The organism is Nostoc sp. FACHB-190 (assembly GCF_014696905.1).
GTDB lineage: Bacteria > Cyanobacteriota > Cyanobacteriia > Cyanobacteriales > Nostocaceae > Nostoc_B.
On sequence record NZ_JACJQW010000021.1, the window covers coordinates 1 to 115,343 of the forward strand.

97 protein-coding genes and 1 pseudogene (1 of these 98 running past the window's edge) are annotated in these 115,343 nt (G+C 40.9%); 50 read left to right on the forward strand and 48 right to left on the reverse strand.

The window, feature by feature from the left end:
- Window positions 1–111 precede the first annotated feature (111 nt).
- The 4 genes from H6G28_RS21125 to H6G28_RS21140 all read right to left on the reverse strand — a co-directional run bounded on the left by H6G28_RS21125 (window position 112) and on the right by H6G28_RS21140 (window position 3,681).
- Window positions 112–888, reverse strand: a complete 777-nt coding sequence (locus H6G28_RS21125; RefSeq protein WP_190673839.1) for an ABC transporter ATP-binding protein — start codon at window positions 886–888, stop codon at window positions 112–114.
- A 70-nt stretch (window positions 889–958) separates the two neighbouring features.
- On the reverse strand, window positions 959–1,975 hold the full coding sequence (locus tag H6G28_RS21130; protein ID WP_190592774.1) for a FecCD family ABC transporter permease: 1,017 nt from the start codon (window positions 1,973–1,975) through the stop codon (window positions 959–961).
- Window positions 1,976–2,289: 314 nt separating this feature from the next.
- Window positions 2,290–3,312, reverse strand: a complete 1,023-nt coding sequence (gene curA, locus H6G28_RS21135) for an NADPH-dependent curcumin/dihydrocurcumin reductase (RefSeq protein WP_190673868.1) — start codon at window positions 3,310–3,312, stop codon at window positions 2,290–2,292.
- Window positions 3,313–3,315: 3 nt separating this feature from the next.
- Window positions 3,316–3,681: a VOC family protein gene (locus H6G28_RS21140; protein ID WP_190673870.1), complete on the reverse strand. Its 366-nt coding sequence runs from the start codon at window positions 3,679–3,681 to the stop codon at window positions 3,316–3,318.
- Between the two features lie 172 nt (window positions 3,682–3,853).
- On the opposite strand from H6G28_RS21140, the gene H6G28_RS21145 reads away from it, so the two are divergent.
- From H6G28_RS21145 to H6G28_RS21170, 6 genes are all read left to right on the forward strand, one after another.
- A complete protein-coding gene (locus H6G28_RS21145; RefSeq protein WP_190592771.1) occupies window positions 3,854–4,609 on the forward strand; it encodes a dienelactone hydrolase family protein in 756 nt (251 codons plus the stop codon).
- A 321-nt stretch (window positions 4,610–4,930) separates the two neighbouring features.
- Complete coding sequence (gene ssuD, locus H6G28_RS21150; protein WP_190673873.1) at window positions 4,931–6,067, forward strand: FMNH2-dependent alkanesulfonate monooxygenase; 1,137 nt, start codon at window positions 4,931–4,933, stop codon at window positions 6,065–6,067.
- 44 nt (window positions 6,068–6,111) lie between these two features.
- Window positions 6,112–7,491 (forward strand): LLM class flavin-dependent oxidoreductase, encoded by a 1,380-nt coding sequence (locus H6G28_RS21155; protein WP_190673876.1) that lies wholly within the window; start codon window positions 6,112–6,114, stop codon window positions 7,489–7,491.
- Between the two features lie 36 nt (window positions 7,492–7,527).
- Window positions 7,528–7,767 (forward strand): hypothetical protein, encoded by a 240-nt coding sequence (locus tag H6G28_RS21160; protein ID WP_190673879.1) that lies wholly within the window; start codon window positions 7,528–7,530, stop codon window positions 7,765–7,767.
- Between the two features lie 247 nt (window positions 7,768–8,014).
- A complete protein-coding gene (locus H6G28_RS21165; protein WP_190673881.1) occupies window positions 8,015–8,476 on the forward strand; it encodes a hypothetical protein in 462 nt (153 codons plus the stop codon).
- Window positions 8,477–8,548: 72 nt separating this feature from the next.
- Window positions 8,549–11,176 (forward strand): tetratricopeptide repeat protein, encoded by a 2,628-nt coding sequence (locus H6G28_RS21170; protein ID WP_190674045.1) that lies wholly within the window; start codon window positions 8,549–8,551, stop codon window positions 11,174–11,176.
- A gap of 581 nt (window positions 11,177–11,757) precedes the next feature.
- Here the strand turns inward: H6G28_RS21170 and H6G28_RS21175 are convergent.
- The 4 genes from H6G28_RS21175 to H6G28_RS21190 form a co-directional block, all read right to left on the reverse strand.
- Window positions 11,758–12,135 carry a response regulator transcription factor gene (locus H6G28_RS21175; RefSeq protein WP_190592767.1) on the reverse strand — a complete coding sequence of 126 codons (378 nt, stop codon included), beginning with the start codon at window positions 12,133–12,135 and terminating at the stop codon, window positions 11,758–11,760.
- A 339-nt stretch (window positions 12,136–12,474) separates the two neighbouring features.
- Entirely contained in the window at window positions 12,475–15,846 is a 3,372-nt protein-coding gene (locus H6G28_RS21180; RefSeq protein ID WP_190673882.1) for a PAS domain S-box protein, read from the reverse strand.
- 12 nt (window positions 15,847–15,858) lie between these two features.
- A complete protein-coding gene (locus H6G28_RS21185) occupies window positions 15,859–17,808 on the reverse strand; it encodes a sensor histidine kinase (RefSeq protein ID WP_190673884.1) in 1,950 nt (649 codons plus the stop codon).
- Window positions 17,795–18,007: a hypothetical protein gene (locus H6G28_RS21190; RefSeq protein ID WP_190592764.1), complete on the reverse strand. Its 213-nt coding sequence runs from the start codon at window positions 18,005–18,007 to the stop codon at window positions 17,795–17,797. The genes H6G28_RS21185 and H6G28_RS21190 overlap by 14 nt, the downstream gene beginning before the upstream one ends.
- A 390-nt stretch (window positions 18,008–18,397) precedes the next feature.
- Between H6G28_RS21190 and H6G28_RS21195 the strand changes: the two genes are divergently transcribed.
- Entirely contained in the window at window positions 18,398–19,603 is a 1,206-nt protein-coding gene (locus H6G28_RS21195; protein ID WP_190592763.1) for an HhoA/HhoB/HtrA family serine endopeptidase, read from the forward strand.
- Between the two features lie 57 nt (window positions 19,604–19,660).
- Here the strand turns inward: H6G28_RS21195 and H6G28_RS21200 are convergent, their stop codons facing one another.
- The 4 genes from H6G28_RS21200 to H6G28_RS21215 all read right to left on the reverse strand — a co-directional run bounded on the left by H6G28_RS21200 (window position 19,661) and on the right by H6G28_RS21215 (window position 22,991).
- Entirely contained in the window at window positions 19,661–20,008 is a 348-nt protein-coding gene (locus tag H6G28_RS21200) for a DUF760 domain-containing protein (RefSeq protein ID WP_062287000.1), read from the reverse strand.
- Window positions 20,009–20,221: 213 nt separating this feature from the next.
- Window positions 20,222–20,776: an SMC-Scp complex subunit ScpB gene (gene scpB, locus H6G28_RS21205; protein ID WP_190592762.1), complete on the reverse strand. Its 555-nt coding sequence runs from the start codon at window positions 20,774–20,776 to the stop codon at window positions 20,222–20,224.
- A gap of 242 nt (window positions 20,777–21,018) precedes the next feature.
- Window positions 21,019–21,702, reverse strand: coding sequence for a 2-C-methyl-D-erythritol 4-phosphate cytidylyltransferase (gene ispD / locus H6G28_RS21210; protein WP_190592761.1), 684 nt, complete (start codon window positions 21,700–21,702; stop codon window positions 21,019–21,021).
- 284 nt (window positions 21,703–21,986) lie between these two features.
- Window positions 21,987–22,991 carry a phosphoribulokinase gene (locus H6G28_RS21215; protein WP_190592726.1) on the reverse strand — a complete coding sequence of 335 codons (1,005 nt, stop codon included), beginning with the start codon at window positions 22,989–22,991 and terminating at the stop codon, window positions 21,987–21,989.
- A 1,042-nt stretch (window positions 22,992–24,033) separates the two neighbouring features.
- Here H6G28_RS21215 and cpcD/petH point away from each other — a divergent pair.
- From cpcD/petH to H6G28_RS21230, 3 genes are all read left to right on the forward strand, one after another.
- Window positions 24,034–25,308: a bifunctional rod-capping linker CpcD/ferredoxin--NADP reductase PetH gene (cpcD/petH, locus tag H6G28_RS21220; RefSeq protein ID WP_190674048.1), complete on the forward strand. Its 1,275-nt coding sequence runs from the start codon at window positions 24,034–24,036 to the stop codon at window positions 25,306–25,308.
- A 419-nt stretch (window positions 25,309–25,727) separates the two neighbouring features.
- Window positions 25,728–27,017: a homoserine dehydrogenase gene (locus tag H6G28_RS21225; RefSeq protein ID WP_190592730.1), complete on the forward strand. Its 1,290-nt coding sequence runs from the start codon at window positions 25,728–25,730 to the stop codon at window positions 27,015–27,017.
- Between the two features lie 243 nt (window positions 27,018–27,260).
- A complete protein-coding gene (locus H6G28_RS21230) occupies window positions 27,261–28,352 on the forward strand; it encodes an S-layer homology domain-containing protein (protein WP_190673886.1) in 1,092 nt (363 codons plus the stop codon).
- Between the two features lie 237 nt (window positions 28,353–28,589).
- Here H6G28_RS21230 and H6G28_RS21235 read toward each other — a convergent pair whose 3' ends face one another.
- From H6G28_RS21235 to H6G28_RS21250, 4 genes are all read right to left on the reverse strand, one after another.
- Window positions 28,590–29,027, reverse strand: a complete 438-nt coding sequence (locus H6G28_RS21235) for a CAAD domain-containing protein (protein ID WP_190592724.1) — start codon at window positions 29,025–29,027, stop codon at window positions 28,590–28,592.
- 651 nt (window positions 29,028–29,678) lie between these two features.
- Window positions 29,679–30,140, reverse strand: coding sequence for a pentapeptide repeat-containing protein (locus tag H6G28_RS21240; protein WP_190673888.1), 462 nt, complete (start codon window positions 30,138–30,140; stop codon window positions 29,679–29,681).
- A 311-nt stretch (window positions 30,141–30,451) separates the two neighbouring features.
- On the reverse strand, window positions 30,452–31,315 hold the full coding sequence (locus H6G28_RS21245) for an alpha/beta fold hydrolase (protein ID WP_190592722.1): 864 nt from the start codon (window positions 31,313–31,315) through the stop codon (window positions 30,452–30,454).
- A gap of 620 nt (window positions 31,316–31,935) precedes the next feature.
- Window positions 31,936–33,159 carry an HhoA/HhoB/HtrA family serine endopeptidase gene (locus tag H6G28_RS21250; RefSeq protein ID WP_190592721.1) on the reverse strand — a complete coding sequence of 408 codons (1,224 nt, stop codon included), beginning with the start codon at window positions 33,157–33,159 and terminating at the stop codon, window positions 31,936–31,938.
- 367 nt (window positions 33,160–33,526) lie between these two features.
- Between H6G28_RS21250 and H6G28_RS21255 the strand changes: the two genes are divergently transcribed.
- The 3 genes from H6G28_RS21255 (at window position 33,527) to H6G28_RS21265 (ending at window position 36,732) form a co-directional block, all read left to right on the forward strand.
- Complete coding sequence (locus H6G28_RS21255) at window positions 33,527–34,303, forward strand: hypothetical protein (protein ID WP_190592720.1); 777 nt, start codon at window positions 33,527–33,529, stop codon at window positions 34,301–34,303.
- A gap of 108 nt (window positions 34,304–34,411) precedes the next feature.
- Entirely contained in the window at window positions 34,412–35,134 is a 723-nt protein-coding gene (locus H6G28_RS21260; RefSeq protein ID WP_190592719.1) for a peptidylprolyl isomerase, read from the forward strand.
- A 209-nt stretch (window positions 35,135–35,343) separates the two neighbouring features.
- Window positions 35,344–36,732 carry a CHAT domain-containing protein gene (locus H6G28_RS21265; RefSeq protein ID WP_190673891.1) on the forward strand — a complete coding sequence of 463 codons (1,389 nt, stop codon included), beginning with the start codon at window positions 35,344–35,346 and terminating at the stop codon, window positions 36,730–36,732.
- Window positions 36,733–36,782: 50 nt separating this feature from the next.
- Here H6G28_RS21265 and H6G28_RS21270 read toward each other — a convergent pair whose 3' ends face one another.
- Window positions 36,783–38,507 carry an ABC transporter ATP-binding protein gene (locus tag H6G28_RS21270; protein ID WP_190592717.1) on the reverse strand — a complete coding sequence of 575 codons (1,725 nt, stop codon included), beginning with the start codon at window positions 38,505–38,507 and terminating at the stop codon, window positions 36,783–36,785.
- Between the two features lie 593 nt (window positions 38,508–39,100).
- On the opposite strand from H6G28_RS21270, the gene psaK reads away from it, so the two are divergent.
- A complete protein-coding gene (gene psaK, locus H6G28_RS21275; protein ID WP_190673894.1) occupies window positions 39,101–39,361 on the forward strand; it encodes a photosystem I reaction center subunit PsaK in 261 nt (86 codons plus the stop codon).
- 229 nt (window positions 39,362–39,590) lie between these two features.
- Here psaK and H6G28_RS21280 read toward each other — a convergent pair whose 3' ends face one another.
- The 4 genes from H6G28_RS21280 to H6G28_RS21290 all read right to left on the reverse strand — a co-directional run bounded on the left by H6G28_RS21280 (window position 39,591) and on the right by H6G28_RS21290 (window position 41,985).
- Window positions 39,591–39,863 (reverse strand): cupin domain-containing protein, encoded by a 273-nt coding sequence (locus tag H6G28_RS21280; RefSeq protein ID WP_190673897.1) that lies wholly within the window; start codon window positions 39,861–39,863, stop codon window positions 39,591–39,593.
- A 22-nt stretch (window positions 39,864–39,885) separates the two neighbouring features.
- A complete protein-coding gene (locus H6G28_RS21285; RefSeq protein WP_190592714.1) occupies window positions 39,886–40,251 on the reverse strand; it encodes a Mo-dependent nitrogenase C-terminal domain-containing protein in 366 nt (121 codons plus the stop codon).
- A gap of 705 nt (window positions 40,252–40,956) precedes the next feature.
- Window positions 40,957–41,091, reverse strand: a complete 135-nt coding sequence (locus H6G28_RS37410; RefSeq protein ID WP_277883240.1) for a hypothetical protein — start codon at window positions 41,089–41,091, stop codon at window positions 40,957–40,959.
- A 441-nt stretch (window positions 41,092–41,532) separates the two neighbouring features.
- The gene (locus H6G28_RS21290; RefSeq protein ID WP_190592713.1) at window positions 41,533–41,985 is read right to left on the reverse strand and encodes a pyridoxamine 5'-phosphate oxidase family protein; all 453 of its coding nucleotides are present in this window, start codon (window positions 41,983–41,985) and stop codon (window positions 41,533–41,535) included.
- A 696-nt stretch (window positions 41,986–42,681) separates the two neighbouring features.
- Here H6G28_RS21290 and H6G28_RS21295 point away from each other — a divergent pair.
- Together H6G28_RS21295 and metK are read left to right on the forward strand one after the other, a co-directional pair.
- The gene (locus tag H6G28_RS21295) at window positions 42,682–45,708 is read left to right on the forward strand and encodes a cation-translocating P-type ATPase (protein ID WP_190673900.1); all 3,027 of its coding nucleotides are present in this window, start codon (window positions 42,682–42,684) and stop codon (window positions 45,706–45,708) included.
- A 78-nt stretch (window positions 45,709–45,786) separates the two neighbouring features.
- Entirely contained in the window at window positions 45,787–46,971 is a 1,185-nt protein-coding gene (gene metK, locus H6G28_RS21300) for a methionine adenosyltransferase (protein ID WP_190673903.1), read from the forward strand.
- Between the two features lie 129 nt (window positions 46,972–47,100).
- Here the strand turns inward: metK and H6G28_RS21305 are convergent, their stop codons facing one another.
- The 3 genes from H6G28_RS21305 to H6G28_RS21315 all read right to left on the reverse strand — a co-directional run bounded on the left by H6G28_RS21305 (window position 47,101) and on the right by H6G28_RS21315 (window position 48,232).
- Window positions 47,101–47,439 carry a XisI protein gene (locus H6G28_RS21305; protein ID WP_190673905.1) on the reverse strand — a complete coding sequence of 113 codons (339 nt, stop codon included), beginning with the start codon at window positions 47,437–47,439 and terminating at the stop codon, window positions 47,101–47,103.
- Window positions 47,427–47,843: a XisH family protein gene (locus H6G28_RS21310; protein ID WP_190673908.1), complete on the reverse strand. Its 417-nt coding sequence runs from the start codon at window positions 47,841–47,843 to the stop codon at window positions 47,427–47,429. Before H6G28_RS21310 ends, H6G28_RS21305 begins: the two co-directional genes overlap by 13 nt.
- A 74-nt stretch (window positions 47,844–47,917) precedes the next feature.
- Window positions 47,918–48,232: a hypothetical protein gene (locus H6G28_RS21315; protein ID WP_190673911.1), complete on the reverse strand. Its 315-nt coding sequence runs from the start codon at window positions 48,230–48,232 to the stop codon at window positions 47,918–47,920.
- Between the two features lie 224 nt (window positions 48,233–48,456).
- Between H6G28_RS21315 and H6G28_RS21320 the strand changes: the two genes are divergently transcribed.
- Together H6G28_RS21320 and H6G28_RS21325 are read left to right on the forward strand one after the other, a co-directional pair.
- Window positions 48,457–49,242 (forward strand): class I SAM-dependent methyltransferase, encoded by a 786-nt coding sequence (locus H6G28_RS21320; RefSeq protein ID WP_190673915.1) that lies wholly within the window; start codon window positions 48,457–48,459, stop codon window positions 49,240–49,242.
- 207 nt (window positions 49,243–49,449) lie between these two features.
- On the forward strand, window positions 49,450–50,616 hold the full coding sequence (locus tag H6G28_RS21325; protein WP_190592707.1) for a pyridoxal phosphate-dependent aminotransferase: 1,167 nt from the start codon (window positions 49,450–49,452) through the stop codon (window positions 50,614–50,616).
- A 483-nt stretch (window positions 50,617–51,099) separates the two neighbouring features.
- On the opposite strand, the gene H6G28_RS21330 is transcribed toward H6G28_RS21325, so the two are convergent.
- Both H6G28_RS21330 and H6G28_RS21335 read right to left on the reverse strand, forming a co-directional pair.
- A complete protein-coding gene (locus H6G28_RS21330; protein WP_190673918.1) occupies window positions 51,100–52,413 on the reverse strand; it encodes an O-antigen ligase family protein in 1,314 nt (437 codons plus the stop codon).
- Entirely contained in the window at window positions 52,395–53,237 is an 843-nt protein-coding gene (locus tag H6G28_RS21335; protein ID WP_190592705.1) for a YaaW family protein, read from the reverse strand. Before H6G28_RS21335 ends, H6G28_RS21330 begins: the two co-directional genes overlap by 19 nt.
- A gap of 231 nt (window positions 53,238–53,468) precedes the next feature.
- On the opposite strand from H6G28_RS21335, the gene H6G28_RS21340 reads away from it, so the two are divergent.
- The 8 genes from H6G28_RS21340 to H6G28_RS21375 all read left to right on the forward strand — a co-directional run bounded on the left by H6G28_RS21340 (window position 53,469) and on the right by H6G28_RS21375 (window position 68,935).
- Window positions 53,469–54,494: an NAD(P)/FAD-dependent oxidoreductase gene (locus H6G28_RS21340; protein ID WP_190673921.1), complete on the forward strand. Its 1,026-nt coding sequence runs from the start codon at window positions 53,469–53,471 to the stop codon at window positions 54,492–54,494.
- A gap of 527 nt (window positions 54,495–55,021) precedes the next feature.
- Entirely contained in the window at window positions 55,022–55,399 is a 378-nt protein-coding gene (locus H6G28_RS21345) for a hypothetical protein (protein WP_190592703.1), read from the forward strand.
- Between the two features lie 392 nt (window positions 55,400–55,791).
- Window positions 55,792–56,688, forward strand: a complete 897-nt coding sequence (locus H6G28_RS21350; RefSeq protein ID WP_190673924.1) for a hypothetical protein — start codon at window positions 55,792–55,794, stop codon at window positions 56,686–56,688.
- A 14-nt stretch (window positions 56,689–56,702) separates the two neighbouring features.
- Complete coding sequence (locus H6G28_RS21355) at window positions 56,703–58,625, forward strand: Hsp70 family protein (RefSeq protein WP_190673927.1); 1,923 nt, start codon at window positions 56,703–56,705, stop codon at window positions 58,623–58,625.
- A gap of 265 nt (window positions 58,626–58,890) precedes the next feature.
- Complete coding sequence (topA, locus tag H6G28_RS21360; RefSeq protein WP_190673930.1) at window positions 58,891–61,056, forward strand: type I DNA topoisomerase; 2,166 nt, start codon at window positions 58,891–58,893, stop codon at window positions 61,054–61,056.
- A 142-nt stretch (window positions 61,057–61,198) separates the two neighbouring features.
- Window positions 61,199–67,006: a trifunctional serine/threonine-protein kinase/ATP-binding protein/sensor histidine kinase gene (locus H6G28_RS21365; protein ID WP_190673933.1), complete on the forward strand. Its 5,808-nt coding sequence runs from the start codon at window positions 61,199–61,201 to the stop codon at window positions 67,004–67,006.
- A gap of 122 nt (window positions 67,007–67,128) precedes the next feature.
- Window positions 67,129–68,307 (forward strand): GNAT family N-acetyltransferase, encoded by a 1,179-nt coding sequence (locus tag H6G28_RS21370; RefSeq protein ID WP_190673936.1) that lies wholly within the window; start codon window positions 67,129–67,131, stop codon window positions 68,305–68,307.
- A gap of 55 nt (window positions 68,308–68,362) precedes the next feature.
- A complete protein-coding gene (locus H6G28_RS21375; protein WP_190673938.1) occupies window positions 68,363–68,935 on the forward strand; it encodes a Uma2 family endonuclease in 573 nt (190 codons plus the stop codon).
- Between the two features lie 48 nt (window positions 68,936–68,983).
- On the opposite strand, the gene H6G28_RS21380 is transcribed toward H6G28_RS21375, so the two are convergent.
- Window positions 68,984–69,544: a Uma2 family endonuclease gene (locus tag H6G28_RS21380; RefSeq protein WP_190673942.1), complete on the reverse strand. Its 561-nt coding sequence runs from the start codon at window positions 69,542–69,544 to the stop codon at window positions 68,984–68,986.
- A 240-nt stretch (window positions 69,545–69,784) separates the two neighbouring features.
- The gene (aroF, locus tag H6G28_RS21385) at window positions 69,785–70,657 is read right to left on the reverse strand and encodes a 3-deoxy-7-phosphoheptulonate synthase (RefSeq protein ID WP_190673945.1); all 873 of its coding nucleotides are present in this window, start codon (window positions 70,655–70,657) and stop codon (window positions 69,785–69,787) included.
- 631 nt (window positions 70,658–71,288) lie between these two features.
- Here aroF and H6G28_RS21390 point away from each other — a divergent pair.
- The 6 genes from H6G28_RS21390 to H6G28_RS21415 all read left to right on the forward strand — a co-directional run bounded on the left by H6G28_RS21390 (window position 71,289) and on the right by H6G28_RS21415 (window position 77,697).
- The gene (locus H6G28_RS21390) at window positions 71,289–71,783 is read left to right on the forward strand and encodes a hypothetical protein (protein WP_190592695.1); all 495 of its coding nucleotides are present in this window, start codon (window positions 71,289–71,291) and stop codon (window positions 71,781–71,783) included.
- Window positions 71,784–71,970: 187 nt separating this feature from the next.
- Window positions 71,971–72,723 (forward strand): pentapeptide repeat-containing protein, encoded by a 753-nt coding sequence (locus H6G28_RS21395; protein ID WP_190673948.1) that lies wholly within the window; start codon window positions 71,971–71,973, stop codon window positions 72,721–72,723.
- Between the two features lie 13 nt (window positions 72,724–72,736).
- Window positions 72,737–74,041 carry a hypothetical protein gene (locus H6G28_RS21400; protein ID WP_190673950.1) on the forward strand — a complete coding sequence of 435 codons (1,305 nt, stop codon included), beginning with the start codon at window positions 72,737–72,739 and terminating at the stop codon, window positions 74,039–74,041.
- Between the two features lie 135 nt (window positions 74,042–74,176).
- Window positions 74,177–74,470, forward strand: coding sequence for a hypothetical protein (locus tag H6G28_RS21405; RefSeq protein ID WP_190673953.1), 294 nt, complete (start codon window positions 74,177–74,179; stop codon window positions 74,468–74,470).
- A gap of 436 nt (window positions 74,471–74,906) precedes the next feature.
- A complete protein-coding gene (locus H6G28_RS21410) occupies window positions 74,907–76,712 on the forward strand; it encodes a sensor histidine kinase (RefSeq protein WP_190592692.1) in 1,806 nt (601 codons plus the stop codon).
- Between the two features lie 160 nt (window positions 76,713–76,872).
- Window positions 76,873–77,697: an SDR family oxidoreductase gene (locus H6G28_RS21415; RefSeq protein WP_190673955.1), complete on the forward strand. Its 825-nt coding sequence runs from the start codon at window positions 76,873–76,875 to the stop codon at window positions 77,695–77,697.
- A gap of 134 nt (window positions 77,698–77,831) precedes the next feature.
- On the opposite strand, the gene H6G28_RS21420 is transcribed toward H6G28_RS21415, so the two are convergent.
- A complete protein-coding gene (locus tag H6G28_RS21420; protein ID WP_190592690.1) occupies window positions 77,832–79,421 on the reverse strand; it encodes a glycoside hydrolase family 57 protein in 1,590 nt (529 codons plus the stop codon).
- A 705-nt stretch (window positions 79,422–80,126) separates the two neighbouring features.
- Here H6G28_RS21420 and H6G28_RS21425 point away from each other — a divergent pair.
- Complete coding sequence (locus H6G28_RS21425; RefSeq protein ID WP_190673958.1) at window positions 80,127–80,684, forward strand: DUF2808 domain-containing protein; 558 nt, start codon at window positions 80,127–80,129, stop codon at window positions 80,682–80,684.
- A gap of 111 nt (window positions 80,685–80,795) precedes the next feature.
- On the opposite strand, the gene hemW is transcribed toward H6G28_RS21425, so the two are convergent.
- Window positions 80,796–81,977, reverse strand: a complete 1,182-nt coding sequence (gene hemW, locus H6G28_RS21430; protein WP_190673961.1) for a radical SAM family heme chaperone HemW — start codon at window positions 81,975–81,977, stop codon at window positions 80,796–80,798.
- 249 nt (window positions 81,978–82,226) lie between these two features.
- Between hemW and H6G28_RS21435 the strand changes: the two genes are divergently transcribed.
- The gene (locus tag H6G28_RS21435; RefSeq protein ID WP_190592687.1) at window positions 82,227–83,303 is read left to right on the forward strand and encodes a PIN/TRAM domain-containing protein; all 1,077 of its coding nucleotides are present in this window, start codon (window positions 82,227–82,229) and stop codon (window positions 83,301–83,303) included.
- Window positions 83,304–83,374: 71 nt separating this feature from the next.
- Here H6G28_RS21435 and H6G28_RS21440 read toward each other — a convergent pair whose 3' ends face one another.
- The 5 genes and pseudogenes from H6G28_RS21440 to H6G28_RS21460 form a co-directional block, all read right to left on the reverse strand.
- Window positions 83,375–84,367 carry an SMI1/KNR4 family protein gene (locus H6G28_RS21440; RefSeq protein ID WP_190673964.1) on the reverse strand — a complete coding sequence of 331 codons (993 nt, stop codon included), beginning with the start codon at window positions 84,365–84,367 and terminating at the stop codon, window positions 83,375–83,377.
- A 139-nt stretch (window positions 84,368–84,506) separates the two neighbouring features.
- Window positions 84,507–84,608: pseudogene (locus tag H6G28_RS36920) on the reverse strand (DUF4351 domain-containing protein); the annotation flags it as partial.
- A 57-nt stretch (window positions 84,609–84,665) separates the two neighbouring features.
- The gene (locus H6G28_RS21450; protein ID WP_190673966.1) at window positions 84,666–85,943 is read right to left on the reverse strand and encodes a photosystem II assembly protein; all 1,278 of its coding nucleotides are present in this window, start codon (window positions 85,941–85,943) and stop codon (window positions 84,666–84,668) included.
- Window positions 85,936–86,856 (reverse strand): SPL family radical SAM protein, encoded by a 921-nt coding sequence (locus tag H6G28_RS21455; protein ID WP_190673969.1) that lies wholly within the window; start codon window positions 86,854–86,856, stop codon window positions 85,936–85,938. Before H6G28_RS21455 ends, H6G28_RS21450 begins: the two co-directional genes overlap by 8 nt.
- A gap of 660 nt (window positions 86,857–87,516) precedes the next feature.
- Complete coding sequence (locus H6G28_RS21460) at window positions 87,517–87,804, reverse strand: hypothetical protein (RefSeq protein WP_190592684.1); 288 nt, start codon at window positions 87,802–87,804, stop codon at window positions 87,517–87,519.
- 479 nt (window positions 87,805–88,283) lie between these two features.
- On the opposite strand from H6G28_RS21460, the gene bcp reads away from it, so the two are divergent.
- Window positions 88,284–88,763 (forward strand): thioredoxin-dependent thiol peroxidase, encoded by a 480-nt coding sequence (bcp, locus tag H6G28_RS21465; RefSeq protein WP_190592683.1) that lies wholly within the window; start codon window positions 88,284–88,286, stop codon window positions 88,761–88,763.
- A 4-nt stretch (window positions 88,764–88,767) separates the two neighbouring features.
- Window positions 88,768–89,583 (forward strand): EndoU domain-containing protein, encoded by an 816-nt coding sequence (locus tag H6G28_RS21470; RefSeq protein ID WP_190673972.1) that lies wholly within the window; start codon window positions 88,768–88,770, stop codon window positions 89,581–89,583.
- 107 nt (window positions 89,584–89,690) lie between these two features.
- On the opposite strand, the gene H6G28_RS21475 is transcribed toward H6G28_RS21470, so the two are convergent.
- Window positions 89,691–91,127, reverse strand: coding sequence for a DUF4335 domain-containing protein (locus tag H6G28_RS21475; protein ID WP_190592681.1), 1,437 nt, complete (start codon window positions 91,125–91,127; stop codon window positions 89,691–89,693).
- On the reverse strand, window positions 91,124–91,750 hold the full coding sequence (locus tag H6G28_RS21480) for a DUF3038 domain-containing protein (RefSeq protein ID WP_190592680.1): 627 nt from the start codon (window positions 91,748–91,750) through the stop codon (window positions 91,124–91,126). The genes H6G28_RS21475 and H6G28_RS21480 overlap by 4 nt, the downstream gene beginning before the upstream one ends.
- Before the next feature lie 430 nt (window positions 91,751–92,180).
- Between H6G28_RS21480 and H6G28_RS21485 the strand changes: the two genes are divergently transcribed.
- From H6G28_RS21485 to H6G28_RS21495, 4 genes are read left to right on the forward strand one after another with little or no spacing between them, the layout of a single operon-like run.
- Entirely contained in the window at window positions 92,181–92,699 is a 519-nt protein-coding gene (locus H6G28_RS21485) for an adenine phosphoribosyltransferase (RefSeq protein ID WP_190592679.1), read from the forward strand.
- Window positions 92,689–92,823: a hypothetical protein gene (locus tag H6G28_RS37415; protein ID WP_277877276.1), complete on the forward strand. Its 135-nt coding sequence runs from the start codon at window positions 92,689–92,691 to the stop codon at window positions 92,821–92,823. The genes H6G28_RS21485 and H6G28_RS37415 overlap by 11 nt, the downstream gene beginning before the upstream one ends.
- A gap of 52 nt (window positions 92,824–92,875) precedes the next feature.
- The gene (locus H6G28_RS21490; RefSeq protein ID WP_190592678.1) at window positions 92,876–93,916 is read left to right on the forward strand and encodes an ABC transporter permease; all 1,041 of its coding nucleotides are present in this window, start codon (window positions 92,876–92,878) and stop codon (window positions 93,914–93,916) included.
- Window positions 93,917–93,951: 35 nt separating this feature from the next.
- Complete coding sequence (locus H6G28_RS21495; protein WP_190673975.1) at window positions 93,952–94,233, forward strand: hypothetical protein; 282 nt, start codon at window positions 93,952–93,954, stop codon at window positions 94,231–94,233.
- 96 nt (window positions 94,234–94,329) lie between these two features.
- Here H6G28_RS21495 and lspA read toward each other — a convergent pair whose 3' ends face one another.
- The 3 genes from lspA to cruF form a co-directional block, all read right to left on the reverse strand.
- Window positions 94,330–94,803, reverse strand: a complete 474-nt coding sequence (gene lspA, locus H6G28_RS21500) for a signal peptidase II (protein WP_190592675.1) — start codon at window positions 94,801–94,803, stop codon at window positions 94,330–94,332.
- An 80-nt stretch (window positions 94,804–94,883) separates the two neighbouring features.
- Window positions 94,884–95,438 (reverse strand): biotin transporter BioY, encoded by a 555-nt coding sequence (locus tag H6G28_RS21505; RefSeq protein WP_190674054.1) that lies wholly within the window; start codon window positions 95,436–95,438, stop codon window positions 94,884–94,886.
- A 251-nt stretch (window positions 95,439–95,689) separates the two neighbouring features.
- Window positions 95,690–96,598: a gamma-carotene 1'-hydroxylase CruF gene (gene cruF / locus H6G28_RS21510; RefSeq protein ID WP_190673977.1), complete on the reverse strand. Its 909-nt coding sequence runs from the start codon at window positions 96,596–96,598 to the stop codon at window positions 95,690–95,692.
- 523 nt (window positions 96,599–97,121) lie between these two features.
- Here cruF and H6G28_RS21515 point away from each other — a divergent pair.
- Window positions 97,122–97,568: a hypothetical protein gene (locus tag H6G28_RS21515; RefSeq protein ID WP_190592672.1), complete on the forward strand. Its 447-nt coding sequence runs from the start codon at window positions 97,122–97,124 to the stop codon at window positions 97,566–97,568.
- 195 nt (window positions 97,569–97,763) lie between these two features.
- Here H6G28_RS21515 and rpmA read toward each other — a convergent pair whose 3' ends face one another.
- The 3 genes from rpmA to H6G28_RS21530 all read right to left on the reverse strand — a co-directional run bounded on the left by rpmA (window position 97,764) and on the right by H6G28_RS21530 (window position 100,423).
- Window positions 97,764–98,045, reverse strand: a complete 282-nt coding sequence (rpmA, locus tag H6G28_RS21520; protein ID WP_190592671.1) for a 50S ribosomal protein L27 — start codon at window positions 98,043–98,045, stop codon at window positions 97,764–97,766.
- A 24-nt stretch (window positions 98,046–98,069) separates the two neighbouring features.
- Window positions 98,070–98,459, reverse strand: a complete 390-nt coding sequence (rplU, locus tag H6G28_RS21525; protein WP_190592670.1) for a 50S ribosomal protein L21 — start codon at window positions 98,457–98,459, stop codon at window positions 98,070–98,072.
- A gap of 593 nt (window positions 98,460–99,052) precedes the next feature.
- Complete coding sequence (locus tag H6G28_RS21530) at window positions 99,053–100,423, reverse strand: ABC transporter substrate-binding protein (protein WP_190673980.1); 1,371 nt, start codon at window positions 100,421–100,423, stop codon at window positions 99,053–99,055.
- A 129-nt stretch (window positions 100,424–100,552) separates the two neighbouring features.
- On the opposite strand from H6G28_RS21530, the gene H6G28_RS21535 reads away from it, so the two are divergent.
- Both H6G28_RS21535 and H6G28_RS21540 read left to right on the forward strand, forming a co-directional pair.
- On the forward strand, window positions 100,553–101,311 hold the full coding sequence (locus H6G28_RS21535; protein WP_190592668.1) for a YebC/PmpR family DNA-binding transcriptional regulator: 759 nt from the start codon (window positions 100,553–100,555) through the stop codon (window positions 101,309–101,311).
- Window positions 101,312–101,832: 521 nt separating this feature from the next.
- Window positions 101,833–102,117 carry a hypothetical protein gene (locus H6G28_RS21540; RefSeq protein WP_190592667.1) on the forward strand — a complete coding sequence of 95 codons (285 nt, stop codon included), beginning with the start codon at window positions 101,833–101,835 and terminating at the stop codon, window positions 102,115–102,117.
- A gap of 145 nt (window positions 102,118–102,262) precedes the next feature.
- Here the strand turns inward: H6G28_RS21540 and H6G28_RS21545 are convergent, their stop codons facing one another.
- From H6G28_RS21545 to H6G28_RS21555, 3 genes are all read right to left on the reverse strand, one after another.
- Window positions 102,263–103,456 carry a catalase family protein gene (locus H6G28_RS21545; RefSeq protein ID WP_190592666.1) on the reverse strand — a complete coding sequence of 398 codons (1,194 nt, stop codon included), beginning with the start codon at window positions 103,454–103,456 and terminating at the stop codon, window positions 102,263–102,265.
- 240 nt (window positions 103,457–103,696) lie between these two features.
- Entirely contained in the window at window positions 103,697–105,334 is a 1,638-nt protein-coding gene (locus H6G28_RS21550) for a peroxidase family protein (protein ID WP_190592665.1), read from the reverse strand.
- A 54-nt stretch (window positions 105,335–105,388) separates the two neighbouring features.
- Window positions 105,389–106,399 (reverse strand): T6SS phospholipase effector Tle1-like catalytic domain-containing protein, encoded by a 1,011-nt coding sequence (locus H6G28_RS21555; RefSeq protein WP_190673983.1) that lies wholly within the window; start codon window positions 106,397–106,399, stop codon window positions 105,389–105,391.
- A gap of 369 nt (window positions 106,400–106,768) precedes the next feature.
- Between H6G28_RS21555 and H6G28_RS21560 the strand changes: the two genes are divergently transcribed.
- From H6G28_RS21560 to H6G28_RS21585, 6 genes are all read left to right on the forward strand, one after another.
- Window positions 106,769–108,037, forward strand: coding sequence for an FAD-dependent hydroxylase (locus H6G28_RS21560; RefSeq protein WP_190592663.1), 1,269 nt, complete (start codon window positions 106,769–106,771; stop codon window positions 108,035–108,037).
- An 80-nt stretch (window positions 108,038–108,117) separates the two neighbouring features.
- On the forward strand, window positions 108,118–108,576 hold the full coding sequence (locus tag H6G28_RS21565) for an endonuclease domain-containing protein (RefSeq protein WP_190673985.1): 459 nt from the start codon (window positions 108,118–108,120) through the stop codon (window positions 108,574–108,576).
- A gap of 174 nt (window positions 108,577–108,750) precedes the next feature.
- Window positions 108,751–109,218: a MarR family winged helix-turn-helix transcriptional regulator gene (locus H6G28_RS21570; RefSeq protein WP_190592657.1), complete on the forward strand. Its 468-nt coding sequence runs from the start codon at window positions 108,751–108,753 to the stop codon at window positions 109,216–109,218.
- Between the two features lie 143 nt (window positions 109,219–109,361).
- Window positions 109,362–110,816, forward strand: a complete 1,455-nt coding sequence (locus H6G28_RS21575; protein WP_190673988.1) for an HlyD family secretion protein — start codon at window positions 109,362–109,364, stop codon at window positions 110,814–110,816.
- Window positions 110,817–110,874: 58 nt separating this feature from the next.
- Complete coding sequence (locus tag H6G28_RS21580) at window positions 110,875–112,137, forward strand: MFS transporter (RefSeq protein ID WP_190673992.1); 1,263 nt, start codon at window positions 110,875–110,877, stop codon at window positions 112,135–112,137.
- A 152-nt stretch (window positions 112,138–112,289) separates the two neighbouring features.
- The gene (locus tag H6G28_RS21585; RefSeq protein WP_190673996.1) at window positions 112,290–113,858 is read left to right on the forward strand and encodes a DHA2 family efflux MFS transporter permease subunit; all 1,569 of its coding nucleotides are present in this window, start codon (window positions 112,290–112,292) and stop codon (window positions 113,856–113,858) included.
- Between the two features lie 207 nt (window positions 113,859–114,065).
- Here the strand turns inward: H6G28_RS21585 and H6G28_RS21590 are convergent, their stop codons facing one another.
- Entirely contained in the window at window positions 114,066–114,719 is a 654-nt protein-coding gene (locus tag H6G28_RS21590) for a tetratricopeptide repeat protein (protein WP_190592653.1), read from the reverse strand.
- A gap of 135 nt (window positions 114,720–114,854) precedes the next feature.
- Here H6G28_RS21590 and H6G28_RS21595 point away from each other — a divergent pair, with 135 nt between their 5' ends.
- Window positions 114,855–115,019 (forward strand): hypothetical protein, encoded by a 165-nt coding sequence (locus H6G28_RS21595; protein ID WP_190673998.1) that lies wholly within the window; start codon window positions 114,855–114,857, stop codon window positions 115,017–115,019.
- 37 nt (window positions 115,020–115,056) lie between these two features.
- On the opposite strand, the gene H6G28_RS21600 is transcribed toward H6G28_RS21595, so the two are convergent.
- On the reverse strand, window positions 115,057–115,343 hold the final stretch of the coding sequence (locus H6G28_RS21600; RefSeq protein WP_190674001.1) for an LmeA family phospholipid-binding protein. The gene runs 520 nt beyond the window's last position; 287 of the gene's 807 nt are visible here — the last part of the coding sequence; its start codon lies beyond the right edge, outside the window; the stop codon is at window positions 115,057–115,059.

Consider the following 115,343-nt stretch of genomic DNA (forward strand, 5'->3'; position numbering starts at 1 on the left):
CTGAAGAAAGTTAACAAGAAAAATGATGTGTAAGCTTCGGCAATACTTTTAAGCTTTCATCTTTAGCTATATATGGGTTGAGAGGTAACAAAAAACTTCTCGCCCATTTTTTTATACAGCAGAAATGGCACAAACTTGTAAACCAACTGGTGTTTGTATAATTACAGCGTCTACACCAAAAACTTGTGCGATCGCCTGGGGTGTTAACACTTCTTTCGGTGTACCAACTCCCCAAAGTTTTCCTTGTTTTAATAAGGCAATCCGAGAACTATAGCGTGCTGCTAAATTTAATTCATGTAACACTGTGACTATTGTTAATTCCTGTTGTTGATTTAAATCTTTTAACAATTCTAATAATTGCAGTTGATAATTTATATCTAAATAAGTAGTTGGTTCATCTAATAATAAAACTTTGGGTTCTTGCGCTAATGCTAAAGCTAAAAAGGCGCGTTGTCTTTCACCACCAGAAAGTTGTTCGACTGGGCGATCGCACTTATTTTCTAATTGGGTTTTTTGAATTGCTAAATCAACTTTTTGCCAATCTTGGGCTGTTAATTCCCATTGCCACCAAGGTTGATGCGGTGTGCGTCCTAAGCTGACTAATTGCCGCACATTCAATCCTACTGGGACAGTTTGTTGTTGTGGTAATAATGCCAATTTCTGCGCTACTACATTCGGCGGTTGAGAATGAATTGCTTTACCATCAAGTAAAACAATTCCTTTTTGGGGTGTCAAAATTCGACTTAATAATTTGAGTAATGTTGATTTACCAGAACCATTCGCACCAACTAAACTTAACCATTCTCCGGTTTGCAATGTGAGGTTAATATCTTGAACAATTGGTTCTGCGGTGTAACCACCAGTGAGATTTTGTAATTCTAGAGGCATTTTATATTAGGTGATAGGTTAGAGGTTAGAGGTTACAGATTTAACAGCTTGTCTATTCTGAATTCTGCTTTTACGATTTGCCTAATCCAGAAGAACGACGATATAGCAACCAAATAAATAAAGGTGAACCTAATAAAGCAGTCACAGAACCTACTGGTAATTCGACTGCACCTAGTCTAGAGAGTAAATCTGCAAAGGTGAGTAACCATGCACCCGCCAGTGCTGACAGTGGTAAAACAAAACGGTGGTCTGTACCCACTAGCAAGCGGACTCCATGCGGTACTATCAAACCCACAAAGCCAATCAAACCACTAATGCTAACTGCACCGGCGGCGAGTAAAGTTGCAACACCACCAATTAATAAACGCGATCGCGTTAATGATACTCCCAAACCCACAGCCAAATCATCACCCAAAGCCAGCACATTCACAGACCGCGCCAGCAACCATCCGCACAGCAGCGCCACCATAATATAAGGCCCTGCTGTCGTAATTTCTTTCCATCCCCTAGCATTCAAGCTACCCACCAACCAACTCAACGCCACTTGAATGCGACCATCTTCAGCAAGTAATAATAATGTACTCTGCACCGCACCCAATAAAGAACTGACCGCGACCCCTCCTAAAATCAGCCGTTCAATGGAAATTCCGGAACCAGCGCGACCCAAAAAAATCACTATGGCTGAGGTCAAAATTGCACCCAGCCACGCCGCAAAGGGAATAGCAATGGGGAAAAATTGCAAAGTGATCATCACAATCACAATCAATCCTGCACCTGCGGAAATCCCTAAAATAAAAGGGTCAGCTAGGCTATTGCGTAACATTCCTTGCAGTAGTGCGCCAGACATTCCCAAAGCTGCACCCACAATCATCGCAGCCACAATTCGCGGTAGCCGTAAATCCCAGATAATAGTTTGATTGGTGGGGTCGCCTTGATGCAGAATCGCCTCCCACAATTGCGAAAAACTCAAGGGGACTGCACCTTGAGACAGTGACAGCACTAGAGTCATGATTAGTGCTGTACTGATGAGTAACACAGCCCAGAATATGCGGTTTTTGGTAACAGCAGCTGATAAAGGAATTTTCATTAATAGACTTTAGGGACTTCCAATTAAAAAATATCCCATCATCTGGAGATAGGGAAGATGTGGGAGACAAGGGGGACAAGGTAGACAAGGTAGACAAGGTAGATAAGAGAGAAAAAGCTAGTGAATTAAGACTTACGCATAAAGGTTGTGTATTGAGAATATGTGTAAGGTTTTGAACTTCAAACTCTTGATTTTTTGTCCTATTACGTAAGCACTCAGAATGTTATTACCTAAATCCTCCACTATCTTCCTTGTCCCCCTCATCTCCCTTGTCTTCCTTGTCCTCCTCATCTCCCCTATCTCCCTCGTCCTCCCTAAATTACCGTTGGATCTTCACTAACTTTCACAACCAGCTTGCCAAAATTTTCACCCCGCAATAAGCCAATAAAAGCACGGGGCGCGTTTTCTAAACCAACTACCACATCTTCTTTATATTTCAGTTGACCAGATTTTAACCAACCAGCCACATCACTCACAAATTCATTGGTGCGATGTTGGTAGTCACGCACTAAAAAACCTTTGATTAACGCACGTTTGATTAACAAAGGTCTTAAGTTTGGCCCAGGAGGCGTGGATGTGGCGTTATATTCGGAAATCAAGCCGACTAAGGGAATCCGCGCCCCTAAGTTGATTTGCTGCAACACTGTTTCTAATATCACCCCAGCCGTATTGTCAAAATAAATGTCAATACCATTAGGCGCTGCGGCTTTTAATGCTGCATCAAGTTCTTGGGTTTTGCGATTAATCCCCACATCAAAGCCTAGTTCTTTGACTAGATAATCTCGCTTGTCATCACTGCCAACAATACCAATAACTCGACAGCCTTTGATTTTGGCAATTTGACCTGCAACTGCACCCACAGCCCCAGAAGCAGCAGAAATCACTACTGTTTCGCCTGCTTGGGGTTGACCAATATCTAACAGCGCCGCGTAAGCAGTTAGCCCAGGCATACCCAACACACCCAAACTATAAGATAAAGGTGCTTGGCTGGGATTAAGTTTCCGCAATGTTTCGCCTTTGGCTACTGCATAAGTTTGCCAACCATTACCACTCAGAACAAAATCCCCGGCTTGAAATTGCGGATGATTTGATTGAATGACTTGGCTAACTGTACCACCCACAATGACGGAGTTTAATTCCACATTGGCTGCATAAGACTCTCCCTCACTAATTAACCCACGCATATAAGGGTCTAGAGATAAATAAATTGTGCGGCTGAGAACTTCGCCTTCGCCGGGTTCCGAAATTGGCGCTTCGACTAAGGCAAAATCACTTGCTTTTGGTTCACCAACAGGGCGACTTTTGAGCAAGATTTGTTTGTTAATTAAATCAGACATGAGTTATTCCTTGGTAAATTCGGCAATTTCTATTCTGTTTCCACCAGGATCACGGATAAAAAAGCGATTAAATCCCGGAATTGGTGTTCCTGGCAGAATTTCCACATCATAGGCTTTTAAATGTTCGGCAAACCCATGCAAATCATTGACTCGAAAACAAACATGTCGTCTAGATGTTTGATTATGGGTGTTTTCTTCTGGACTTACATGAATTTCTGTATTCCCCAACAAATACCACCCTCCAGAATTACTGGCTTCAGGTGGGTTAATTTCGCTTAATCCCAAAACTTGACTGTAAAAAAACAGTATCGCCTCCTCAACTTCTCGCTGATAGGTTACTTGTATATGATGAACTGCCTCAAGTCGCATCTCCATTCTCCTGTTGATATAAATGTCACTGGGTTGAGAAAAAATACTTGCTATTCAACAATGTTTGTGGAATACTACTCTTAAAGTACGATAAATCGGTAAAGATTTAGTAGTATTTTTAGATAAACCATAAAAATCCTGTCCTCAAAGGAATTGTGGACTAATTCTTAAGATGACAAACCCAGGAATTCGGATTAATCGAGTTAAAGTCCCCAACGGAGATTTACAGATTGACGCTTATTTAGCGGAACCTGTCAAAGAAGGGAAATTTCCCGCCGTGATTGTGATTCAGGAAATCTTTGGAGTCAACATCCACATTCGGGAAGTTGCAGAAAGACTAGCGAATGAGGGGTATGTAGCGATCGCACCAGCATTGTTTCAACGAACTGCGCCTGGTTTTGATGCTGGTTATACCCCTGATGATATTCAGCGTGGACGCGCGGCCAAGGATCAGACAAAAGCCGAAGAGATACTGAGTGATATTCAAGCAGCGATCGCTTACTTGCGAACTCTACCAAATGTTAAAGGAGATGCGATCGGTTCTATTGGTTTCTGTTTTGGGGGTCATGTTGTTTATCTAGCAGCCACCTTACCAGATATCAAAGCCACAGCTTCCTTTTACGGTGGGGGAATTCCTAATTCTACGCCCGGTGGTGGAGAGCCGACAATTACCCGTACCTCAGAGATTAAAAACCCAATTTACGCCTTCTTTGGTACAGAAGATAAAGGTATTCCTTTAGAACAAACCGAACAAGTAGAAGCGGAATTACAAAAACACCGCATTCCCCATCATATTTTCCGCTATTCTGGTGCAGAACATGGCTTTTTCTGCAATCATCGCGCCAGCTATAATGCCGAAGCTGCGGCTGATGCTTGGAAGCAAGTTTTAGAACTATTTCAGAAAAATTTACAATTGCAGCCAGTTTAAACCTGAATTGCCTATTAAACATAACTCCTCCCTACCGCATAAATAACCTCTGCCATAAATTCACTGACTTGGTGATTGGTAATTAATTATTAGTTCCCAATTGCCAGTCTTTACTTGTGTAGATGTTTACCAATTTACGAACCCAAGAACGAAAAATAATTTTTGGGCAATTTATTAAGTCAGTGAAAACTGACTTCAATTTGTCGTGTCTAGCTTTTTTCCGAAACTTAAAAAAACAAACATTGATGTGAAAGCAGTAATGCTAACTACTGAACAATATGCCGCAATAACTCCGAAAACAATTAGCCAGAGATAGGATTTATGGAAATATTTTGGTATTTACCGACCCAAGGCGATGAACGATATTTAGGGACAAAAATTGGTAGACGACAAGCTAATTATCCTTATATGCAGCAAATTGCCCAAGCTGTGGATAAATTAGGCTACGGTGGGATGTTAATTGGGACGGGACAAAAGCAGGATACTTGGATTGTGGCTGCTTCTTTGATTCCAGTGACAGAACGCTTACGGTTTTTGGTGGCGTTTCGTCCAGCCATTATGTCACCTTCCCTTGCGGTGAGAATGGCGGCTACCTTTGACCAACTTTCTAACGGTCGGATTATTTTAAACGTGGTGACTGGTGGTGACTCTAAAGAATTAGCGAAAGATGGAGTTTTCTTAGACCATGACCAGCGTTATGAATTGACTGATGAATTTTTAACAATTTGGCGATCGCTTATGCAAGGTGATGACGTAACCTTCAAAGGTCGCCATCTGCAAGTTGAGGGTGCTAAATTACAATTCCCCCCAGTCCAAAAGCCTTACCCGACTTTATATTTTGGCGGTTCTTCTGATGCGGCTTTGCAAGTTGCAGCCAAACACATCGATGTTTATTTAACTTGGGGTGAACCACCAGCCCAAGTTGCCGAAAAAATTGCTAAAGTCCGCCAATTAGCAGCAGAACAAGGTAGAACAGTCCGTTTTGGCATTCGGATGCACGTTATCGTCCGGGAAACCACCCAAAAGGCTTGGGATGCAGCCAACGAACTAATCAAATATCTCGATGATGACACAATTGCATCTGCTCACAAACGCTTTGTCCAGTCAGAATCAGCAGGACAACGGCGGATGGCGCAGCTAAATAACGGTAGTCGCCAAAATTTAGAAATTAGCCCGAATTTATGGTCTGGTGTCGGGTTAGTCCGGGGTGGTGCAGGTACAGCCTTAGTCGGAGATCCAGACACAGTGGCCGCCAGAATACAGGAATATGCTGATTTGGGGATTGATACCTTTGTATTTTCCGGCTACCCCCACTTAGAAGAAGCTTATCGCGTCGCTGAGTTACTTTTCCCTCGCTTACCACTGCAAACTTCGCAAATCGCCATACCACAGCAGTTACCAACACCCTTTAACGAGTTTGTCACCAAGACAGATTTACTTAAACCCCAGCCTGTTTAGTTGCAGGCGATCGCATTTATGTTTCTACCATAAGGATAAAAGTAATGAGTACGCCAAAAAAACAAATAAAACTGGGTGCATTTTTATCCAGTAGTGGACATCACCTAGCCTCATGGCGGCACCCCAATGCACAAGCTGACGGTGGTTTGAACTTAAACCATTTTAAACGCCTTGCCCAGACCGCAGAACGGGGCAAATTTGATATGATTTTCTTTGCTGATGGAGTATCTGTGCGCGATCGCGGTCAAGGCACAGAAGTTTTAAGCCGGAATGGCAAACTCGTCCATTTTGAACCACTTACCCTACTTTCAGCCTTGTCTGTAGTCACAGAACGCATTGGGTTAACCGCGACAGTCTCCACCACCTATAACGAACCTTATCACCTCGCCCGGAAGTTTGCTTCTCTCGACTATCTTAGTGGTGGTCGTGCTGGTTGGAATCTTGTCACCTCCGCCACCGAATCAGAAGCATTGAACTTCAACCGCGAACAACACATGGAACATACTCTGCGTTATGAACGCGCCCGCGAGTTTGTCGATGTTGTCACTAAACTTTGGGACAGTTGGGAAGACAATGCTTTCTTGCAAGATAAAGAATCAGGTATTTACTTCGACCCAGATAAACTACACGTTCCCAACCACAAAGGCGAACATTTTGCGGTGCGCGGCCCGTTGAATGTCGCGCGTCCCATCCAAGGATATCCAGTCATTATTCAAGCGGGTTCCTCAGAAGATGGTAAAAATCTCGCCGCCCAAACCGCAGAAGTTATCTTCACTGCCCAACAAACCCTAGAAGAAGCCCAAGCCTTCTATACTGACGTGAAAGGCAGACTCGCCCAATATGGACGTTCCCCGGAACATCTGAAAATTATGCCCGGTGTATTCCCCGTCATTGGTAGAACTGAACAAGAAGCCAAGGATAAATTCGAGCAAATTCAAGAGTTAATTGATCCCGTGGTTGGCTTGAATTTGTTGGGAGGAATGATTGGTGGATTTGATTTATCAGCCTACCCATTAGATGGGCCATTACCAGAATTGCCAGAGACAAACGGTGGTAAAAGTCGTCAAAAACTGTTGACAGACCTCGCTCGCAGAGAAAATTTAACAATTCGACAACTGTATTTATCAATAGCTGGCGCACGCGGACATCGGCAAATTCTCGGCACACCAGAACAAATTGCTGACCAGCTAGAAGATTGGTTTATTCATGGTGGGGCTGATGGATTTAATATTATGCCGCCTTGGCTACCGGGAGGCTTAGATGAATTTGTAGATTTGGTCATCCCCGAATTGCAACGCCGGGGACTATTCCGCACTGAGTACGAAGGCTGGACACTGCGTGAACATCTTGAGTTACCTCGTCCAGTTAACCAGTTTAGTCAAACGCAAGTTAATTCTCAAACTGTAGCAGTTGCTTCTGTTTGATCAATCTCTTAATTTCTCAAGCAGAGGGGTATACAGATGTATGCCCCTCTATCTTTAATTAGATTACATTCTTTACGCAATGTGCGACTTGATCTCAAACCTAACCCCCAACCCCTTCCCTACAAGGGAAGGGGAGCAAGAATTAAAGCCTCTCTCCGTTGCGGCTACCGTGTACACACAAGTCTTGAAATCCTACCTAACGTTTGGTTTTGTCGTCTAGCTTTAGGTTGTGCGATCGCTCTAGAAAGCTTGTCATTGCGAGGAGAAACGACGTAGGCGTAAGACTTCCCGCAGGGTAGCAATCGCCAAAACTACGGGATTATGCGATTACTTCGCTCCGTTATCACTGCGCTCGTAATGACAATTTAAGGAGTCTATAACGCCTGAAACCCTTGCAGATACCACTTGTGTGTACACCGTAGCTCCGTTGCGGGGAGAGGTTTGGAGAGGGGTTTAAAAAATAAGTCGCACATCTGTTATGCTCAGGAAAATAAGTATAATCTCGGAATATTATTGTTAAGTTATGGAACCAGTAACCTTAACAGCCGTAGGAACTGCGATCGCTACTATAGTTTTAACTAAGGCTTTAGAAAAAACAGGCGAAAAGCTTGGGGAAGCGGCAATAGAAAAAAGTAACGAATTAATCGCCAAGCTACGCCAGAAAAATAAGCTGCCCTCGTCCTTAGCGAATACGCCAGAGGGAAAGGCAGAGGAAGCGTTAGATTATGGTAATGCTGTGTTGGAGTTGAAAGCCGCAGCCGATACAGATACCGAAATTGCTCAATCGGTGCGGGAAGTAGAAGCAACAATCAATCAAGATAAATCCCCCAAGGCTGAGGAAATTCAAAAATTAGCCGCAGAAATTCAAGCGCAGCCATCAATTGTTAATAACTTTGCCAAGTTAGCAGGAAGTATCCAAGCTGAAAAAGGGTCAATGGTTGCCCAACAAATCACAATTAATAATCCGCAAAACACATACAACTGACTACAGTCGCCCGCACAGGAACGGGTAAAGTCAAATCCTGAAATACCGCAAAATTTACCCCTGAGTGGAGTGGTGAAATTTGTCGGACGTGATGAAGAACTGCGAGAACTCCATCAACTATTGCAGGAAAATAAGCAAGTGCTGACTGAGCGTAGTCGTTGGCGCAGCCTCTCGCAGAGAAGTGTAGCCATTGCAGCTATTTTGGGAATGGGTGGACTGGGTAAAACAGAACTCGCCTTGCAATATGCCATGACTCAGCGCGAAAACTACAAAGGTGGACTGTGCTGGTTACAGGCGAAAGTTGAGGATTTTGGCGTTCAAGTTGTGCGGTTTGCCAGAACTCAGCTTGATTTAAAGCCACCAGAAGAATTTGATTTGCCTGAACAAGTACAATACTGCTGGCGGAATTGGCGTGAGGGTAATGTGCTGCTGGTGGTGGATGATGTTACAGACTACCAGCAAATCAGACCTTACCTACAGGGCGCATCTTCCAGATTTAAAGTGTTGATGACTACCCGCAAAAAGTTGGGTGCAGCCATCAAGCAATTATCTTTAGATGTATTACAACCAGATGCAGCGTTGGAGTTGTTATGGTCTTTGCTGGCAGAAACACCAGAGCGAATTGAGAGAGAATTAGATGTAGCAAAACAGTTGTGCGAATGGCTGGGGTATTTGCCTTTGGGTTTAGAGTTGGTGGGACGATATCTGGCGAAAAAACAAGATTTGTCCCTATCGAAAATGATGGGGCGATTAAAGGAAAAGCGACTAGAACAACCTGCAACTGTCAATCCAGAAGCAGATATGACAGCACAACGGGGAATAAAAGCCGCCTTTGAGTTGAGTTGGCAGGAATTAAACGACGCGGATTGTAGGGGCGGGATCTCCCCGCCCGTATTAGGCTGTGTACTCAGTTTATTTGCCGCCGCACCCATACCTTGGAACTTAGTGGAACAGTGTTTAACAGAGAAAGATGAGGATGAGTTAGAAGAAATTCGGGATGATAAGTTATTGAATCTGCATCTACTCCAGCGCAAAGGAGAGGGAATCTATCAACTACATCCCCTACTGCGGGAATTTTTCCAATCAGAGTTTAAAGGTTTAGAGCAAGCAGAGGAATTTAAGCGATCGTTTTGCGGGGTAATGGTAGCAGTTGCTAAACAAATTCCTGAGACTCCTACCCTTGAGGAAATTAACGCTGTTTCCCTTGCCATACCACACATAGCTGAAGTAGCAAACAATCTCATTCAATATGTCAGTGATGAAGATATGATTCGGCCTTTCGGCGGCTTGAGTCGCTTCTATGAAGGACAAGGGTTATATACCCAAGCCGAACCTTGGGATCAGCAGTGTTTATCAACAGCACAAAACCGCTTGGGAGACAATCATCCCTCAGTCGCCACCAGCCTTAACAACTTGGCATATCTCTACAATTCCCAAGGAAAGTACGACGAAGCCGAACCCCTGTATCTCCAAGCTTTAGCACTCAGACAACGCCTGCTAGGAGACAATCATCCCGATGTCGCCCAAAGCCTCCACAACTTGGCAGCACTCTACTATTCCCAAGGAAGGTATGAGCAAGTCGAACCCCTGTATCTCCAAGCTTTAGAACTCTCTAAACGCCTGCTGGGAGACAATCATCCCCATGTCGCCCACAGCCTCAACAACTTGGCTGCACTCTACGATTCCCAAGGACTTTACCAGCAAGCCGAACCCCTGTATCTCCAAGCTTTAGAACTCAGACAACGCCTGCTAGGAGACAATCATCCTGATGTCGCCACCAGCCTCCACAACTTGGCAGCACTCTACAAATTCCAAGGAAGGTATGAGCAAGTCGAACCCCTGTATCTCCAAGCTTTAGAACTCTATAAACGCCTGCTGGGAGACAATCATCCCCTTGTCGCCCACAGCCTCAACAACTTGGCATCACTCTACGATTCCCAAGGAAAGTACGACCAAGCCGAACCCCTGTCTCTCCAAGCTTTAGAACTCAGACAACGCCTGCTAGGAAACAATCATCCCGATGTCGCCATGAGTCTCAATAACTTGGCAAATCTCTACGAATCCCAAGGAAAGTACGACCAAGCCGAACCCCTGTATCTCCAAGCTTTAGAACTCAGACAACGCCTGCTGGGAGACAATCATCCCGATATCGCCACTAGCCTCAACAATTTGGCAAATCTCTACGCTGACCAAGGAAAGTACAACCAAGCCAAACCCCTGTATCTCCAAGCTTTAGAACTCTATAAACGCCTGCTGGGAGACAATCATCCCGATGTCGCCACCAGCCTCAACAACTTGGCTGGACTCTACAATTCCCAAGGAAAGTACGACGAAGCCGAACCCCTGTATCTCCAAGCTTTAGCACTCAGACAACGCCTGCTGGGAGAGAATCATCCCCATGTCGCACAAAGCCTCAACAATTTGGCAAATCTCTACAATTCCCAAGGAAAGTACGACGAAGCCGAACCCCTGTATCTCCAAGCTTTAGAACTCAGACAACGCCTGCTGGGAGACAATCATCCCCATGTCGCCATCAGCCTCAACAATTTGGCTAAACTCTACTATTCCCAAGGAAAGTACGACCAAGCCGAACCCCTGTATCTCCAAGCTTTGAATATTTGGGAGCGAAGTTTAGGAGCGAATCATCCTAATACTGTGACTGTGCGTAAAAATTTAGCAATTTTACGCGATCATCTCTAATGAGAACACGAAAATTTACCTTCCTAACCTCATCAATCAAGCTTTTATCTTCAAGTTTCCTGTTTTGAACTCAAAGTTTCATGTTCAGAACCCGAACTTTTGTGTTGCAAACGAGAATGTTCCTGTTTGCAACTAAAGTATTCTTGTTTCCAGTGAGAACGTTCTTGTTCTAAACGAGAATGTTTCTGTTTCAAACGAGAACTTTCCTGTTTCTAGTGAGAATGTTCCTGTTTCAAACGAGAATCTTCTAGTTCTGAGGTCGAATGATGGTGTTTTGAAGGTGTAGGGGCAATACCGTTCGGTTAAGATATCTCTTCGTTGAAGCAGCAGGGGAGCGGAGGAGCAGAGGGGCAGGGGAGAGGTTACTGTCAATTCTCCCTTGCACCCCTGCACCCTTGCTTACCTTGACGAGTAAGTTCCTTATCCGAACCGTATTGGGTGTAGGGGGAGCATCATCAAGTAAATTCACAGGCGATATGTGGGGTATGATGGGTTTGTTTTGAGAGTGGCGATCGCTTAAAACAAACACTATGAGCGATCGCTTGTGAGAATTGAGAGATATAGCGGTAGTCAGTTTTTATTCAAAATCCCAATACCTGCATTGATTTTTCTAGCACTTCTTTAGGGCGAAAAGGTTTAGTCAGATATAAATCAGCACCTACCTCTATACCTTTTTGTTTATCAAATTCTTGTCCTTTTGCTGTCAACATTACAATGTAGACATCATCCATTTTTAAGTCATGCTTAATTATCTGACAAACTTCTAAGCCACTCATTTTTGGCATCATCACATCAAGAAAAACGAGATTTGGTTTCTCTATTTTGATAGTTTCAAGTGCTTCTTCGCCGTTTCTCGCTGTTAAGATTTCAACACCTTCATCTTCTAAAGCTTCTAAAGCTTGTTCCAGTAAAATTACGATGTTAGGTTCATCATCAACAATCAAAATTTTTTGCGTCATAGAGTAATCCAATTTAATATTTGTAGAGGCTAGAGGCTAGAGGCTAGAGGCTAGGGACTAGGGATTAGAGATAAAAGATTATAAAAACCAGTTTTTAAGTGTAACAACACTAGTACAGGTCGGCGTAAATAAACAGACTATCTGGAATTGCTAAAAGGCTTGAGGTATCGTTATTCTTTCTTTTTCCTTTTGCCCTTCGGGTTCACCATTTGACGACAGTTGCCTCAAGTCGGGAGACCCGCCCACGGCACTGTCTCCTTTATGCCGGGAAACCCGTCCACCGCAATGGCTCACCTTTTTCCTTTTGCCTTGTTGTACTAGCCTCTAGCCCCTCTTAATTCAATGATCAGCCAACATGATAAAAAATACATTTTCTAAATCTTTTTCAAACCGTAGGGTTTTCACTAAGTCGGTTTCTGTGGAAAAGATGGAATCAATGATAATCATGTCAGGTTTAGCGGCTCGTGCTTTGTGCAGACATTCTTGGGGGTCGGAGGCTTCAATCACGCTGTATCCTTGAGTTTGCAGGACATCTGATAAGGTTTTTAAGGTTGAGGCATTTTTATCAACCACCAATACTTTTTTGCTGGAAGTTCCTTGAGAAAGTAGTGAACCAATTTCATTACGGAGTTGTTCTGTATTGATGGGCTTGGTGAGATAGCGGTCAATACCAATGTGGTAGCCACGCTCTTTATTTTCAATAATTGACAAAATGATGATGGGAATATCTGCCGTTTGCGGGTCATTTTTCAAGACGGCTGCGACATCAAAGCCGTTAATTTGTGGCATCATTACATCCAGAAGAATTAAATCGGGACGGGCAATTTTGATTTGATGAATTGCATCCATACCGTCTTTTGCTTCTCGCACTTTGTAGCCTTCGTTTTCTAATTGCTGCCGGAGTAATTCTCGAATATTGGTATCATCATCTACTACTAAAATGGTTTTGCGGTTTTCGTTGAATACGGCATTACTCGTAATAACGTGTTCTTTGAGTTGTTTGACGAGGGCTTCTAAATTAATTTGTCCATTGTTTTGGTCATCTTTAGTATAAATCGGAATCAAAAACGAGAAAGTGCTGCCTTTTCCTGGTTCACTTTCTACCCAAATTTTGCCGCCATGATGTTCAACAATTTGTTTGCAAATTGGTAATCCTAATCCTGTACCTTTGGGTTTGTCGGTGAGGGTGTCGCCAACTTGGCGGAATTTCTCAAAAACTTTTGGTTGGTCTTCCGGGGCAATACCAATACCTGTATCGATTACGCTAATGCAAACACCTTCGTGCTGTTGTTGGACGCGACAGGTAACAGTCCCAGTTTGAGTAAATTTCACAGCATTGGAAATTAAGTTAATCAGGACTTGCAATAAACGGTTGCGATCGCCCACAATTTGCGGTAAACCAGAATCAATCTCGCTGACTAGTTGCAAGTTATGGGTTTCAAACAAGGCGGCGGTGGCTGTAGTCGCCCAATCTAATAATTCACCAGGATCAAGGGGCTGCATGTGCCATTCCACCTTGCCGGCTTCCATTTTGGCAATGTCTAAAACATCGTTAATCAAGGATGTCAGCCGTTCTGCTTCTGAGACAATAATGTTGAGGTTGTCACCTACCCGCTTAATGGTTTTTTGCAGTTTGCGGTCTTCGCTAGTCAGCATCGGGAAGACATCGGTTTCGAGTTTTTCTTTGATAATCGAGGCAAACCCCAACACTGAAGTTAAAGGTGTCCGCAGTTCGTGGGAAACTGTAGAAATAAAATCGGTCTTCATTTTGTCCACTTCTTTTTCGGCGGTGATATCCCGAATTAGCAATGCAGAACCAAAACAAGTTGCAGGCTCGTTAGCTGTGGTTTGTTTAAAGATGGCGGTGGCGACGGCTTGACCAATGCGTTCTTTAGCCAGTGAAATTTCCGCCGCAAAGACTTCTTGGGGATGGGATTGAGTTTGTTCTATTAAATGTGCTAAACCTGCGATCGCTAGTTCTTGATAGTTGCCTTGGAGCATGTTGGCTGTCAATCCTTGCATAGCTAAAAAGGCAGGATTGAAATGGGTAATTTGCCCTGATATATCTACCACCAACAAACCATCTGCTAAGTTATCTAAAATCGCATTTAACCCTTGGGCTTCCGCTAGGGTATCTTGCAAGGCGGCTGTGCGTTCCGCAACTCTGGCTTCTAGTTCTTGATTAAGTTGGCGCAGCGCAATTTCGGCTTGTTTGCGGGCGGTAATATCTGTATTAATTTCTAATACTGCACAAGGTTCACCAGCTGCATCTCGTTGCAAAGTCCATCGACTCTGGACAGTAATAATTTTGTCATCGTGGGTAATATGTTGGACTTCTCCTTCCCAATGGCCTTGCTGTAATAACTCGGCGGTGATTTCGGCTTTGGGTTTGGGAAAAACTTTTTTGAGGAAGGTATAAATATATTGGTCTTTGACTTCCTCTCGCGTCCAATGGTAAAGCCTTTCGGCACCTTGATTCCAGTAGGCGACTTTATCACTCATATCCCGGATAATAATCGCATCACTGGAGTGATTCAGCATATCAAATAAACGCTGATTTTCTGCTTCTGCGAGTTTGCGATCGTGAATATCTGTGCAAGTGCCAATCCATTCCCGAATGCTACCATCTGCGGCGAAAACAGGAGCGCCACAAACGGAGAAATAGCGGTAAACTCCATCTTTCCCCCGCAGGCGATATTCAGTTTGGTAAATACTGCCGTTCGCTACGGCTGTATTCCAGGCGGCTTGGGATTGACTGCGGTCGTCAGGATGAATCGGATCAATCCAACCCCAACCTGCAACTTCTTGTTCTGTCTGACCTGTATAAGCAATCCAAGTGATCATTTCACTGCTAATCCCTAAACCTTCGGCTGTTGCGCCCCAAACAATTTGAGAAGTAGCGGCGACTAAAGAGCGATATTTTTCTTTTAATCTTTGATTTTCTGCTTCTGCGAGTTTGCGATCGTGAATATCTGTGCAAGTGCCAATCCACTCTTTGACGCTACCATCATCTTCAATGACAGGCGCACCCCAGACCCAAAAGTAGCGATAGTTGCCATCTTTACCACGAATGCGATATTCAATTTGATATTGGCTGAGGTTGGCAACAGCAATACCCCAAGCTTCTCCAGTGTAGCCGCGATCGTCGGGATGAACGGCATCAATCCAACCGCCGTTTTCGGCTTCTGCTAAAGTTTGCCCGGTGTAAGCTATCCAGTCGGTAAGTTCAAAGCAAATTCCCTCTGGTGAACTCACCCAGACAATTTGCGTATTAGCTTTAATCAAAGAACGGTATCGTGCTTCACTCTGTTTTAAGATTTTTGCAGATTCCTGATATGCTTTTTGAGTTTGTCTGAGGTCAGTAATATCTTCCACACTCGACCAAATCAACTTCTCTCCATCTTGTTCAACTATGGCCGCAGAGATTCTCACCGGCACTAAATGTCCATCTTTGTGGATGTATTCTTTCTCATAAGACCCGTGGCGACCAGTTTTTGCTAAGTTTTCGATAATGGCTTGCTCAGTGGCAATATAACTCTCAGGAGTGATCTGCCAATTGTTGAGGTGGAGAGTTTCTGAAACAGTGCGCCCCAAAATCTCAGCGTAGGCGGAGTTGGTATGAATTAAAGTCCCATCTGTGCGGTAGAGTACCAGACCAACGGGACATTTTTCCAAGAGATGACGGTTAAATTCGTCAAGTTGGCTAGACATATTGAGAGTTTCCTAATTGTGGGTAGGGGCGGGACAAGCAAACCAGGACAATAAGGTGGAGTAAAGCTTTAAGGCAATGGGATGACGTTGGAAAATTTGATAAATTTCACTGGCGGAAGTTGTACTGACATCTGGACTTTGCCGTGACAGTCGCCGGATGATTTGACTGTGGCGAATCAGCATTTCATGGGATTTGAGCATATTGTTTGGAGAGGAAATGAAACCTTCTGCTGGGGATATCTTGGTTTTTTGGACAACACTGTTCACGGCAAAATCTGTGATGTCTTGATACTTCTCAGCATGGGCTACCAAAGAATTAATCGGAATTTGAATCCAGAATTCTGTGCCTTGTCCGGGTTGAGAATGACACTGGAGAATTCCTTGGTGTCTCTCAACAATGACTTGGTAGCTGATGGCCATACCTAAGCCAGTGCCTTTACCAATTTCTTTGGTGGTGAAGAAGGGATCATAAATTCGTTGGATGATTTCTTCTTTCATCCCTGGGCCATTGTCAGCAATGCGAATCACAATCCACTGATGGTCTAGGGTTTGGGTGTGAATGGTGATTTGAGGTTGAGTTAATTGACTGTGGAAAATTGATTCTTCTAAAGCATCAATGGCATTTGCCAAGATGTTCATAAACACTTGATTTAACTGTCCGGGATAGCACTCAGTTGGGGGAAGTTGGGCATAGTTTTTGATCACTTGAATTTCTGGGCGATGGGAAGTCGCTTTCAGGCGATGGCGAAGAATCATCAGCGTCCCTTCTATACCGTCGTGGATGTTGACGGTTTTGATTTGGGCTTCGTCATGGCGGGAGAAGTTTTTCAGGGATTTGACAATTTCTACAATGCGATCGCTCCCTAGTTTCATAGAATCTAGTAGTTTGGGCAAATCCTCACTGATAAACTCCACATCGATATTTTCAACCTCTGATGCCAACTCAGCCGACACCACAGGAAAATTCTTCTGATACTCTTGTAATAAGTGCAGTAAGTCTTCTGCATACTCAGAAACACAGCGCAAGTTGCCACAAATAAAGTTAACCGGATTGTTGATTTCGTGGGCAACACCGGCTATTAGTTGTCCCAAACTGGACATTTTCTCACTTTGAATTAACTGGGTTTGCGCCAGTTGTAAATCTTGTAAAGCCTGCTGGAGTTTTTCTGTTTGGGCTTTGGCTTGGGCGGTTGCTTGGGTGCTTTGTTCATACAGCACGGCTTTTTCAATGGCGACTGCGGTTTGAGAAGCAAAAATACTCACCAATTTCAGATGTCCAGCTGTATATGCGTCGATTTGATTTGTCCCCAGAGCGATCGCACCTAGTATCCGTTCTTTGGCACGCAGGGGAACACAAATCAGCCCATGAATGTTTTTCTCATCTCCTAAGCGTGGATCAGTTTGCACATCATTAATCAGTTCTGCACGCCCAGATTGGATAATGTGACCAATAATGCCTGTGGTCGAGGGAATTAGACTCTGCTCAAATAAATTCCCAAATTGGGCAATTACTTCTAAAGTTGCGGCATCTTCACTCAGCAATAAAATCGTCCCCGCAGATGATTCAATTAATTGACTTATTTCCTGAAGCACGAGTTGGGCAATTTGTTTGGTATCTAAACTCGTTGTTAGTTGTGTCGATATATCTTGAAATAAATCAATTTCCTGATATCGCTCTAGTAATTCTTTCGCTAGTTCTTTTTTTTCGGCTTCTTGTTTGGCTAACAGCGACAGTAAGGCTGCAACTGTATGTATTTGTTCTGTCCCAACTACCCAACCAATGTTTTTTCCAGCAATCTCAATCGGATACCGGTTGTTTGTCGTTTGCGTACCAATACTGAGCAATGGTGTACCATCTAACAGTTCAATCTGAATAGCACTGTTGAGTTGATTGGCTAAGTTCTGAAGCAGGGATAATAATTCTTTTTTGTTCAGAATTTTTCTTAGGCTAATGATAGACATATCTCACCTCCTCTAAAGAACTTGGATATTTACCCGTGAGCCAACCAAGCAAGTGAGGAATTTTAGCCAATCCTGCTGCTAAGTTTTTGCTTTGTAGCAGTTGGATATTTCGTTCAAGGTGTACATTTTTGGGAAAAATCAAGCCTTGAATGTACAAGTTCTTGAGAATTGTCAGGCGATCGCGTGTAAATACTTCCATAAACTCTGGGAAAACAATGGGGAATTAGTCAGCACAGCGAATACCCGATCAACTAAAGTACGACCCCCAGCATCAATCTTCCTAGCAATGATCTAGTCAGTAATTTGCACCGTTGCATCAAAGTGACCATTGATATACTTAGGAAATTTCATCACCGTCTAGGGATCTCATCTTGCTCAATTAAGACTAGTCTTCCCAGAAATGTTAGTTGTATAACTATTAGGTAGATATTGATGATTTTTCCCAGCAGTCAAGCTCTTTGTTAATCACCGATTTCTGAATTTTAATATTTATTAAGCAACTTGATGTTAAATTTATCTGTCCACTTACGAATTGCTTGACTACACTTAGAAATTAGCAACTGCATTGCTGTCCTTAAGCGTAATTATTATGAATTTATCTTTGAAGCAACTGGCTATTTACTTATCTTTACTATTGGTTGGTGGTGGTGCAGGTCTATTTGGTAGTCGCTATCTCCTGACGCAAAATCGCTCATTTCGAGAGTTAAGAAATGTAACAGCAGCTTTACCTCCAGAATCTGCCACTCCCTCTGCCCCTAGTGGTAGTTTGGGAGCGACTGGTGGAGATAATGTGAATTTTATTGCTACAGCAGTGCAGAAAGTCGGCCCGGCTGTAGTCCGCATTAATGCAACTCGAAAAGTCGCAAATCCCATCTCTGACGCTTTAAAAAACCCCCTCTTGCGCCGCTTTTTTGGTGATGAAGAACAAGCCATTCCCCAGGAACGGATTGAACGCGGCACAGGTTCAGGATTTATTTTGAGTCAAAAAGGTGAATTACTGACCAATGCCCATGTAGTTGCTGATACAGATACAGTCCAAGTCACCCTCAAGGATGGTCGGACTTTTGAGGGCAAAGTTATAGGTATTGATACGATTACAGATGTAGCGGTTGTGAAAATTCCTGGTGATAAATTGCCGACGGTGAAGCTGGGCAATTCGCAAAATTTGATTCCTGGACAATGGGCGATCGCTATTGGCAATCCTCTGGGTTTAGATAACACTGTTACCATCGGCATTATCAGCGCCACTGACCGCACCAGCGCCCAAGTTGGTGTACCAGATAAACGTGTAAGTTTCATCCAAACTGATGCAGCTATTAACCCTGGTAATTCTGGCGGGCCATTGTTAAACGCCCAAGGTGAAGTTATCGGCGTAAATACCGCCATTCGTGCTGATGCCCAAGGATTAGGTTTTGCCATTCCAATTGAAACCGCCGCCCGTGTGGCTAAAGAATTATTTACTAAAGGGCGGGTAGATCATCCTTTTTTGGGAATTGAAATGGCAGACTTAAACCCCACCAAAAAGCAGCAAATTAATCTCGAAAACAAACTCAACATCAAACAAGATTCTGGCGTGGTGATTAAGGGCGTATTAGATAACTCGCCAGCAAAACGGGCTGGTCTGCTTCCTGGTGACATAATTCAAAAAGTGAACGCAAAACCAGTTAAAACAGCCGCCCAAGTGCAGAAGCTAGTAGAATCCAGCACAGTCGGCGATATCCTCGTACTTGAAATCAACCGCAGTGGCAAAATACAGACTTTAAAAGTGCAGTCAGGTGTCTATCCGAAAAAATAGTCAATCGTCCAAGATTTTAGATTTTGGACTTTTCACCAATCTAAAATCTAAAATTGACTATTGCCCCTCAGACAAGTAATCTAACTGCATTCTTTGTTCCATCTGCCGTAAGAAATACCCCGTCATCATTGCTGATGCTAATAGCCCAGCCAGATTTTCTCTGTCTGTCGTAATTTGCACGTTGAAGTTTTCTGCGGGTAGCATTCCCACTAGCCCTTGGACGTTTTGGGAAATTATTTGCTTAATTTCAGGGCTGACAGACTGGGCGACACGCGCTAACACATCAGGCGACTGATGCTGCAAATACTGGAGTAACTGATTGGGATTTTCCTCAAAGTTCTCGCCTAGAAGTTGATTCGGGTGTTCCTCGGAGTTGTCATTCAAAAAGTCAGGGTCAAACACCATTGGCAGTCTTTTTTAGCTTAGTTGCTAATTCTACTCTAAACCATAGTACAAGGGTAGCGTCTTTTCCACAGGTATGGGTTTTATATCCAGGACTTAGCGCCAAGGTTGTATGTGAAGAATGGGTGTAAGGGTATAGGGGTATAAGGGTTTTTAAAACCTACACCCTTACACCCCTATACCCCTTAAGTCCTACTAACCTGTCACCTGTCACCTCTAACCTGTTACCTCTTCTACCTCATCTTCAATAGCTAGGTCTAATTCTAGTTGCTGTTCTTTAGTGTCAAATGGTTGGGGGAGTTGTTCGATTTGGAAGTACTGATGAAATTTTGGTGTTACTTGTAGCGAGTAAGAACGGGATTCGTTATCTCGGCGTTTCTTGACAAAACCAAGTTCGACTAATTCTTGAACATGCTGATACGCACCTGAACCCCGGAGGTTAATCAAGTCGCTTTGCAAAATTGGACTATTGAGAGCGATCGCCGCTAAACTCCTCAATGCGCCTACTCCCAATTCTACCGGAATCAGTGTTTGTACTAAATCTTGAAAATCAGTTCTTAGTTGCAGGCTGTAACCATCTGTGGTTTCAACAACTTCTAAGGCGCTATCTCTTCGGGCGTAACTATCTATCAGTTCGATTATGCCTTCTTGGGCAGTGGCGCGATCGCAAGCTGCATATTCGGCTATTTCACTGAGAGATAAAGGCTTACCCTTCAAATAGAGAATTGCTTCAATTTTAGTCGCTGTCTTGGTCGCGGTGGCTGTTTTCATTGGGTGTGAGTCAATGGTCAATAGTGAGCCAGCGCGGTCTTGGGGGTTCCCCCTATGAGCGACTGGCGAACCCCGAAGGGGTCAATAGTCAATAGTTATTAGTCATTGGTCACTGACAACTGATGACTAGTAACTGACGATTAACAAGTGTGTGGGATTATACTTGATTTTGTTGCAAAAGTCAAAAATTTCCTTAACAATTCTTCATATTCTCCTAATCCCCCTTGTCCCCCTTGTCTCCCTCACCCTCCCCGATGACTGATAATAAATTCAGCGATCGCTAAATCCTGGGGAGTAGTAACTTTTAAATTCGTCTCCTCACCTGGAACAATTCGCACTTCAATACCACATCTTTCAAATAACGCTGCATCGTCCGTCACTTCCCAACCTTGACGAATACCTTCGGCGTGGCACTGTTTCAATAACTGGACATTAAATCCTTGGGGAGTTTGGGCAGCCCACAAATGTTGTCGGTCAGGCGTACTTTGAATTATGCCAGTTTCATCAACAATTTTAATCGTGTCTTTCACTGGTATAGCTGCAATTAACCCAGCACAATGGCGAATTGCTGCTGCACAAGCATTTAGCAAATTTGGTGTAGCCAAACATCTAGCACCATCATGAATTAATACTTGTTCCGCTTCTGGTGGTAACGCTTGCAAGCCGTTGTAAACCGACTCTTGCCGAGTACTACCACCAATGATAAATTCCACAGGTTTAGTCAGCGACAAATCAGCAATGATATTTTTAAAGTCAGGCCAGTCACTAGGCTGAGAAATAATTCCTATCCAACTAATAGAACTTGCTGCTTCCGCCGCTAACAAAGTCCAGGCAATAATCGGTTTTGACTGTACCTCAAGAAAAAGTTTATTGCGGTTACTACCCATTCTTTTACCGACACCGGCAGCAGGAATTAATAAATACACAAGCGTCCTCGATGAGAAAACTAAAGGTTAGAGGTTACAGGTTAGAGGTTAGAGATTTATAGAGGCATTTTGAACCTAGTCCTAGTACAGTTCGGCGTAAATAAACCGACCATAAGGAATTGCTAAAAAGCTTGTAGTATCCGTATTTTTTCTTTTTCCTTTTGACCTTTTACTTTTGCCTTTTTGTACTACTCCCTACTCACCACTCCCATCACTACAAAAATAAAAAGGGGATGCCCCCGGAAGCACCCCCAAAAAATTTGACACAAACACTGCTGTTTTGTTTAGACTTGAACTGCTAGTTTTGCTTCCTTTGATGTTAAACGTTCGTAGGTGGCACGCATTTTTAGACCTGTCAGCACTTGGAACAAACCAGTTCCATTGTTAGAACCAGGATACTCACGGTGTTGGAGTAACAAGTGAGTCATTTCACCTTCGTACTTGGTGGATGTGTTGCTGAGATGGTTTTCGATGTAGATGATTTCTTCTAGGTTGTCAAATTGACCATCTACTTCGAGTACTGAGACATAGCGGCCATAGTAAACATCGGAACCATAGTACAGTTGCATACCTGGATAGGAACAGGTAAGCTTGCGTCCACAAGGAGTCCAGTTAATGGTGGAACCTTCATCAAATAAGTAAACAGGAGTGAATCCTTCTTTACCTTCGCGTTGCAACATCCGTACCCGCAAAACTTTGCGTTCGGTGTCGTTTTTGATGAGGTTTGTGGGCAGTACTTGGAGAACTACGTCAGCGAATTCTCTTTGGGGTTCGATATATTTTGTAAAGTCAGGTTTACGAGAGTTGATAGCAGCTAAAACATCTTCGTAGCGATGGCCTCTTTCTGCCATATCGCGTTGAATCTTCCAAGCAATTTTAACTTCATCGCTGATATCAAAATAAACGCTGAAATCAAGGAGCGATCGCACCCGTTCATCATATAAAGGATGTAGACCTTCAACCACAATAATGTGATTTGGTTCTACTATTTCTGGGGGATCAATCAGGCCGGTTTCGTGGTTATAAATCGGCTTATTAATGGTTTGACCTTCTTTGAGAGCTTTAATTTGCTCATACATCAAGTCAAAATTGTTTGCCCTGGGGTCAAGTGCAGTTATCCCAGTTTCTTTGCGCTGTTTGCGATCTAAGCAATGATAGTCATCCAAACAGATAACTGTCATAAACTCTTCGCCAAACAAGTCTATTAAACGACGCAAAAAAGTAGATTTGCCGCACCCGGAGTCTCCGGCTACTCCAATTAGTACCACGCGTTCCGGCTTACTTGTCATAAATCTCCTCTAAATACTAAATGTGTCAATCAATAATTTTTCACACAGCAGATTTTTGAAGCCAGGAGTCTACCCCATTGGTTTTTCCTGTGTTCTTGCTACTCAGCCACATAACTATTATCAGACGGGTGTACAACCAAATTAGCGGCTGTTACTCGTCTGAGATTGCCTTATTTTGCAGCTAGTAAGTATTTAATCCTAGTGGTATACTTAATTTTAACAGAATGGGTAATCCTATACAAGATTTGATATCAGGATGAATCTTGTGGTGCTACTGTCAGATTAATCATTTAAACATAAGTTTTCTCGACACAGCACAAATTTTGTTCTTCACCCATCTTCTTTGTGAGATAGCTATCTTCCCAGTAGGAGTGGGTATAATTTTGTGATGAAAGCCAAGTTCGGAGATTTACAGTTGCGTCAGTGGTGTTAACTCTCATTTGCAACATTCATCTTGAAAATCTACCGCAAGAAGGAGTAGATATTGAGCAGTTAGCCTGATGTGCTGAATCGTAATCTTGAGTAAATATTTAAAGTATAAATATAAACCTGAACTCCCACTGATTGAAGTTAATCTAAGTTGGATATTCAGTGAAGTTCATGGTCATAGTTTATGTTATCTTTATTTTTCAGCAGGACTGTTAAAAAAAACATAAAGAAATCAGCAACAAAAGCCAAGTAGTACAGAGTAGAATTCGCCTCTATCAAGCATTAGTTGTAGCTGCTCAAAAGTGTTTGCTTCTGGTTTGTTGAGGTCATCAGCAGTGATTTTATCAAAAATAATTCACGAAAAAAAGATTAAATTGACTCATGGTTAACATTCTGTCAGGGACTTATCCTCTATTTTAGAGGATGAACAGGTGTGTTTATTCCAATACCTGCTTGTCTGGAGCGAGTGTACTTAGCAAGGTATCATTTTTTGATGCCTCTTTCCCAACGCGCTAGTTTTGGTATCCCAAAATCCGATAAACTAAAATCTGGCTAAGTGATGGGAATAGTTGTTTTTGAAAAACGGTTAAGTAATATCGGAGTGATAGACAGAATGTTCAATCAAGGTACTGTTGAGGGTGCTGCCAACACAGAATCAGGTAGCCGCGTCTTCGTGTACGAAGTGGTGGGTCTGCGTCAGAACGAAGCAACTGATCAAACGAACTACCCAATTCGTAAAAGTGGCAGTGTGTTCATCAGAGTGCCTTACAACCGCATGAACCAAGAAATGCGACGTATCACTCGCCTAGGCGGCAAAATTGTTAGCATTCTACCCGCAAGCATTTTAGAGCAAGCAAATGGCAAAGCCGCGTTTGCCAGTGCTGTACCTACAGTGAGTGCTAACAGTGGGGAAAATGGTCAAGCCACACCTGCGAAAGCCAATAGTAAGGACACAAAAGGCAACACCATGACTCAAGCACAAGCCAAAAAAGCCCATGCTGACGTTCCCGTAAATACCTACCGTCCCAATGCTCCATTTATCGGTAAGTGTATCTCTAATGAGCCGTTGGTTGGAGATGGTGGAATTGGTATTGTTCAACATATTAAATTTGACCTGTCTGGTGGTAACTTGAAGTACATCGAAGGTCAAAGTATTGGGATTATTCCCCCTGGTGTGGACAAAAACGGTAAGCCAGAAAAGCTCAGACTGTATTCTATAGCTTCAACTCGTCATGGTGATGATGTTGATGATAAGACAGTTTCATTGTGTGTTCGTCAGTTGGAATACAAGCATCCAGAAACTGGTGAAACAGTATATGGTGTTTGCTCTACATATCTGTGTTTCTTAAAGCCTGGGGAAGAAGTTAAGATTACAGGCCCCGTGGGTAAAGAGATGTTGTTACCCAGCGACCCCGAAGCTAATGTGATTATGATGGCAACTGGTACAGGTATTGCGCCTATGCGTACATATTTGTGGCGGATGTTTAAAGATGCAGAAAAAGCAGCTAACCCAGATTATCAGTTTAAAGGATTCTCTTGGTTGATATTTGGTGTGCCAACAACTCCCAACATTCTCTATAAAGAAGAGTTGGAAGAAATACAGCAGAAGTATCCTGATAACTTCCGCTTGACTTATGCTATCAGCCGCGAACAAAAGAATGCTCAAGGCGGCAGAATGTACATTCAAGACCGCGTAGCAGAACACGCTGATGAATTGTGGCAATTGATTAAAAATGAAAAAACCCACACATACATCTGCGGTTTACGCGGTATGGAAGATGGCATTGATGCAGCTTTAACTGCTGCGGCTGCCAAAGAAGGTGTAACCTGGAGTGATTACCAAAAAGAAATCAAGAAAGCTGGTCGTTGGCACGTAGAAACTTACTAAGTTGGTTATTAGTCATTAGTCATTGGTGAGCCAGTGCGTTGGGCGGGTTCCCCGACTCCCTCACTGGCTCACCCGAAGGGTCATTAGTCAATAGATTAAGACAACTGACAAAATATAACTGAAGCAGGATAATCTGTAGGGTGGGCGATGCTCACCCTACAATTGTTTTGTATATATACTTGCTGAAACAAGAGTTCTGGTGGTTATAGCAGGAGGCAGGAGGCAGGAGGCAGAAGGCAGGAGGCAGGAGGTAAAAGTTTTACTATATCTAGCATTCATGCTTTTTAAATTTCCTAACCTATACTTCGACTGCTATACATAACCACTCAGCACTCAGCGAGAAGTTGCGTGCGGGGGTTTCCCCCGCCCTTGCAAACTTCGGTGACTCAGCACTCAGCACTAAGATGGATGAAAAGTTTGTGGGTGTAAAGCTAGGAATATTGGGATTAGGTACTGTAGGTACAGGTACGGTGCAACTACTACAAGATGCTGTTGGCCGTCATCCGTTGTTGGGAGAAATCGAAATTTATCGGGTGGGTGTCCGATCGCCTGACAAACCCCGTGCTGTAGAATTACCAGAGTCAGTCATCACAACCGATTTGGCCGCGATTGTCAATGATCCGGCTGTGGATATTGTAGTTGAGGTGATGGGAGGATTGGAACCGGCGCGATCGCTCATTCTCCAAGCAATCAAAAATGGTAAACATATCGTCACAGCTAACAAAGCAGCGATCGCCAGATTTGGGGCAGAAATTTTCAACGCCGCCAATGAAGCCGGGGTTTATGTGATGTTAGAAGCGGCTGTTGGTGGGGGAATTCCCGTGATTCAACCCCTGAAGCAAGCTTTAAGTGTTAACCGGATTCACACTGTTATTGGCATTGTTAACGGTACGACTAACTATATCCTCACCCGGATGCAAACTGAAGGCAGTGATTTTGGGGATGTGTTAGCTGATGCTCAACGCTTGGGTTATGCTGAAGCTGACCCGACAGCCGATGTAGATGGTTTAGATGCAGGCGATAAAATTGCGATTTTGGCATCTTTGGGTTTTGGTGGACGCATTCATTTACCAGATGTTTATTGTGAGGGTATCCGTCAAGTTAGCAAGACAGATATTACATACGCTGAAAAATTGGGCTTTGTGATTAAATTATTAGCGATCGCTAAATACCAAAATAATGACCACTCCCAGTTATCTGTGAGAGTACATCCCACCTTTGTACCTAAATCTCACCCATTGGCTAGTATTAACGGTGTGTATAACGCCATTCTTGTAGAAGGTGAACCCATCGGCCAAGTGATGTTTTTTGGCCCCGGTGCGGGTGCAGGTGCAACAGCCAGTGCTGTCACCTCAGATATTTTAAGTGTGACAGCAGCCCTCAAGAGTAATACAACCGCACCAAATCCCCTGCTCACTTGTAGACATGAAGATTACTGCCAAGTTACCCCGATCTCGGAATTAGTTACCAGATTTTACGCCCGCTTTCTCACCAAAGACCACCCTGGTGTCATTGGTAAACTAGGTACTTGCTTTGGTAATCATGGTGTAAGTTTAGAATCTGTGGTGCAAACTGGCTTTCAGGGAGGATTAGCAGAAATTGTGGTTGTTACCCATGATGTGAAAGAAGGCGACTTCCGCCAAGCTTTAGAAGAAATTCGCAGTCTGGAAGCGATTGATAGCATTCCCAGCATTTTAAGAGTGCTTTAGAAGTATGAAGTATGAAGTATGAAGTATGAAGGATGAAATAAATGCTTTGAGATGATATCTGACAATTAAGCTGTAAACCCGCATAGGTGTTCACTGAGCGAAGTCGAAGCGTGTTCACTGAGCTTGCCGAAATGCGGTCACTGAGCGTAGTCGAAGTGCGGGTTTTGTTTAGATAGCTGCGGCTTTTATCGCCCAAGCTTGTTGATTTTTGAGTGGGAACTTTGCAATTTCAGGGAAAATACGATGACCAACTTACCTCCTTCCGACCCCAAGTCATCTGAAAAAACAGCCCTTGGCTTTGATGAATTTATTGCCATTTTAGTTGCCTTCGGTGCGATCGGGGGGATTCTCTGGTGGTCATTTTCTCGCCGAGATGCTGGCTGGAACTTCAATATAGTGTTGTCGCCAACACCAACTTCCACAATCCAAACGCAACCAACTCCCGCCGTTACTGCTCCAGCTTCCCAGGTGCAGCCAAGCACTAATCCTCAAGTTGAAGCTGCACCTGTATCTCCCAAAGAAGTAGTCCCCGAACCCAGCCCAAATTCCCCTCAAATCCTGCCACCAGTCCAAGTAATTCCACTTAATTCAACACCAAAAACCGTACCTTTTTCTACGTCTAAAAATCCAGAGTCATCAGTTACCTCATCGCCCTTACCCTTAGTTACCCCTGCTGAACAAAAATCAATTATTCCACCACCTATTGCCTTTAATGATGTGCCGAAAAATTTTTGGGCGGCTCGATTTATTAATGCACTTTCGGCGCGTGGAATTATCAAAGGTTTCCCAGATTACACGTTTAGACCAAATCAGCCTGTGAATCGCGCGGAATTTGCAGCCATTCTCCAGAAAGCTTTTGACACAGAACTGAGTAAAAATTCTGTACCCTTTAAAGATGTCTCAGGTAAATATTGGGCAACACCAGCAATTGACCGCGCTGTGGGTACAGGTTTTTTAAAGGGGTTTCCCAACAAAACTTTTAAACCCAACCAAAAAATTACCCGTGTACAAGTTTTAGTGGCGCTGGTAAGTGGGTTAAATCTCAAACAACCAGCCAAACCCGCACAGGTGCTAAGTATTTATCAAGATGCCAAAAAAATTCCTAAATATGCCGTGGCTAAGGTAGCGACTGCCACAGCCAATGGTTTGGTAATTACCGATGCTAACCCTCAATTCTTGTCTCCCAATCAAGCAGCCACTAGAGCAGAAGTAGCAGCAATGGTGCATCAAGCTTTAGTTAAACTGGGAAGACTAGATAAAATTTCTTCTGAGAATATTGTGCGCTTACCTGAACAAACTTCACTGTCTGAAAATAAATTAGCCAACGAACCGTAGCAAAGTGCTGAGTAATAACTCAGTATTCTCAGGAGTTTCAGGCATTGAGTTGAATTTACCAGAAGAGAGGGCAGTGTTCTGCACTACCCTCTCTTCTGTGTTTGAAATTAAATTGCAGCGAGAGTCAGTTATAGCAGTCGGGCATAGTAAGACTTTTACCTCCTGCCTTCTGCCTGGTTGGTGAGCGAACTTGTACTGAGCGCAGTCGAAGTAGCCGAACCACTGCCTCCTGCTATATTATGCGCTAGGAGCGTTTTTACCAACAACTTGTGATTTGAGTGTTGTAATTTCGTTAGTTAGCTCTTTTCTGGTTGAAGCCTTGAGTAAATAGCGGTAAATAAACCAAGCAGAGTAACCAATCCCAATCAACTCAAAGGTAGGTGCTACTAAAGGAATATCATTCAAAGAATCTAATATTGCCAAAAGTACCTTAACTGCGACAAGTGCTGTCACAATTGCGCCAACAACAACTAAGGGTTGCTTATATTTGCTGAACAAGCTCCCCAGGTACTCAGGCAGTGATGCTAAAAAGCTAGAAATTTGTTCGCCGTACTTCACCCATTCCTCTTGAGGTTGAGCAGGAGGCTGGAGTTTAGTAATGGTACCTGTTTGGCTGTTGATATCTGGCACTGCTGCTTCTGTGGATTTTGTTTCTGCGAATTCTGGTTCTGGCATCTTAATTTCCATAAATTTGACAGTTGGGTTTTTTTATCTGGACAATGACAACCAAAAGGCTGTGATTGGACAAGGCACAAGTTGATCAGACTTAGATGGGTAACACATTGTATTCCCTATAACCATAAATGCCTCTAACCTCTACTGCATCAACTCCAAGGTAGACAGTCACTAGAAGGACAGAAGCCAAAAATTGTAGGCTGTGTTACTACATCTATCTGTGTTTTGTGTTTTTCAATCAACGGCAACCTTCAGGATGAGATTATCCTATGCCGTATCAGTTGCTGATAATCGTACTCCTGCAAGTACAATTCATGCAAAAATCAGATCACCTCTCATTTATACAAGGTTAATCGCCGATTTTAACTGAATATTAAAGCTATCTTCAGCCAGATTCGTCAATGAATCCATTGGTCATTGATATGAATACTTAATAAAAGTTCTTCTGTATTCACGTATCTGGCTTTGATAAATCAGGGCTGACACACAACAGTTGTCTGATGAGAATGGGTGTAAGGGTGTCGGGGTACAGGGGTGTATGTCTTCAAAACCTTTACACCGTTCGGCTAACGCTCACGGCGAAGCCCCATACCCTTTCACCCCTACACCCAATTTCCACAGTTATGGGAAACGAGTCTACTTAAGTTCAAATTAGTCCCAATCTGGCATTTGTGCGCCTTCTTCACCACCAACACCGATGCCCGTGTTGAAAATATCTGCATCGGTGATATTCATATTGTCCATTGATGCGCCGTAGACGTTGGAGTCATGAATTTGAGCGCGGGTAAAATTCACGCCGTCAAGATTAGCTTTTTTAAAGTTAACGTTGGTGACAAAAGTTGAAGATAGGTTAGCTCCTTTCAAATTTGCGTTGGTGAGGTCTGCACCTTCGAGGTTTGCGCCTACAAGGTTAGCTTTAGAAAGGTTGGCACCACGTAAATCTGCACCAATTAAATGAGCGCCACTGAGGTCAACTCCAGCTAGATTACACCTCTGACATTCCCCAGTAGATAAAAGCCTTTGTAAATCTTGCGAATTCCCTGCTTTCACAGAGGTGGCAAAAATGAGGGGAGTGGTTGCTAAGGCTATAGCGGCAATTAGCTTGAATTTCATAATCTTTCCCCTTTGTATTGAAGTTGTAACCGTTCTTTTCCTCACGATTCTATTATCTCACTAATTTTCTGGACAATGTTGATTTAACTCACAAAATCAAGGTGATGTTTAATAGTTTGGTCAAAGACATAAAAACAGTGTGGATGCGGGTTTTGGGCTGGCGATCGCTCACAAAACTTACCTAAAATTACCAATCTTTATCTTGTTAAATCTTTTTAAGAAATACAAGCATTTATTTTGATTTGTCATTGGTTGTTAACCGGAATTTTTATATTATTAATTGGCACTCAGTAATTCTACTTTTTAGTATATTAAATTCCCGTAAATTCACGCATGTATCGATTCACTAGATCCGGTTCCTCTTGCTGTACCCAATGCCCACAATGGGGAATATACTGAATTTGCAAGTTGCTGACATAGGTATCAGTTCCATAGGTAAGCTCTTTCCCAAGGGCAGTATCATTTTCACCCCAAATCATCAGTGTAGGAATATTTAAAATTCCCCAATTTTTGTTGGGTAAAAAGTGAGAAAATACATTGCGATAGTAGTTGAGCATTGCTGTTAAAGCACCGGGTTTAGCAGCCGCATTTTTATAAGCTGCTAGGTCAGAGGCAGTAAAAGCATTTTTATTAACTGCTGTGCCTTGAATAATCTGAGCAATTGGCTGATAGTCAAAAGTTTGCAGGAGAAATTCTGGCATGATTGGTAGTTGAAATAAGAACATATACCAGCTACGTAGTAACTGTTGGGGAGTTGATAATCCCTGAGAAAATTTAGCGGGGTGTGGTAAGTTAAGTATGATTAATTTCTCTAGCATTTCTGGGTGAGCATGAGCAAAACACCAAGCGATCGCACCACCCCAATCATGCCCAACTAAAACGCATTTTTCGTGACCTAAACCTTTAATTACACCCGCAACATCTTTGATAAATTCACCCATAATATAAGCTGATTGTGCTTTGGGTTTTTCACTATCGTTGTAGCCACGTAAATCTAAAGCCACAACTTGAAAATTTTCCGCAAATTCTGGTATTTGATGCCGCCAAGAATACCAAAATTCAGGAAACCCATGTAACATCAACATCAAAGGGCCTGTTCCTTGGGTGACATAGTGCAGTTTTACACCATTGGTAGTGATATATTTATGTTCCCAAGCATTTTTAAGGTCAGACATTTGTTGTATTTATTAAATAAGTAATCTTGCTATTGTGGAATTATGTATCAGATTACTATCCCTAACATCTGTTAAAGGGCAGTTTTTGAGGTGGTAGTAATGTCAGAAAATGCTAATAAAAGTCTGAAGTGTGAAATTTATTAGGACTCATATTTGATTTGGGAAAAAATCAGTACACCCAGACCCGCATTTCTCACAAGCTTCAGGCGTTTGATGGGGCAGAGGGGCAGAGGTGCGGAGGGGCTCTTGAGAGAGTACCTTCATTCTCCCCTGCTCCCCTGCTCCCCTGCTCCCCTGCTCCCCTGCACAGGCTTTGAAAGGTGTGGTGAGAAATCCGGGCCAGATCAGGCTTCTTTCCTACTACCGACTCCCCATTCCCGACTCCCCATTCCCTACTCCCGACTCCCCATTCCCGACTCCCGACTCCCCATTCCCTATTCCCGACTCCCCATTCCCTACTCCCGACTCCCTGCGTACACAACTAGATTCAGGGAGCAAAACGTATTCCTATAGTTCATAAGTCATTACCCGGACATACTATATCAAAGCTGCCATAACTCAAAAAAATACGGGGATAAGCCTAAGCCTATCCCCATTTTTCAGATATCAAAAATTAGCACTTACGAAGTAGCATTTTGTAACTCAGCAGTGCGTACTGATAACTGTTGTGTTTGACTACCTCTTTGGATTTTTACCTGTAAAGCTTGACCAAGGGTGCTATTTTCCACAAAGTTTTGCAACTGTTCAGCATTGGTAATAGCTTGGCCATCTATTTGCAGGATGACATCACCACGGCGAATACCAGCTTTAGCGGCTGGGGAATTGGGGACAACTCGCATCACTAAAACCCCGGTTACTTCTGGAATTTCAAATGTAGAGTTTGGGTCACTGTTATTTTGTTTCGCTAATTCTGGGGTTAATGTGACCATCTGCACGCCTAGATAGGGGTGAGCTACTTTACCATTTTTTTCCAGTTGTGTAGCGATCGCTTTAGCTTTATCAATGGGAATTGCAAAACCAATACCCATCGCATCAGCACGAATCGCGGTGTTAATTCCAATTACTTCACCGCGTTCATTCAACAAAGGGCCACCAGAGTTACCAGGGTTAATGGCTGCGTCAGTTTGAATGAAATCTAGGCGTTTATCCGAAATTCCCACTTGGGCGCTAGAACGCTTGAGGGTGCTGACAATACCCAAAGTAACTGTATTATCAAAACCTAAAGGATTACCAACTGCGATCGCCCAGTCTCCTACTTGTACAGCATTAGAAGAACCTAAAGTTGCAACGGGTAAATCTTTACCAGCGTTAATTTTAACCACCGCTAAATCTGTTACTTCGTCAATACCTTGAACTTTACCGTCAAAGGTACGACCATCCTTGAGGCGGACTGTAACTCTATCGGCTTTGTCTACAACGTGGGCATTAGTTAAAATCAAACCACTTTTATCAATAATGAATCCAGAACCTAGACCACGCAGTTGTTCTGGTGGTAATTGTTGAGAATAACCATCACCAAAAAACTGCCGGAAAAATGGGTCTTCAAAAAATGGGTCAACACGGCGGCGCGTAATTGTGCGTTCCGTGTCAATTCTCACCACTGCTTGACCAACTCGATTCACAGCCGCCGTCACAAAACTACTATTACCGATAGCAGCAGTCGCCGGGGATTGTTTTTGGGCAATCAGTTCTGGTGCATCATCAACCTTCACTGGACTGGGTGCGGGTTCCGCTTGCGAAGGTAACACCTGCAAAGTGCTAACAGTGAGCAAGACTCCCAAAAATATGGCGAAAATATGGGTACTAAGTCTACGTATAGAACGGGTTATTTTGGACAATCGCATAATCACAACCTAAATTTTAGAAGCCGAATTTTTGCTTAGTCGTGACAAATCTCTCTAAAGTTATTTTTACAGCTAGGATGAAATTCCTGTGTACTAACTTTATTGTTACTGCTTTAGATACTCAATACTGGTACTAAAGCATGGTATTAGCTACCTGTAATTTAAATTAATTGAAAATTTCCCTTGATAGCTATTACGGACATTGGCCCTGTACAGGTTCGGATATCACCAGTATCGTTTTACAACGGCAAATTGATGGGAAATTCCAGTTTATAACACTCAAACCTCTTGGGGAGCCTTGATATGACAGTTGAGTTATACCAGGAAGTAGCATGATTGTTGGTAGAGCAATGAGCTAGATTTGTCTATGCAAAGTGTGAATCTTGCAAAAAAGCGAGGGTTTGGTTTAACTGGTGGTTTATGGAACCATTTTGGTATAGTTCTGGTAGAAGCGCCAATTGACGTTGTTAGTTCGGCTTTGTGTAGTTACTTTAATGCTGAGTGTGACACCGATATTTCTCCAATACCATTTAATGAACGAGGCAAACATCGGCTACTTTGGCAATATATTGGACATAACTGGACAATATGGTGGGCTTTCGCATCGGAAGAGATAGCGTTTGCTCTTTCACTCCTGCTTGAAACTAAAACGATAATTCTTTCTTATCAAGGAACAAGCGGTTGGAGTGAGTTCAAGATGTTTCAACACGATAAATTAGTTGAATACTATCTTTTTGGATTTGATGATTCTGGCGATGGGAATCGTGGTGAGCGATTTTTTGGGATGGGATACTTAGATTTGGAAATTGTTCAGGAATGTATCAATCCTAAAAGCTCTTTTCCAGCCTGTTATAGACATCTGTTTAAAAGTTCAACGAGATTGGTGACTGAACAAGAAATGCGAATGTCTTTGGAAGTGATGGAGAAGGCGACAGTGGAGGAGTATGGATTTTTAGATGCAACTCTCCGGTATTATGGAGCTTACATTCCAGACCTGAGTGAGACACCACACCTTTACGATGACTCAACTTCAGATTTCCATCCAACTCGTTTAGATTTTGAAAGAATTGATGCTGTAGTTTTACCTCAAGAGGCATTTTATTGGCGGAATATGCTTCCTGTACCCAGCCGTGTAATAGCATAACAATTCAAATACAGTGGAAGTTTTAAAGTTGATGATGTTGATTGAAAAATTACTAGCTAGATATGTAACAATAATTGCTGGCTGAGACGATCGCAGTTGGGATAAAAAATGACAGAAGCTCTCCAAATTGGCAACCGTACAATCCAGGCTACTGAGCTAGTTCCCTTACTGGCAAGTTACCAAATGTTGCCACAGCTAATTCGGGAATTAATTATCGATGAAGCGATCGCATCTGTAGAATGTACATCAGAAGAAATTACTCGCGCTCAACAGCAGTTTTACCTAGAACGGCAGTTAAAAACCGATGCAGACATTAAAGCCTGGATGGCTTATCACGGTATAACAGTCAATCAACTTGAATCAGTCACAATTCGGAAACTGAAAATCGAGAAATTCAAAATTGCTACTTGGGGTAACAAACTCGAATCATACTTCTTTCAAAACAAAGCCAAGTTAGATAAAGTCATTTATTCCCTACTACGTACTCAAGATATCGGACTTGTCCAAGAACTCTACTTTCGCCTCCAAGCCAAAGAACAGTCATTTGCAGAACTAGCCAAAGAATACTCCCAAGGCCCAGAAGCCCAAACTGGCGGACTAGTCGGCCCAGTTGAACTACAAGCAATTCATCCCGGAATGGTACAGTTACTATCCAGCAGTCAACCCGGTCAAGTTTTACCTCCCGCCCGAATAACCGAATGGGTTGTGATTTTGCGCCTAGAAAAACTCATCCCAGCCCAACTCGATGAGCAGATGAAAGCAAGATTATTGAATGAACTGTTTGAAGCTTGGCTACAAGAACAGCAAAAGCAAATCCAATCTAATTCTTAATCAACACCTAGAAATTTAGGGTATGATTTGAACATAAGAGTGCAGATATCATAAATAAGTTGTGAAGCAGAGAGACACAAAAGACAAGGAGGACAAGGGAGACAAGGTAGAGAAATAGTTGTAAATCATTTAAGATTTCTGCATAACACAACTTTGACTTATTTCTCTTAATCCAGTCAGAATTATTAATAATATTTTTTCATAAAAAAATGAACAAGCGCAGGCTAAACTTATTAGCTCTTTCAACCCTCAGTTTATTCCTAATTGGGCTGGACTTGCTAAAGTTTAGCCAAGCAGAAATCCAAGCCGTTCCGCCAATAGAAAAACAAATTAAACTTCCCGTATCTCGGTTGCAGCCGGATATTATTAAAAAATTACTAGACAGGGAAGATATTAACTCGGCTGTTATCCATATTGAAAGGGGTTGGAAGCAGCAATATGATGAATATATGCAGGTAAAATTGCCTTCAAATCAGGTTATTGAAGTCAACAAAATCAGTCAAACTCTCAAGAATATTAATCAAAAAGTTGGGAAAAAAAGTGCCTTAATATATGCAGTACCAACTGCTGACCAACTCGATTTAATCTTGGTATTACCGGATAAACCACCAATTCACAAACGTATCCCCGAAGCTAAAAAAGAAGTATTGACTAACTTAGTTACAAAATTCCGTAATGATCTTACTAATCCCAGTTCTTCGCGCAAGCGGTATCTAGCTTCCGGTAAGAAAATATATGACTTCCTAATTACTCCTTTGGCATCTGAATTACAAACACAAGGTATTAATAATCTGATATTTTGTTTAGGAGGTGGCTTACGGACTGTTCCTTTAGCGGCGATTTCTGATGGTAAAACATTTTTAATTGAAAAGTATAGTTTAACGATTATTCCGGCTTTTAGTCTGCTCGATTTTCAACTAACCAATATTACAAAAACCCAGGTTTTAGCAATGGGAGCATCAAAATTTCAAAACCTGGAACCTTTACCTGCTGTTCCCTTAGAATTATCTAATATTGTTAACAATAACTGGAAGGGTAAGTCTTTATTAAACCAAGACTTCACTCTCAAAAACTTGAAAAAAGAACGTGCTAAGTATCCTTTTGGAATAGTACATTTTGCTACCCATGCTGAATTTGCTCAGGGTTCTGTGGATAAATCTTATATCCAGTTTTGGGATAAAAAAATTCGCTTAGATGAACTGAAAACTCTCGGACTCAATAACCCTCCAGTGCAGTTATTAGTATTGAGTGCTTGTCGTACGGCGTTGGGTGATCCTCAAGCTGAACTGGGGTTTGCTGGGTTAGCTGTACAGTCAGGCGCAAAAGCCGCTTTAGCAAGTCTGTGGGAGGTGAGTGATGGCGGAACATTGGCTTTGATGCTGCAATTTTACGGAAAACTAAAAACTAATCCAGTTAAGTCAGAAGCCCTACGACAAGCTCAAATTGATATGCTCAAAGAGCGTGTTAGTTTGGAAGATAATCCCCGCATTCGTGGTGCTGCTTCTTCAGAGTTACATGAGTTGAGTGAGCTTGATGAGGATGAATTATCTCATCCTTATTATTGGGCTGGATTTACATTGATTGGTAATCCTTGGTAGTATGACAACTGGCAGGCGATCGCACTTCACAGGTATTTTCTCATTAACCACTAACTAAATTGCTGGGCATAAAATCTAGCATAGCGACCTTCCAGCCTTAATAATTCCTCATGATTCCCTGATTCCATAATTTGCCCTTTTTCTAAAACCAAAATCCGATCGCACCGCCTCACTGTACTCAATCGATGGGCAATAATAAATACTGTCCGGTTCTGCATTAATCTTTCTAGGGCTTCTTGTACCAAGGCTTCCGATTCGGAATCTAATGCAGATGTCGCCTCATCTAATATTAATATCTGTGGGTCGAGCAGCACAGCCCGCGCGATCGCGATTCTTTGGCGTTGTCCACCCGATAGATTTACCCCTCGTTCCCCTACCCAAGTTTGATAACCTTCTGGTAACTGGGTAATAAATTGATGAGCGTTAGCAATTTTCGCGGCTGCTATCACCGCATCCATATCAAAATTATCTTGTCCAAAGGCAATATTTTGGGCGATAGTCCCCGAAAACATCACCGTTTCTTGGGGAACAATGCCAATTTGTCGCCGCAAACTATGTAATCTGACATCCCGAATATCAATATCATCAATCAAAACTTGTCCAGCATCAGGATCATAAAAGCGGGGGAGGAGATTCACAAAGGTGGTTTTTCCCGCGCCAGAAGCACCCACTAGGGCGATCGCTTCTCCGGGTAATGCTAGTAAACTAATATCTTGCAGGACTGGTTCACCGGGTTTGTAAGCAAAGGAAATGTGGCGATATTCTACTTTACCTTTGACTGGGGGCAGGGCGATCGCAATTGTTTTTTCTATTACCCTTGGTTGAATTGCCATTAATTCAAACACTCGGTCTACCGATGCTTCCCCTTGCTTAAACTCATTATAATTTGTTGTGGTGTGTCCTATGGGGTCAATTAACAATGCCGCCGCAGCCAGGTAACTGAAAAAATCCCCCACCGTTAAATTACGCTGATAAATTTGCCACGCTCCCACCATTAGCAAAGATAAAGCACTCAAAGCTTCTAAAAAACCGATGATGGGAATTTGAATGGCTTTGAGGCGTTCGGCGGAATATTTGGCTTTTAAAGAACGTTCGGCTTCATAACCAAAACGAGCGATTTCATAATTTTCGGCTGCAAATGCTTGAACAAGACGAATCCCACTAAAAACTTCTGTCAAAATTGCTGATAAACCCGACACGCGATTTTGACTTTTGAGGGAATATATACGCAATTTTTCCCCAAACCAGCCAATTAACACCCCCATTAATGGTGCAATCACAATTGTGGCGAGTGTGAGTTGCCAATTCAAATAAATCATATATATCGGTATGGCAATCAATTGCAACGCACAGGGAATAAAATCGTGTAGCAATTTATTGACAACTTCCCCAACCCTGTCAATATCTTCTGTGAGGCGGTAAGCTAAATCACCTGTTTTGGCTGTTTCAAAATAGCTTAAATCTAATTTTTGTAAATGACTATATACTTGCTTGCGGAGACCATAAGCCACTCTTAAAGCCACTTTAGCCATGTAGATATCTTGCACAGACTGAAAAAAGCCACGCACCAGAAACACCAAAGCACAAATCCCGGCTAGTTGGGCGATCGCTACTACATTACCTTGTCCAAAAGGTGCGGCTAATTTACCTGCAAGATTAATTAACGTCAGTGTCGCCAGCACATATCCGATAATGCCGATCAAGCCTTTGATAATATTTGCCCATTGAGGTTTGATATATGGCTGTAGTTGCCAGTAATTAGAACGGTTCTTCAAGCTATGACTTCCAGAATGTGATTTTACTCTATTTGACGCTATCAACTTTTGTGTAGTTGCAATTCACCTCATTTTAAAAGCGATCGCCGCTTTTAACATAGCTTGACTGTGGCGATCTCTAAAAAAAGAGAGTTATTATCTGGCTACAAGTAAATTCTGTAGTAAAAATTCTAACTACCATTCTTAAAATAAATGGCATCACATTTAAAGAGAGACTATGGGACTAATATTTGATTTGGGAAAAAAATCAGTACACTCATATCAGCCGTCTTTCCTACTCCCTACTCCCCATTCCCTACTCCCTGCCTACACAATTAGATTCAGGAATTAAACCGTATTCCTATATAAATTCTACAGGATGAGACAAAAGGCAGTTTCAATTAAACAAAGTTTACAATTAAAGATAAAAGTAGCGTAAACTACTCCTGACTCCCACTATTAAACTATCAGTAGCCACAGCCAGATAGTTGTTTATATTAAGGATTGAAAATAACTGTTAAATATTGCTGCAAAACGGGGAGTTTTCTTGAATAATCTTCCTAGATTTCCCGATGATATTTTCTAATCATTCACACATTCAGGAGCAAAATCTAGTGCTGACTTCCACTTTACTGGCTGCTGCCACTGCCCCTCTACAATGGAGTCCCGCGATCGGCCTTATCATGATTGTTGCTAACATCATCGCCATCGCCTTTGGCAAATCTAGCATTCAGTATCCTACTTCCGAGCCAGCGTTACCCGAAGCAAAATTCTTTGGTGGTTTTGGTTTACCTGCATTACTAGCCACTACAGCCTTTGGTCACATTTTAGGCGTAGGCATCATCTTAGGATTGCATTATCTGGGTAGATTCTAAACTCTATAGCTCAGTTTGCCTTTAGTTCCGTATTGTTTTGTCTCAACGCTATTGAGCTAGAAATTAGTATTTCTGGCTCTTTCGTATCTGCAAGAATGCGGGAGGATTTATCTCACGCAGAGGCGCAGAGGACGCAGAGATGTAGTGAGAGAATATATCACTCAGCACTCACACTTCGGCTACTTCGGCTGCGCTCAGTACAAGTGCGCTCAGTGTACAGCACCGTATATTAAGAAAAGTAATAATGCTTTCTTACGTTGCTGATAATTTCCCAAGTACAGGACATACCAGCCGGAAAAGTTACCAAATCTCCTTTACCCATCTGCACTGCTTGTCCGCCATCCGGCGTAACAATGACATCACCTGTCAAAAAATAGCACGTCTCTTCAGTATCGTAAGTCCAAGAAAATTGAGATACTTCTTTTTCCCAAATCTCCCATGTGAACACACCCAAATTGTTTAGATATTCTTGACTGGGTTGATGTTCAATTTTAATTGCCATATTTTGTGTTCTCAGTTTGCGTTTAACAGTATGACTGAATATCTTCGCCACACTGATCTACTAAATAACACAAAGCTCGAAAACGCAAGCCAACAAATTGGTCATACAGAGGGTTCAGTTTGCACATAGGGGGAATGTGGGCTATGGTACGACCGAACAACACAATATCACGCTCAAAAGGACATTGGGCTGGAATCAATTTTGCAATAAAGTGTGCTAGTTCTCGATTTTGAATTTCGAGTTCATCTAACCATTGACGTAATGGTTTTAGAACATCATAACGAGATTTACCTAAGAAATTTTGGCTGGCTAAATTTGTGGTATGCTCAAAAGTCTCAGCTTGAATGAAAGCAGGAAGAATAATAGATAAGTTAGTAGTTTTAGGCATAATCGTTAGTAATTGTTTCTGAGGTTGATATACTAGTAGGCTGCACATTTAAGTCTATCCACGCAATTTATTCCAGTAAGATATGTGGCGCTTGCAGACATAAGTTACTGTAAGCACAAAATGCTTATTTGGTTTACAAAATGCGGGGAAACGTTGACTTAATTGATATTTAAACTCACCGTATGGTGGAGAACTGTCCCGTTAAATACAAAATAACAAAGAAAAGATAAAAGTGGGATTTTTTTAACTTATTGATTGCTGATACCGGAAATAGCAATTTCATATATTCAGTTTAGATGATACGTACAGAAACTGTATAGTATCCGTAGATTGAATTTGGTGAGCTAAAACGCAGTAATATTCTGACTTTAGCTAGACTTATCAGGAATGAGCTTTTTAGGCTAAATGATTGTAGGATATGGAGTATCAAATAAATTGTTATATACGCTACATAAGTCCCCCCCAATCTTATTTAATTAGTTACTTAAAATCCTTTGATAAGTAAAGACTAATAATGTTGCGTAGGTAACCAAACAGAACATCAGGGACGTAAAGTACAGCATATTTCTAATTTTTGAATGCTGAAGAACTGCCGGATTTACAATCAATATAAATACTCACCAAATAAAATCTTTATGCTATCTTCACACAATCTTCAAATAATTTACTTGAGTTTTGTGTAATTAAAACTAATACCGTTTCACTTTAAAAATGAGACAAATAAACAAGCAGCGCCTTGACTCTATTCGGCGATCGCAAGCAGAGGAAGTGATTTATATCAGTAATTTCGTGAATTGGTATAAGATTCAACTCTGCTTCTATACCAATCCATGAATTCATGCCTGTTACCAATACTGTAATGCCGCTTCAAATTGACTATCAAATATTAGTCCCATAATGTAATTTTTCACCTAAGAAATAACCTGGGAATATGACAAACTTTCAGCTATTCATCTTGAATAATCAAGAGTTTGACTGTGATTTGCTTATATCCCCAGGACGGAAGTTTACTACTACTGCCAGTAAGAAAAATATCTTTATATTAGTTGTGTTAGCGTCTAACTAAAGAAATAGGTTTTTTGCAGTTAATTGGCTCAATAGTAGAATTGATCACACATTAGTTATTTGGCTTTTGTGCCACTGCCCATCTTCGCCTTTTTCGTAATCGCGCTTTACTCCACTTCAAGCAACTTTAAAAGCACTTTTCTGATATGTGAACAGCCAAGACAAGGAGGACAGGGTAGACAAGATAGAGAGATGTTTGTAAATTATTTAGGATTGCTATAGGGAAGAAAAATTGATGGTTTGGGGATGATAACTTGAACTACTATCCCAATAATCGGCTTGTTTAATATTGACTTGGAGTAATGCTAAATCTGGCTGATCTAAGCCTTGAGAAAACCAAGTTTCTAATTCTGGTTTCCATAATTCTGCCATTTTTTGGCGGTCTTTGAGGAGTTGTGCTGTACCAGAAATGGAAACGTAAAGCTGCTGTTCACAGGAAGAAAAACTCACATTTACCTGCTGATTATGTTCAATTTCACTGACTCTATGGGAGTTGGAACTAGTAAAAAACCAGATTCTTCCTTCTAAATCTATTTCTTTGATTGAGTACATAGGACAACTGTGCAAGCTACCATCATCATTGACTGTGGTCAACATTCCAGAGTCAATATTTTGGATTAATTCTTGCAGTTGTTGAATTTGGCGATCGCTGTTTGTGGAAATTGTCATAATCTTAGACGTTTCTGTTAACTGATTTGGATATTTTTCTGATTACAGCCAATATTTAATTCTGGCGCAATCTATTTTTTATTCTTAACATTTACCTTAATTTATAGCTTGAGTCTAAAGACATAATTTTGCTGTATATACTAATGGATTACCGACTTATTAGATAAGTCAGGAATCTGAATTATGCAAATATAATTAATACTTGAGATATAAATTTAAAATTTTCTCTGTGACTTTCGGATGATGGAAACAGTTGAGAGTTTGACTACGCTTTTATAGCAGTCTTAGTTGATGGTCAATCAGCGATCGCTAAAGATTTGTTAAATATAGTCTCAGATTTTAATACCGATGTTTATAAAATAACTAACGGTGCGGCTGATTTACGGTTAATAGTACACTCAGATCAGGCTTCTTTCCTACTCCCGACTCCCCATTCCCTATTCCCTACCTACACAAATAAATTCAGAAATCAAACCGGATTCCTATAGTTTCATAAAACTTAACGATGCTGAGAAATCAAAATCAATCAACATAAATAAAAATTAATCTATTTTGCCTACTTCATTAAGTTATAGGCTTTGAAAGGCTTAACATTTCTATTAACAGAAATACAGTCACATATCCTATAATTTTGCTAATGGAGATATATATCAAAATTGCAGTTTTGCAAGAGCAAGCACGGGGGCAAAAATTGCAGTGATTCAAGCAGTACATACCAAAGTTAAAGGCAGAGCTAGATATAAAGTAGAAGAACTTCACAATTCAGCAGAACTCAAAGATTATCTGGAGCGATCGCTGTTAAATTATCCAGAAATCAAGTTTGTGAATGCTAATCCTTTAACTAGCAAAGTTTTAGTCTATTTTCATCAAGAAAAAAGCTATAAAGATATAGCAATTATTATCGAAAGTGTTTTATTAACATACCAAGGCAAGAGTAAGTTAATTTCAACCAAGAAAAAAGAGAAAAACTTAAAAACTCACAAACCAACTGTTAATAATCTTCAAAAACAAAACCAAGCAGACTGGTATTTAATTCCGTCCGATAAAGTTGTTCACAAATTAAATACCTCACCAACATGGGGATTATCCAGTGAATTAGCCAGTGCCAATCTGCATAAATATGGTGCTAATGTCCTGGCGCAAACAGAAACTCGCTCTGATTTAAGCATTATTGTTGAGCAATTTCAATCTCTACCGGTGGCATTACTCGGTGTGGCGGCGGGAGTATCAATATTCACGGGTGGAGTGATTGACGCGGCGGTAATTTTAGGTGTAGTAATTCTCAATGCTGCTATTGGTTACACCACCGAAAGTCAATCAGAAAAAATCATTCATTCCCTAAAAAATCGAGACCAACCATCAACATGGGTAATTAGAGACGGTAAACCGCAAGAAATCCCTACAGAAAATGTTGTTTTAGGGGATGTTTTAACCCTTAAACCGGGCAGTTATATAGCCGCAGATGCGCGATTAATTGCCGCAGATAATCTGAGTATTGATGAATCTGCCTTAACAGGTGAAAGCCTCCCCATCACGAAAACAGATGATTTGCTTATGGGTGAGGATATCCCATTAGGCGATCGCTTGAACATGGCCTATAAAGGCACTTTTGTTACAGGTGGTCAAGGACTGGCGGTGGTTGTCGCCACGGGACAGAATACCGAAATGGGACATATTCAGCAACTTGTAGGCGAAGCCACCGCAATGGAAACACCCCTCGCCAAACAACTAGACCAAGTAGGTAGCCAGTTGGTATTAATCAGTATGGGTATTTGCGGTGTCGTCTTTGGTTTGGGCGTGTGGCGGGGATATGGTTTAGTACAGATGTTGAAATCATCCATATCTTTAGCTGTGGCGGCGGTTCCCGAAGGCTTACCCACCGTGGCGACTACCACCCTCGCCCTTGGTATCCGCGATATGCGCCGCAACCGCGTCCTCGTACGTAGCCTGAGTGCAGTTGAAGCTTTGGGTTCAGTTCAAACAATTTGTATGGATAAAACCGGCACATTGACAGAAAATAAAATGTCAGTTGTCGAAATTCAAAGCAATACCCACAACATTAAAGTTACGGACGGGGAATTTATCACCGGGGAAAAAACCATCAACCCCTACAGTAATGATGAACTATTAAAACTAATTCATGTCTCAGTTCTTTGCAACGAAAGCCAAGTCAGCCGCGCGGGAAATGGTCAGTATGAAGTCATCGGTTCCGCTACAGAAAACGCCCTGATTTACATGGGTATTAGTTCTGGGGTAGATATTATTGACCTCAAACAAAAATATCCCTTAGTGCAAACCAACTTGCGGTCAGAAAATCGCAACCTGATGAGTACAATTCACGAGACTGATGATGGTAATAAATTTGTCGCCGTCAAAGGTAGCCCCGCCGAAGTGGTGGAACTTTGCCAAACATGGGTAAAACATGGGGAAATAGTAGAATTAACCCCAGCAGATAAAAGAGCGATCGCTATAGAAAATGATCGCATGGCCGGGAAAGCATTACGCGTTTTAGGGATAGCCTATAACCAGATTAACCAGTCATCAACCAACAATAACCATGAAACAGACTTAATTTGGTTAGGTTTGGTCGGAATGGCCGACCCCATTAGGAAAGGTGCAAAAGAACTAATTCACGACTTCCATCAAGCCGGAATTGCTACCGTGATGATTACCGGCGACCAAAGCCCCACAGCTTATGCGATCGCCAAAGAATTAGAATTAAGTCAAGAACAACAATTAGAAATTCTCGACTCCAGCAACCTAAATAACCTCACACCCGAAGCCTTAACCGCCCTCAGCGACAAAGTAGATGTCTTCGCCCGCATCAGTCCCAGCAATAAACTGCAAATAGTCCAAGCCTTGCAAGCCGCCGGGAAAGTCGTCGCCATGACAGGGGATGGAATTAACGACGCACCCGCCTTAAAAGCCGCCCAAGTTGGTGTAGCTATGGGTAAAGGCGGTACAGATGTCGCCAGAGAAGTTGCAGATATTGTTTTAGAAGACGACCGACTCGAAACCATGATTGTCGCCGTCAGTCGCGGACGTACAATATATAACAACATCCGCAAATCTGTACATTTCCTCCTCGCCACCAACCTCAGCGAAATCATGGTAATGACAGTAGCCACCGCCGCAGGTATTGGCGAACCCTTAAATGCAATTCAACTACTCTGGCTAAACTTAGTAACCGACATCTTCCCCGGCTTATCCTTAGCAATGGAAGCCCCAGAACCAGACGTTTTGAGTCAGCCACCCCGCAACCCCGACGAACCAATCATTAAAAAATCCGATTTTGGGCGAATTGTCTTTGAGTCTGCTGGTTTATCTGTGAGTACCTTACTCGCTTACGCCTACGCCATTCGCAGATATGGTTTTAGCCCCCAAGCCAGTACCATTGCCTTTTTCACCCTAACCTCAAGCCAATTGCTGCATACATTTAGCTGTCGTTCTGAACACCACAGCCTATTTAGTAAAGAAAAACTCCCACGAAATGGCTATTTAAATGCTGCCCTTATCGGTTCCTTTGCTATTCAAATTTTAGCGATCGCCCTGCCACCATTGCGGAATCTTTTAAAGATTACTCCAATTAACTTTGTCGATACTGCCGTCATTATTGGTAGTGCATTGTGGCCTCTATTGTTAAGTGAATCAACAAAGAATATTCAGCCAAATCTTAATAGTGCTTTACCCTTACTACCTCCAGAAAAAACACAACAAAGTTAAATTACACCTTCTTCTCTCTGCGTCCTCTGCGTCTCTGCGGTTCGTTAAAAAAAATGTCGCGCCAAGACACTAAATCTTATGAAAAAAGACTTCATGTTCACATCAGAATCAGTCACCGAAGGACATCCTGATAAATTGTGCGATCAAATCAGCGATGCCATAGTAGACAGATTCTTACAACAAGACCCCTACGCCAGAGTCATTACCGAATGTGCTGCATCCACAGGCATATTATTTATTGCTGCCCGATTTGAACCCAACACCAACGTAGACTTTACCAATATTGCCAGACAAGTAATCGAACAAATTGGTTACGAACAAAAAGAATTTAACAGTAAAACTTGTAGTATTTTGACCAGCTTGCGAGAATTACCCGCCAGTCAAACTCACTTATTTGATGAACATAATTTATCTGATGAAGAGATAGAAAAAATTACCGTTACCAATCAAGTAACAGTATTTGGCTTTGCCTGTAATCAAACCTATACTCTCATGCCCTTGCCGATTTGGTTAGCGCATAAATTAGCCAGACAATTAAGCGAAGTCCGACACAAAAATATTTTGCCATATCTAACACCTGATGGTAAAACCCAAGTAGGAGTAGAATACCGCGATCGCCGTCCTTATCGAATCCATAGTATTACCGTCATTGCCAGTCAAAATAAAGCAGGCAAACCAGATTACCAACAATTACAAGATGATATTCGGGAAACAGTGATTAATCCTGTATTTGAGAATGAAGAAATTCGCCCCGATGCCAAAACCAGAATATTTATTAATCCCGATGGCGCATTTATTAAAGGCGGGCCAGCAGTACATTCAGGGTTAACTGGGAGAAAAAATGCGATCGATACCTACGGCGAATATTCTAAACATAGCGGTTCAGCCTTGAGTGGCAAAGACCCCATTAGAATTGATAGAATCGGCGCTTACATTGCCCGTTATGCTGCCAAAAATATAGTCGCCGCCAAACTTGCTGACGAATGTGAAGTGCAACTCAGTTATTCCATTGGTTTGTCTCGTCCCGTGAGTATTCAAGTAGAGACATTTGGTACAGGTAAAATATCAGACGAAGAAATTACTAACTTATTAGAAAAGTATTTTGATTTCCGTCTGGCAGGAATTATTAAACAATTTAATTTAAGACATTTACCCACAATTCATCAAGACGGTTTTTATCGCCAACTCGCAGTTTATGGCCATGTAGGAAGAATGGATATAGATTTACCCTGGGAAAAAACAGATAAAGTCGGTGTATTTTGAGATGAAATAATTTTTTATAACTCAATTACAACATTGTTCATTCCAATGAGGTACATTCTTCTAGCCTTGAGCATCCTAGCCTCTAGCCTCTATCTGTACTGCACTAAAGCAAAAGACGCTGTATGTGCATTAACCCACAGCAAAATCTGTGTACTTCCGCACATAAGGCGCGTGATAAGCCAACACAATATCTTGCTTTGGTACTCCCTTCGCCACTAACTGATCTGCAATTGCATCTTCAGTTCCATCATGTTGAACCCAAATTTTTCCATCTATAATATCAACGTGCAGCACACAACCATAAATGCGGGTACTGCTATTTTTCCAGCCTAAATTGACAAGTTGATAGTGATCACCATCCCGATCAAAAATTGTTTGACTTTTGATTGGGTCACTTGGAGAACGCAATTTTGCTCTTTCTATTAACAATTCCTGAATTAGTTGACGATACAAATTTAATTTATCCATTGGGCAATCTCCTGCTTTTCGATGTTATATACTAACAACGGAATTTGGTTACGGCGAATAACGGTTTGAATAAATGAATATTTGAAAAACCGCCTGTAAATATCTATTGGAACTGCCAAATATAATCTTCTATCTGCTTCCTCTTCCTCCAAAGCAATGCGATAGTTAATAAATTGTCCAATCGCAGTATGAAATTCCGAGATTGTTGAGGCTGATAAGAAAGTTTTAATTTCAACAGCAATTTTCTCGTCATTTCTTGTTGCTGCAATTAAGCGTTCTGCACCTAAATCAATATAAAAATCTACAAATCCTAAATCAATATGATACGGGTCGTGAGTGATTGTCCATCCCTCATTTTCAAGGGCTGTTCTTACAAGCTCATGAAACGCATCTTTGGCAGGCATTCCAGACAATTCCTCAATATCTAGCAGTGTTTACTTAATTTTATCGTCTATTACCAAATTTTAACTAAATTTAACTACTGAAAACCTGGTAACTTACCAAAATAGATAAATAACAGAATTGCTGATATTGCTAACCAGAGATTCTTTGAAAGTTCTTGACTATATTTATACTTTTCAAAATCCTTAGCAAATGGCGTAATTCCTCGTTCGTATAAATAACAAAACTCAAACCATAACCATAAGGGTGGCATCACAATCCAAAATGCTATCAGTGCTTTTTTGATATTATCTGACCAATCAAATAAAATAGCACCTACAACCGAAATTAACAGCACAACAAGAGTAATTCTGGCAAACATTTCTGTGGCATTATATTTTATGCGATTCATGGTCACGCCTCCTTGAGATTTATTTGTCTAGAGTACCCAAATGTTATGCACGGCTAACAATAGTAGTCCTGTTTGATAAATGAATGAAAGAGACAAGGTAGAAAAGGTAGACAAGGGAGAAATGTTTATAATGTTGTTGCACTAAAGTTGTACTAGCAATTGTTACAAAAAACTAGGATGTAGTAATATCAGTTGGATACTACATCAAAGATTTGCATCATATTATGAAAAGATTGGAACTGATATTGCCAAATCAAATCCGTAAATTTAGTTTTGTATCGATTGCGGGAATTATTTTGATTGCTGTAATTGCTTGGTGGCTGAGTGCAAATCAACCAGAAATTACAAATGTTGACTCTAGCAAAATTTATGAACAAAGAGTTAATCATAGTCCCGATGGAATTGGCAAATTTTATATGGGACGAGAAATAGCTAAAGTTATGGGACACACAGGTGCAGGTTGGCTAGAACGTCCTAGCCGCGAGTTAGAAGAACAGCCAAGCAAAATAGTTAGTGCTTTGGATTTAAAACCCAATGATGTAGTTGCCGATATTGGTGCTGGTACAGGTTATCTGAGTTTTTTAATTGCACCTTTATTACCCCAAGGAAAAGTTTTGGCGGTAGATATTCAGCCAGAAATGCTAGAGATAATTCAAGATAGTAAACAAAAGAAAAAAATTACTAATGTTGAACCAATTTTAGCAACCATTGATAATCCCAATTTGCCAGCACAAAGTATTGATCTGGCTTTAATGGTAGATGCTTACCACGAATTTGCATATCCTTACGAAGTGATGCAAGGAATTGTCAAAGCACTGAAACCAGGGGGTAGAGTCGTATTGGTAGAATACCGGGGTGAAAATCCCTTCATCATGATTAAAACCCTGCATAAAATGACACAAAAACAAGTGCAGAAAGAAATGCAGGCTGTTGGTTTAGTGTGGCGCGAGACTAAGAACCTGTTACCCCAACAGCATTTGATGGTGTTTGCCAAGCAAGCTTCTCAGTAAGGGAATCAAGGGAGACTGGGGGGACAAGGAGGACAAGGGAGACAGGGGAGACAGATATTTGTAAATCCCTAAGAGATTATTGAACATTCTGGTGTAAAGTAGAACAAAAAATATAAAGATGAAAAGGAATTACCCAAAAGGCAAATCTTGGTAGGGTTTCTGGGATATCCTAAGATAAGTGAGAGATTTGCCAAAGAATAAGTAAGAATGAAACTGGCAGCAAGAGTAAGTCAGGTAAAACCTTCTTTAACCTTAGCGATCGCAGCTAAAGCTAAGGCGATGAAGGCAGAAGGTATAGATGTTTGTAGTTTTAGTGCTGGTGAACCGGATTTTGACACCCCAGCACATATTAAAGCCGCAGCAGCAAAAGCTTTGGCAGAAGGTAAAACCAAGTATGGCCCAGCACCTGGAGAACCAAAGTTAAGGGAAGCGATCGCCCAAAAGCTGAAATCTGATAACGGTTTAGATTACAAAGCAGAAAATGTCATCGTCACCAATGGCGGTAAACATTCTTTGTACAATTTGATATTGTCACTCATCGATCCGGGTGATGAGGTGATTATTCCGGCTCCCTATTGGCTGAGTTATCCCGAAATGGTAACTTTAGCAGGTGGCGTATCCGTGATTGTCAACACAGATGCTTCCACAGGCTATAAAATTACACCGGAACAACTGCGCCAAGCCATCACCCCCAAAACCAAGTTATTTGTCCTCAACTCCCCCTCCAACCCGACGGGGATGGTTTACACGCCAGAGGAAATAAAAGCTTTGGCACAGGTAATAGTTGATGCAGATATCTATGTAGTCTCCGATGAGATTTACGAAAAAATTCTCTACGACGGTGCAGAACATATCAGCATTGGTTCCCTGGGACAAGAAATTTTTGAGCGCACCTTTATTAGTAATGGGTTTGCCAAAGCTTATTCTATGACAGGTTGGCGCTTGGGTTACTTAGCCGGGCCAGTCGAGATTATTAAAGCTGCCAACTCCATTCAAGGGCATAGTACATCTAATGTGTGTACCTTTGCTCAATATGGTGCGATCGCAGCCTTAGAAGAATCTCAAGACTGTGTAGCTGAAATGTTGCAAGCTTTCACCAAGCGGCGACAAGTCATGCTAGAGCGAATCAATGCCATTCCCGGTTTATATTGTCCCAAACCAGACGGCGCTTTTTATCTGTTCCCCGACATCAGCAAAACCGGACTTAAATCTCTAGAATTTTGCGACGCATTGATTGAAGAACATCAAGTTGCAGTCATTCCCGGAATTGCTTTTGGTGCAGATAATAACATTCGCCTTTCCTACGCCACCGATTTAGCCACAATCGAAAAAGGCTTGGATAGATTAGAGAAATTTGTGCGTTCAAGAATTTAATTTAGGGTCATTTGTTATTGGTCATTTGTCTTATGACAGATGACCAAAATAATACCAATTCCCAATTCGCAATTGCCAATGCAAATAATACACCCTTTTTCTTAGGTGATTTCATATAGTAGATTTCCCTGATGAATGAAATAAAAAATAGTGCTTAACTGCCGAAAAATTAAACATATAAAAGGGCATCTAAAGATTAGATGCCCGTCATGTAGGAAACCCCCAAAAGGGTTGTCCTTACACCTTCCCAACTATCAGCAACATTAGATAATTTCTAATTAGATAACTAGAAATTATCTAAATCACAAATGTGAATACTGTAATTTTAAGAACTAAGAAATACGAATGCCGACAGTGTAACCACGGAAAAAGCGTTAAGAAACAAAATGCTATTTTTGAGCAGAAATGCTGATACAGATATATGAACCAAAATTATCTGTACAAACCGGGGCTGGGGAGTAGGCGATCGCATTTTCTGAATATCTAATTCTCTTTTGCCAAGGTCTTGTGATTTTGCTCTGGGTAAAATACAAGTCCGCAAATTGCTGCTAAAAATAACCAAAACAGGGTATTGACACGAAAATCAAATAAAGTTACATCCACAGTATTGAATAAGATCAACTCCCCGAATACCAAAAGATAGCTGAAGAACAATAACCTATCTGCTTTAACCAAAGAATTAGATTGCCGTAAAAATTGCATACCTGCAATTAATATCCAAGTGAGTAAACCACAAAATAACAGAGTAGCAGGAAATCCGGTTTCCGCAGATAACATTAAAAACAAGTTATGGGGATGACCTAAATCAATATTCATTTTGGCTTTATAAAGTGCGGAGAAACTACGTAAACCCCAACCAGTCCAAGGATGCTGTTGTGCCAAAGACCAAGCAAATTCCCACTGAGTTTTTCGCATTAAAGCTACTGGTCTATCGGGATACATTTCATCGTTTAACCGCGCCCAAAAGAAAGCCGGAACTACGCGACGGAAAACTTGGGCTATGGGGGAAGGGGCAAAAGCAGCCAACAAAATAGTAGAAATTACTCCAACCACACTGCCAACCAAGATGCGCCAACCTTGATAAAGTGCGTAGGCTAAACAGGCAATCATCGCGATCACCCATCCGTTGCGCGAATTGGTTAAAATCAAGGCGGCAAAACTGGCAATCAGTATCAGCGTCAACAAGCCAATCAGAGATTTTTTTCTTTTTCTGGATTGCCATTGTTCGAGTAACAAAGCTACCCCGACAGTAAAAATAATCGCTAAATAAGCAGCCAATAAGTTGGCGTGCATAAATAAAGCCGCCATTCGTCCTGGTGGTTCACCTCCCGGTGCAACTGCCCAATCTAAAACAATCCACAAAAACTGTAATTTTAACGCCCAAGCTAAAAACAACTGTCCAAAGCCAATCACAATCACTGGTACAGCCCCAATTACCAAAATCCAGGCTATTTGGCGCAATTGGGCAACTGTCTGAATCAAGTTACCCCAACCAGCAAATACTAAAAAGTAAGGTACTAAATTAAATAAGCCTAAAAAAGCATCGGCTTTATAAGTGGCAAATCCTGACGTAATCAACAGTAATAATGTCAAAATCGCAAAGCCCCGATTGATGGGGCGGCGAATAATTTGGCGGTATTGTTGCAGCCAAGTCAATAAAGATGCCAAAATTATCGCCACCACCCCAACAAATGGACTGAGGGGAAAAATCAATAGCCCGATTTGGAAAGTATTCCAAGCAAATTGGCTTTTTGGGTTGGGATGATCAAAAGCGAGGTTCAAGCTGGCTCCCAACATTCTGTGCGAGTAAGACGAATTTGTGCTAGAGCAAAAATAGTCGGGATGATGCGACCATAATTAGTAGCGATCGCTCGCCAACCTAAATCAGCTAAAAACCACGTCCACATAGCCGGGCCGACAAAAGCAAATACTGTGCGAACTGCGCCATAACGGGCTGCACTTAACGTCATACCCCGCCGCGCCATTTGCATCGCCACATAAGTTTCAAACTGGGTTTTGGCTACTGTTGAACCTGTAACCGCCGCTTGTTTGGCTACTTGATAAGTAGCAAAGTGCAAGGCAAATTGTCGCGCAATTTGTTTGAGAATAAACGGTTGAATGACAGAAGTAACAGCTAAAGCACTACCACCCTTAAACAGCAATCCCAAGGGGTCACGCTGCAACATTAATGGTAATGGTTCTTTAAGTTCTGTTTTCACCAAATGACGCTGGACTCTGACAGTCAATTTTTGTTTTTCTTTTTCTGGCAGTTTTTTCCACACTTGCCCCAGCAGATGTAAAAATACTTCTGCTTCTAAATCAACAGTTGTTAAATGATTGGAATAAGAAATTTTTAAATATTTACAAACTTGAATTAAGGCTTGACGGTAAGTTACTTGGTTTGTGCGTCCCCGCAACACTGTTACTCCATCAGCAGCCAAAAACCGGAAACGCTCTTCTAACGAGTCTAACCAAGCTTGGCGGCTCTGACTTTGAACTTCGATCGGTTCAGGTGTCTGAACATAATCTAGGGGATTGAACTTTCGACTAAACAAAATTGCCGTTAAATCTTGCAATTCATCATCTGTTGCTAGTTCTAAGGCCGCCCTGAGTTCATCCAATGTTCCTTTCCTCCCTTCCGTGCAGCTTGTCTGTACTTTATTCTACTATTAGCTTTTGGCGGTCTTTAGTAGTCTTTTTATCCTCGCCATCTGTATTTTGTCATTGAATCAAGAATTCAGAAGCCAGAATCCTCTACGGTAAGGTTCCTAGAACATCTCTACATTCTGACTCCTGACTCCTGAATTCTGTTTAATAATAACCAAAGACTTAACACAAAGGACTATTAACTAATGATAGACGTTGCTGTAATTGGTGCTGGTATGGCAGGGTTAGTTTGCGCCCAGCAATTAAAGCAAGCGGGATATTCAGTATTAGTTGTGGAGAAATCCCGTGGCTTGGGGGGAAGAATGGCCACACGTCGTTTATATGATACTTGGGCAGATCATGGCACTTGTTATCTCAAACCCAAAGGTGAATTTTTCCAGGAGTTTATTGATTTATTGTGCGATCGCCAAGTTATCACAGTTTGGAATCGTGACGAACTCCCACCGCGTTATATTGCGCCTGCGGGGATGAGTGCGATCGCTAAATTTCTCGCTCCAGGTTTGGATATACTACTCAATCAACGGGTAATCGCCATTCACCCAACCCCCGAAAATACTTGGCAATTGACGCTGGAATCTGGCAATGCAGAAATCACAGCCAAGGCGGTTGTAGTGGCGATTCCTGCACCCCAAGCTGTGATTTTATTAGACCCCTTGGGTGAAAACTTATTAGGAACAGACTTTTTAAATAACTTAAAGGCGGTGGAATTTGCGCCTTGTCTTAGTGCGATCGCAGGCTACCCCAATTCCGCACCCCTACCAGATTGGCAAGCCCAAAGTTTTACAGATGATTCTGTGTTGGGCTGGATTGGTTTAGATAGTAGCAAGCGCCCCCAACCGCCACAACCTGTATTTGTCGTCCAAAGTAGTGGGAATTTCGCCCAACTGCATCTAGAGTCCCTCGATTTACAACCTGTAGGGCAGAAAATGTTACAGCACGCCGCCCAAACTCTCGCACTACCTTGGCTAGAGACACCCGAATGGCTACAAATACACCGTTGGCGTTATGCCTTTTCTAGCCATCCTTGGACAGAAAACATTTTATCTGCAAGTGCTTCCTTACCTTTGGTGTGCTGTGGCGATTGGTGCGGCGGTAATCTCGTTGAAGGTGCAATGCTTTCTGGACTGGCTGCCGCCTTTGCAATTAATCATCATCTCAACCAAGTCACTCTCGCTAATGTGAACTTTTTCAAAAATCTTACCTTTTCATAACATCTGTCGTTAGACTGGTTGCTTTGTGTAGCCATATCTTTTTTCTCAAGATTTGCTACATTTTGAACTCAAAAATTTGTTATCTAGAATACATAGAGCAAGCTAAAAAATAATTTAGAAATAATAGGTAATAAATCAATAAGTAATGTAAATTACTTATTAAGTTTTAATTACCTCAATATTTCATTCTCCAGAATGTTGTTAATAAAAAATTAAAATTGATCCCCGAATATTTATGCTGCGTTTTGTGTAGATTTTCCCCAAAAAGGTAGAAATTTGAAATAATTGGCAGTGTGGATCTACAGCTTTGTTACTGTAATAGTTGGTTGAAGTTTATAGACAAAATCCAGAGTTTACTAGTATAAAATTTAACTTAAAAACCATAACCAAAAGCCTGATTTTGTACTGAAATCAAAGTTAAAATCAATGTATAAAAACCAGTTCCGTGAAGCGGTTTTGGCAGATTAGTAGCCCTCAGTGAGTCTGTAAAACAAAACTCAACCGTATTTCAATGGAGATAAAACCTTATGAGAACAGTAGTCAATTTAACCAGAGAATCGTTAGTCAGCGAAATCAAAAGTGTTTTAGATACTTATGCCTACTATCCTTATCAAGAAACCTTTGCGATTCCTGAATTACGTCAAGAATTAATTGATTTTGTCATCAGCCGCATTCCCTGTTTTTATAATGAGGAGTTGGACAGAGAATTTCCCCTGCAAAATATCATCAAAGATGCTCCTATAGAACAGAAATTTCCCCGTAGTCCATTAGAACAGAAATTACATTTACAAAACTTGATTCATCAAGGCATTTTTGCCATCATGCAAGATAAATCAGCTTGGATTAACAATCATCTATGTAGCACAGTTGAGCCTGGTTGTGAACCTTCTCAATGGTTTGGTTAATTAAATAAAAGTTTTACATCTTGTCTTTACAGCAACTACCAATTATCTACAACGGGTGAAAAACTAGAAGTGAGCAGTGACAACAACTCCCCACTTTTAGTAAGTCTTAAGTACGGTGTGTTGATGATTTCAGCCTGACGCATCATACTTAAGATTTACTTTATCAATATAGGAGGTTTGATTTCCGAATCTATTTGTGTAGACAGGGAATGGGGAGTAGGGAGTAGGAACATATATAGGACTTACGCAAGAACTCTCTCTCACTCTTATAACTTCGTGTCCTTTGTGTCCTTTGTGGTTCGTTTCTTCATACTTTTGCGTAAGTCCTGATATATAAAAAGCACTATAAGCTAGATTTATAAAGGTTGAGGTGCAAGTAATCAAATTAACGAATGAAAACTATCAGCACTCTGTTTAACGCAGAACGTAACCAACTACAGATAGAGATTGATAATATAACTAGTGTTGAACAAGTCGTTAAACTAGTTCAAAATCGACTCGATAATTTAGAAAGAATTTATATTAGCGAGCTAAATTTAAATCAAGTACGTTTAGCATCATTTTTTGTGGAGATGCTGCGACAGTCAGTCGGTAATTTGACTGTAGTTAATCAGTCTTCAGTTGTACCACCAGAACAACAGCCAATTAGTAATTTAACTACAAAAGTTTCCCCCAAAAGATTAATCCTAAAACTGCTCAAGGCGCTGATTTATGTAGGCATTTTAGGTGCTTTATTTTCTTTAACTAAAATTAACTTCAATGCTTGGATGGGTATCTTACTAACTTCGCTGCTTCTTGGTTTAGAAGTTGTGTTGCAACTGGATAAAAGTAATATTACCTCCACGGAAGTATTAGAGACTTCTCAACCTGTGCTGCGGGTGGATAGCAAACTGCTTTTAGATAACTTAGCTGATGCACTGAATACTATTGATATAGCAGTGGCTAGGTTTGCCGAAGGAAACAAATTAGAAGAAGATCGCACCTTAGAAGAATTACCAGAGTTACTGAATTTTCTGCAAAGGCTGATGGGTGCGTCATTTCTCGAACAGCCGCAAATGGCGATCGCTTTAACAAAACTCCTCCCGCAAATTCTCATGTCTCAAGGAATCCGCGCTCAACTGTACCAACAGCAAGCACCACAAAATGAGCGAGAATATTTTGACTTTGAACCCAGTATCGACCCTGACACCAAAGATTACGTTACCATCACACCTGCATTGTTAAAAGGCGATCGCTTACTCCGGCGCGGTCGAGTGATTGAACCAGCGTACTCTGAGGCAAGAGAATAGCAGACAATAAAAGTATGAAAATTTCAGAAACAATTGGTTTTGATTTGGGACATGGTGAGACAGCCGTAGCCAAAGCCATAGTCGAAAGCATCGAACCACCCCAAATGTTGGAAATTAATAATAAGAAAAATCAAATTACTGCTTTAGGTTGGCATCCCAAACTTGGTTATTTGGTAGGGGAACAAGCCTTAATTCAAGCTGGTGTTACTCAACTGACAATCTCATTCAAGCAAAAACCCAACCACGATGCAAATTACAGGAAAACAATCTCAACTTTTCTGGCTACTTATTATCACAAACTGCAAGAAAGCAAACAAATAGAAGGCGGTGAAAGTAGTTATTTTTACATTGGTTGTCCTTCAGGATGGTCAATGAGCGATCGCCAAGCATACCAAAAACTACTTCAAGAAGCTGGTATTTCCCACCTCAACGTTATCCCCGAATCCCGCGCAGCTTTCATGCAAGCCAAAGAAGGCGGAAAGTTGGAATATGAAAAACTCCTCGCATCGGTGCTGATTGTTGATATTGGCTCTTCCACCACAGATTTTACTTTGGTAAAAAGCTTACATGAAATTCCGTTAGATTTCGGAAGTAATGCTTTAGGCGCATCTTTAATTGATAAAGCAATTTTTGCCAGAACTCTTGCTAAACACGAACAAAAACAATTACTAGAAAAAGTATTTCAAGAATATCCTCATCATCAAGCCCGTTGTGAACTCGCTTGTCGTAAAGCCAAAGAAGATTATTTTTCTAATGAACAGTTATATAACGACCCACAATCTTTTGCCCGTGGTTTTGAGTCCATCAATGAACAGATTTATTTTATTCCCCAAGTCAACAAATTGATGATGGAGGAAATTCTGCATCAACCTTTACCCGAACTAGGAAATAAAAGTTGGGTTCAAGCTTTTCATGATGCTGTCAGCGAAGCCAAAACCAAACTAGAACAACTTGATACAGTTCCTAAGTTAGTGCTGATGACTGGTGGTGCATCCCGAATGAAATTTACCCACCAAATTTGTCAGCAAATATTCCCCGAACCAGCAACCCAACTGCGCCCCGATCCTGAACCGGAACGCTGCATTGCACTGGGTTTAGCACGAGTCGGAAGATGGGATTTACGGGCGACGGCTTTTCAACAAGAAGTTAATCAACTATTAGATTCCCAAAAACTCAAAGAATTGATTGCTAGACATATCCCAGAGTTAATTGAATTGTTGGCTCAACCATTAGCCGATAATTTGATTGAACAAGCCGTGAAACCAGGAGTAAAAGAATGGCAAACAAACAAAATTCGTACTCTGGCAGATTTAGAAATATCCATGAAAAATCGGGCAGAACAATGGTTAAAAAGTAATGTTGCCCAGCAGATAATTAACAATCAATGTATTCGTTGGTTTAACAACAAAATTCAACCAGACTTAGCCGCAGTTACAGATCCCATCTGTCGCAGGTTTCACATACCCAGAAGTAGTTTAAGATTTGAAGATAGCATCGAACCCGCTTTTGTTAATCCAGAATTACGAATTGGCGATGCAATTTTAGCTGACACCGTGGCGTTTATCGTCAATGTCGTCATTGGTGGCGGTACTGTAGCGAGTCTGATTACCCTGATTCTCACAGGACACTTGACTTGGCCGATCGCATTAGTCTACGGTGCTTCTGTCATGGCCGCAGGGATGGAACTGAATCGTAAAACCGTCCAAGAAACAATCAAGAAAAATTTCGATATCCCTAGTTGGATTCGTTCTAATTTGATGAACGATCAGAAAATCGCTGATATGTGCATTCAAATCAAACCAGAATTAGAAAATGTCTTTCGAGAACAATTAACTAATAATCAAGCAGCTTTTGAACAACTCACTCAAAAAGTTGAACAAGGTCTACAAAAAGCACTGGCTACGAAAGTTCAAGAGGCGATTATTTTAATTCAATAAGAAAGTAAAATACGAGATGAATTTGTTTCACGCAGAGGCGCAGAGGCGCGGAGGGGAGAAGGAGTTTAATTTTATTGCATTTTTTTAAGTAAGGCGTGCTGATTGATAGTTCCGCAATCAAATCGTATTACTATATCAAAAACTAGAATCTCTGTTATAGCAGTCGAAGCATAGTTTAGGACTATGTTTGTGTCTGAAACTCTTGAAAATACTTAGTTATTACTCAGCACTCAGCACTCAGCACTTTGCAGTATCAAAAGCATCTATGCCGAAACGCCTTCTAGTTGTTGAATCTCCTGGGAAAGTCAAAAAGCTCAGTCAGATTTTGGGTTCTGATTGGATTGTGCGAGCTAGTTGTGGTCACATCCGCGAACTGAGTGATACGGGGGAAGATTCTTTGGGTTTCGTCATTGATGATGGTAGTGTCAAGTGCAACTATGTACCCCGTGACCAACGCTCTAAAGAAACTATCCAGCAGCTAAAGGCAGTTAGTAAGCAAGTTGATGAAGTTGTTCTCGCCACTGACCCAGACCGAGAAGGTGAAACAATTGCTTGGCATTTAAAAGAAGTGCTGGGACTGCGAGAACCGAAACGAGTTATTTATAGTGAAATTACCGCATCGGCGGTACGAAGTGCGATCGCAAATCCTCGTAAACTAGACTCTAACTTAGTCGGCGCTGGACTATGCCGCGACTGTCTCGATAAGCTTGTTGGTTACAAAGGTAGTCCCTTAGTTTGGGCATTAAATAATGGTGCGAAGAGTGTCGGTAGAGTTCAAAGTGCAACTTTGCACCTAATATGTCAGCGAGAACGAGAGATAGTCACCTTTGTACCCCAAGACTATTGGAGTGTGTGGGTAGACTACGCTGAGGGATTCCGGGCTTTTTACAAAGGTACAACCAATTCTCTCAGCGATGCGCCGGAACCAGAAACGGAAACCCACGACGATGCAGCAGGTAATAACATCCAAGCGCCAGAGTCAAAGCGGGTTCTCTCGGAAGCAGAAGCGATATGTTTAGTTGAAGAAGCACGTCAGCATCCCCATCAAGTCGTTCATGTTGAAGGTAAAACCGTTTATCGTCAACCACCGCCACCATTTATTACTTCCACGCTGCAACAAGCCGCCGGTTCCAAGCTGAAATTAGCTCCTGACAAAACGATGGTTTTAGCCCAAAAGCTGTATGAAGCTGGGTTAATTACATACATGCGGACAGATTCAGTAATGTTAAGTCCTGAGTTCTGCGCGGCGGCTCGTAAGTGGTTGGAAGAACATGATCCGCAGAATGTACCACAGCAGCTTGCCAAACATCGCAGCGCCAAAACAGCCCAAGAAGCTCATGAAGCGATTCGCCCTACCGATGTGTTTCGTCCATCAGTCCAGCTACGTCAAGAATTACCGCCTGAAGAATTTGACTTGTATGTGATGATTTGGAAAAGAGCGATCGCTTCTCAATGTAAATCTGCTCAACTCCGCAAAACTCAGATTATCACGCAGTCTAATTCGGTGTTATGGCAAGCTAGAGGCCAAGTAATCGAATTTTACGGTTACGCTCGCTATTGGAATAACCTCAGCAAAGATTCCGTGTTACCGCTTGTGCAGCAGGGACAAGGATTAACTCTAGAAAATGCCAATTTCGAGAAAAAACAAACTCAGCCGCCACCACGTTACAGCGAACCAAAATTAGTACAACTGATGGAGCGTAAAGGTATTGGTCGTCCTAGTACATTCGCTCCCACAGTTGCAACCTTAAAGAAGCGGGGTTATGTGCAGTTAACTAAGGGAAATTTGCAACCGACAACGCTAGGGCTAGAAGTTGATGATTTTTTACAGAAAGCTTTGCCAGATTTACTAGAAGCAGAGTTCACCGCCAAAATGGAAAGCGCCCTCGATGCGATCGCAGAAGGTAAACAAGGCTGGCAGCAATACTTAACAACTTGGAATAAAAATTACTTCGTCCCAGCTTTAGCAAAAGCCAAAACTGTTGCTGTAAGTCCTTCAAATACGAAAAATTCAGTAGCTGAACGCAAATATGATACTTCTAAAACTCGCTGTCCTGAATGTAATAATTTTCTCGCTAAAATTCCCAGCAACAAAGTTAAGAAAAAATATTTCCTCAAATGCACCAGTGGCTGTGCAAATATAGTCCTATTTTGGAGTGACTTCAGCAAGTCTTGGCAACCACCACGCACCCAAGAAACCAAGCCAGAAAATCACTCCCAAACGCCTGCGAAATTAAGCTCATATCCCTGTCCAGTTTGCAAGAAACCACTAGAAGAATATAGCTACACCAAAGACGGACAAAACAAAACTATGCTGCGTTGTTCTGCTGCATCTCGTCAAGATAAAAAGCATAAAGATGTGGCTTTTTTTAGTACCGCTAAAGGTTGGTGGAGTCCGAAGTTTGGCGAGTTGAATCCAGTAGGGCAATGAGTCAGGTTGTCTGTTAAGAATGAGTGTAAGGGCTGTGGATCGGGGATAGATGTAGCTTAAATGACACAAAAAACAAACTAACACACAAATTTTTTGAAAAATCTGGGAATACTAAGAAGAAATTCTTCAACTTGAACGCAGTATGATTAGCACTCAAGTCAGTATTCCTGGGTATGTAGTCGGCGAAAAACTCTATGATGGTTCGAGAACTGTAGTTTACCGAGCAGTTCGAGAAACTGACAATTTACCTGTAGTCATCAAACTGCTGAAAAATCCTTATCCTAGTTTTGGAGAACTTGTACAATTCCGCAATCAGTATACTATTGCTAAAAATCTCAACCATCCCGGAATCATCCAAACCTATAACCTGAAATCGTTCCAAAATGGCTATATTTTAGTGATGGAAGACTTTGGGGGAGTTTCCCTCAAGGATTATTTTGTTAAGAATTGTGTAGCGTCGCTGGGTGAGTTTTTGCAAGTGGCGATCGCACTCTGTAACACCTTAGATGTACTCTACCACGAGCGGATTATTCATAAAGATATTAAACCCAGCAATATCTTAATTAACCCGGAAACTAAACAAGTTAAATTAATCGACTTTAGTATTGCATCTTTACTACCCAGAGAAACTCAAACCCTAGTTAATCCCAATGTTTTAGAAGGAACTTTAGCCTATATATCTCCCGAACAAACCGGGAGAATGAATCGCCCAATTGACTATCGCACAGATTTTTATTCCCTGGGTGTGACTTTTTATGAATTACTCACAGACAAGTTACCATTCCAGTCTGATGATGCGATGGATTTAGTACATTCTCATATTGCGAAAGCACCAAAATTAGTACATGAAATTCATCCACAAATTCCAGATGTACTATCACAAATAGTTGGCAAATTGATGGCGAAAAATGCTGAAGACCGCTATCAAAGTGCATTGGGGTTGAGATTTGATTTAGAAAATTGTTTACATCAACTAAAAGAAATTGGTGAAATTCAGAACTTTAAAATTGCTAGTAGGGATGTGTGCGATCGCTTTATTCTTCCTGATAAGCTTTATGGCAGAGAAACCCAAGTAGAAACCCTACTGCAAGCCTTTGATCGCGTCAGTCAGGGTGCATCAGAAATAATGTTGGTGGCAGGTTTTTCGGGAATTGGTAAAACAGCCGTAGTTAATGAAGTACATAAACCAATAGTTAAACAGCGCGGCTATTTCATCAAAGGTAAGTTTGACCAGTTTAATCGTAATATTCCCTTCTCTGCCTTTGTGCAAGCGTTCCGTAATTTGATGGGACAATTGCTGTGTGAATCTGATCGCCAACTCGCCCAATGGCAAGCCAAGATTCTGAATGCTGTCGGGGAGAGTGGACAAGTCTTAATTGAGGTGATTCCTGAACTAGAGCAGGTGATTGGAAAACAACCTCCGGTGCTTGAACTTGAAGGTAGTGCGGCTCAAAATCGATTTAATCTGCTGTTCCAAAAGTTCGTTGCCGTCTTTACCAAGGTCGATCACCCATTAACAATCTTTTTAGACGATTTGCAGTGGGCGGATTTAGCTTCGCTGCAATTGCTGAAACTATTAATGCAGGACAATGGCCATCTGCTGGTGTTGGGAGCCTATCGGGATAATGAAGTATCGCCTGCTCACCCGTTTATTTTGACGGTAGAAGACCTCAAAAAATCTCAGGCGATCGTCCAGACCATGACCCTGGCTCCCCTGACATTTGACAGCACCAACCACCTCGTTGCCGATACGCTCAATTGTGCGCCACAACTGGCGCAACCCCTGACCAAATTCATCGATCGCAAGACAAAGGGAAATCCCTTCTTCACCACCCAGTTTCTCAAGGCGTTATATGAAGAGGGCTACATCACGTTTAACAGCGATCGCCATTATTGGGAATGCGATATTGCCCAAGTTGAGGCACTGACAATCGCAGATGATGTGGTGGAGTTTATGGCGCTGCAATTGCAGAAATTACCCACCGAAACCCAACAAGTGCTGAAGTTAGCAGCTTGTATTGGTAACTCGTTTGACTTGGCAACGTTGGCGATCGTCTCGGAGCAGTCGTCTACAGACATCGCAAAAGTCCTGTGGAAAGCCTTGCAGGAAGGCTTAATTTTACCAACCAGCCAAATTTATAAGTTCTTTCAGTTAGGGGAATCAGAACAGACTCGCACACAGAATAATATCAATCCCACCTATCGGTTTCTGCACGATCGCATTCAGCAAGCTGCCTACTCGCTCATTGCCGAAGAACATCGACAGGCGACCCATCTGCACATCGGTCAGCTTTTGTTAAGCAAAACAACCGCCCGTGAGCGGGAAGAACAACTGTTTGAAATTGTTAATCATTTAAATATTGGACATTCTCTCCTGACCACACCGCAGGAACGGGAAGAATTAGCAGAATTAAACTTGCTGGCAGGACGGAAAGCCAAAACCTCGACAGCATATAGTGCAGCAGTAAACTATCTCGCCACTGGCATTTCCCTGTTGCCCAACGATGCTTGGGAGAATCGCTACAATCTCACCTTAGCAATCCATACTGCACTGGCAGAAGCCGCTTATCTCAACACTGATTTTGAGCAGATGGAGCATTGGGCAAACCTCGTCTTGCAGCACGCCCGCACTTTGCTGGATACCGTTCCAGTCCAGCAAACCCGTCTGCTGGGGGCTAAAGCCCAGGGGCCGCTTCTTGAGTCACTCCAGATTGGCTTGCAGGTTTTAAAGTCCCTCGGCGTGGAATTTCCTGAGCAACCGACCCCCGCAGAGATTGGACAGGCATTTGGTACTACTGGTCAATTATGGCAAGGGCGATCGCCCCTGAGTTTGCTTGATTTACCAGCCATGAGCGATCCCAATCACTTAGCTGCAATGGAAATTATGACCGTTTTAGTGCCATCTTCCTTTCGGGCGATGCCTGCTCTCTTGCCACTGCTAATTTGCAAGCAAGTGGAATTATCAATTCAATCTGGTAATAGTCCTATTTCGCCCTGCTCCTACGGTGACTATGGATTGATGCTCTGTAGTGTTATGGGCGATCTAGAATCGGGTTATGCCTTTGGTCAACTGGCATTGGGTGTCATGGAAAAGTTTCAGGCAAAAGCCTGCAAAAGCCGGGCTGTCTATATCGTTAATTTTTTCATTAGCCATTGGCAGGAACCGTTGCACAACCTCCTCCAGCCCTTGCGAGAGGCATATCAGAGCGGTCTGGAAACAGGCGATCTGGAATGTATTGCCTTCAATGCCCATGCCTACTGTTACTACTCCTATTTTGCTGGGAAGGAATTAACGAGTCTGGCAAACGAGATGGCAGCCTATCATCAGGTTGTTTATCCCCTCAAGCAGGTGGTGGTTATCAAATATTTGGAAATGGCTCAACAGGTAGTACTCAATCTCCTTGGACACACAGAAGCTCCCTGGCAGTTATCTGGTTCTGCTTATAGCGAAAATTCCCTATCTCTCCAAACATCCAACCCAGACCAAGTTGAATGCTTCCACTTTTATCTCAATCAAACCTTTCTCTTCTACCTGTTTGAGCAATACGAGCAGGCAGCGCAAACATCTGTCTTGCTAGAAGAGTATATGGGTGGTGGGTTAGCAACTTTCTCGTTAGTCCTCTATTCCTTTTACGATGCCTTGTTGCAACTGGCGCAATATCAGCAGTCTACCCCAGCAGAGCAATCGCAAATTCTGACCCGTGTGCAGCAGCAGCAGGATAAACTGCAACGATGGGCAACTCTGGCTCCATTCAACCATCAACACCGATGGGACTTGATCGAGGCCGATCGCCATCGGGTTTTAGGGCAACGGACTGAAGCCATCGAACACTACGATCGCGCCATTGCAGGAGCGAAAACCTACGAATATATCCAAGATGAAGCCTTAGCAAATGAACTCGCTGCTAAATTTTACCTGGAATGGGGTAAAGAAAAAATTGCCCAAACATATATGCAAGAAGCATACTACTGTTACGCTCGTTGGGGAGCAAAAGCCAAAACCGATCACTTAGAAAAACACTATCCCCAATTACTCCAATTGATTCTGCAACAGCGAACAATTAATCTCAATCCTTTAGAAACTATCGCCACAATTTCCCGTAATTCTACTTCTCGATCAACTCCTACTTCTAGCAGTGACAGCACCTGTATTTCAGATGTCCTAGATTTAACCTCTGCTCTCAAAGCTGCTCAAGCTATTTCTAGTTGTCTGAATTTAAATACACTCATCACTAGTCTCACTCGTATTATTGTTGAAAACTCTGGCGCGAAAAAAGCTGTACTACTGCTTCCTGAAGAAGATAATTGGCAAGTTCGAGCCACTACTTTGACTGAAACTCAAGAAATAAAAACTATTCTGGAGGCAAAATCACTAGAAAATTGTCCAGATATTCCCATCAAAATTATTCACTATGTCAAAAATACCCAACAAACAATTGTGATCGACAATTGTCAAACAGATATTCCTGGTTTAATCGGGAAATATATGTTGTCACATCAACCCCGGAGTATATTATGTAGTCCGATTATTAACCAAGGTCATTTAGTGGGGATTATTTATCTAGAAAATAAATTGACAAGTGGTGTATTTACTGCCAAACGGTTACAAGTTATTAATTTACTTTGTACTCAAGCGGCAATATCTCTAGAAAATGCCCAACTATACACTAATTTACAAACAAGTGAAGCTCGGTTTTTACGACTTGCAGAAAATTTACCAGGGATGATTTATCAATTCCAGCTTTCTGTAGATGGTATCACTTCATTTAACTATGTAAGTTCTGGATGCTATGGAATTTATGAAGTTTTACCAGAGGCAGCAGTAGCAGATGCTAATAACTTAATTTCTTTGATCCATCCAGAGGAAATAAATTATTTTTATGAGTCTGTAGCCATCTCTGCACAAACCTTACAGCCTTGGCAATATCAAGGTAGAATTATTACGTCTTCTGGTAAATTAAAATGGATTCAAGCTGTCTCTCGTCCTATCAAACAAGATGATGGAACAATTATTTGGGATGGCTTGGTATTAGATATCACTGAACGTAAACAAGCCGAAGCTGCTGTTAGGCAAAAATCTCAAGAATTAGAAAAAGCTTTACGAGATTTACAACAAGCACAATTACAAATTGTCCAAAGTGAAAAAATGTCTGCATTGGGTAATTTAGTCGCTGGCGTTGCCCATGAAATGAACAATCCTTTGGGTTTTATTTCAGCTACTCTCTTACAAGCTCAACCAACAATTTCTGATTTGAGTAAACACATTAAACTATATCAAGAAGCACTGCCAAATCCCGGCGATGAAATTCAATCACATGCTGAAGAAATTGACTTAGATTATAGCTTGGAAGATTTGCCGAAGATGATGGATGCAATGGTCATGGCCTGCGATAGATTAAAAAATATCAGCACTTCTCTACGGACTTTTTCTCGCGCTGATAAAGACTATAAAGTGCCATTTAATATTCATGAAGGCATTGATAGCACCATATTAATTCTCAAACATCGTCTCAAAGCGAATGAACAACGTCCAGCAATTGAAGTTGTCACTAACTACGGTAATTTACCTCAAATTCAATGTTTTCCAGGGCAATTAAATCAGGTATTTATGAATATTATTGCCAATGCTATTGATGCTTTAGAAGAATCTAATCATGGGCGTAGTTTTGCGGAAATCAGCACCAATCCTAACATAATTACTCTTACAACATTTATTGCAGATAATTATGTCCACATCTCAATTGCTGATAACGCAAACGGTATGAGTGAAGCAGTGAAACAAAAAATCTTTGACCATTTATTTACTACAAAAGCTGTGGGTCAAGGTACAGGTTTAGGTTTAGCTATAGCCAGACAAATTGTCGAGGAAATCCACAATGGAAAGTTGAGTTGTCATTCTGTTGTCGGTCAAGGTACTGAGTTTGTGATTGAAATTCCAGCATCAGTTTGAAAATTTCATATCCCCTAAACTCTTTTATTTTCCCTGGTGTCAATTACGCTATATCCACTTTTGTATTATGTTGTCTAATTTTGTAGTATATTAGGAACTTGTTGCTAATTGTGGTGGAAGTGATGACACCTTTATTGGAATACAAGACCCTTGTGAATGTGGAAGACGTAAAACATTTGGCTTTGGTTGTGGAACAAGCCTTTGTTGCGTCTGCTAGTGAGAGTGAAAGTTTCTTGAAATCGATTGGGTATGAGAACTTACGGGTGATTTGTCGAGAAGGGAAAGTGGCTGGCGGATTAGCGACTTTACCGATGGGGATGTGGTTGGAGGGTAAATCTGTACCGATGGTGGGGATTGCTGGTGTGGGAATTGCGCCAGAATATCGCGGTGGTGGAGTTGCGATCGCACTTATCCAAAATATGCTGCAAGAACTTTATGCAAAAGAAATCCCCATTTCCGTTCTTTATCCCGCGACACAACAACTTTACCGCAAAGCCGGATATGAACAAGCTGGTAACTATTGCACTTGGGAAATTTCCACTCAAGATATCCGCTTACACAAGTCACCTTTAGCTTTACAACCAATTGCAAACCTGAATTGTGAAATCTTACATCAACTATATCAACAACAGGCACAACTAATTCATGGTTATTTAGACCGACATTCCAGTATTTGGCAAAGGTTAACTCAATCAGAAGAAAAAGAAACTGTTTATGGTTATTTAATGGGCAACCAAGACCAACCCGAAGGCTACATTATCTTGAGTCAGCATTCTCAGGCAAATCAGACAGTGATTAAAATTCGAGATTGGGTAGTTTTGAGTCATGCTGCGGCACAAACTTTCTGGTCTTTTTTGGCTAACCATCGTTCTACAATCAAAAAAGTCACTTGGCAAAGTTCGGTGATTGATTTTCTGACATTAGTATTACCAGAACAAACCGCCAAAATTCAACATCAAAATCGTTGGATGTTGCGGATTGTAGATGTATACAAAGCATTACAATTACGTGGTTATAAATTAGGAGTAAAAACCGAATTACATTTAGCAGTTAAAGATGATTTATTAACGGCTAATAATGATAAATTTATTCTTTCTGTTGCTAATGGCAAAGGTGAAGTTAAGCAAGGTGGTAAAGGAGAATTACAGATAGATATTCAAGGATTAGCTTCTTTGTATACGGGTTTATTTAACCCTCATACTTTAAAATTAGCAGGAAAATTAGATGCGACAGAAACAGCACTATTAGCAGCGACAGAAATTTTTACTAGTTCCCAGCCGTGGATGGCTGATTTCTTTTAAAAATTCCAAACTGTTCTGTGACAAAATAGTTTTATTATCCTGGAGACGATGCACTATGGTTTCCACAATCAAGCGCCGTTACACTTTGGATGAATATCGCGCCATTGAAGAAAAAGCCGAAGGACGCAGTGAATATCGAGATGGCGAAATTGTCCCAATGCCAGGAGGAACGCTCAAACACAGCCGCATAGGTCGAAACATTTTGACTTATATTAGCTTTTTGCTGCGCGATACTTCATTTGAGCCAATTAACAGCGATTTACGCCTATGGATTCCTGAATATCGGCGGGGTGTATATTCAGATGTGATGGTTTTTGATGGCGAACCACAAGTAAATGAAGGACGCTTAGATGAAGTATTGAATCCTACAGTAATTGTTGAAGTATTATCACCTAGTACCGCAGATTATGACCGACAACATAAGTTTCGGATGTATCGGTCTATTCCTAGTTTTAGTGAATATTTATTAATTGAACAGGATGAGCCTTTTGTTGAGAAATATACCAAGCAAACTCAAGGTTGGTTGCTGAGTGATTTTAAAGGTTTAGAGGGTTCGATTGCTTTGGAATCTGTTGGTGTTGATTTACCAATAGCGGAAATTTATCGCGGCGTTGTATTTGAAATTTAGGTGAAAAACTTGCTGTTCTTGTCATATCTACAAAAGATTGCGATCGCCCTACAATAACCAAGCAAATAAATCTCTCACAGTAAGTTGAAGTTCACTCATAAAAGATGGTACAGAAATAAGTGCATCTGGCTCATCAAATACGGTAGTTTCTTGTTTGGGTTGATAAACAAAGACAGTTTGCTCATCTGGGTCAATTAACCAACCCATTTGAGTTCCATATTTTAAGCAATGAAGAATATTTTTTGTGACTTTCGTTTGATTCTGATCAGGAGATAAAATTTCAATTGTCCAGTCTGGAGCCAGAGCAAAAGTATTAGCTATTTCTCCATTTTCATCACGAGGAATTCTATCCCAAGTAAAAACTACAATATCAGGTACAATTGAACGTCCGCCAAATGTACAACGCAATTCAGGAAAGGCACGAGCAATGCGTTTTGGCTTGACTATATTATTGATAGCAGGGAAAAATTCTCCTTGAATCGCGCTATGTTTACCCTGTGGCATTGGTTTTTGGATAATTTGACCGTCAATATATTCTAAGCTCGGTTTAGTTTCTGGTAGTTTGAGAAATTCCTCTAACGTGATGGGTTGAGTAGGAGTTTTTACCATTGAGACTTCCTCGCATAATTACGAATAATTGATCTCACCCAGAGGCGCATACTTCGACTTACCTCGACTTCTCCTGACGGAGACGCTACGCGAACGCTCGGTACAAGTCGCTCAGTAACCAGAGGCGTGGAGAGGATTAGGAGTTAAACTCTTACTTCTCCGCTTCCTCCCGAAGTTTGCTCAACGCGGGGAACCCGCGCACGCAACTTCTCTCTGTATCTCTGTGGTTCGTTGAAAATCCTAAGCCGCGTAACAAATAGGGGTAGGTTTTAAACCCACCCCTGTGTTTTCTGATATTCTGCGCCCAACGGCTGCTGCTACGGGCTTTAAAACATCAACTAAGTTCACCATATCTTCTAAAGACAATGCTTGACGGGCATCGGAAACGGATTTTTCTGGTTCTGGGTGACACTCAATAATTAACCCATCTGCGCCACAAGCTACAGCCGCTTTGGCGACAGGTGCGACTAGTTCGCGTTTACCGACGGCATGGGAAGGATCTACAATCACAGGTAAGTGAGTGATTTGCTTGAGGGCGGCGACTGCACCTAAATCTAAGACGTTGCGGGTGTAATTGTCGAAACTGCGAATACCACGTTCGCACAGCACGACATTTGGGTTTCCATGACTGAGGATATATTCAGCAGCCATAACGAATTCTTCTATGGTGGCGGCTAAACCACGCTTGAGCAAGATTGGTTTGTCAACTTGTCCCAAGGCTTTGAGTAAGTCGAAGTTTTGCATGTTGCGGCTACCAATTTGCAGCATATCAGCATAGGCGGCGACAGTTTCAATTTGCGAAATTGCCATAACTTCTGTAACTACTGGCATATTGTAGAGCGATCGCACTCTCGCTAAAACTTCTAATCCTGCTTCAGCCATACCTTGGAAAGCATAAGGCGAGGTGCGGGGTTTGTAAACACCACCCCGTAAGGCTTGTACGGGTGCAGATGATAGCTTTTGAGCAACTGTTTCCATTTGTTCTAAGCTTTCCACTGTACAAGGGCCGCCAATAATCACTAATTCTTCACCACCGAAGGCGACTGTCTCGGAAAGTTTCACAATTGTTTGGTGGTTGGGATGAGATTGGGAGGCTAGTTTGGCGTTAATCATGGTTTGATTCTCCGAAAATTATGAAGTCTGAAGTCTGAAATTAAAAAAGCCCGGAAACTGAGTGTTCCGGGCGCGTTCTGGCTCATTGGCATGACGCTATTTACCCGGAGTTTGCTCTAGGCCAAAAGTAAAAGCTGTAAAACCAGTTTGTGAAATTAGTCGTCATGTTCAATACTTCGAGAAAGATAGGTGACAGGTGACAGTTGGTTTTTTCATTTGTGCTGTCTGTACAGATACTCCTAAAAACAAAAAAACCGCAGAAGTCAGTTCTGCGGTTCATCGGGCGGTTTCCAATCGGAAACATGACTCACTCCCGGTGAACCGCCTTACGCCAAAAATAAAAGTAGTAATTGCTGCTGAACATATACGCTGGCATGAGATACAAAATTGAATATAAAGCTTCCTTGAGCTTCAAGATAACAAAAGCGATCGCTCACGTCAAGCACCACAGGACATCAAAAAGCGATAGACTCATTACAACTCTGGGAATGGAGGCTTGTGGCTAGTTGGTAACTGAAACAAGGGCTTTTAGGACATTCAAATGAGGCGAAGCCGTTCTCGCCAACCCTAAACAGCTTGGTTATTCAACTAGCACCAACATATATACTTTTGCGAAAAACTCAGTTTGATTATGCCCAGTTCCAAAATCTTCAGCAAATCTTTTGACACCCATGAAGCTTACCCTTGTCCAGTTTGTCGAGTCGGTAAAATATCACAAATGCCGTTAATGGAGACTATGGCTTGTGATTTTTGTCAAGAGATTTTTACTGTGAATATAGAGCAACAACAAATCAAAATGCCTTCGCGGCAACCGCCTTTGGTTTGGCGATGGAATGGCTTTAGCTGGACAGAAGCGCAGTTAGAAGGTGTGGAGTTGGGTTGGGGTTACGGATTTGCTGCGATCGCTTTTGTATTTTTCCCTACAACTTTAATTGGCATTGTGGCTTTTTATTTTCCCCCATCGCTGGATTCTCCCCTAACTTGGATACCATACATCTGGACTATATTAACTTTTTTGTCACATTTATCAATCATTTTGTGGATTATTGTTGAGGTTTATCAAATTCCTGTTGCGGCATATTTCAGAGCTATAAATCGGTGGCGAAATGGAGAAATAGGAAGATGACGGTGATACAGATAAAAAGGGACAATAACTACTGACTCATAATTACTGGATGGTACAAACCCCAGATTTATCTGTAAAATCATTCGCAAATCCAACATCATCCTTTCTCAATATATCCGTGGGGTTAATCACCAGTCTAAATTCTCAAATCTAAAATTGTCTGACAATCGACTATCAACAACATCCTATGAACGAGTTGGAGCGGTATTATCGAATATTAGAATTAGAGCCTGGTGCAACACTTGACGAAGTTAACCAGGCTTATAAAGATTTAGTCTTTGTCTGGCATCCTGACCGCCTTCCCAAAGATAATATCCGCTTGCAACAAAAAGCTCAAGAAAAGCTCAAAGCCATTAATGAAGCGCGGGATAAATTGCGTTCTTTTAACGGTCATTCGACCAATGGTAAGCATCATACTGCTACACCCCATCCATCACCCCAACCAAATGGGAAGCATTATGCTGCATCACCATATCAGTCGCCTCAACCGAATGGTAAGTATGATAATGCGTCACACTATCAGTCGCCCCAGCCAAAAAGACCGTCACCAACTCCCAATCACACACCAAACCAAAATCCAGATTTGAGTGGTAAAGATTTCAGTCGGGCTAATTTAAGTAACAAAGATTTATCTGGAAGAAACTTAAGTTATGCCAATTTAACGGGTGCAGACCTCAGCGATACTTTTATGCACAAAGTAATTTTGCGGGGGGCAAATTTATCAGAAGCCAATTTATTTAGAGCAAACCTACTTCTAGCCGATCTCAGAGAAGCCAATTTACGTAACGCTAACTTAATTGGTGCAGACTTGAGTGGTGCTGATTTGCGGGGGGCTGACTTGACTGGGGCAAAAATTCGTTCTGGCGATCGCTTGTTAGTGAAGTTGATTGGTGCTAATTTAGCAGGGGCGATTATGCCCGATGGTCACACTCATAGTTAACTAGTTCTGCTCCGTGCTAATTACACAATTACAAAATATTTTCACAACACCCATTAGCCAAAACAGTAATCAAAATCAATCCCGATGGATTGTCATTTTTTGGTATAGCTTAAGTCTAGCTTTTGCTATTATTTATATTCTGCTGGGAGTGCGACAAGCTTTCAGCAGTAAATATATAGTCAGCGACGATGCACGAGAATATATTTCTTGGATATATCGTTACTTTAACTCAGATTTATTTTCTGAGGATTTAATTGCTGATTATTTTCAATCAATCACCCCAATTGGATATGGGATGCTTTATAAAATAGTTGTCGCTTTAAATATCGATCCAGTTTTTTTTAGCAAAATTTTCCCGATATTTCTAGGCATAATTACAACTAGTTATTGCTTTCTAGTTTGTCTGCAAATATTTCCCATACCAATGACGGGATTTATTGCATCATTATTATTAAATCAAAGTCTCTGCTTACATGATGACTTATTTTCTGGAACTCCCAGAGATTTTATTTATCCTTTGTTTTTGGCGTTTTTATATTATTTCATTAGGTTTTCTAAGTTGGGTATATTAATTGCGATCGCCCTGCAAGCTTTAATTTACCCTATCATAGCTTTTATCGATTTATTAATTGTATTTTTAACCTTATTTGACTGGCGAAACAAGCAGATAATTGTCTCTCGTAACCGCCAATCTTTTATATTATTTATAGCAGCTACTCTAGTTGTCGGCATCACAATTTTACCTTATACTATTCAATCATCAAAATTTGCCCCAGTAATTACTGCTGCTGTTGCCAGAACCATGCCAGACTACTGGGATGGAGGCAGAGTCAGCTTTTTTAGTCATAATATTATTAGTTACTGGTTTGACGGTCGAGATAGCGGTTTTTTCGCTTTAATTGCACCTCCACAATTGTTACTCGGCTTATTATTACCAATCATCCTCAAATTCAAGTCTCACTTTCCCCTGTCTCAGCAAATCCAAACAAAAATCAAAATCTTACCAAGGGTAGTAATAGCTAGTTTAATCATGTTTTTTACTGCTCATTTAATTGCTTTTAAACTGCACTGGCCTAGCCGCTATACCCATCATACTTTTAAGATGGTATTTGCTTTAGCCGCCGCAATTTTTATCACCTTAATTTTAGATGCTGTATGGCAATGGTTGAGACAAAGAGGCGGAAAGAATTTAATTTTGAGTACCATAGCAATTTTGTTTATAGGGCTGATTTCTTACCCTAGTAGCTTGAAAGTTTTTCCTAAAACCCCTTATGTAGAAGCTAAAGTTCCAGAATTATATAATTTCTTGCAAAAGTAACCACAAAATATTGTCATAGCCTCTACATCTGAAGAAGCAGATAATATACCTATCTTTGCTCAAAGAAAAATTTTAGTAGGCAAAGAATATGCTTTACCAATACATACCAAATATTACGCTCAGTTTCACAGGCGGATGCTTGATTTAATTGCTGCCCAATATAGTGAAGATATTAACCAAATTAACAACTTTATTCAAAAATATCACATAAGTTTTTGGCTATTAGAGCGTTCAGCATTTGTCCCAGAATATATAGCTAAAAATTCTTGGTTACAACAATATCAGCCAGCAGCAGAACAGGCGATCGCCAAGTTAAATAAGACTCAGCCTATCTTAGCAACATTGATCAATTCTTGTACAGTTTTTGCAGCAGATAATTTAGTTCTTCTCAACACTTCATGTATAGAAGCAACACAGCCAAAAAAGTAAGAGAATAGAGTAGAGATATGTTACTAAGTAGAAGGACTAAATTAAACCTAACTTAAGTTTACCGGGTTTCGACACTTTGACAGGCTCAGTGCATCGCTGCGCTCGACCATCGTCTTCTCAAGGATTTCAGAAATAGTATTTCTACTCCCTACTCCCTACTCCCAGCCCAAATTACTATCTTTGATTGCAACTTGGAATAAATCTCTAAAATGGAAATCTCTCAACTTATGCTAACCGACACCATCAAATTGAAATTTGTAGATAAAAATTACGTATTTTAACGAATTACAAATTGAGATTTATCACAGAAAATGTAGCAATCAATACTTTTGTTACATCTCCTGCATTTTTCCGGCTGACATTAATTAGCTGAGTATGGCTGACACTAAAGATTTAAGTTAGGCTAAAGCCATTTGTGTGGGGATAACAAATATATATGCGCTCTACCAATGCTAAAAATACTTCTGTGAAAGATAATCAGACTATAACTTCCTCTACAAAAGAGTCTGTAACTCAATCGTCAAATCATCCCAGTTGGATTGTTGGCTTAGTTAACAACCTGAGTATCAGTCAAAAAATTGCTTGGGGTTATACTGTAGCTCTAGGTGCGGCTGTTGTTGGAACAGTCGCAGGATTTATGCTAGGTGATTATTATCAGCAACAAGCAATCATCGAAAAACAAGAAAAGTGGCAAGAAATTCAGTTAATTCGTAGTCTTAACTCTGTTTTATTAGAATTACAAGCTCATCAAGGTAAAATCGTAGTTTTTACAGATTTAAAACATTGGCAAGACGAACGCATTCATCTTATCCAGCACTCTGCCGAACTTCAAAAACTGTGGGCAGAACTAACAAATTACGTTAATCAACATCCTAATAAAAAAATATCAAACTTCTTACAAAATTATCAAAATATTCCCACAGTATATAGTCAACAAATAATAGCTATCTTAAATCAAAATTATCCATCTAATTTACAGGCTGAAAATATAGCCAATATAAAAGAAAAACTATTAATATTTTCCCAGAGTGAGATATATTTTAGATTACACGATACTACAGATGCTTTGGAAGAATTGCTCGAAACTTCTGAGGGGACTTTTCAACGCAAAGAAGTGGCGGTACTAGCTACAGAAAAAGTCCGAGACAGAATTATTATTATTAGTATGCTGTCATCGGTGGCGATCGCTATTATACTAGCCCACTACACCAGCCGAGCGATCGCACGTCCACTCAAAGCCGTTCACGATATTGCGCTGAAGGTAACTCAGGAATCTAACTTCAATTTACAAGCACCAGTCACCACAGCCGACGAAGTGGGGATGTTAGCCAACTCACTTAATCAACTCATTCAACGAGTTAATCAACTTTTAGCAGAACAGAAATCTGAAGCATCTCGACAATTAATTCAAAATGAGAAAATGTCGAGCCTTGGACAGATGTTAGCGGGAGTCGCCCACGAAATCAATAACCCCGTCAACTTTATTTATGGGAATCTTCAGCATACTAATGCTTACTTTCAAAATTTGTTAATGCTGCTAGAAGCCTACCAAGCCAAAATTCAAGATGATGAACTTGATGAGTTGGCTGAAGAAATTGACTTAGATTTTGTCAAACAAGACTTGCCAAAGTTATTACAATCGATGCAAGTGGGAGCTAACCGAGCTAAAGAAATTGTTTTAAGCTTGAAGAACTTCTCACGGTTAGATGAAAATGAATTTCATGCTGTAGATATTCACTCTTGTATAGAAAGTACATTATTGATTTTAAATAATCGTCTGAAAAAAAGAATTAATGTAGTGAAAAAATATGGCGAAATTCCCAATATACAAGGCTATGGCGGCGCATTATATCAAGTATTTATGAATATTTTATCTAATGCTATTGATGCTTTAGAAGAGTCCCATAATGAAGAGGAATATCAAGAAATTGTTATTTCTACGCAACAACTCAATGCGGATTTGATAGAAATCAAAATTACTGATAATGGTTCTGGTATTTCTCCAGAATATCAACAAAAAATATTTGAAACATTTTTTACTACTAAACCTATTGGAGTGGGAACAGGTTTAGGTTTGTCAATTAGCTATCAAATTATTGTCGAAAAACACAAAGGTCAACTAATTTGTGAATCTGAGTTTGGTGAAGGCACTACATTTGCGATCGTATTACCAATCAGACATTCAACTGATGATGATATCTCTTTAGAAGAGAGCGACTTAGCTCTAACAGTTAATGACTAGAACGTAGTTATCGCAATACCTGTTCACCAGGAATAGGTGTAATTTCTTCCTGTTCAATGGCTTGTAACCTTTTTTCAGCTTATTTTTAGTTTACTTATTTGGTATTGTAATTAAGAGTATCGCTTTAAATTAACATACTATCAAAAAATAAAATTTATCTATGAATGTTGCTATCATTGGTTGTGGTTATGTAGGTTGTGCAGTGGCTAAATATTGGCAGCAAAAGATGACTTTTATTGTTACCGCCACCACAACTACACCCGAACGCATCCCAGAACTTCAAACTGTAGCGCAAAAAGTTGTCATTGCTAAAGGAAACGACGCAGCCACAATGCAATCAGTTTTGCAAAATCAAGATGTAGTTTTGTTGAGTGTGGGGGCAAAAGGCGCAAATTTATATGAAGAAACTTATCTAGAAACTGCGAGAACTTTAGTGGAAATTTTGCCGAAACTACCTAATATTCGCCAAATTATCTACACGGGCAGTTATTCTGTTTATGGCGATCGCAATGGTGCTACAGTCGATGAAGATACCCCAGTCGAACCAACCAATGCTTCAGGCGTAATTCTACACGAGACAGAAAAACTTTTACTTTCAGCCACCAGTGAGAAATTGCGCGTTTGCATTTTGCGCTTGGGCGGAATTTATGGCAATAATCGAGAACTGATTAAAATATTTAGTCGTGCATCTGGTACAACTCGCCCCGGAAATGGCAAAGATATCACAAACTGGATTCATTTAGATGATATTGTCAGCGCCATTGAATTTGCCCGTCAACACCACTTAAATGGTATTTATAATTTGGTCGATGATGCACATTTAACCAGCCAAGAATTACTAGATACTTTATTTGCGAAACACAATTTACCGACAGTGCAATGGGATAGTTCAAAACCGAGTAACCGCCCATATAATGCCAATGTATCGAATCAAAAAATCAAAGATGCGGGGTACAAACTGATTCATCCGCAAATGATTTTTTGAATTTCTGGTAGGTGAAAGATAACAAACCACTATAGTACTGAGTACTGAATCAGTAAAAGATTACTCAACATTTTCCCACTTGGTAAATGTCATATCTTTTAACTCAGCACTCAGCACTTTCAACTCAGCACTCTTTATAAAGGACGATAAACGCGATAGTTGATTTCGGGGAAGATATTATCCATGACTTCGATTTTTTCTAGCCAACCACTGTCAACTTTACCGATTTTGACATCTTCATAAAGTTTATTAAAACGCATCAGGTGCGATCGCGTCCGGCGGACAGCATAAGGAACCATTGTTCCTGTCCGCATAATAAATGCCCAGTCAGAAGATTGTGCTAATAACAGTTCTCTTGCTGCTTGGTTGAGCGCCCGCCATTGCAATTCATCAGCAGGTTCCAACTTCGAGATTTCAATCATCCGTTCTGCGGCTTTGTGCAGATGGGGATAAATCCAAGCATTTGTTTCATTTAACCAATATTCGTGGAAACCTTTGTAACCCCAACTCGACTGAGAAGGACGGCAAACTTGCTGGCTGGGTTCGGCTCGGAGATAATCTGCCAAGTGAGTCATTTGATATGTACCTTGGTCGTACCATGACTTACGGAATAGATAGTCAATAAACCAAGGGCCTTCATACCACCAATGTCCGAACAACTCAGCATCGTAGGGCGAAACAATAATCGGCGGACGCTGCATAATTCCGTAAAGATGTTCAGCTTGCCGTTCGCGGTTATACATAAAGTTGGCAGCATGTTCGGCGGCTTTTTCCCTAGCCCAGTATGGATCATACAGTGCCTTATCAGATAAACCTAAACCGCGTCCGGTAATTTTATGGTATTTAATCCCCGTATTTTTGCGCTGACCATTGGGCATGATATAGGGTTTGATATACTCATATTCTGCCTCCCAGCCCAAATCTTTGTAAAATTCTCGATATTCGGCTGCACCAGGATAGCCCACCTCAGAAGACCATACCTGTTGTGAAGATTCATGGTCTCTACCAAACGCTGCTACCCCTGTTTCGGTAAAAATCGGCGCGTAGCTACCAAAACGCGGACGGGGACGGGCATAAAGAATACCATGACCATCGGTGAGGAAGTAACGCAAGCCAGCATCAGCCAGCATCCTCTCCAGTCCTTCATAATAAGCGCATTCTGGCAACCAAATACCTCTAGGCGGACGACCAAAGGTTTGTTCGTAGTGTTCACAAGCTACTTGAATTTGCGCCCACACGGCTTGGGGATACATTTTCATCAATGGCAAGTAGCCGTGAGTAGCGCCACAAGTGATAATTTCTAAGTTATTGCTATCTTGGAATTGCTTAAAAGCAGTTACCAAATCACCGTTGTAGCGTTCCCACATTTCCCGCGCTTCGTTAAACTCAGTGGCGTAGTGTTCCGCGAGATAACGAATATGCCCATTGTTGACGTTATGCTCAATTTCTAGTTCTGTAAGTTCCTCTAATTTGGCTAAGTGAGCATCATAGCGTTCTTGCAATAGGGGATCACGTAGCATAGACACCAAAGGCGGTGTCATACTCATAGTGATTTTAAAGTCGATGCCGTCTCGCTTTAAGCCTTCAAAGACTTTTAGTAAAGGAATATATGTTTCGGTAATGGCTTCATAAAGCCATTCTTCCTCCAGCACATAGTCACTTTCTGGGTGACGAACGAAGGGCAGGTGTGCGTGAAGTACAAGCGCGACGTAGCCAATAGCCATAGTAATTTCGGGGTGATACTTGTAAATTTAAGGTCGAGGGGTTTAGCAGAAATTAACAATATTTTAAGACCTTCTGGGTATCGTCGCAGTCTGATTGTATGGAGAAAGTTGACTGTGGCAGATAGGGGAATCAGGCAGAAGGCTGAAAGATTATGCACGCAGGTTGTTTGTGGAGAATGGGTGTAGGGGTGAAAGGGTATGGGGTGCAAGGGTTTTAATTACCTATACCCCTTCACCATCCTTTCAAACCCAGATTTTGCGTATCGCTGTGTAAGTCCTGGTATTAAGTCTCAGATCCCCGACTTCTTCAAGAAGTCGGGGATCTCTTGGTTCACAAATTTAGTATTATCTTGATTTTTTTAGTTTTTTGGAAAGAAAAATTATAGTTTATGAGCTCAATTCAATAGTAGTTAATTGAAGTAATTTTACTGAGGTAAAACACCCCAGATGGAGAGGCATTTCCTTAAATTATACATATTTGAATACCCCTAAAACTATCGTCTTATGAGACATACAACCCGTGAAAATCTAGAATAATTACTACTCATTTTTAGCTATTACTAACATAAAAAAATAATTGCTATACTGAAAAAACATTGAAAACAGACAGAAATCACTCAGCAAATTTATAGACAGTTGCTGAGGGTTAGGTATGGGTAAGACAACCCATTTCATGAGTTAACGAGTTAGACAAAAAATAAAATTATGAAGTACATCAGCAGCCTTTTAAGCACGCTGTTTGTTGGTGTAGGCATCTGTTCCTTACCTCAGTTTGCAGCGAATGCAGTTACTTTGGGTAGTGGTGCGATCGCTTTTGCTCAACCACCAACTCTAGTCAGTGCTAGTACGCCATACAATGAAACGAGTGTGTCGGATACGACATACTACTTTACCGTCAAAGTACCAGCCGCCGCCGGGGAATCTCTGCAACAGGTGACTTTTACTCAAATATCAGGCGCAGAAGAGATTGAGTTTAATTCCAATGATACATTTGCTTTTGTGGGTACACGCGATCGCCGTGGCGAAAAGTTAGCCCTCAAATCGGTGGTTAGCAACGACAAACAAAATTTCACCGTCACCTTTGCTAACCCTGTACCACCAGACCAAACAGTAACAATCGGTTTGCGGGCTTACCGTAATCCTTTTAATGATGGTGTCTACTTATTTGGCGTAAAAGCATTCCCATCTGGACAAGAAACCGTTGGTCAATTTCTCGGCGTAGGTCGTCTGCAATTTTATAAAGACACTTACTTAGAAGGATAGGAAGTGGAGATTAGGGAGTAGAGAGTAGAAATTTTCTACTATTAGCTATTATCTTTCCAGATATCACCTAACTAGCCTCTATTCCCTAATCCCTTACCTTAACAAAAACAATTAACCCAACTGATTAAATAAATCAGCCAAAATTACATTAGAAAATAAAAATCCTTCTGGGTCAGTCAATTGCAAGCTTCCTTCTGTAACTTTTACCCAACCTTTTTCAAGGTAAGGTTGCAAACATTGATAAATTTCCCCTATTTTCTCTTTACCAAACTCTGCTTGTAAGCTGGAAAGACTCACACCTTCAGCCAAGCGCAACCCCAACATTAAAGTTTCTAACAATACCTCGACTGCTGGAGTGATTTCACAGTCAATTTTGCAGCCTGCTTGTACCCATTGATAATATTCCTGAGTTTTCCGGGGGCGCGTGAAGCGTTTTTTGTTAGTGTAACTAGCTGCGCCCATCCCAAAGCCATAATAAGGGCGGTTTTCCCAATAAACGCGATTATGCTGACACTGGTGTCCAGGACGGGCATAATTAGAAATTTCATAATGGGCGTAACCTGCACCAGTCAAGACTTGCTGTCCCATCTGGTACATTTTGACAGTAGTTTCATCTGTTGGTAGAGGATTATCCCCTGGTTTGTAATAGCGATTAAAAGCTGTGCCTGGTTCAATGGTTAAATCATAGATAGATATGTGCGTCGGGTTGGTCGCCACGGCTTTTGCTAAAGAATCCGACCATTGATCTAAAGACTGATGTGGCAACCCAGAAATTAAATCTAGACTAAATTCGGGAATCTCGACTTTGTGAATTAGTTCAACAGCTGCAAAGATATCTTTAACGGAATGCGATCGCCCAGCTACTTTTAACAATTCTTCTTGAAAGGCTTGTACACCCAAACTCACCCGATTTACACCCAAACTCCGATAGCCAGAGATATGCGCCAAATCAAATGTACCTGGATCTACTTCCATTGAAATTTCAACTTGGGGCGCAATTCCAAAACGTTCTTCTAAAGCTTCTAGTATTTGTGCCAACTGCTGAGTTGATAGCAGTGAAGGAGTACCACCACCAAAGAAAATTGTCTGCAAAGATTGACCAAAACTAGGTGTATGGGCAATTTCTTGGCATAACACCTCTACGTAATGGGAGATTGTACCCGATGTTTCACCCCGTTGGCGATCGCCCACCACAAACACCGGGAAATCGCAATAAAAGCACCGTCGTCTGCAAAAAGGAATATGTACATAAGCAGAACTGACCATGCTAGAAACAGCAAATTTTTGATTCATTGTCAGCAATAATTACTTAACTTAACAAAGCATTACAAATTGCCAAAATAAAAAGTTTGTTTATGTTTTTTTATCGTTTCACAACAAAACCATGCAAAATATTAAAATAAAGCTCTTTAGTTATAATATTTGCAGATATTCCCTGCTTCCGCCCTTAGTCTAAGTCAATATTCATTGTTGTCTCTTAGCGATGAAGTCAGATGTTTTTGATTTCATCGGGTAAAACAATTGCAGGAAAACAACACAACCATGCTTGATGCCATTATTATTCTCTCATTCATTTTGGCAGCAGCAGGCATAGGTTTCTACAGCACCGATCTGCTACCTGATGGCACGCTAGATCGAGTGACCAATCTAGAAGCTTTACGCCTCACAGTTGCCGTCTTTGCCGCCATTATTGGCGGTGCAGTTGGACTGAGTTTTCAGACGACTTATCGTCGCCTAGAGGCACAAGTCCGGGAAATGCCACTGGAAGCCATCTTAACCCGTGCCATTGGATTAGTCATTGGCTTACTACTAGCAAACTTAATGCTGGCTCCGTTATTTTTGCTACCTATACCGCCAGATTTTAGTTTTATTAAACCCTTAGTAGCAGTTGTTGGTAGTATTATTTTAGCTGTTACAGGTATGAATTTGGCAGATACCCACGGACGCGGATTACTGCGATTAATTAATCCGAATACTGTGGAGACAATGGTAGCAGAAGGTACATTAAAACCTGCCAATACCAAAGTTTTAGATACTAGCTGCATAATTGATGGTCGGATTGAAGCACTACTAGAAACAGGGTTTTTAGAAGGGCCAATCATCGTGCCACAATTTGTCTTACAAGAATTGCAGCAAGTAGCTGATGCCAGTAAAGACCAAAAGCGAGTCCGGGGAAGACGCGGTTTAGAAATTCTTAACCGCATTAAAGAAGCTTACCCAGAACGTATTTTAATTAACCCCATCGACTACGATGATATTGCCACCGTAGACGCGAAATTAGTCCGCTTTGCCCAAGAAATCAACGCAACACTACTAACCAACGACTACAACTTGTCAAAAGTAGCCAGCGTGCAGAAAGTACCTGTGTTGAACGTCAACGATTTAGTTAATGCCGTCCGTCCGACTTATTTACCAGGCGATAACCTCGACCTCAAAATTCTCAAAGAAGGTAAAGAACCAAGTCAAGGTATTGGCTATTTAGATGACGGCACAATGGTTGTCGTAGAAGAAGGGAGTAGTTATGTAGGGGGTGAACTGCGGGTAGTTGTCACCAGCGCCTTACAAACCTCCGCCGGACGCATGATTTTTGCCAAACCCCAAGCTTCAGCATTAGCGTGAGGGAAATGTCTGGTTCAATCACAATTAAATCATGCACAAGTAATGCGATCGGTGTAGTAACCCTGCACCGATTATTTTTTTATCTTGTCATGTGAAGTAAGCATAATTGCGAAGAAATTAATAATAGGCAAAATCAATAATGTGAAAATTAAAGTAAAGATAAGAAGAGTGCGATCGCGTGGTTTATCTGGATGAATAATCTCCTGTTTTAAAATACCATTTACGTATCTTTTCTCTATTTTAGTCATTACACATTTATATTGATACTCAACTTCAAATCTTTCATCTTTTACATAATCATTCAACCAATATTCATCACAACGATAACTATAAAAACCCCCAACTTCATAACTTGATATTTTATGTTCAATAACTCTGCCCTGAAAATAACAAGTTGATTCTTTTATATTACCTTTATTGCCCATAACACTAGTTTCTAAGATTTGATTATCCGGGCGATACTTCGTTATTACCTGAGAACCATCAGGAACATGAATCACCTCAAATCTAGCTTCGCCGATATAGTATAATTCTGGTTCATACTTGTGCAAGATAGAATTTTCCAAAATAGCATATTTTTGAAAATCACTACTTTCATCTATATAATAAGCACCAGTTTCATAACATTCAGCTATACACTGCATCATGTTAGTTAAACTGCTATACCGTATCTCATCCCTTAAAGTGTAATTGAGTATTGGTGAGTTTTTTGTAATTTCTTCAGCACCAACAATAGCAAAACCATCATTTTCAAATTCAAATATAGGAAACCAGCCAAAAGGCAATATAAACCCATAATTGTCTGATACTATATTCCGTACTTCCAGAGCTTCTTCTAATGGCAGAAATCTGTAATCATAGAAAAAACTACTATCTTCATCAATCATGCCATTATGCCATTGATAAAGTTCATAAACTTCTCTGGTTAAGCGAAATGGTAAATCTTTGACTTTCTCTTCAATCTCCCCATAAGAAAGCCCAGATTGTAGAGCAGATGCGTATAATGGTTTATGCTGATGTAACCAATTGAAAATTCTATCTAAAGCATCTGTTAACTCTGACATAAAAAGTAAACACTTGTAGCAAAATTAGCTTTAAGTGTAACTTTACTTTCTACTCTGTGTCCTCTGAGCCTCTGCGGTTACAATAAAAAATAGCCACCTTCAAAAAGTGGCTGCTTTTATATATTGATGAAGCATAATTTTGCTGATTCAACCAAACTTCCAAATCAGCCACTTCCGAAAAATCTAATAACGCCTCTCCTAATTCTTCCAATTGTTCAGCAGATAAACTACTAACTCTCTCGCTGTAAAATAATTGACGTATCAAATATTTTAAACTAAAAATCAGCCAAAACACTATTTATTTTTTGGCTAATATTACATAATCATCTAACGTATAGTGTGATTCATAATTTTGATTACAATACTTTTTAAGCAACTGATTCATGTATATTTGTTTGGGTAAATTATCTTTAGCAAATTTGCCAAATTCAGAATTAGCAAGAGGTTTTCTTAAACTTGTTGAAGTTAAATATTTATACCATACTAAATGTAAACCGAGTTCTTCTATAAATTTAGAAACTATGTTTATCTCTTTTTCTTTATCTTCAGTTTGATCAGCATTATAAGCTTTGAATAATTTTTTATCTTGGATAATTAGAAGTACATAACCTTGATTATTTAGACTATTAGCAAAGATTTCTTTATATATATTATTAGATTGGATTCTTTTAGAGCTATCTGTAAAGAAGCAATGAGAAATTACTATAAAATCAAAAAATTTTTTAGGTATATTACTTGATTTAACATCCCAGGCAAAGATATCAGTAGTAACAAACCGAAAGAAGTTATTTACAGGTGTTTTACGAGACTCTATATATTTACGCCAAAACTGAAGCCCTCGATACTGAAAAGCATCTTGTTTTTCTAAAGAATAGTAAGATACGTGCATTTGAGGAATATCAACAAAGCTGCTACAACTTTGGAGAAATAAAGCTAATCCATAAGCTGTAGTTCCCGGCCCAGCAGCAATATCAAGTATATTAAATTTAGTTGGAAGTAACCCATTTTGGTAAATAAGCGACCAAGCTAAATAAAGACAGTAGACATTTTCTAAAAAATATTTCATAAAGTAGACATGAGGAGTCAGACTAAAACGGTAATCTGGCTCTTGTCCAACTTTTAAGCTGCTAATATCCTCCACAGCATCTTCTAACTTAATCAGTAATTTTTGTTCAGGAATTTTATTCAATTCTTCCTGGATATATTCTACAAGTCTAGCCTCAAAATCTTCAAATATACCCTCATCAATTCCAGTAGCTTGCAGTTTATAGTCATCATGTTGTATTAGTTTAAAACTTGTGGATAAATACTTAATGAATTCGGGATTGGGATGTAAAAATAAATTTAATTTTGATTTCTCTACTATTTGTTTGCGTAAATTTGTGATTTCACGTTTATGTTCTTCTAAATCTCGTTCAAATTGAATTTTTTCTCTAAATATTTTTTCTAAGGTAGAAAATTTGGCTCCTGATTTTTGAATTTTTTGTAAAATTTGCAAAGCACTTCGGTTGTCGCCACGATGCAATGCTAATTTAAACTGCTGACTTCTCCACCAATTAATAATCAATTTATTCATAACCAAAACCGTCCTTACCTTCTTTTATTTCCACACCTGGAAGTTGAGACAATAACTTTTGTTTAAATCTCTGATAACTCAATTGTTCAGAATCATACCACCAAGAATACCGTTGTTTAATATTTTCAGCTTCTTGACGGGTTCCCGCTACAAGAGAACGATGATTATTAGGATGAAAATCTTGGATGACAACTCTATCTGCAATAGCTAATTTCTGAATAAACGCATCTTCATCAGTTGTGAGTGTTGGAAGTAGAGGCGTAATAGTAATAGAAAATTTAGGAATAAATCCTTTAAAACTATCAATACCTTGTTTGATTTTAACGATAGCGTTTAGTCTCGCTTTAATACTAGGAGAACGAGGTTCAAAATCTCTTCGCACAGCTTCACTACCCGTAGGAATACTCATATTAATTCGCAAATGCTGGAACCTTTGTAAATAATCAATATCTCTAGTAATAATTGGACTGCGAGTTTGGATTACTAAAGTCGGACGATATTCCAACATTACTTCTAATAAACTACGGGTTAACTGATGTTTAGATTCCAGTGGTTGATAAGGATCTGTCACACTACTCATGTAAATTTTAGGTGGTTGATGTGGATGTTTGTTATACCAGCTTTCTAATTCTTTTTCTAAAACTTTTACAGCATTTTCTTTAAAAATTACCCATTTACCCCAATCTTGGCGCATTTTAGTATTAGGGCTGAACGCAGCAGCATAGCAATAGCTACAACCATACTGACAACCACGATAAGGATTCAGAGTAAAATCATAAGCAGCAATAAAACCAGTTGCTTTTGTTAAAAGGGATTTAGCATTCTGGGCGTAAACATTAGTATCGCCAAACTTTTCACGCACGAACTTTTTAGGAGTTTCATCGCCATAACCTTCATAGAGGGATTTTGCCATATTTCAATATGTTATTAAATTGAATAAAAGAAAATCTAAAAAGACCATTAAATATATTTGAACATCACCAGAACTCATGAAAATGTTTATTTTTAAATCAACAATACTATTTATTTTATCTAAAAACTCTTGCTTTTAATTACGCCAAACTTTCATAGGTATTTCTTGATATTTCTGCCGAATATATTCTTCTTCTTCATAAGTACATTTCGAGTAAATCCCTAAAGTATAACATTCTGCCTCTGCAAGTATCATATTAGTTAACGTTGGATATATTATGTAAGGATCATCGCCAATTTCCTCAAAATCAACTCTTATTACTGGTGTTTTATCTTCTTGGTTTTCGTGAATAAGAACAACATAATAACCTCGACATCAAGTTCTTTTAAAATTGGGAACCAGAGAGAATTCCAATTTTGTTTAATAATCAAATTACACTCATCAGTGTCTTCATTTATTGTTGTCATTTCATAATATGTTGCCAATGATGTTTCTAATGAGAGAAACACATCATTTTCAAAAAAGCGTCCATATACTTCTTCCTCTATCCATGCACCATTCCCCCATTGATATAGTTCATAAACCTATAATTCTTAATGCTATTTGAATGTTTTGTTTTAGTGATGCTGAAACAATATTAGTATCTAATAAATAACCCATCTATCCTCGTTTTACAGCTTCATCAAAAAGTTGCATTTGCTCTGGTGTAAAATCATTGAGCATTCCTGAAACTAAATGTAAAGATAAAATACTTTTTACCCGTTTTGTTAATTCTTCTTCAGAAATACTATTAATATCTGGAACAGAGCTTGGGTCAAAAGTACGATTAATTAGTTCAATCATTTCTCGTTTATCTAAGTTTTCTTGATAAATAGGATTATTATCAATTAATATTGTGACAATTTCGGTTAATTTCTGAAAGTTAGATTGATAATTAATCAAAGTCATATTGAAAAACCCTCAAAATAAGGCAATTAAATTCTATGTTAGCAGCTAGAATTTAACTGAAAATATAGAAATTGACAAAAAACAGATGCTTCCTTTGTGGAGGCGGCTTGCCGCAGGCTACGCAGATGGATGCAGATAAATTTGTACCTCAGCAGACTGGTAAATGCTATATGTGACTAAAGAGTATTAGTAATCGAAGTCACCACCGCCCATACCAGCACCAGCAGCAGTAGAAGCAGCGCCTTACAAACCTTTGCCGGACGCATGATTTTTGCCAAACCCCAGGCTTCAGCATTGGCGTGAGGGAAATGTCTGGTGCAATTACAATTCAATTATGCACAAGTAATGCGATCGCTGTAGCAACCATTTTTTATGAAGTAAGTAAATTGCAATCAATATGTAAGTCAATCTACATTAAATATAATTGCAAAAAAATTCATAACAGGCATAATCAATAACGTGAAGATTTTAGTCATACCATGAGCAACATTCCCCAAGCTGGACAACCTGCCCCTATTTTTACTACACCAGACCAAAATGATAATTTAGTCAGCTTAGATGATTTTAGTGGTCAATGGGTTGTCCTTTATTTTTATCCTAAAGATGACACCCCTGGTTGCACCACAGAAGCCCAAGACTTTACCCAATTAAATTCAGAATTTAGCAAATTGGGAGCTAAAATTATCGGCGTTAGCCCAGATTCTATTAAATCTCATTGTAAGTTTATCAACAAACATAACTTGTCAATTACCTTGTTGAGTGACCCAGAACACCAATTAGCAGATTCTTATGGTGCGTGGCGATTAAAAAAGTTTATGGGTAAAGAATATATGGGAATTGTGCGCTCAACTTTCCTCATTTCCCCAGATAAAATCATTGCTTATGCTTGGCCGAATGTCAAAGCTAAAGGTCATGCTCAAGCTGTACTCAATAAATTATCAGAATTAGCAAATCATTAAATATATGAAACCACCACGCCTGATAATTAGTAAATTAACTTTACTGGCAATAACTTGCATATTCGGAGTGCAAAATTCTGCCCTGTCCCAGTCTCCAACTCCCGCACTTTTGCCATTTTTTGATGATATTAATAACCCAGTTCCAGTTGGATTTCCCAGAGGACAGCAGTTAGATATTTCGCCAAAACCGCCTATACTCAATGCTTTTGATGGTTCGGTTCTGAAAACTTGTGGTGCGATTGGTACAAGAGTCCAACCCAATCAGTTTAAACAATTACTATTATCTTATCCCAATGTATTGCGAAAAATTCAACAAGCTAGTGGTGGCGAAATCCGTTCTGGTCGCCGCAGTCAAAACCAATTTCTTGAAGATTTAACTAATGTTTGGTTTAAGAATAAAGGATTTGAACATATTTTTTGTGGTGAAATCTATAACGCCAATGATATTGGTGGGTTACATTTTGCTGGCAGATATTTGCAACTCCAAAACTCAGGTATGGCTGGCAGATTACCCAATAATCAAAGGCGGGAAGAAGTTGTTCCAGGTGTTATCTATACCTTGGGAGTAGTGATTAAACAAAATAACAGAACCGTTACAGATGTAATTAAGGGCTATAGTTATCTCAGCAATGCCGAAGAAATGTTAATTGATGCCACTAGAGCATTTAAATTACAAGGAAATCAAGAAGGGGCTTGTATTTATAATGTTCGTGACTCAGAAACAGGTACAACCTTTCCTACTGTTTTTGTCAGAAAAAACAAAGCAATTGTGACTTTTTATCCTGATGCTACTCCCCAAGGGACAAAATGTAGAAATTGATCCCTAGTTGCAGTCAAAGATAGTAATTTAGGGTGAGAGTAGGGAGTAGGGAGTGGGATATTCGTTCCACCCAACCTACATTCATTTTTTCTATCAACTCTCACCTATCACTGATACCCCTTCCAAGGAGTAACTTCCAGTTTGCCATTAGGATTAAACACTACTTGGAAATGAGCCAGAGGTTCTTGGTTGTTTGGTGCTGCGCCATTGGAACCATAAACAGATTGAAACATATTTGGCAATGGTGTTTCACGGAAATGATCAAAGGCAACTTGATTTAATGGTTCATAATCAGTGATGATGCCATCTTTATTGATGGCGACTCGATAGCGTAAATCTTTGGTGTAGCTGGGAGTACCTTTCCAATTTTGGCGAATTGTGTTGTATAGCTTTTCGTTTAATTCTTTAACGGTGTTAGCATCTGTAATTTTCTGCCCTACTACCTGTGGTGTACCAGCATAACCGCGCCAAGGACTAACTTCTAACACCCCTTTGCTAGTAAACACTACTTTAAATTGGGCTATGGGTTCATTATTAATTGCCGAACGTTTTGCCGGGTTGTAAAGCAGTTTAGGTAATGGAGTGAAATTAACGCCTTCATTTGACCCTTGATTTACTGCCTTATAACCAACGATCGCACCATCACCAGCTACACCAACACGATAGACTAAATCTTCCTTGACTGTCGAGCGATCGCTCCAAGCCGGGTCAATTTGATTCCACACCTGACGATTTAAAGCCCTTAGTTGAGATGGGTCAGTAATTTCGGCTGTTGTATTTAATAAGGCTTCTAAATCGGTGGTTGGGGGTGCGGTGGCGGCTGTAGTTGGAGTGGCGCTGGGTGTCGCTGTCGGTGTGGCGCTGGCTACGGGAGTTGTTGCTGCGGTGGGGGTAGGAACAGCAGTTGTCGTTGGTGTGGGAGTGGCGCTGCTTTGGGTTTCTGGTGTGCGGACTTGGGGGGGTGGAATCAAACTAAAAGCAACCGCCGCAACAGCTACACTCGCAACTCCAATACTGGCTGGTAGTGCTTGCTTGACGACAAGTTCACTAGCACCACTGTAGCGTCGGGGTATTGGTTGTAATTCTAGGGCTAACTCCGGTAGGGTTTGGGTATCGGCAAAAAATTGATCTACTGCTTCTACTAAATCAAACAACTGCACCGTATTCATATCAATTTGAATCGGTGATTTATTTGCCTGAGAACCCAAAGCTTCAGTACTGCTTTCAGAATGTACAATTAGCCGATGACGGTTATGGTCAATTTTTTGCAGTTCTACTAATTCTGAGTCTTGGTTATGGGCTTGGGGGTTGGGGATATTGCTTAAAAATTCTTGTCCATAAGCACTCACAGCCCTCACCAAACTTTCAAAAAATTCTCGACCTCCCACTAGAGGCTGCTTATAACCAGATATATAGCATTCTACATTGACCAATATCGATAATTCTGGGCGGAGTTCTTGTAAATGTGCTGCCCTGGAAGCATCGCTTAAACCCTCTAAAAGCAACGTACAGTTAGGTAAACTGTATTTCCGTTGAATGTTCATTCCACTTCCCCATCAAAAAGACTAATCCAGAATCGCTGCATTCCGGCCGTACCAGTACAAAATAGAAGTTTTTCTAACAAATTAATGGCTAACTCATCTAATTTTTCATCAGATGTTAATGCTAGTACCCCAGAGCGCCGCGCATTCATTCTGCTTTTAAAATGCACTCGAAAGCGTTCTAGGTAATTAGATAAACGCAAGTTTTGTTCCAGGGGGATTTGTTTTTCATTCATTTGCTGATATATCATCAGCATCTGACGGATGACCACGGTTAACCGCCGTGCAATGTAGCAAGCAATAACTACTAAAGCCTTGGCTTCTATAATTGTTAAGGGTCTGCGGATATTAGCGCGGCGCATGGGGTTAGAGCTACGCATCCGCCATAAATTTACCCGATTTTTAATAATATCTTTTAAATCCAACTCTTCTGCAAAGGCCAAAATTGCTTCGGAACCACCGAGTTCTAAAGCTTCAATGGCCAATAAGATGAGGTCGATTTGTAGCCGAGTTCTGGGCGGACATCCTTGTCCTGCGATCGCCGGATCTGGTAACGTATCCAGAATCATAGGCGTTGATGCAGGTGCGGGACTGTTGAACGGCGTTAAGCTCGCGGAGACATTCATTCTATAAATTACCTTGTGCGCTTCCAACAGACTAGATACACTAGTACAACTAAATTTAAGATAAGTAGCCAAAAAATAACATTAAACCTGTGGCAGTAGCCATAATACCTGACGTATACATGACTTAACTTGTTCTACTCCAAAGCTCTCATATACTTAAATTTCCCTTTTTACAGCATCAGTTTACCTTCTTGTATTGAGTACCATTCCATAATTTAAGCTTGGTGTAGATTCTCACTATCGTCAATGGATGATGATACTAGAGCCTCAAATCTAGCGTATGACATTATAGTGTACGATTTTTCTGGGAATGGGAATTGGCAAGAGAAAAGTCTCAAGTATGAACTTTAAAGTCTGAAATTTCAGGTTTTAGCCTTGATTCATGACCAATCCTACTCCCCACTCTCTACTCCCTATTCCCTAACTGTTTATGGACTTAAAATCTCTAATTCGTGAAATTCCCGATTATCCCAAGCCCGGTATTTTATTTCGAGATATTACTACTTTACTGCGCGATCGCGACGGATTGCGATACACTATTGACTTTTTCACAGAAAAATGCAATGAAGCGGGATTTCAAGCAGATTATGTGATTGGGATGGAGTCACGGGGATTTATTTTTGGCGCTCCCCTAGCTTATAAATTAGGGGCTGGGTTTATTCCCGTCCGCAAAAAAGGCAAGTTACCCGCCGCCGTTCACTCCATTGAATATGAACTAGAGTACGGTACTGACTGTTTGGAAATGCACCAAGACGCGTTGCATCCAGGGAGCCGCGTTTTAATTGTGGATGATTTAATTGCTACAGGTGGTACAGCCAGTGCAACAGCCAAGTTAGTTCAAAAGCTTGAGTGTGAACTCGTAGGTTTTGGGTTTATTATCGAGCTACGGGATTTACAAGGGCGGAATAATCTCCCCAATTTGCCGATTATCTCGTTAATTGAATATTAGTCAATGGTCATTAGGAGCCAGTGCTTTGGGGAGACAGCGCGATGGGCGGGTTTCCCGACTTAAAGCGACTGTCGTCGGCTTCGCCGACTCCCTCACTGGCGTTCATTGGTCATTAGTCATTTGACTAATGGCAAAGAACAAAGGACAGAGGACAGAGGACAGAGGACAAAATAAAAATGACAGCTACAAAAATTTCCTTGGAGACCAGTCGAGATTGGCTAATTCGGCTAATTACGAGTGAAACTTTTATTTATGTGATGAAACGGGTATTACAAGCGTTGTTTACCTTACTTTTGGCATCGGCGCTGTCGTTTTTCATCATCAAATTGTCTCCAGGAGATTATGTAGATACTCTGCGACAAAATCCCAAAATTTCCCCAGAACGAATTGAGGAAATTAGAAGACAGTTTGGGTTAGATAAGTCTTGGCCTGAGCAATATTTCTTGTGGTTGTGGCGGATATTTACGAGAGGGGATTTTGGTACAAGTTTTGTCTATCAGCGTTCTGTAGCTTCGCTGTTGTGGGAACGTGTACCGGCAACCTTATTATTAGCGATCGCTTCTTTAATTGTGACATGGGCGATCGCTATTCCTCTCGGCATTGTTGCAGCTGTGAAGCAAAATCGCCCAACAGACCGCATCTTACAAGTCATTAGTTATGCCGGACAAGGCTTTCCCAGCTTTATCACGGCACTATTTTTATTAATCTTTGCCCAATTTACCTCGCCTTTATTTCCCGTCGGTAGTATGACCAGCATTAATCATGCTGATTTATCCTGGTTTGGTAAAATTGTTGATATCGGCTGGCACATGATTTTACCCACAATTGCCTTGAGTGTTACCAGTTTTGCTGGTTTGCAACGCATTACCCGTGGGGAATTGTTAGATGTTCTCCGTCAAGATTATATTCAAACAGCCCGCGCCAAAGGATTGCCAGAAAATCGCGTCATTTACGTTCATGCACTCCGTAACGCTATTAACCCCCTAATTACTTTGCTGGGTTTTGAGTTAGCCAGTTTATTAGGCGGTGCATTCATCGCGGAACAGTTCTTTAACTGGCCTGGTTTAGGGAGATTAACCTTACAGGCGGTTATCGCTAAAGACCAATACTTAGTTATGGCGAGTTTGGTGATGAGTGCGGTGCTATTGAATGTCGGTAACTTACTCGCAGATTTAATGTTAAAAGCAGCCGATCCTCGAATTAAGTTAGATGCTTAAATAATTTAGTCAATGGTCATTCGTCCTTTGTCATTATGCTTTCCGACGTTTATTATCTAGTGCGTTCCAAAACAGATGGTCGTTATTTAACAGCACGTCCCAACTCGGAAGAGTTAGGTTACATATTACTGTTTCGAGAAAGTTTTGATGCTTTAAGCTATCTCAATACTCATGCAGCAGAGGTAGCAAACCGCTTTGCTGTAGAGTCTCTCCCTGGAAGCCAACTCAGCAGCTTGCTCAAACGCTGGGGTTTTCTTGGAGTAGCGATTGTTACTGACCCCCTGTTACCCAAAGTAGAATTTTTACAGCATGGTTGAGTAGAGTCATTGGTCATTTGTCATTCGTCATTGGTTAATGGTCAATAACACCAAGCTCTCCCCTACTCCCCTGCGGTCTTTTGCTAGAAATTAAAATCACCTTCTCCGGGGGGGAGTGGGTGTTTTTTGAAACGAGGCTATCAGTAAACAAACAATACCTATACTGATAAAAGAATCGGCAATATTAAATACAGCAAAATTAATCAACCGTAAATCTAGAAAATCTACTACATAGCCTAAAACAAAGCGATCGATACCATTACCCATCGCCCCGCCTAAAATTAAACCATAACCCAACTGATCCCAACGACTGAGCATTGAGCCGAACAAACCCAAGGCGATTAATACTAAACTGACTCCTAAAGATAACCAGCGTAACCACTCCACCTTGCCACTGAATAGGCTAAAAGCTGCGCCAGTGTTAGTCACATAAGTAAAGTGAAATACCCCTGGGATGAGTGGTAATGTATCTCCTAATTTAAAGGTTTGGACAACCCAATATTTAGTCAGTTGATCTAAGAAAAAAGCGATAAAGGCAGCAATCCAAAACAGGCGATTTTTTAAATTCATAGTGAGTTAATTCAGCGTCATTAGTCATTGGTCATTAGTCATTAGCTTTTGACAAAGGACAAATGACAATGGACTAATAACTAATAAAACATTAAATGGCGTAATAAATAAGCGATTGAGGTAACAGCACAAACTACAGCTAATTGTCCTGGTACTGTAAACCAAGAGTATTTCAGAATTGCTTGGATTAAGGAGAGATTTTCTGTACCTTGCCACTGAAAAAAGTAACTCATGGTCAAATAAGTAATACCGCACAAGTGAATGGTTAACAAGCCACAAATACAACTAAATGCCAAAGATTCTAGTTTTGGCCTGGCTTGAAACGCCAAAAATCCACAAATCCACGCTCCAGGAATAAAGCCTAAAAGATAGCCAAACTGGGACAGTCTGACATAACCTAGACCTCCACCTTCGGAGAATACAGGCAATAAAGTTAATCCCATAACTAAGTACGCAATTTGTGAGAGCGCCCCAGCATTCTGCCCTCCCAAACAACCTACTAGTAAGACGGCACCAATTTGAAAGCTAACACCTAAAGAAAAGGTTTGAATTCCATGTTGAGTCCAACTCCAAGGCCAGGTGATACTATATGCTTCCAAAAATGTGCCACCCATTGTTAGGAGTAAGCCAATCATAGACCATAATAATTGAACGGTTCCCACAATATCTGTACTTTCAGCTATGAATCTCTTAAATATGCTCAAAGACGGTAATTTTTAGGTTTTAAGTAAATTAACTAGAATATGTTTATCCTCAAGAACTATGCTTAATCAGTTTTAGATCCCCGATTTCTTGAGGAAGTCGGGGATCTAGTTGTTCGTCAATGATTGAGGATGGGGTAATGAGAGGAATTTCCCCTTTATCCCCGCCTGTTGCCAAGTGTTTACTACTTCAAAGCAACTTCGATGCTGGCTACAGAAACTTCTTTAGTTGCTGGTTCAAGGGTAACTTGATTATTTGCTGCGGATGCTTTCCACCACAAGATAATCGCGGGGGTAACACCTAAAACTAAACCCAGCAATACGGGAATAGAGAAACCAGCAGCCAAGCTCATCATGGTAGCAAAACCAAAGTTACTTAAGTAGACTACTAAAGGTAGATTTAGTTGCGATCGCTCAAATTTAATTGGCTGATTTTTCCACAACAATGCTGCTACTGTCATGAATACTGCACCAGTACCTAACCAACCAGCAAAGTTTTGATAAGGCATTCCAAAGAAAGCGCCTGGTTGTTGCCAATACCAGAAGGGTAGGGTAGTTTGACTCATGGCTGGGTCTAGCACAAAATCCCAGGAGGTTAGCAGCAAAGAACCCAAGCCAATTGCGCTAATATGCCGCCACAAGCTTGGTTTTGTATCTACTTCTAAGCCAGCACGAGCTAACAAGTAAGATACACAGCCTAAATAAAACCACGATAAGGGAATTGTAAAGGGAACTAAACCAGCAATTTTATATCCCAAGCCGCTTAAATATTGATAGTGACCAAAAGGAAAGCCTGTACTGGTTCCTAATAATTCACTAGTTAAAGAAATTAATACAGCAGGCAGCAGAAATGCCACAGCACGACCCACACCCAATGTCCGCGAGGCATACAACAATACGGCTGCTGCACCCAAAATCATATAAACTACACCACCACCAGCCATACTCCACTGCATGGCAGTCTGTCCAAATTCAGACAAGTTCAAAATGAGTTCGGCATTGGGTACAACCAATAATATCCCTACCAACCCAAACACCATTGACACAATATGACCGATGAGGCTTACACGCTCAACGACAACAAGTTGTTTCATGACAATTCCTTAATCAGATGTGATACTTTGCTACTCTGCTGCTAACAGTTTACAAATGTTTACGAAAATATTTAACTAGTTTGTACCGTAATTATTGGGAAATTTAGAGAATTTGCGGACGGACTATTGATTACGTTTGGCAAAAATAGGATGATAAACATATAGTCTAAGTCATTCTCGTCGAAATATACTCAAACTAACCCAGCTTTCTGGAAGAAAGCGATCGCCTTTACTACCGCCAGCATCACAACTCCTACAACTATGGTCATGTCGGCTAAAAGACACATGAGCAACACCGCAGGAGATTAGAGTCAAGGCTTTTGCGCTTTACCCACTGATGCACCCATATCAAAACCAAGTAGTTGATTATGATACATCAGAAATCAGAATATGGTTTCTATCTAGCTTTAATGACTCAACCTGTATAGTTTACTGACTGGTAATCTGCTGCATCAGTTGAAGTTTTTAGTCATGGAAAATTTATTTAAAGTATCACTTTACTTATTCATCATGAGAGCAACTTATGTCTATTTTCAAAAACCTTCCCTGGACATCACTATTATTAGTACTGATTAGTTATAGTACCCTGGGCTGGGTGTTATCAGAAGCACACATGCCTTTGTCTCTTTGGATAGTCATCGTAGTTGGGATATTAGTTTTACTATCAAGTTTAGCTATTCCCTTTTTAGCAATGGCTAATTACTCTAGTGTATTTTTTGAGTCGAGTATCAAAACTTTTTTTATTGCCGTGTTTGGGGCATTTTTATTTTTCCTGATGGTTGCTTGGTTTCGCCTCTTTCTCGATACCTTACTGATTATTGCGGCGGCAATTTTAGCAAAAATTGATTTTTACACAGCCGGATTTAATGGTAGATCAGCCTTTTTAATTACATCCTTATTTTCATTAGTAGGTATAGCTTGCGGTGCAATTCTCCACGAAGAATTTGCTATATACACATCTATGCGTTAAAGGAGGCAGAAGGCAGGAGGTTTTTATTCAGCTATAGGATTCAGACTCCTCCTGAATAATAGCCACCAAATTAAAAATTTGGTGCGGTGTATAACCTCCTAACTCCTGCCTTCATTGATAAATAAATGAGGGTGGAAGTGACCAACCCTCATTTGTTATCAACCATTCTGGCTAATTAATCACATAACCAAGCGTCTAGCTGGCTACGGCTTCAGTGGGTGCAGCAACTGGATAAATGCTGACTTTCTTGCGAGATTTGCCTTTTCTTTCAAAGGTGACAACGCCATCAATTAAGGCAAACAAAGTGTCATCGCTACCGATACCTACATTGTTACCGGGGTGAAATTTTGTGCCACGTTGACGTACAAGAATATTACCTGCACGTACAACTTGACCACCAAAGCGTTTGACACCTAGACGCTGGGCATTAGAATCACGGCCGTTGCGTGTACTACCTGTTCCTTTCTTATGAGCCATAATTTCCTTGTTATGCTTATTTTTCTATGATTCAGCAGTGGTTTCCGCAGAGGAATCATCAGCTACAGCCGCCGCTTCCGATGCTGTAAATACCTGACCATCGAGAGTAATGGAGTTAATCAACAGTCTGGTAATTTCTTGGCGATGACCACGTTTTTTGCGGGTTTTCTTCTTCGGCTTCATTTTGTAGACTATGACTTTGCGTCCTCGGAAATGGCGCAATACAGTTCCTTCTACAGTTGCCCCAGATACTAGAGGCTGACCGATGCTGAGTCCACCGTCATGTTGTACTAGTAGTACAGAATTTATTGTAACTTTTTCGTCTGGTTGGGCAGTTAGCAGTTCAATGTCGTAAAAACGACCAGGCTCAACTTTAAGTTGTTTACCACCAGTTTCAATAATCGCGTAGGTCATTAAATTGTCCTTGGAGTTGCCGTACAGGTAGCTAACAAAAATCTCTTGTAGAGAAGGCGATATATCAAAACTTGATGAATCGCTGTGGTTAGCCTTTGTGGTGTGTCTACCTGATCCGAGCAGGAATAAGACAGACAATCTAAAATCATAATTTATTTATAGGAATAACGTCAATATAAATATGCACAGAGGTTGTCTGTGGACAATTGGGTAAGGGTGCAGAGGACTCATATAGGAATATGGTTTGATTCCTGAATCTAATTGTGTAGGTAGGGAGTAGGGAATGGGGAGTAGGGAGTAGGAAAGAAGCCTGATCTGGGTGTACTGATTTTTTTCCCAAATCAAATATGAGTCCTACATTTAATTTGGATAAAAATCACAGTACACCCAAAAAATACTCTTTCCGACTCCCCTACTCCCTACTTCCCCCTCCCAGCCGAGTCAGTTGAGTAAATTTACAGATTATTTTTTTAGAATTTGCGTAAAGTTGGTGAATATGGCTGAAGTTAATAGTGACACAGAACAGCACCAACAAAATCTGAGCGGAAGATGTCACTGCTCAGATTTTTCCCTTGATTATGGTGATTTTGGAGTTATTTAAAGATTAAATCTAGCCGTTGCTGACTAGTTTGGAGTGCTTCTGTTGGCGAAAGTTTACCCAGTAACACAGCTTCTACTGCCCGTCCGATACTATCGGAAATGCGATTGTAACCAGGAAAAATCGGGCGACTCCGGCCATACTCTGCCTGTGCTAAAAAGACTTGTAATTGTGGTATTTTATCGATAAATTCTTGATATTTGGCGCTTTGGCGGGATTTTAAGTTAATTGGTAAATAACCTGTTCCGAGGGCTAATTCTGTTTGAAAATCAGCACTCATGGCATATTCCGCAAATTTGAAGGTTGCTTTTTGGCGTTCTGGCGTGGTTTTGAATAAGAAGAGGTTTTCACCGCCAATATTTGTAGCGGGTTTTTGGTTCACTGGCAGGGGAAATACACCAAAATCAACGTTAGTATCTTGAAATTGACCTAAATTCCAAGGGCCATTGATTTGCATTGCGACTTTACCCGATAACAAGGGGTCTGTTTCATAACCTCGTTCTGGGGCAGATAACATTGTGGAACCGTCTGTAATTAAGTTACGCCAAAATTGTAAAGCTGCGATCGCTCCTGCATTTTCGGTTAATCTCACACCTGCGGGATTTTGGGCATCACCAGTCACCAACTCACCGCCACTACTCCACATAAATGGCAACCAACTAAAAACTGTAAATTCACCTTTACCCAAGGGCAGAAACATTCCATACTGGTCTATTTGCCCATCATTGTTAAAATCACGGGTTAATTTTTGGGCAACTTGGCGAAATTCTTGCCAATTGCGCGGAAGTTCTTTAATTCCTGCCGCTTTGAATAAACTTGGACGGTAAAAAATGCCCAGGTTATTGGTAGCAAAGGGAACTGACCATAACTGGCCTTTGTATTCCATTGCCCCATATAAGGTTGGGTCAATTTCGTTTTTGACTGGGGAATTGGCTAACATCTCATCTACAGGAATTAGCGCCCCTAGTTCCACCAATTGTCCAGCAATAGTTGGGTTGTACCACAATAAATCCGGTGGGGCATTGCCAACAACAGCAGCCAAAATTTTTGGTGCTTGCTGATCCTGTTGCCCAATGTATAATGATTCGACTTGAATATCTTTATGGGTTTGGTTAAATTTATCTACCAACTTTTGTAAGACATCTCGATTTGGTGGTGGATTCACCCCATGCCATAAAGTAATATGAGTAATTTTGCCTGCTTCTACTCTAGAACGCAGAGTTTGACATCCACTTAAAGCAACTATGCCGATGAGCAGTAATAACAGTGATTGCTGAAAATATTGCAGCAATTTCTTTTTTCTGCGCCTAAATGTGCGACTAGTACGCAAAAATCGTGCCAAAATTCGTTGGAGAAGATGAATCATTAATTTAACAGGGAATAGCAACTCTTGAAGAATGAAAGTTAAATTTCTATACTTCAGACTTCAGACTTCACACTTCATACTTCACTTGTATATCCTAATCTTTGGAGATAGCGGAAATAGTTACAAGTTATGGCAGGTCATAGTAAATGGGCTAATATTAAGCGCCAAAAGGCTGTAGTGGATGCTAAAAGAGGAAAAACTTTCACGCAGTTATCGCGGGCTATTATTGTGGCGGCGAGAAATGGTGTACCAGACCCGGCGGGGAATTTTCAACTACGTACAGCGATTGAAAAGGCGAAGGCGGCGGGTATCCCCAATGATAATATTGAACGAGCGATCGCTAAAGGTGCAGGTACATTTAACGGTGATAACCATAGCCTGGAAGAAATTCGCTACGAAGGTTACGGCCCCGGTGGTGTGGCAATTTTAGTTGAAGCCTTGACTGATAATCGCAATCGCACGGCGGCTGATTTACGGGTGGCTTTTAGTAAAAACGGCGGTAATTTGGGTGAGACTGGTTGCGTTAGCTGGATGTTTGACCAAAAAGGCGTGTGTGTTGTCCAGGGTGTGGTTGATGAAGACCAGCTTTTAGAAGCATCTTTAGAAGGCGGCGCTGAGTCTTATGAAATGACCGAAGATGAAACGGCGGAAGTATTCACCGAGGTTGCTAATTTAGAAATTCTCAACAAAACCCTGAAAGACAAAGGCTTTAAAGTCACTGATGCCGAATTGCGCTGGATTCCCAGTAATAATGTAGAAGTTACAGATTCTGATCAGGCGCGATCGCTCCTCAAATTAATTGATACTCTAGAAAGCTTAGATGATGTGCAGAATGTCACATCTAATTTTGATATGTCAGAACAGTTATTGGCTGTGAGCGTTGTTTAAGCATCTAGAAACCAGGTGGTAAACAGTTGGTCATTTTTGCCCAATTTGACACAGAAAATTTATATGCAGAACAAAATAATGACACACTGCTTTGCGATAGTTTTGTTTGTAAGTTACTGATGAGATGTCCATTCTCGCTAAGTAATTAGCTTCAAGGTTACTCCGGCTTTAGTCTTCTCAACTTCCAAGATGTTTATTTGTTTTCATCTGCATTTTAGAGGAGACTAATCAGCCATTTCTCTAAATAAAATTTTCCAGGAGGCTACAGTATTAACTCTAAAATCTAACCTTTTGTCCAAATCCTAGATTCTTCAACAGATAAATTTCAAATTTATTTTCCTAATTTGTTTTTTATACTATGTTGCCCTGTAGCATATAGTAACTGCTGTGAAAAACGGCAGTTTTTTTATACTGATCAAATTTCTCAAATTCACACAAAATCCATATCAAAAACAAGCAAATGACATAAGTAACTGGCATATTTAAATCATCAACTCATCGAGCAGAAATTAGGAAATACGATGAAAAACCTCATCAAAGTTTTAGTCTTAGCTTTGGCAGTTTCTTCACCTCTGGCTGTGATTACACCTGCTGTTCATGCGGAAACTACATCTACTACTAAAACAGCACCTTTAGCTAAAATAGATACTAGTAAAACTCATCACAAAGCAGCTATCACTAAGAGCAAGAGTCAGGTAAAATCAGGCAAACATACAAAACACTTAAAGCATCACAAGCATCACAAGCACACTGCTACAAATTTAACTAATAAATCTAATACTGCTGCTAACAAGGCTCACAAATAACAGTTCTACATAGATTTATATCTTCTCAATTTTCTGGATAAATAATTAATCAGGGTGAAACTCGCTGTTATCTGTAGATAACAGCGAGATTTTTTTGTAATTACTAGTTTTACTAGTTTTACTAGTTTTACTAGTTTTACTAGTTTTAAACTTTTGTCTCGCTGGTCGGTTCTTGATATTTGACTCCCCGTTTTGTATGACGGGAATTAGCCACAATCGGATACACAACAGAACGTAAGCGATTAATTGCACCAACAGGACGATGAACAGCTAAACCATTTCCTGGCGAAAATCGGAGATTTTCACCAAAGTCATTTTCTAGGGGAGAATTGACTTTTTGATGTTTAACCGTTAGACGACCAATTGTAAAAAAGGGTGATTCTTCTTCACTCCAAATAATGGTGGAATCATCAACAGACATTTCTGGTTTAGTTTGAAATTGAATTTGGAAATCCCAAGTATATTCTGCATCTGGCTTGGCTAAAGCTTGCATAATATCTTCTCGGTAATAGTTATCCTCTGCACCAGAAGTTTTAACACGTTGAAGCTCGCTTTCTGGTCTTGACTCTAGAGGTAGGGGTTGATGAGGTGCTTGACTAGAAACTGGAACAAACCCATATTTAATGACTGCTGGGTATTCTACAGGAACTCGACCTACTTGGGATGGATCAAAATCTGATTTGAGTCCCACAGCATAAGCTGAAGCACTCCAATAGCGTTCTGTGAGTAAACTTTTAGGAAACCGTTTGAAACTGGTTTGTAAAAGAGTGGCTTCGTAGGGATGTAACTTGAGCCAAATTAGCACCAACAACCTAAAAAGTGGAAACAACCCGGCTCGATAAATTGTCAAAAAGAAGCTGTAGAAGTCTTTAATAGTTCTTACAAAAAAGACATCATGATTATGAACAATAATGTCATGGGTGTGTAACTCATGACTGTGGGGTATTCGTTCTCCTTCTACACCTATAATTTTAACTGCCATCGAGCGTGTATCGCCTTCATAATCATTTTTGACTGAAAATGCTCCACTGGCAAATCTTAACCACACCGGATATTGTTTTGCTTGAGCAAATAAACCTTGTTTGAGGGAAATTCCGTGAATTTCAGCTTCAGTTAATGCAGTGCGTTGACGCAATTCTTGTTTAATCGCTGCTTCATCAAAGTCAAAAATTTCTAAAGTACCTTGAACAGCCGCGTGGGTTTTAGAGTGAGTGTCTCGCTTGGCGATTTTCTGCTTTTCACCTTTGTACAGATTATCCATATTCTTTTTGACTAGCTCACTCATCAAAGCACAGTATTTAGCTTCTTCTTGTTCTGGATATTCAGTAAATAGTTTCATTTTGCAGTTGCTAGATAAGTAGAAGAATTAAATTAAAACGTAAGAATTCAGCACCGAGGAGTCAGAATTCAGAATTTAGAACTATCTGTAGGATTAGCAAATTAATTCATCAAATATTTTTCCTTATTCTTTAAACCTTCTGACTCCTGAATACTTACATTAAAACATGAGAGTTTTAGATCCCCGACTTCTTTGAGAAGTCGGGGATCTGTTTGTCTCTATCAATCAAACTCAAATGGGCTATGCTTTGTGCAGGTCAAAAGTAACTTTATACTTTTTACCTGATGACGGAACGTTGCGATTTACTAAATCTGAGACGGTGTTGGTAGTTTGATAGATTTCCCAACCGATAGGCGAAAGCGTATCTTTATTGAAGATTTTCGGTGATAGTAAAGGATTGGTCAGAGCTTGGGAAAAAGCATCAATCCCAATTAACCTTGCGACTAACGGAGGAATCGTAGAATTTTGTCGCACATCTTCTGAGTAGAGTCCTACAAAGAATTCAATATTATCAACATGACCATAGAATTCTTTGAGTTTTTGTTGAGTAAATTCATCACCAGTAATTTGATCAAAGCTGGTGACTCTGGGGAAACCACACAATTCTCGGTAATCGTTGTAGCTGGCTAATTGTAGTTCTCTGCCGAGTCTGATGGAAGGTAATTCAGCTAATTCAACTAAGATATCAGGCGTGTTGAATAAACCAATTCTTGTCCCTGCTTGCGAACAAGTTTCTTCCATTAATGAGCCTAAACCCTGGTCAATTAATATTTTATTGTTCCAGAGAGTTTCGACAACATGAGTTGGTTTACCATTACAAACAAATTTTTCAGGAATTGCACTATGCCAACGATAAACAAAGTCAAATTCAATGGCCATGTGATTGGTACGATACCAACTTTCTTTAGTAAAAGCTTCTGGATCAGCAAATAGCTTAAAGTGATAAGGAGTAATGTGGTTAATGTACTCTTCCATAATAATTTTGAGAATAATTGCCATAAGAATATTTCTGGCGGTTTGGAAGAGACGTTCATCATCCCAATCAGGATAATTCTTGGATAAGACATCACACAGACGATTGTGTTCGCGCAGACAAAGAACATTCAGCATGACATAGCCAATTTGGACATTGGCTCGTTCTACTCCCATCGCAAACATATATTGTTTTTTATCGGCTGGCTGTCTTTTTTCATCATTGATGGGTTCATAAAGACCAGCAAATTGAGAGTCTACTATACCTTGTGCTGGGTCAGAATAATAAAATAGGGGGTATTCTTCTTCTACTCCGTCTTGGCGTTTGAGTTTTTGAGTTTTAAATTTACCACCTTCAAAGCTTCTTAAAAGATGTGTTTGTTTTCTGGTTAAACCATAAACATTACACAAGTCAATTTCATGGTTGGATGTATTTTTTAATTTGTTGTGATGATCGATGCGGAGGAAGCTATCGGTAAACCACTGTACCCAATAGGGAAACAGCATAGTTGATTTGCTAGAGTAAATGGTTTGACCGTCTCGTTTGCGGAATAAAATAGCTAGGTCTTCAACTTTGGGAAGATTTTCCGGCGTGTTGAGTTTGGGATCTGGTGGTAAGTGTCTACCTGTATAGGTGCGATCGTTGAGTGATTCCCAGGAAGTATAAGTATCAGTTTTTTTCGCTCTGTCTGTATCAGGAATATGCTTATCTAGTGTCATCGTACTGTAGGGATTGGGGCGAGTGGGAATTTTGTAGATGAGACTATTGAGCAATGCTTTATTTACTTTCCGTTTGATAGATTCATTACTTTGAAGTAATCCCCAAATCCCTTTAAAATGGGTTAAAACAAATGTTTGAATTTTGTTGTTTAAACCATCTCTGGATGTGTCTCTTTTACCAGCCATAATACTTACCTCTGTATTGATTACAAGTAAAAACAAAAATGCCTAAATTGGAATTTAGTCTAATAGTTTGGCAATAATCTTTTGTAAATTTTTGGGGCGATAGTCTTGGCGAACTTTTAAACGGTTGATTGTGCTGTCGTGTAGTTCTTCAATTGCGTCGCCGACATCCCGCAGCTTGATTCCTGCCAATTTAAAGAATCCAGGGTCATTCTTAAATTCGCATTTATAATTGGGGTTGATCCCTGTGGGAATGACGTTTGGATCAAATTCGAGTCCCAGTCCTAAATCACCAACGGAATCAATCATCCACTGTAAGGCTGCATCAGATAAGCCGCTATGTTCTTCAGTTCCACCACCAACGCAACCATGTTCACCAGGAAACCATTTTTGAATTACCCGTTGCTTTTCGGCTTCAGGGTGGGGTTTCATGGGGGTGACATCAAAGATTTCCCGAATTTCATCGATCGCCATTGCGTGCAGTGCATTTTGGATATCTTTGTTTAAAGTGGTGTCGTGGAATCTGTAACGCTGATTCAGTTGGTCGTGAACTTTTTTGAAGGCGGCTAACCCAGGAATCCCCAGCGCCCCAACGGTGTCAAAACAACCAATTAAGGTGATCGGAACGCGATCGCCATATTTGTTCCGATAATCTACAGCTTCTTTATCTTTGGGCTTGACATTGCGTTTCCGATAAAGTTCGTACGCTTCATGGGCTTTGGTGATATGTGGTCGGTCTAGCAAACCTGAACAATAAATCATTCCCGCTAGACTTCTGACTGTATAAGCACCACGACTAAAGCCAAACAAATAAATTTCATCACCAGGAACATAGTTCAGCACCAGAAATCGATAGCAATCTTCGATATTTCTATCAATTCCTAATCCTGTTGCTCCACCTAAAATCTTTTGATTTTCAGTACCAATTCCCTCATCATAAAATACAATCTGCGGAACTCCGTCATTTGCAGTTGGTTTCACTGATTGAGCCAGTTTCACAACATTGCTGGGGTAGGCATTTGTTAACTGTTGCCAAGTTCCATCACAACAAATTACAAGACGTTTCATTATTCTGTTTTCAGGTCATAAAGTAGTTTTAGCCCAGCCAAAAAATGTCAAACTTCAACTCATAATTTATAAGTTAAATTAAGACTTTTTGCGTATGGTAATTATGTTTTTTTAGTAACCAAAATTACCATAAGCTAGACTACAAATACTTTATTAATCCAGCAAGTATTTGTACAATAAATTTACTTTCCCTCTCCTTGAAGCGGACAGTTAAGACAGTTAAGACATTTAAGCCAAGTAAATTAGTTAGAAAAATTCATGAATTACTGAGTTATTTTGATGGCAGGATTGAGAGTTTAGGTTTTAACTTGCTCTATTGGGGGCGATCGCGTAAGAATAATAGTTAGGATTGCTTAATTTCTCTTAACAATGGCGCTAACGCAGTTTACTCAAACTATTTCCCCCCAGCAACCCGCAACAGACAAACGGGGGTATGACTATGATTTGGTGATTGTCGGCGGTGGAATTGTTGGGTTAACCCTAGCCGCAGCTTTGAAAGATTCTGGTTTGAATATCTTGCTAATTGAGGCGAAGGTAACATCAGCATCTGTAGCCAAAGGCCAAGCTTATGCAGTGCATCTGCTATCGGCGCTGATTTACCAAGGTATTGGCATTTGGGATAAAATCTTACCCCACATCGCCAAATATCGTCATGTGCGGCTTTCGGATGCTGACTATCCTGATGTGGTGGAATTTGACGCGGCAGATATTGGGAGAAGTTCGCCAGAGTTGGGTTACGTGGCTGAACACCAAGCTTTGTTACAGCCATTGCAAGAATTTGTCCAGAAATGTCCGAATGTGAATTACCTTTGTCCGGCTGAGGTGGTGAATACACAGCATCAGCAGGATATAGTGGCAATCGATATCAAGATTTCTGAGCAGACATACACAGTCCGCAGTAAATTATTGGTGGCGGCGGATGGATCGCGATCGCCGATTCGCCAAGCGGCGGGAATCAAAACTCATGGCTGGAAATATTGGCAGTCTTGTATAGTGGCTTTTGTCAAACCAGAAAAACCCCACAACGATACTGCTTACGAAAGATTTTGGCCGAGTGGCCCCTTTGCAATTTTACCTCTGCCGGGGAACCGTTGCCGCATTGTCTGGACAGCCCCCCACGAAGAAGCGAAGGCTTTGTGTGCTTTGGATGATGAGCAATTTTTGGCAGAACTGAGCCGCCGCTACGGTGATCACATGGGTAAATTGGAGTTACTTGGCGATCGCTTTGTCTTCCAAGTCCAACTGATGCAAAGCGATCGCTACGTCCTCCCCCGTTTGGCATTAATTGGCGATGCAGCCCACAACTGTCACCCCGTCGGCGGACAAGGCTTAAACCTCGGTATCCGCGATGCAGCCGCCCTCGCCCAAATTATCCAAACAGCCCACAAAAAAGGCGAAGATATCGGTAAAATTCAAGTCCTCAAACGCTATGAACGCTGGCGGAAACTGGAAAACCTGACAATTTTAGGGTTCACCGATTTGTTAGATAGAATGTTTTCTAACCAAATCCTACCTTTGGTAGCGGTGCGGCGTTTGGGTTTATGGTTGATGCAGCGCGTTCCAGTGTTAAAGGTATTCGCGCTTAAATTGATGATTGGCTTAAAGGGGCGGACTCCGCAATTAGCACAACGGTTTTAACAATCCAGTCTATAACTTGATTTTGGGAATGCGATCGGACTGGAAATAATAGATGAAATATTCATTAGCCAACAGCGCAAATGACCCAATATCAAAACTCCAAGCCAAAACCTCTCAAAAACTCTAATTCTCCCTCCTCGCTTGCGGGGAGGGGGTTAGGGGGTGGGGTTCCAGGCCAAGTTTGGCAAACCACACCTCAACTTTGGGAAAAACTCAAACCCTTGGCGCGACAGATGCGGTGTGAACCAACTCCAGCAGAAAAGCGACTTTGGGAGAAGTTGAGACACAAGCAACTTTTAGGGTTCAAGTTCCGCCGTCAGCAAACAATTGACCGTTTTATCGTCGATTTTTACTGTAGTGAAGCGCGGTTAGTGGTGGAAGTGGATGGCGAAATTCACGATTACACCCAAGTGGAAGATACGATACGTCAAGAGTTTTTGGAGAGTTTAGAGTTACAGGTTGTGCGATTTAGAAATGAGGATGTGATGGAGAGGATAGAGGGGGTGTTAGAGGATATTGCTGCTTGTTTGCAGAGATGAACCCCACCCCCAACCCCCTCCCCGCAGGCGAGGAGGGGGCTAATTGTTATGTGGCTTTTGATGGTGTATGCGATCGCACCTCTTGTGCCAATTTCTTGCTAAATCTATCACCCGCTTGCCAAAATGAGTTATTCTAGTTATGCTAAATATTACGCATACTAAGCATTTTACATAATGGTTACTCAACCTAATAATTCTACTACTTGTGAGTCTTGGCAGCAAGTTTTAGCGCCTTACAATTTGGGTTATCGAATCAAACTACTTTCACAACTGTTGACCCGCAAGTTGACTGACAAACTAGAACCTTTTGGGCTAACACCATTTCATTGGTTGGTGCTGTGTTGTTTGTGGCAAGAAGATGGTTTACCCACATCCAGTATTGGTGAGAAGTTGCAGCAGGTGGGTGGAACTTTAACAGGCGTACTAGACCGGATGGAAGAACGAGGCTTAGTCCGTCGAGAACGAGATGTACACGATCGCCGAATTTGGCGTATCTGGTTGACGGATGCAGGTAAGGAACTAGAAAAAGTATTACCGCCACTAGCCGCAGAATTACGTGAAGAAGCTATGCGTGGTATTTCCACCGATGACCGGGAATACTTTTCTCAATTGCTCAATAAAGCCATTGCTAACCTATCTTAAGGCTGGATGACAATCGCCCATTTGGGTGAAGCTATGTATAAATTTATTTGCGAAAATATTTAGCATCCTAAATAAAAGAATAGAAGCTACTTGCAACTAAATAGTACGTATTCTAAATAATTGCCGCAAGGAAGAAGCTAACTATGACAACAACCACATTAAACGGACGCAAAAAAGAGAAAACATCTGTTGTCGAAACAGAAATAATTACTGATACTGAGACTTTAGATGCAGCGATCGCCACGCCAGAAGCACCGGAAACCGATGTCCACCCGCAGCCAGAGAAAAAACCCCGTAGTTCAAAGCGATTACCTTTAATTTTGGCGGGGTTGGGTGTAGGTGCGATCGCTGCTGGTACATTTGGTTATAACTACTGGCAATACGCTTCCTCTCACGAAGAAACAGACAATGCCACTGTTAGCGGGCATGTTCACCAAGTTAGTAGCAAAATTCCCGGAACGGTTGCTCAAGTTTTAGTCAACGACAACCAAGAAGTGCAACCGGGACAGTTACTAGTTAAACTTGACCCCCGTGACTATGAAAGTAAAGTGCAGCAAGCCGCCGCCGCCTTAGCCAACGCCCGCAGTCAAGCCGAAGCCGCCGCCGCCAATATTGCCTTAACGGCGGAAACCACCAATGCTAAGACAACTCAAGCCCAAGGTGATGTGAGTGGCGCTGTATCTGCCATTTCCACCGCCCAAGCAGCAGTACGAGAAGCCCAAGCCGGGATTCCCGCCGCCCAAGCCGATGTGGAATTAGCCCAAGCCGGGATTCCCGCCGCCCAAGCCCAGGTAGCCCAAGCCAACGCCAACCTGCAAAAAGCGGAAACAGATTATAACCGTTACAACAGCTTATATAAAGAAGGTGCGATCGCTCGTCAACAGTTGGATGCAGCCAAAGCCGCCTATGATGTCGCTTTAGCCCAGAAAAATGCCGCCATCCAAGGAGTTGAACAAGCCCAAGCCAGATTAGCCTCCGCCAAAGTTGGAGTAGCCCAAGCCCAATCTCGACTCGCCCAAGCCCAAGAAGGTGTTACCAGCGCCCAAGCCAAACTCGCCGCATCAAAAGGTGGATTGCAACAAGCGACAGCTGGAACTCAAGATACTAGCGTCAAACGTAGCCAATACGAAGCTGCCAAAGCGGCCATTTCTCAAGCCGAAGCATCCTTAAAAGATGCCCAATTGCAGTTATCCTACACCAACGTTACTGCCCCTAGTGCTGGGCGAGTTGGTAAAAAAACCGTGGAAATTGGCAATAGAATCCAAGCCGGATCACCATTAATGGCGATTGTTGATAACGAAAACTGGGTAGTAGCCAACTTTAAAGAAACCCAACTAGAAAGAATGCGCCCCGGACAACCAGTAGAAGTCAAACTCGATGCCTTTCCTCACCACACCTTTAGCGGCAAAGTTGACAGCATTTCCCCGGCTTCCGGCGCTCAATTTGCTTTATTACCACCAGACAACGCGACAGGTAACTTTACCAAAGTAGTGCAACGCATTCCTGTGAAGATAGTTTTAGACCAAAAGAGTATCCAAGGTTACGACTCCAGGATTACACCAGGGATGTCTGCGGAAGTTAGTGTGGAAGTTAAATAAAGTTTGTAATGAACTTGAGTGAAATGAGCATCAATTCCTGACAAATAACAAATGACAAATGACCAAATTTAAACAGTTGCAACTACCTGCCTTTCAGTCAAAAAACTATCGTTTGTTTTTTGCGGGACAAGGAATTTCCTTAATAGGAACATGGATGACTCAACTGGCTACGGTGTGGCTAGTGTATGACTTAACTAACTCACCATTAATGCTAGGTGTAGTTGGATTTGCTAGTCAAATCCCCAGTTTTTTTCTCGCTCCCTTTGGTGGCGTGTTTGTAGATCGCTTTTCGCGGTATCGTACTTTAATTGGTACGCAAATTATGGCGATGATCCAGTCTTTAGCGTTAGCTGTACTAACACTAACAGGCATGATTCAAATTTGGCATATCATCGCGTTGAGCTTATTACAAGGATTGATTAACGCTTTAGATGCACCAGCCAGACAAGCATTTGTCCCGGAACTAGTTGAACGCAGAGAAGATTTAGCGAATGCGATCGCCATCAATTCAACTATGATTAATGGGGCGCGACTTATTGGCCCCGCCATAGGCGGATTATTAATTGCCAGAGTTGGTGTTGCTTACTGTTTTTTAATCGACGGCTTGAGTTACATTGCTGTGATTGTCGGCTTACTAGCAATGAACATTAAGCCGTGGAAAATGCCGTCTAGTCCAGGTAATCCCTTAAAAAGAGTTAAAGAGGGATTTATTTATGCTTTTAGCTTTCCCCCAATTCGCGCCATTTTATTACTATCAGCTTTAGTTAGTTTAATGGGGTTGCAAAATACAATTCTAGTACCAGTTTTTGCCGAAACAATCCTTAAAGGTGGTGCTGAAACTTTAGGCTTTTTAATGGCAGCATCAGGAGTGGGAGCATTATCAGGGGGGATATATCTCGCTACTCGTAAAACTATTTTAGGCATTGGGAAATTAATTGCGATCGCACCAGCAATATTAGGCTGTGGTCTGATTGCATTTTCTGTTTCTCGATTTTTACCATTGTCTTTATTCACAATGCTATTTGTCGGTTTAGGAACAATTTTACAAATTGCTGCAAGTAATACCTTTTTGCAAACCATCGTGGAAGAAGATAAACGTGGAAGGTTAATGAGTCTATACACAATGTCATTTTTAGGTATGATACCTATAGGCAATTTAATCGGCGGTGGAATTGCAGATATCATTGGCGCTCCTAATACATTAATTATTGATGGTATAGCTTGTATTATCGGTTCAATATTTTTTAGTAGACAACTGCCAGCTTTACGGCAAATGGTAATACCAATTTATGAACAGAAAGGTATTTTAGTTAGGAAGTAAATTAGTGTTGAATTTGGTGATTTATTTTACGCCCAGATGCAGAGAGATTTAAGAGAGTATCGGTAGATAAAAACTCTGTCATCTCCAACCTCCTATCAATGGTACATTTTTAATATTCTCCCAATCTTCGCCCCTCAAAATGGAGCATGACTATGGCTAATATTTCGGCTGTAGCACCAGAAGGCATACCCTTAAGAACTTGGATTGGTGTATTAGCCAGTATGCTTGGTGCCTTTATGGCAGTTTTAGATATTCAAATCACTAACGCTTCATTGCAAGAAATTCAAGCATCTTTAGGTGCAACTTTAGAAGAAGGTTCTTGGATTTCTACTGCTTATCTTGTCGCCGAAATTGTCGTCATTCCCTTAACTGGATGGTTATCGCGGGTTTTTTCCCTCAGACTTTATTTATTAGTTAATACTGGATTATTTATCTTCTTTTCTATTTGCTGCGCTTGGGCGTGGGATTTAAATTCCATGATTGTTTTTCGGGCTTTGCAAGGCTTTACAGGAGGCGTTTTAATTCCTTCAGCTTTGACGGTTGTGTTAACAACTTTACCACCCGCCAAACAATCAATAGGACTTGCCGCATTTGCTATTACAGCAGTTTTCGCTCCATCAATTGGCCCGACTTTAGGCGGTTGGTTAACAGAAAATTATAGTTGGGAATATAGCTTTTATATCAATGTGTTTCCAGGTGCATTAATGCTGGCGGGTGTTTGGTATGGGATTAAGCAAGTCCAACCCCAAATTCAGTTATTAAAACAAGGTGATTGGTGGGGAATTTTTTCAATGGCTATTGGCTTAGGTTCCCTACAAGTTGTGTTGGAAGAAGGTAGCCGGAAAGATTGGTTTGGCTCACCATTAATTGTACGTTTAAGTATTATTGCCGCAATTTTTCTGACTTTATTTTTCTTGATTGAATTAACTCGTAAGCAACCATTTATTAATTTACGTTTATTACGTTATCGTAACTTTGGTTTAGCTAGTGTTGTAAATGTTTCCCTAGGGATAGGTTTATATGGTTCGATTTATATTTTGCCTTTGTATCTGGCTCAAATTCAAAAATATAACGCACTGCAAATTGGTGAGGTGTTAATTTGGGCAGGGATTCCCCAGTTATTTATTATTCCGTTTATTCCCAAACTTATGCAACGCATTGATGTGCGCTTTATGGTGGCATTAGGAGTAACTTTGTTTGCTATTAGTGCATTTATGAATGCGGGATTGACTAATCAAACCGGGTTAGATCAATTACGTTGGTCACAATTAGTCAGGGCAATGGGACAACCATTAATTATGGTTCCACTGACATCTATTGCAACTGCTGGGTTAAATCCTAAAGATGCAGGTTCAGCCAGTGGTTTATTTAATATGATGCGGAATATGGGTGGTTCTATTGGAATTGCTGTGTTAGCAACTTTATTAAGTAATAGAGAGCAATTTCACTCGAATAGATTAGGCGATGCTGTGTCTTTATATAACCCAGAAACGCAACAGCGAATTGACCAAATGACACAATATTTTATCAGCCGTGGTGCAGATTTAAGCACAGCACAAAATCAGGCGATCGCATCTATTTCCAATGTTGTTCGCCGCGAAGCATTTGTCATGGCTTTTAATGATTGTTTTTACTTTATTGGTCTAGCATTATTACTCAGTGGAATTGCAATTTTATTCATTAAAAAAGTAAAAGCAACTGGTGGTGCAGTTGCCCATTAAAATTAACTAATCCAACATTTCCTTGACAATATAAATTTTGTAGAGACTGATTAATTGTATCGTCATCAAGAAACGGTATTAGACTCTTAGTCTTATGAATAAAAAGATACCCGACTTCTTAAAGAAGTCGGGTATCTGAATCTTGCCGGGAAATTTATTTATGGGAATTTCCCTGTTGCCTGTTACATTTTAATACTGAATTCTTTTTCAAGATACGCCAGGATTATCAGCAGCCCGAATTTGTTTTAACATTTGTTCAATCTGGTAAACTCTATCATTGCGACTTTGGGTTTTAAAAATATTTAAAGCTTTTTCTAAAGAAGCAACCGCCTCATCTTTTTTATTAACTTGCCATAGTGCTTGTCCTAAATTAGTCATGGCTTCCCCATAACTAGGGTTTATTTCTAAAGCTTTGCGATATTGACTAATAGCATCATCCCAACGGTCTTGAGTTGCATATACAACACCGATCGCATTGTAAGCTAAAGCATATTTTGGCTTGAGACGAAGGGCTTCTTGATAAGCTGTAATCGCTGCTTCTGGTTGCTTTTGTCGCCGCAGTACATTACCAAGTTGAAAATGTCCAAAAGCATCGTCGGGATACTTTTTAATTAATCTACGTAAGACTTTTTCTGCACCTGTTAAATCACCACTGTTTAATAAATTGTTTGCTTGTTGAACTAGTTGCGATCGCTCGGAATTTCCATCATCCTGAAATTGTGCTAGTTTTTGTGGTTGTTTTTGAGTAATTTGTACATTTTCTTGCAATGCAACTTGTGTAGGAACTGCTAACACTAATGGCGATTCACCAATTGCAGCTATGAGACTCACTATGATGCTACTAATGGGTAGAATCTTCATTGCCTTCCACTCCTCAATAATGTCTTAATCCTTATCATAGATGGAAGTGCGTTACCTAACGTTCCCTAAAAGATTAGCGATCGCTCTGCAATTTTGGAAATACTGAAGTTAATAACATGCAACTTTGTAGTAAGTATGTCAGAAAATCACTTCGGTATTGAACAAACAAGACAAAAGAAAGAAAAAGAATCATACTCACAAACCAACGCCAGACTGCTTCGAGTCGAGCCAGCACGTTGCTTTGCTTCTCAAATTGGTGGCGACTGGCGTGGGAAACCCGCCCACGCAACTAACTCCTAAATTTGTTTATGGGGATGATCTTTTCACTTTTTACTTTTTAAGTTGCACTACCCCCGCTACGAGGGATACGTTCAACCTCCGCATATCCACTGAAAATTAATTTTTGCCCTTCAGTTTCTAAACGATTGAGCCGCATTTTGACTCCATCTAGGTCAAAGCGATCTAAATCAACCATATTATCTAAAATGTCTGCCAGCGCCACACTCAGGGTTTGAGAAATTGCTTTTTGCGTTTCTGGGACTTGCTCAAGGTCAATTTGGGGGTCTTTAAAAGAAATGCGTCGCCGCCTTTCCACAGCTATGGAAACTATCATATTTATGGGAA

What these genes read in the sequence shown, in the direction of transcription:
- H6G28_RS21125 (WP_190673839.1), bottom strand. Translation starts at nt 888, where the DNA reads ATGCCTCTAGAATTACAAAATCTCACTGGTGGTTACACCGCAGAACCA.
- H6G28_RS21130 (WP_190592774.1), bottom strand. Translation starts at nt 1,975, where the DNA reads ATGAAAATTCCTTTATCAGCTGCTGTTACCAAAAACCGCATATTCTGG.
- curA (WP_190673868.1), bottom strand. Translation starts at nt 3,312, where the DNA reads ATGTCTGATTTAATTAACAAACAAATCTTGCTCAAAAGTCGCCCTGTT.
- H6G28_RS21140 (WP_190673870.1), bottom strand. Translation starts at nt 3,681, where the DNA reads ATGCGACTTGAGGCAGTTCATCATATACAAGTAACCTATCAGCGAGAA.
- H6G28_RS21145 (WP_190592771.1), top strand. Translation starts at nt 3,854, where the DNA reads ATGACAAACCCAGGAATTCGGATTAATCGAGTTAAAGTCCCCAACGGA.
- ssuD (WP_190673873.1), top strand. Translation starts at nt 4,931, where the DNA reads ATGGAAATATTTTGGTATTTACCGACCCAAGGCGATGAACGATATTTA.
- H6G28_RS21155 (WP_190673876.1), top strand. Translation starts at nt 6,112, where the DNA reads ATGAGTACGCCAAAAAAACAAATAAAACTGGGTGCATTTTTATCCAGT.
- H6G28_RS21160 (WP_190673879.1), top strand. Translation starts at nt 7,528, where the DNA reads ATGTATGCCCCTCTATCTTTAATTAGATTACATTCTTTACGCAATGTG.
- H6G28_RS21165 (WP_190673881.1), top strand. Translation starts at nt 8,015, where the DNA reads ATGGAACCAGTAACCTTAACAGCCGTAGGAACTGCGATCGCTACTATA.
- H6G28_RS21175 (WP_190592767.1), bottom strand. Translation starts at nt 12,135, where the DNA reads ATGACGCAAAAAATTTTGATTGTTGATGATGAACCTAACATCGTAATT.
- H6G28_RS21180 (WP_190673882.1), bottom strand. Translation starts at nt 15,846, where the DNA reads ATGTCTAGCCAACTTGACGAATTTAACCGTCATCTCTTGGAAAAATGT.
- H6G28_RS21185 (WP_190673884.1), bottom strand. Translation starts at nt 17,808, where the DNA reads ATGTCTATCATTAGCCTAAGAAAAATTCTGAACAAAAAAGAATTATTA.
- H6G28_RS21190 (WP_190592764.1), bottom strand. Translation starts at nt 18,007, where the DNA reads ATGGAAGTATTTACACGCGATCGCCTGACAATTCTCAAGAACTTGTAC.
- H6G28_RS21195 (WP_190592763.1), top strand. Translation starts at nt 18,398, where the DNA reads ATGAATTTATCTTTGAAGCAACTGGCTATTTACTTATCTTTACTATTG.
- H6G28_RS21200 (WP_062287000.1), bottom strand. Translation starts at nt 20,008, where the DNA reads ATGGTGTTTGACCCTGACTTTTTGAATGACAACTCCGAGGAACACCCG.
- scpB (WP_190592762.1), bottom strand. Translation starts at nt 20,776, where the DNA reads ATGAAAACAGCCACCGCGACCAAGACAGCGACTAAAATTGAAGCAATT.
- H6G28_RS21215 (WP_190592726.1), bottom strand. Translation starts at nt 22,991, where the DNA reads ATGACAAGTAAGCCGGAACGCGTGGTACTAATTGGAGTAGCCGGAGAC.
- cpcD/petH (WP_190674048.1), top strand. Translation starts at nt 24,034, where the DNA reads ATGTTCAATCAAGGTACTGTTGAGGGTGCTGCCAACACAGAATCAGGT.
- H6G28_RS21230 (WP_190673886.1), top strand. Translation starts at nt 27,261, where the DNA reads ATGACCAACTTACCTCCTTCCGACCCCAAGTCATCTGAAAAAACAGCC.
- H6G28_RS21235 (WP_190592724.1), bottom strand. Translation starts at nt 29,027, where the DNA reads ATGCCAGAACCAGAATTCGCAGAAACAAAATCCACAGAAGCAGCAGTG.
- H6G28_RS21240 (WP_190673888.1), bottom strand. Translation starts at nt 30,140, where the DNA reads ATGAAATTCAAGCTAATTGCCGCTATAGCCTTAGCAACCACTCCCCTC.
- H6G28_RS21245 (WP_190592722.1), bottom strand. Translation starts at nt 31,315, where the DNA reads ATGTCTGACCTTAAAAATGCTTGGGAACATAAATATATCACTACCAAT.
- H6G28_RS21250 (WP_190592721.1), bottom strand. Translation starts at nt 33,159, where the DNA reads ATGCGATTGTCCAAAATAACCCGTTCTATACGTAGACTTAGTACCCAT.
- H6G28_RS21255 (WP_190592720.1), top strand. Translation starts at nt 33,527, where the DNA reads ATGCAAAGTGTGAATCTTGCAAAAAAGCGAGGGTTTGGTTTAACTGGT.
- H6G28_RS21260 (WP_190592719.1), top strand. Translation starts at nt 34,412, where the DNA reads ATGACAGAAGCTCTCCAAATTGGCAACCGTACAATCCAGGCTACTGAG.
- H6G28_RS21265 (WP_190673891.1), top strand. Translation starts at nt 35,344, where the DNA reads ATGAACAAGCGCAGGCTAAACTTATTAGCTCTTTCAACCCTCAGTTTA.
- H6G28_RS21280 (WP_190673897.1), bottom strand. Translation starts at nt 39,863, where the DNA reads ATGGCAATTAAAATTGAACATCAACCCAGTCAAGAATATCTAAACAAT.
- H6G28_RS21285 (WP_190592714.1), bottom strand. Translation starts at nt 40,251, where the DNA reads ATGCCTAAAACTACTAACTTATCTATTATTCTTCCTGCTTTCATTCAA.
- H6G28_RS37410 (WP_277883240.1), bottom strand. Translation starts at nt 41,091, where the DNA reads ATGAATTCATGGATTGGTATAGAAGCAGAGTTGAATCTTATACCAATT.
- H6G28_RS21290 (WP_190592713.1), bottom strand. Translation starts at nt 41,985, where the DNA reads ATGACAATTTCCACAAACAGCGATCGCCAAATTCAACAACTGCAAGAA.
- metK (WP_190673903.1), top strand. Translation starts at nt 45,787, where the DNA reads ATGAAAAAAGACTTCATGTTCACATCAGAATCAGTCACCGAAGGACAT.
- H6G28_RS21305 (WP_190673905.1), bottom strand. Translation starts at nt 47,439, where the DNA reads ATGGATAAATTAAATTTGTATCGTCAACTAATTCAGGAATTGTTAATA.
- H6G28_RS21310 (WP_190673908.1), bottom strand. Translation starts at nt 47,843, where the DNA reads ATGCCTGCCAAAGATGCGTTTCATGAGCTTGTAAGAACAGCCCTTGAA.
- H6G28_RS21315 (WP_190673911.1), bottom strand. Translation starts at nt 48,232, where the DNA reads ATGAATCGCATAAAATATAATGCCACAGAAATGTTTGCCAGAATTACT.
- H6G28_RS21320 (WP_190673915.1), top strand. Translation starts at nt 48,457, where the DNA reads ATGAAAAGATTGGAACTGATATTGCCAAATCAAATCCGTAAATTTAGT.
- H6G28_RS21325 (WP_190592707.1), top strand. Translation starts at nt 49,450, where the DNA reads ATGAAACTGGCAGCAAGAGTAAGTCAGGTAAAACCTTCTTTAACCTTA.
- H6G28_RS21330 (WP_190673918.1), bottom strand. Translation starts at nt 52,413, where the DNA reads ATGTTGGGAGCCAGCTTGAACCTCGCTTTTGATCATCCCAACCCAAAA.
- H6G28_RS21340 (WP_190673921.1), top strand. Translation starts at nt 53,469, where the DNA reads ATGATAGACGTTGCTGTAATTGGTGCTGGTATGGCAGGGTTAGTTTGC.
- H6G28_RS21345 (WP_190592703.1), top strand. Translation starts at nt 55,022, where the DNA reads ATGAGAACAGTAGTCAATTTAACCAGAGAATCGTTAGTCAGCGAAATC.
- H6G28_RS21350 (WP_190673924.1), top strand. Translation starts at nt 55,792, where the DNA reads ATGAAAACTATCAGCACTCTGTTTAACGCAGAACGTAACCAACTACAG.
- H6G28_RS21355 (WP_190673927.1), top strand. Translation starts at nt 56,703, where the DNA reads ATGAAAATTTCAGAAACAATTGGTTTTGATTTGGGACATGGTGAGACA.
- topA (WP_190673930.1), top strand. Translation starts at nt 58,891, where the DNA reads ATGCCGAAACGCCTTCTAGTTGTTGAATCTCCTGGGAAAGTCAAAAAG.
- H6G28_RS21365 (WP_190673933.1), top strand. Translation starts at nt 61,199, where the DNA reads ATGATTAGCACTCAAGTCAGTATTCCTGGGTATGTAGTCGGCGAAAAA.
- H6G28_RS21370 (WP_190673936.1), top strand. Translation starts at nt 67,129, where the DNA reads ATGACACCTTTATTGGAATACAAGACCCTTGTGAATGTGGAAGACGTA.
- H6G28_RS21375 (WP_190673938.1), top strand. Translation starts at nt 68,363, where the DNA reads ATGGTTTCCACAATCAAGCGCCGTTACACTTTGGATGAATATCGCGCC.
- H6G28_RS21380 (WP_190673942.1), bottom strand. Translation starts at nt 69,544, where the DNA reads ATGGTAAAAACTCCTACTCAACCCATCACGTTAGAGGAATTTCTCAAA.
- aroF (WP_190673945.1), bottom strand. Translation starts at nt 70,657, where the DNA reads ATGATTAACGCCAAACTAGCCTCCCAATCTCATCCCAACCACCAAACA.
- H6G28_RS21390 (WP_190592695.1), top strand. Translation starts at nt 71,289, where the DNA reads ATGCCCAGTTCCAAAATCTTCAGCAAATCTTTTGACACCCATGAAGCT.
- H6G28_RS21395 (WP_190673948.1), top strand. Translation starts at nt 71,971, where the DNA reads ATGAACGAGTTGGAGCGGTATTATCGAATATTAGAATTAGAGCCTGGT.
- H6G28_RS21405 (WP_190673953.1), top strand. Translation starts at nt 74,177, where the DNA reads ATGCTTGATTTAATTGCTGCCCAATATAGTGAAGATATTAACCAAATT.
- H6G28_RS21410 (WP_190592692.1), top strand. Translation starts at nt 74,907, where the DNA reads ATGCGCTCTACCAATGCTAAAAATACTTCTGTGAAAGATAATCAGACT.
- H6G28_RS21415 (WP_190673955.1), top strand. Translation starts at nt 76,873, where the DNA reads ATGAATGTTGCTATCATTGGTTGTGGTTATGTAGGTTGTGCAGTGGCT.
- H6G28_RS21420 (WP_190592690.1), bottom strand. Translation starts at nt 79,421, where the DNA reads ATGGCTATTGGCTACGTCGCGCTTGTACTTCACGCACACCTGCCCTTC.
- H6G28_RS21425 (WP_190673958.1), top strand. Translation starts at nt 80,127, where the DNA reads ATGAAGTACATCAGCAGCCTTTTAAGCACGCTGTTTGTTGGTGTAGGC.
- hemW (WP_190673961.1), bottom strand. Translation starts at nt 81,977, where the DNA reads ATGAATCAAAAATTTGCTGTTTCTAGCATGGTCAGTTCTGCTTATGTA.
- H6G28_RS21435 (WP_190592687.1), top strand. Translation starts at nt 82,227, where the DNA reads ATGCTTGATGCCATTATTATTCTCTCATTCATTTTGGCAGCAGCAGGC.
- H6G28_RS21440 (WP_190673964.1), bottom strand. Translation starts at nt 84,367, where the DNA reads ATGTCAGAGTTAACAGATGCTTTAGATAGAATTTTCAATTGGTTACAT.
- H6G28_RS21450 (WP_190673966.1), bottom strand. Translation starts at nt 85,943, where the DNA reads ATGAATAAATTGATTATTAATTGGTGGAGAAGTCAGCAGTTTAAATTA.
- H6G28_RS21455 (WP_190673969.1), bottom strand. Translation starts at nt 86,856, where the DNA reads ATGGCAAAATCCCTCTATGAAGGTTATGGCGATGAAACTCCTAAAAAG.
- H6G28_RS21460 (WP_190592684.1), bottom strand. Translation starts at nt 87,804, where the DNA reads ATGACTTTGATTAATTATCAATCTAACTTTCAGAAATTAACCGAAATT.
- bcp (WP_190592683.1), top strand. Translation starts at nt 88,284, where the DNA reads ATGAGCAACATTCCCCAAGCTGGACAACCTGCCCCTATTTTTACTACA.
- H6G28_RS21470 (WP_190673972.1), top strand. Translation starts at nt 88,768, where the DNA reads ATGAAACCACCACGCCTGATAATTAGTAAATTAACTTTACTGGCAATA.
- H6G28_RS21475 (WP_190592681.1), bottom strand. Translation starts at nt 91,127, where the DNA reads ATGAACATTCAACGGAAATACAGTTTACCTAACTGTACGTTGCTTTTA.
- H6G28_RS21480 (WP_190592680.1), bottom strand. Translation starts at nt 91,750, where the DNA reads ATGAATGTCTCCGCGAGCTTAACGCCGTTCAACAGTCCCGCACCTGCA.
- H6G28_RS21485 (WP_190592679.1), top strand. Translation starts at nt 92,181, where the DNA reads ATGGACTTAAAATCTCTAATTCGTGAAATTCCCGATTATCCCAAGCCC.
- H6G28_RS21490 (WP_190592678.1), top strand. Translation starts at nt 92,876, where the DNA reads ATGACAGCTACAAAAATTTCCTTGGAGACCAGTCGAGATTGGCTAATT.
- H6G28_RS21495 (WP_190673975.1), top strand. Translation starts at nt 93,952, where the DNA reads ATGCTTTCCGACGTTTATTATCTAGTGCGTTCCAAAACAGATGGTCGT.
- lspA (WP_190592675.1), bottom strand. Translation starts at nt 94,803, where the DNA reads ATGAATTTAAAAAATCGCCTGTTTTGGATTGCTGCCTTTATCGCTTTT.
- H6G28_RS21505 (WP_190674054.1), bottom strand. Translation starts at nt 95,438, where the DNA reads ATGATTGGCTTACTCCTAACAATGGGTGGCACATTTTTGGAAGCATAT.
- cruF (WP_190673977.1), bottom strand. Translation starts at nt 96,598, where the DNA reads ATGAAACAACTTGTTGTCGTTGAGCGTGTAAGCCTCATCGGTCATATT.
- H6G28_RS21515 (WP_190592672.1), top strand. Translation starts at nt 97,122, where the DNA reads ATGTCTATTTTCAAAAACCTTCCCTGGACATCACTATTATTAGTACTG.
- rpmA (WP_190592671.1), bottom strand. Translation starts at nt 98,045, where the DNA reads ATGGCTCATAAGAAAGGAACAGGTAGTACACGCAACGGCCGTGATTCT.
- rplU (WP_190592670.1), bottom strand. Translation starts at nt 98,459, where the DNA reads ATGACCTACGCGATTATTGAAACTGGTGGTAAACAACTTAAAGTTGAG.
- H6G28_RS21530 (WP_190673980.1), bottom strand. Translation starts at nt 100,423, where the DNA reads ATGATTCATCTTCTCCAACGAATTTTGGCACGATTTTTGCGTACTAGT.
- H6G28_RS21535 (WP_190592668.1), top strand. Translation starts at nt 100,553, where the DNA reads ATGGCAGGTCATAGTAAATGGGCTAATATTAAGCGCCAAAAGGCTGTA.
- H6G28_RS21540 (WP_190592667.1), top strand. Translation starts at nt 101,833, where the DNA reads ATGAAAAACCTCATCAAAGTTTTAGTCTTAGCTTTGGCAGTTTCTTCA.
- H6G28_RS21545 (WP_190592666.1), bottom strand. Translation starts at nt 103,456, where the DNA reads ATGAAACTATTTACTGAATATCCAGAACAAGAAGAAGCTAAATACTGT.
- H6G28_RS21550 (WP_190592665.1), bottom strand. Translation starts at nt 105,334, where the DNA reads ATGGCTGGTAAAAGAGACACATCCAGAGATGGTTTAAACAACAAAATT.
- H6G28_RS21555 (WP_190673983.1), bottom strand. Translation starts at nt 106,399, where the DNA reads ATGAAACGTCTTGTAATTTGTTGTGATGGAACTTGGCAACAGTTAACA.
- H6G28_RS21560 (WP_190592663.1), top strand. Translation starts at nt 106,769, where the DNA reads ATGGCGCTAACGCAGTTTACTCAAACTATTTCCCCCCAGCAACCCGCA.
- H6G28_RS21565 (WP_190673985.1), top strand. Translation starts at nt 108,118, where the DNA reads ATGACCCAATATCAAAACTCCAAGCCAAAACCTCTCAAAAACTCTAAT.
- H6G28_RS21570 (WP_190592657.1), top strand. Translation starts at nt 108,751, where the DNA reads ATGGTTACTCAACCTAATAATTCTACTACTTGTGAGTCTTGGCAGCAA.
- H6G28_RS21575 (WP_190673988.1), top strand. Translation starts at nt 109,362, where the DNA reads ATGACAACAACCACATTAAACGGACGCAAAAAAGAGAAAACATCTGTT.
- H6G28_RS21580 (WP_190673992.1), top strand. Translation starts at nt 110,875, where the DNA reads ATGACCAAATTTAAACAGTTGCAACTACCTGCCTTTCAGTCAAAAAAC.
- H6G28_RS21585 (WP_190673996.1), top strand. Translation starts at nt 112,290, where the DNA reads ATGGCTAATATTTCGGCTGTAGCACCAGAAGGCATACCCTTAAGAACT.
- H6G28_RS21590 (WP_190592653.1), bottom strand. Translation starts at nt 114,719, where the DNA reads ATGAAGATTCTACCCATTAGTAGCATCATAGTGAGTCTCATAGCTGCA.
- H6G28_RS21595 (WP_190673998.1), top strand. Translation starts at nt 114,855, where the DNA reads ATGTCAGAAAATCACTTCGGTATTGAACAAACAAGACAAAAGAAAGAA.